General features: G+C 50.3%; 109 protein-coding genes and 1 tRNA gene (1 of these 110 running past the window's edge). 63 read left to right on the top strand and 47 right to left on the bottom strand.

The window, feature by feature from the left end; translation table 11 throughout:
• A protein-coding gene (gene lepA / locus C8E01_RS13360; RefSeq protein ID WP_116543946.1) for a translation elongation factor 4 crosses the window boundary here: on the bottom strand, positions 1–164 show its 5' portion. It extends 1,621 nt beyond the left edge of the window; only the first 164 of its 1,785 coding nucleotides appear in the window; its start codon is at positions 162–164; its stop codon lies off the left edge, out of view.
• A gap of 186 nt (positions 165–350) precedes the next feature.
• Between lepA and C8E01_RS13355 the strand changes: the two genes are divergently transcribed.
• The 3 genes from C8E01_RS13355 (at position 351) to C8E01_RS21675 (ending at position 4,918) form a co-directional block, all read left to right on the top strand.
• Positions 351–1,052 carry a DUF4080 domain-containing protein gene (locus C8E01_RS13355; protein WP_116543945.1) on the top strand — a complete coding sequence of 234 codons (702 nt, stop codon included), beginning with the start codon at positions 351–353 and terminating at the stop codon, positions 1,050–1,052.
• Positions 1,053–1,216: 164 nt separating this feature from the next.
• Positions 1,217–4,603, top strand: coding sequence for a methylmalonyl-CoA mutase family protein (locus C8E01_RS13350; protein WP_116543944.1), 3,387 nt, complete (start codon positions 1,217–1,219; stop codon positions 4,601–4,603).
• 153 nt (positions 4,604–4,756) lie between these two features.
• Positions 4,757–4,918, top strand: a complete 162-nt coding sequence (locus C8E01_RS21675; protein ID WP_165820637.1) for a cell envelope integrity protein CreD — start codon at positions 4,757–4,759, stop codon at positions 4,916–4,918.
• A 102-nt stretch (positions 4,919–5,020) separates the two neighbouring features.
• On the opposite strand, the gene rnk is transcribed toward C8E01_RS21675, so the two are convergent.
• On the bottom strand, positions 5,021–5,431 hold the full coding sequence (gene rnk, locus C8E01_RS13345) for a nucleoside diphosphate kinase regulator (RefSeq protein WP_116543943.1): 411 nt from the start codon (positions 5,429–5,431) through the stop codon (positions 5,021–5,023).
• A gap of 1 nt (position 5,432) precedes the next feature.
• Complete coding sequence (locus C8E01_RS13340; protein ID WP_243409565.1) at positions 5,433–6,959, bottom strand: FMN-binding glutamate synthase family protein; 1,527 nt, start codon at positions 6,957–6,959, stop codon at positions 5,433–5,435.
• A gap of 501 nt (positions 6,960–7,460) precedes the next feature.
• Between C8E01_RS13340 and C8E01_RS22075 the strand changes: the two genes are divergently transcribed.
• Positions 7,461–7,592 (top strand): hypothetical protein, encoded by a 132-nt coding sequence (locus C8E01_RS22075; protein WP_262509644.1) that lies wholly within the window; start codon positions 7,461–7,463, stop codon positions 7,590–7,592.
• Positions 7,593–7,736: 144 nt separating this feature from the next.
• Positions 7,737–8,336 carry an FKBP-type peptidyl-prolyl cis-trans isomerase N-terminal domain-containing protein gene (locus C8E01_RS13335; RefSeq protein ID WP_116543942.1) on the top strand — a complete coding sequence of 200 codons (600 nt, stop codon included), beginning with the start codon at positions 7,737–7,739 and terminating at the stop codon, positions 8,334–8,336.
• A gap of 82 nt (positions 8,337–8,418) precedes the next feature.
• Here the strand turns inward: C8E01_RS13335 and C8E01_RS13330 are convergent, their stop codons facing one another.
• The gene (locus tag C8E01_RS13330; protein ID WP_116543941.1) at positions 8,419–8,910 is read right to left on the bottom strand and encodes a hypothetical protein; all 492 of its coding nucleotides are present in this window, start codon (positions 8,908–8,910) and stop codon (positions 8,419–8,421) included.
• Between the two features lie 317 nt (positions 8,911–9,227).
• Here C8E01_RS13330 and C8E01_RS13325 point away from each other — a divergent pair, with 317 nt between their 5' ends.
• Positions 9,228–10,652, top strand: coding sequence for a Glu/Leu/Phe/Val family dehydrogenase (locus tag C8E01_RS13325; RefSeq protein WP_116543940.1), 1,425 nt, complete (start codon positions 9,228–9,230; stop codon positions 10,650–10,652).
• 28 nt (positions 10,653–10,680) lie between these two features.
• Here C8E01_RS13325 and C8E01_RS13320 read toward each other — a convergent pair whose 3' ends face one another.
• The 3 genes from C8E01_RS13320 to C8E01_RS13310 form a co-directional block, all read right to left on the bottom strand.
• Positions 10,681–11,049, bottom strand: a complete 369-nt coding sequence (locus tag C8E01_RS13320) for a hypothetical protein (protein WP_133242766.1) — start codon at positions 11,047–11,049, stop codon at positions 10,681–10,683.
• A 280-nt stretch (positions 11,050–11,329) separates the two neighbouring features.
• Positions 11,330–13,132 (bottom strand): M61 family metallopeptidase, encoded by a 1,803-nt coding sequence (locus C8E01_RS13315; protein ID WP_116543938.1) that lies wholly within the window; start codon positions 13,130–13,132, stop codon positions 11,330–11,332.
• Positions 13,133–13,233: 101 nt separating this feature from the next.
• Positions 13,234–13,647, bottom strand: a complete 414-nt coding sequence (locus C8E01_RS13310; RefSeq protein WP_116544002.1) for a hypothetical protein — start codon at positions 13,645–13,647, stop codon at positions 13,234–13,236.
• A 267-nt stretch (positions 13,648–13,914) separates the two neighbouring features.
• Between C8E01_RS13310 and C8E01_RS13305 the strand changes: the two genes are divergently transcribed.
• The 3 genes from C8E01_RS13305 (at position 13,915) to C8E01_RS13295 (ending at position 16,134) form a co-directional block, all read left to right on the top strand.
• Positions 13,915–14,562 carry a C40 family peptidase gene (locus C8E01_RS13305; protein WP_116543937.1) on the top strand — a complete coding sequence of 216 codons (648 nt, stop codon included), beginning with the start codon at positions 13,915–13,917 and terminating at the stop codon, positions 14,560–14,562.
• Between the two features lie 100 nt (positions 14,563–14,662).
• The gene (locus tag C8E01_RS13300) at positions 14,663–15,037 is read left to right on the top strand and encodes a hypothetical protein (protein ID WP_116543936.1); all 375 of its coding nucleotides are present in this window, start codon (positions 14,663–14,665) and stop codon (positions 15,035–15,037) included.
• Between the two features lie 665 nt (positions 15,038–15,702).
• Positions 15,703–16,134, top strand: a complete 432-nt coding sequence (locus C8E01_RS13295; protein ID WP_165820636.1) for a DUF2147 domain-containing protein — start codon at positions 15,703–15,705, stop codon at positions 16,132–16,134.
• A 125-nt stretch (positions 16,135–16,259) separates the two neighbouring features.
• Here the strand turns inward: C8E01_RS13295 and C8E01_RS13290 are convergent, their stop codons facing one another.
• Positions 16,260–16,727 (bottom strand): hypothetical protein, encoded by a 468-nt coding sequence (locus C8E01_RS13290; protein ID WP_116543935.1) that lies wholly within the window; start codon positions 16,725–16,727, stop codon positions 16,260–16,262.
• Positions 16,728–17,027: 300 nt separating this feature from the next.
• On the opposite strand from C8E01_RS13290, the gene C8E01_RS13285 reads away from it, so the two are divergent.
• On the top strand, positions 17,028–19,217 hold the full coding sequence (locus C8E01_RS13285; protein ID WP_116543934.1) for a gliding motility-associated C-terminal domain-containing protein: 2,190 nt from the start codon (positions 17,028–17,030) through the stop codon (positions 19,215–19,217).
• Positions 19,218–19,222: 5 nt separating this feature from the next.
• On the opposite strand, the gene C8E01_RS13280 is transcribed toward C8E01_RS13285, so the two are convergent.
• Positions 19,223–19,849, bottom strand: coding sequence for a cytochrome c oxidase subunit 3 (locus C8E01_RS13280; protein ID WP_116543933.1), 627 nt, complete (start codon positions 19,847–19,849; stop codon positions 19,223–19,225).
• A gap of 295 nt (positions 19,850–20,144) precedes the next feature.
• On the opposite strand from C8E01_RS13280, the gene C8E01_RS13275 reads away from it, so the two are divergent.
• The 10 genes from C8E01_RS13275 (at position 20,145) to C8E01_RS13230 (ending at position 31,112) form a co-directional block, all read left to right on the top strand.
• Complete coding sequence (locus C8E01_RS13275) at positions 20,145–20,708, top strand: hypothetical protein (protein ID WP_116543932.1); 564 nt, start codon at positions 20,145–20,147, stop codon at positions 20,706–20,708.
• A 13-nt stretch (positions 20,709–20,721) separates the two neighbouring features.
• Positions 20,722–23,073 (top strand): patatin-like phospholipase family protein, encoded by a 2,352-nt coding sequence (locus tag C8E01_RS13270; RefSeq protein ID WP_116543931.1) that lies wholly within the window; start codon positions 20,722–20,724, stop codon positions 23,071–23,073.
• A 121-nt stretch (positions 23,074–23,194) separates the two neighbouring features.
• Positions 23,195–23,689 carry a DUF4920 domain-containing protein gene (locus tag C8E01_RS13265; protein WP_116543930.1) on the top strand — a complete coding sequence of 165 codons (495 nt, stop codon included), beginning with the start codon at positions 23,195–23,197 and terminating at the stop codon, positions 23,687–23,689.
• Positions 23,690–23,868: 179 nt separating this feature from the next.
• Positions 23,869–25,881: an NAD-dependent DNA ligase LigA gene (gene ligA / locus C8E01_RS13260; RefSeq protein WP_116543929.1), complete on the top strand. Its 2,013-nt coding sequence runs from the start codon at positions 23,869–23,871 to the stop codon at positions 25,879–25,881.
• Between the two features lie 413 nt (positions 25,882–26,294).
• Positions 26,295–27,308, top strand: coding sequence for a sensor histidine kinase (locus tag C8E01_RS13255; RefSeq protein WP_243409564.1), 1,014 nt, complete (start codon positions 26,295–26,297; stop codon positions 27,306–27,308).
• 4 nt (positions 27,309–27,312) lie between these two features.
• A complete protein-coding gene (locus C8E01_RS13250; RefSeq protein WP_116543928.1) occupies positions 27,313–28,047 on the top strand; it encodes a LytR/AlgR family response regulator transcription factor in 735 nt (244 codons plus the stop codon).
• A gap of 146 nt (positions 28,048–28,193) precedes the next feature.
• A complete protein-coding gene (dapA, locus tag C8E01_RS13245; RefSeq protein ID WP_116543927.1) occupies positions 28,194–29,063 on the top strand; it encodes a 4-hydroxy-tetrahydrodipicolinate synthase in 870 nt (289 codons plus the stop codon).
• 123 nt (positions 29,064–29,186) lie between these two features.
• A complete protein-coding gene (locus C8E01_RS13240; protein WP_116543926.1) occupies positions 29,187–30,080 on the top strand; it encodes a hypothetical protein in 894 nt (297 codons plus the stop codon).
• Between the two features lie 48 nt (positions 30,081–30,128).
• Positions 30,129–30,632, top strand: coding sequence for a hypothetical protein (locus tag C8E01_RS13235; protein ID WP_116543925.1), 504 nt, complete (start codon positions 30,129–30,131; stop codon positions 30,630–30,632).
• A gap of 9 nt (positions 30,633–30,641) precedes the next feature.
• Positions 30,642–31,112: a DUF421 domain-containing protein gene (locus C8E01_RS13230; protein WP_116543924.1), complete on the top strand. Its 471-nt coding sequence runs from the start codon at positions 30,642–30,644 to the stop codon at positions 31,110–31,112.
• Between the two features lie 45 nt (positions 31,113–31,157).
• Here the strand turns inward: C8E01_RS13230 and C8E01_RS13225 are convergent, their stop codons facing one another.
• The 3 genes from C8E01_RS13225 to C8E01_RS13215 form a co-directional block, all read right to left on the bottom strand.
• Positions 31,158–31,703 carry an SRPBCC family protein gene (locus C8E01_RS13225; RefSeq protein ID WP_116543923.1) on the bottom strand — a complete coding sequence of 182 codons (546 nt, stop codon included), beginning with the start codon at positions 31,701–31,703 and terminating at the stop codon, positions 31,158–31,160.
• A gap of 203 nt (positions 31,704–31,906) precedes the next feature.
• A complete protein-coding gene (locus C8E01_RS13220) occupies positions 31,907–32,440 on the bottom strand; it encodes a hypothetical protein (protein ID WP_116543922.1) in 534 nt (177 codons plus the stop codon).
• 64 nt (positions 32,441–32,504) lie between these two features.
• A complete protein-coding gene (locus C8E01_RS13215) occupies positions 32,505–33,188 on the bottom strand; it encodes a hypothetical protein (RefSeq protein WP_116543921.1) in 684 nt (227 codons plus the stop codon).
• Between the two features lie 131 nt (positions 33,189–33,319).
• On the opposite strand from C8E01_RS13215, the gene C8E01_RS13210 reads away from it, so the two are divergent.
• From C8E01_RS13210 to C8E01_RS13195, 4 genes are all read left to right on the top strand, one after another.
• A complete protein-coding gene (locus tag C8E01_RS13210) occupies positions 33,320–33,985 on the top strand; it encodes a hypothetical protein (RefSeq protein ID WP_116543920.1) in 666 nt (221 codons plus the stop codon).
• 63 nt (positions 33,986–34,048) lie between these two features.
• Positions 34,049–34,294 carry a hypothetical protein gene (locus C8E01_RS13205; RefSeq protein WP_116543919.1) on the top strand — a complete coding sequence of 82 codons (246 nt, stop codon included), beginning with the start codon at positions 34,049–34,051 and terminating at the stop codon, positions 34,292–34,294.
• 147 nt (positions 34,295–34,441) lie between these two features.
• Positions 34,442–35,821, top strand: a complete 1,380-nt coding sequence (locus tag C8E01_RS13200) for an NAD(P)/FAD-dependent oxidoreductase (RefSeq protein WP_116543918.1) — start codon at positions 34,442–34,444, stop codon at positions 35,819–35,821.
• A gap of 81 nt (positions 35,822–35,902) precedes the next feature.
• Positions 35,903–37,192, top strand: coding sequence for a 4Fe-4S binding protein (locus C8E01_RS13195; RefSeq protein WP_243409563.1), 1,290 nt, complete (start codon positions 35,903–35,905; stop codon positions 37,190–37,192).
• Between the two features lie 298 nt (positions 37,193–37,490).
• Here C8E01_RS13195 and C8E01_RS13190 read toward each other — a convergent pair whose 3' ends face one another.
• Positions 37,491–37,736, bottom strand: coding sequence for a hypothetical protein (locus C8E01_RS13190; protein WP_007652719.1), 246 nt, complete (start codon positions 37,734–37,736; stop codon positions 37,491–37,493).
• 365 nt (positions 37,737–38,101) lie between these two features.
• Entirely contained in the window at positions 38,102–38,398 is a 297-nt protein-coding gene (locus C8E01_RS22170) for an alpha-2-macroglobulin family protein (protein ID WP_394342108.1), read from the bottom strand.
• A 248-nt stretch (positions 38,399–38,646) separates the two neighbouring features.
• On the opposite strand from C8E01_RS22170, the gene C8E01_RS13185 reads away from it, so the two are divergent.
• Positions 38,647–39,006, top strand: a complete 360-nt coding sequence (locus tag C8E01_RS13185; protein ID WP_116543916.1) for an STAS domain-containing protein — start codon at positions 38,647–38,649, stop codon at positions 39,004–39,006.
• Positions 39,007–39,095: 89 nt separating this feature from the next.
• On the opposite strand, the gene C8E01_RS13180 is transcribed toward C8E01_RS13185, so the two are convergent.
• The 5 genes from C8E01_RS13180 to C8E01_RS13160 all read right to left on the bottom strand — a co-directional run bounded on the left by C8E01_RS13180 (position 39,096) and on the right by C8E01_RS13160 (position 44,392).
• Positions 39,096–40,253: an iron-containing alcohol dehydrogenase gene (locus tag C8E01_RS13180; RefSeq protein ID WP_116543915.1), complete on the bottom strand. Its 1,158-nt coding sequence runs from the start codon at positions 40,251–40,253 to the stop codon at positions 39,096–39,098.
• Positions 40,254–40,271: 18 nt separating this feature from the next.
• On the bottom strand, positions 40,272–41,288 hold the full coding sequence (locus C8E01_RS13175) for an NADP-dependent oxidoreductase (protein ID WP_116543914.1): 1,017 nt from the start codon (positions 41,286–41,288) through the stop codon (positions 40,272–40,274).
• Between the two features lie 144 nt (positions 41,289–41,432).
• Complete coding sequence (locus C8E01_RS13170) at positions 41,433–42,113, bottom strand: TetR/AcrR family transcriptional regulator (RefSeq protein WP_116543913.1); 681 nt, start codon at positions 42,111–42,113, stop codon at positions 41,433–41,435.
• On the bottom strand, positions 42,088–42,759 hold the full coding sequence (locus C8E01_RS13165; RefSeq protein WP_116543912.1) for a carbonic anhydrase family protein: 672 nt from the start codon (positions 42,757–42,759) through the stop codon (positions 42,088–42,090). Before C8E01_RS13165 ends, C8E01_RS13170 begins: the two co-directional genes overlap by 26 nt.
• Before the next feature lie 67 nt (positions 42,760–42,826).
• Complete coding sequence (locus tag C8E01_RS13160; protein ID WP_116543911.1) at positions 42,827–44,392, bottom strand: SulP family inorganic anion transporter; 1,566 nt, start codon at positions 44,390–44,392, stop codon at positions 42,827–42,829.
• Between the two features lie 301 nt (positions 44,393–44,693).
• On the opposite strand from C8E01_RS13160, the gene C8E01_RS13155 reads away from it, so the two are divergent.
• Complete coding sequence (locus tag C8E01_RS13155) at positions 44,694–45,944, top strand: pyridoxal phosphate-dependent decarboxylase family protein (RefSeq protein WP_116543910.1); 1,251 nt, start codon at positions 44,694–44,696, stop codon at positions 45,942–45,944.
• Between the two features lie 102 nt (positions 45,945–46,046).
• Here C8E01_RS13155 and C8E01_RS13150 read toward each other — a convergent pair whose 3' ends face one another.
• Positions 46,047–47,294, bottom strand: coding sequence for a pyridoxal phosphate-dependent aminotransferase (locus C8E01_RS13150; RefSeq protein ID WP_116543909.1), 1,248 nt, complete (start codon positions 47,292–47,294; stop codon positions 46,047–46,049).
• A 197-nt stretch (positions 47,295–47,491) separates the two neighbouring features.
• Positions 47,492–48,280 (bottom strand): zinc metalloprotease, encoded by a 789-nt coding sequence (locus C8E01_RS13145; RefSeq protein WP_116543908.1) that lies wholly within the window; start codon positions 48,278–48,280, stop codon positions 47,492–47,494.
• A 305-nt stretch (positions 48,281–48,585) separates the two neighbouring features.
• Between C8E01_RS13145 and C8E01_RS13140 the strand changes: the two genes are divergently transcribed.
• The 7 genes from C8E01_RS13140 to C8E01_RS13110 all read left to right on the top strand — a co-directional run bounded on the left by C8E01_RS13140 (position 48,586) and on the right by C8E01_RS13110 (position 56,281).
• Entirely contained in the window at positions 48,586–49,056 is a 471-nt protein-coding gene (locus C8E01_RS13140; protein ID WP_116543907.1) for a LexA family protein, read from the top strand.
• Positions 49,049–50,323 carry a Y-family DNA polymerase gene (locus tag C8E01_RS13135; protein WP_116543906.1) on the top strand — a complete coding sequence of 425 codons (1,275 nt, stop codon included), beginning with the start codon at positions 49,049–49,051 and terminating at the stop codon, positions 50,321–50,323. The genes C8E01_RS13140 and C8E01_RS13135 overlap by 8 nt, the downstream gene beginning before the upstream one ends.
• A gap of 17 nt (positions 50,324–50,340) precedes the next feature.
• Positions 50,341–51,402 carry a PA0069 family radical SAM protein gene (locus tag C8E01_RS13130; protein WP_116543905.1) on the top strand — a complete coding sequence of 354 codons (1,062 nt, stop codon included), beginning with the start codon at positions 50,341–50,343 and terminating at the stop codon, positions 51,400–51,402.
• Positions 51,403–51,595: 193 nt separating this feature from the next.
• A complete protein-coding gene (locus tag C8E01_RS13125) occupies positions 51,596–52,387 on the top strand; it encodes an FRG domain-containing protein (RefSeq protein WP_116543904.1) in 792 nt (263 codons plus the stop codon).
• A 137-nt stretch (positions 52,388–52,524) separates the two neighbouring features.
• On the top strand, positions 52,525–53,589 hold the full coding sequence (locus C8E01_RS13120; RefSeq protein ID WP_243409562.1) for a hypothetical protein: 1,065 nt from the start codon (positions 52,525–52,527) through the stop codon (positions 53,587–53,589).
• A 503-nt stretch (positions 53,590–54,092) separates the two neighbouring features.
• Positions 54,093–54,989 carry a transglutaminase domain-containing protein gene (locus tag C8E01_RS13115; RefSeq protein WP_116543902.1) on the top strand — a complete coding sequence of 299 codons (897 nt, stop codon included), beginning with the start codon at positions 54,093–54,095 and terminating at the stop codon, positions 54,987–54,989.
• Positions 54,990–55,114: 125 nt separating this feature from the next.
• Positions 55,115–56,281: a sigma-54-dependent transcriptional regulator gene (locus tag C8E01_RS13110; protein ID WP_116543901.1), complete on the top strand. Its 1,167-nt coding sequence runs from the start codon at positions 55,115–55,117 to the stop codon at positions 56,279–56,281.
• An 85-nt stretch (positions 56,282–56,366) separates the two neighbouring features.
• Here the strand turns inward: C8E01_RS13110 and C8E01_RS13105 are convergent, their stop codons facing one another.
• Together C8E01_RS13105 and C8E01_RS13100 are read right to left on the bottom strand one after the other, a co-directional pair.
• Positions 56,367–57,293, bottom strand: a complete 927-nt coding sequence (locus C8E01_RS13105) for a zinc-dependent peptidase (protein WP_116543999.1) — start codon at positions 57,291–57,293, stop codon at positions 56,367–56,369.
• Between the two features lie 34 nt (positions 57,294–57,327).
• Positions 57,328–58,323, bottom strand: coding sequence for a LuxE/PaaK family acyltransferase (locus C8E01_RS13100; RefSeq protein WP_116543900.1), 996 nt, complete (start codon positions 58,321–58,323; stop codon positions 57,328–57,330).
• 74 nt (positions 58,324–58,397) lie between these two features.
• Between C8E01_RS13100 and C8E01_RS13095 the strand changes: the two genes are divergently transcribed.
• Complete coding sequence (locus C8E01_RS13095; protein WP_116543899.1) at positions 58,398–59,012, top strand: hypothetical protein; 615 nt, start codon at positions 58,398–58,400, stop codon at positions 59,010–59,012.
• A gap of 272 nt (positions 59,013–59,284) precedes the next feature.
• On the opposite strand, the gene C8E01_RS13090 is transcribed toward C8E01_RS13095, so the two are convergent.
• Positions 59,285–61,693, bottom strand: a complete 2,409-nt coding sequence (locus C8E01_RS13090; protein WP_116543898.1) for an alpha-ketoacid dehydrogenase subunit alpha/beta — start codon at positions 61,691–61,693, stop codon at positions 59,285–59,287.
• Positions 61,694–61,886: 193 nt separating this feature from the next.
• Between C8E01_RS13090 and C8E01_RS13085 the strand changes: the two genes are divergently transcribed.
• From C8E01_RS13085 to C8E01_RS13075, 3 genes are all read left to right on the top strand, one after another.
• On the top strand, positions 61,887–62,669 hold the full coding sequence (locus C8E01_RS13085) for a DUF1573 domain-containing protein (RefSeq protein WP_116543897.1): 783 nt from the start codon (positions 61,887–61,889) through the stop codon (positions 62,667–62,669).
• Positions 62,670–62,991: 322 nt separating this feature from the next.
• Positions 62,992–64,104, top strand: a complete 1,113-nt coding sequence (gene ald / locus C8E01_RS13080) for an alanine dehydrogenase (protein ID WP_116543896.1) — start codon at positions 62,992–62,994, stop codon at positions 64,102–64,104.
• 170 nt (positions 64,105–64,274) lie between these two features.
• Positions 64,275–66,152, top strand: coding sequence for an LTA synthase family protein (locus C8E01_RS13075; protein ID WP_116543895.1), 1,878 nt, complete (start codon positions 64,275–64,277; stop codon positions 66,150–66,152).
• A gap of 49 nt (positions 66,153–66,201) precedes the next feature.
• Here C8E01_RS13075 and C8E01_RS13070 read toward each other — a convergent pair whose 3' ends face one another.
• Positions 66,202–66,654: a type I restriction enzyme HsdR N-terminal domain-containing protein gene (locus tag C8E01_RS13070; protein WP_165820634.1), complete on the bottom strand. Its 453-nt coding sequence runs from the start codon at positions 66,652–66,654 to the stop codon at positions 66,202–66,204.
• Between the two features lie 89 nt (positions 66,655–66,743).
• Between C8E01_RS13070 and C8E01_RS13065 the strand changes: the two genes are divergently transcribed.
• On the top strand, positions 66,744–67,517 hold the full coding sequence (locus C8E01_RS13065; protein ID WP_116543894.1) for an AMP nucleosidase: 774 nt from the start codon (positions 66,744–66,746) through the stop codon (positions 67,515–67,517).
• A gap of 8 nt (positions 67,518–67,525) precedes the next feature.
• The gene (locus tag C8E01_RS13060) at positions 67,526–69,187 is read left to right on the top strand and encodes an amidohydrolase (protein WP_116543893.1); all 1,662 of its coding nucleotides are present in this window, start codon (positions 67,526–67,528) and stop codon (positions 69,185–69,187) included.
• 339 nt (positions 69,188–69,526) lie between these two features.
• Here C8E01_RS13060 and C8E01_RS13055 read toward each other — a convergent pair whose 3' ends face one another.
• The gene (locus C8E01_RS13055) at positions 69,527–70,855 is read right to left on the bottom strand and encodes an MFS transporter (protein WP_116543892.1); all 1,329 of its coding nucleotides are present in this window, start codon (positions 70,853–70,855) and stop codon (positions 69,527–69,529) included.
• 25 nt (positions 70,856–70,880) lie between these two features.
• On the bottom strand, positions 70,881–72,389 hold the full coding sequence (locus C8E01_RS13050; RefSeq protein ID WP_116543891.1) for a hypothetical protein: 1,509 nt from the start codon (positions 72,387–72,389) through the stop codon (positions 70,881–70,883).
• Positions 72,390–72,700: 311 nt separating this feature from the next.
• On the opposite strand from C8E01_RS13050, the gene C8E01_RS21665 reads away from it, so the two are divergent.
• From C8E01_RS21665 to C8E01_RS13030, 5 genes are all read left to right on the top strand, one after another.
• On the top strand, positions 72,701–72,871 hold the full coding sequence (locus C8E01_RS21665) for a hypothetical protein (RefSeq protein ID WP_165820633.1): 171 nt from the start codon (positions 72,701–72,703) through the stop codon (positions 72,869–72,871).
• A gap of 231 nt (positions 72,872–73,102) precedes the next feature.
• A complete protein-coding gene (locus C8E01_RS13045) occupies positions 73,103–74,677 on the top strand; it encodes an ABC transporter substrate-binding protein (protein ID WP_243409561.1) in 1,575 nt (524 codons plus the stop codon).
• Between the two features lie 7 nt (positions 74,678–74,684).
• Positions 74,685–76,067, top strand: coding sequence for an ABC transporter permease (locus C8E01_RS13040; RefSeq protein ID WP_116543889.1), 1,383 nt, complete (start codon positions 74,685–74,687; stop codon positions 76,065–76,067).
• Entirely contained in the window at positions 76,064–77,149 is a 1,086-nt protein-coding gene (locus C8E01_RS13035) for an ABC transporter permease (RefSeq protein WP_116543888.1), read from the top strand. The genes C8E01_RS13040 and C8E01_RS13035 overlap by 4 nt, the downstream gene beginning before the upstream one ends.
• 204 nt (positions 77,150–77,353) lie before the next feature.
• Positions 77,354–77,602, top strand: a complete 249-nt coding sequence (locus C8E01_RS13030; RefSeq protein WP_116543887.1) for a hypothetical protein — start codon at positions 77,354–77,356, stop codon at positions 77,600–77,602.
• Positions 77,603–77,751: 149 nt separating this feature from the next.
• On the opposite strand, the gene C8E01_RS13025 is transcribed toward C8E01_RS13030, so the two are convergent.
• Positions 77,752–77,988: a hypothetical protein gene (locus tag C8E01_RS13025; protein WP_116543886.1), complete on the bottom strand. Its 237-nt coding sequence runs from the start codon at positions 77,986–77,988 to the stop codon at positions 77,752–77,754.
• A 280-nt stretch (positions 77,989–78,268) separates the two neighbouring features.
• Between C8E01_RS13025 and rlmH the strand changes: the two genes are divergently transcribed.
• Positions 78,269–78,742, top strand: coding sequence for a 23S rRNA (pseudouridine(1915)-N(3))-methyltransferase RlmH (gene rlmH / locus C8E01_RS13020; RefSeq protein ID WP_116543997.1), 474 nt, complete (start codon positions 78,269–78,271; stop codon positions 78,740–78,742).
• Positions 78,743–78,833: 91 nt separating this feature from the next.
• Here rlmH and C8E01_RS13015 read toward each other — a convergent pair whose 3' ends face one another.
• The 10 genes from C8E01_RS13015 to C8E01_RS12975 form a co-directional block, all read right to left on the bottom strand.
• Positions 78,834–79,202 (bottom strand): hypothetical protein, encoded by a 369-nt coding sequence (locus tag C8E01_RS13015; RefSeq protein ID WP_116543885.1) that lies wholly within the window; start codon positions 79,200–79,202, stop codon positions 78,834–78,836.
• A 365-nt stretch (positions 79,203–79,567) separates the two neighbouring features.
• Positions 79,568–79,655: transfer RNA gene (locus C8E01_RS21660), tRNA-Ser, on the bottom strand.
• An 81-nt stretch (positions 79,656–79,736) separates the two neighbouring features.
• Entirely contained in the window at positions 79,737–80,801 is a 1,065-nt protein-coding gene (locus C8E01_RS13010; RefSeq protein ID WP_116543884.1) for an asparaginase, read from the bottom strand.
• Positions 80,802–80,804: 3 nt separating this feature from the next.
• On the bottom strand, positions 80,805–81,572 hold the full coding sequence (locus C8E01_RS13005) for a TatD family hydrolase (RefSeq protein WP_116543883.1): 768 nt from the start codon (positions 81,570–81,572) through the stop codon (positions 80,805–80,807).
• Between the two features lie 268 nt (positions 81,573–81,840).
• Entirely contained in the window at positions 81,841–82,932 is a 1,092-nt protein-coding gene (locus C8E01_RS13000; protein WP_116543882.1) for a glycosyltransferase, read from the bottom strand.
• The gene (locus C8E01_RS12995) at positions 82,929–83,564 is read right to left on the bottom strand and encodes a polysaccharide deacetylase family protein (RefSeq protein ID WP_116543881.1); all 636 of its coding nucleotides are present in this window, start codon (positions 83,562–83,564) and stop codon (positions 82,929–82,931) included. Before C8E01_RS12995 ends, C8E01_RS13000 begins: the two co-directional genes overlap by 4 nt.
• Positions 83,565–83,749: 185 nt before the next feature.
• A complete protein-coding gene (locus C8E01_RS12990; RefSeq protein WP_116543880.1) occupies positions 83,750–84,973 on the bottom strand; it encodes a GAF domain-containing SpoIIE family protein phosphatase in 1,224 nt (407 codons plus the stop codon).
• A 220-nt stretch (positions 84,974–85,193) separates the two neighbouring features.
• Positions 85,194–85,451 (bottom strand): hypothetical protein, encoded by a 258-nt coding sequence (locus C8E01_RS12985; RefSeq protein ID WP_116543879.1) that lies wholly within the window; start codon positions 85,449–85,451, stop codon positions 85,194–85,196.
• Positions 85,444–86,580: a glycosyltransferase family 2 protein gene (locus C8E01_RS12980; RefSeq protein WP_116543878.1), complete on the bottom strand. Its 1,137-nt coding sequence runs from the start codon at positions 86,578–86,580 to the stop codon at positions 85,444–85,446. The genes C8E01_RS12985 and C8E01_RS12980 overlap by 8 nt, the downstream gene beginning before the upstream one ends.
• On the bottom strand, positions 86,580–87,569 hold the full coding sequence (locus tag C8E01_RS12975; RefSeq protein ID WP_116543877.1) for a lysylphosphatidylglycerol synthase domain-containing protein: 990 nt from the start codon (positions 87,567–87,569) through the stop codon (positions 86,580–86,582). The genes C8E01_RS12980 and C8E01_RS12975 overlap by 1 nt, the downstream gene beginning before the upstream one ends.
• Positions 87,570–87,594: 25 nt before the next feature.
• On the opposite strand from C8E01_RS12975, the gene ruvC reads away from it, so the two are divergent.
• The 4 genes from ruvC (at position 87,595) to C8E01_RS12955 (ending at position 91,632) form a co-directional block, all read left to right on the top strand.
• The gene (ruvC, locus tag C8E01_RS12970) at positions 87,595–88,161 is read left to right on the top strand and encodes a crossover junction endodeoxyribonuclease RuvC (protein ID WP_116543876.1); all 567 of its coding nucleotides are present in this window, start codon (positions 87,595–87,597) and stop codon (positions 88,159–88,161) included.
• A gap of 805 nt (positions 88,162–88,966) precedes the next feature.
• Positions 88,967–89,785, top strand: a complete 819-nt coding sequence (locus C8E01_RS12965) for an MlaE family ABC transporter permease (protein ID WP_116543875.1) — start codon at positions 88,967–88,969, stop codon at positions 89,783–89,785.
• Positions 89,785–90,564 carry an ABC transporter ATP-binding protein gene (locus tag C8E01_RS12960; protein ID WP_116543874.1) on the top strand — a complete coding sequence of 260 codons (780 nt, stop codon included), beginning with the start codon at positions 89,785–89,787 and terminating at the stop codon, positions 90,562–90,564. The genes C8E01_RS12965 and C8E01_RS12960 overlap by 1 nt, the downstream gene beginning before the upstream one ends.
• A complete protein-coding gene (locus C8E01_RS12955) occupies positions 90,565–91,632 on the top strand; it encodes an MlaD family protein (RefSeq protein ID WP_116543873.1) in 1,068 nt (355 codons plus the stop codon).
• 64 nt (positions 91,633–91,696) lie between these two features.
• Here C8E01_RS12955 and C8E01_RS12950 read toward each other — a convergent pair whose 3' ends face one another.
• The 5 genes from C8E01_RS12950 to rsmA all read right to left on the bottom strand — a co-directional run bounded on the left by C8E01_RS12950 (position 91,697) and on the right by rsmA (position 95,989).
• The gene (locus tag C8E01_RS12950; protein ID WP_116543872.1) at positions 91,697–92,098 is read right to left on the bottom strand and encodes an HIT family protein; all 402 of its coding nucleotides are present in this window, start codon (positions 92,096–92,098) and stop codon (positions 91,697–91,699) included.
• A gap of 4 nt (positions 92,099–92,102) precedes the next feature.
• Entirely contained in the window at positions 92,103–92,576 is a 474-nt protein-coding gene (greA, locus tag C8E01_RS12945; RefSeq protein WP_116543871.1) for a transcription elongation factor GreA, read from the bottom strand.
• A gap of 318 nt (positions 92,577–92,894) precedes the next feature.
• The gene (locus C8E01_RS12940; protein ID WP_116543996.1) at positions 92,895–93,848 is read right to left on the bottom strand and encodes an NAD(P)-dependent oxidoreductase; all 954 of its coding nucleotides are present in this window, start codon (positions 93,846–93,848) and stop codon (positions 92,895–92,897) included.
• A 4-nt stretch (positions 93,849–93,852) separates the two neighbouring features.
• Positions 93,853–95,205, bottom strand: coding sequence for a magnesium transporter (mgtE, locus tag C8E01_RS12935; protein WP_116543870.1), 1,353 nt, complete (start codon positions 95,203–95,205; stop codon positions 93,853–93,855).
• A gap of 4 nt (positions 95,206–95,209) precedes the next feature.
• Positions 95,210–95,989, bottom strand: coding sequence for a 16S rRNA (adenine(1518)-N(6)/adenine(1519)-N(6))-dimethyltransferase RsmA (gene rsmA / locus C8E01_RS12930; RefSeq protein ID WP_116543869.1), 780 nt, complete (start codon positions 95,987–95,989; stop codon positions 95,210–95,212).
• A gap of 157 nt (positions 95,990–96,146) precedes the next feature.
• Here rsmA and C8E01_RS12925 point away from each other — a divergent pair, with 157 nt between their 5' ends.
• From C8E01_RS12925 to C8E01_RS12900, 6 genes are all read left to right on the top strand, one after another.
• Positions 96,147–97,580: a leucyl aminopeptidase family protein gene (locus C8E01_RS12925; protein WP_165820632.1), complete on the top strand. Its 1,434-nt coding sequence runs from the start codon at positions 96,147–96,149 to the stop codon at positions 97,578–97,580.
• Between the two features lie 7 nt (positions 97,581–97,587).
• On the top strand, positions 97,588–98,610 hold the full coding sequence (gene pdxA / locus C8E01_RS12920) for a 4-hydroxythreonine-4-phosphate dehydrogenase PdxA (RefSeq protein WP_116543868.1): 1,023 nt from the start codon (positions 97,588–97,590) through the stop codon (positions 98,608–98,610).
• Positions 98,611–98,676: 66 nt separating this feature from the next.
• Complete coding sequence (locus C8E01_RS12915) at positions 98,677–99,225, top strand: YceD family protein (protein WP_116543867.1); 549 nt, start codon at positions 98,677–98,679, stop codon at positions 99,223–99,225.
• Positions 99,226–99,295: 70 nt separating this feature from the next.
• Positions 99,296–99,493: a 50S ribosomal protein L32 gene (gene rpmF, locus C8E01_RS12910; protein WP_007658910.1), complete on the top strand. Its 198-nt coding sequence runs from the start codon at positions 99,296–99,298 to the stop codon at positions 99,491–99,493.
• 51 nt (positions 99,494–99,544) lie between these two features.
• The gene (plsX, locus tag C8E01_RS12905; protein WP_116543866.1) at positions 99,545–100,489 is read left to right on the top strand and encodes a phosphate acyltransferase PlsX; all 945 of its coding nucleotides are present in this window, start codon (positions 99,545–99,547) and stop codon (positions 100,487–100,489) included.
• Positions 100,490–100,623: 134 nt separating this feature from the next.
• Complete coding sequence (locus C8E01_RS12900) at positions 100,624–101,622, top strand: beta-ketoacyl-ACP synthase III (RefSeq protein WP_116543865.1); 999 nt, start codon at positions 100,624–100,626, stop codon at positions 101,620–101,622.
• 79 nt (positions 101,623–101,701) lie between these two features.
• Here C8E01_RS12900 and C8E01_RS12895 read toward each other — a convergent pair whose 3' ends face one another.
• Both C8E01_RS12895 and C8E01_RS12890 read right to left on the bottom strand, forming a co-directional pair.
• Positions 101,702–102,067, bottom strand: coding sequence for a histidine kinase (locus tag C8E01_RS12895; RefSeq protein WP_165820631.1), 366 nt, complete (start codon positions 102,065–102,067; stop codon positions 101,702–101,704).
• Between the two features lie 21 nt (positions 102,068–102,088).
• Positions 102,089–103,351, bottom strand: a complete 1,263-nt coding sequence (locus C8E01_RS12890; protein WP_116543993.1) for a PAS domain-containing protein — start codon at positions 103,349–103,351, stop codon at positions 102,089–102,091.
• Between the two features lie 311 nt (positions 103,352–103,662).
• On the opposite strand from C8E01_RS12890, the gene efp reads away from it, so the two are divergent.
• The 4 genes from efp to C8E01_RS12870 all read left to right on the top strand — a co-directional run bounded on the left by efp (position 103,663) and on the right by C8E01_RS12870 (position 107,285).
• Positions 103,663–104,226 (top strand): elongation factor P, encoded by a 564-nt coding sequence (efp, locus tag C8E01_RS12885; RefSeq protein ID WP_116543864.1) that lies wholly within the window; start codon positions 103,663–103,665, stop codon positions 104,224–104,226.
• 4 nt (positions 104,227–104,230) lie between these two features.
• Entirely contained in the window at positions 104,231–104,728 is a 498-nt protein-coding gene (gene accB / locus C8E01_RS12880; RefSeq protein ID WP_116543863.1) for an acetyl-CoA carboxylase biotin carboxyl carrier protein, read from the top strand.
• Between the two features lie 116 nt (positions 104,729–104,844).
• Positions 104,845–106,188: an acetyl-CoA carboxylase biotin carboxylase subunit gene (gene accC, locus C8E01_RS12875; RefSeq protein WP_116543862.1), complete on the top strand. Its 1,344-nt coding sequence runs from the start codon at positions 104,845–104,847 to the stop codon at positions 106,186–106,188.
• Positions 106,189–106,400: 212 nt separating this feature from the next.
• Positions 106,401–107,285 carry a DUF6340 family protein gene (locus C8E01_RS12870; RefSeq protein ID WP_243409560.1) on the top strand — a complete coding sequence of 295 codons (885 nt, stop codon included), beginning with the start codon at positions 106,401–106,403 and terminating at the stop codon, positions 107,283–107,285.
• A 75-nt stretch (positions 107,286–107,360) separates the two neighbouring features.
• On the opposite strand, the gene C8E01_RS12865 is transcribed toward C8E01_RS12870, so the two are convergent.
• Together C8E01_RS12865 and C8E01_RS12860 are read right to left on the bottom strand one after the other, a co-directional pair.
• Positions 107,361–107,942, bottom strand: coding sequence for a DUF3109 family protein (locus C8E01_RS12865; RefSeq protein WP_116543860.1), 582 nt, complete (start codon positions 107,940–107,942; stop codon positions 107,361–107,363).
• Between the two features lie 80 nt (positions 107,943–108,022).
• Entirely contained in the window at positions 108,023–109,633 is a 1,611-nt protein-coding gene (locus C8E01_RS12860) for an ankyrin repeat domain-containing protein (RefSeq protein WP_243409559.1), read from the bottom strand.
• 250 nt (positions 109,634–109,883) lie between these two features.
• Between C8E01_RS12860 and C8E01_RS12850 the strand changes: the two genes are divergently transcribed.
• From C8E01_RS12850 to C8E01_RS12835, 4 genes are all read left to right on the top strand, one after another.
• A complete protein-coding gene (locus tag C8E01_RS12850; protein WP_116543857.1) occupies positions 109,884–112,136 on the top strand; it encodes an ATP-dependent helicase in 2,253 nt (750 codons plus the stop codon).
• Between the two features lie 242 nt (positions 112,137–112,378).
• The gene (locus C8E01_RS12845; protein ID WP_116543856.1) at positions 112,379–113,050 is read left to right on the top strand and encodes a DUF4290 domain-containing protein; all 672 of its coding nucleotides are present in this window, start codon (positions 112,379–112,381) and stop codon (positions 113,048–113,050) included.
• 6 nt (positions 113,051–113,056) lie between these two features.
• Entirely contained in the window at positions 113,057–114,361 is a 1,305-nt protein-coding gene (murA, locus tag C8E01_RS12840) for a UDP-N-acetylglucosamine 1-carboxyvinyltransferase (protein ID WP_116543855.1), read from the top strand.
• A 195-nt stretch (positions 114,362–114,556) separates the two neighbouring features.
• Complete coding sequence (locus C8E01_RS12835) at positions 114,557–115,180, top strand: hypothetical protein (protein WP_116543854.1); 624 nt, start codon at positions 114,557–114,559, stop codon at positions 115,178–115,180.
• Positions 115,181–115,343 lie beyond the last annotated feature (163 nt).

The raw sequence follows: 115,343 nt of genomic DNA, 5'->3' as shown, positions 1-115,343 counted from the left end.
TTAATGGTAATGCCGCGCTCACGCTCCAGATCCATGTTGTCGAGCAGCTGGTTTTGCATTTCACGCTCCGCCACCGTAGAAGTAAACTCTAACAGGCGATCGGCCAGGGTGCTTTTACCGTGGTCGATGTGGGCGATGATGCAGAAATTGCGAATGTTCTTCATAAATAGTTATTACGAAAAACAAAGTTAAGAAGAATGTAGGTTTGTTGCTGTATTCCGGCTTAAATCATTTTTTGTTTGCCATTCTCACCAGACCGTTCCTTCAGATTAAGAAGGCAGTATATTGTATTTTCTGCATGGATTTTATAAATTTAAACCCTTGTAATTGAACCGCACAAGCCAAACACTATGCCCGAAGAGTCTTCCGATGCTGAAAAGATTGCCGCCATGGAGCGTGAAATCCGACATCTGCGCGAGAAATGTGAGTTTCTGGAAAAAGTCATTCATGAAGTTCCGGCTAACATCTACATTTCCAACCTCGACCTGGGCCTGATCTGGTGCAACCGTACCAACGAAGAAAGCCTCGGCTATACCTTGTCTGAGATACTCGAAATGGGCGGCATGGCCTACATGGAGGCTATCGTGCATCCGGACGACCGGAACATTCCCGAAGACAGCATCAACCATTACCAGCAGTTTAACGGAGCTGAGTTTGGTGGTCTGTTCCGGGCTAGGCACAAGCAGGAAAGCCAGTACAAGTGGTTCATGGGTTGGGCCAAGGCTTTCAGTAAGAACCAGCAGGATGAGGTGAAAGAGTTGATTTGTGTAGATGTAGACATGAGCCAGCACATGAACACCGAAGAGCAGCTGGTGCAGGCGCTCAAAGAGAGCCTCAAGCAAAAGAACAAACTCCTGCTGCAGAATCTGCGCAAGCGTGAGATCGAAATATTAGAATTGATCTGCCAGGGCTGTAGCACGAAAGAAATCGCAGAGCGCCTCTTTATCAGTCCGAATACCGTCAGCACGCACCGCAAGAGCATTCAGAGAAAGCTGGGCACCAACAATGTGGCCGACTTGGTGTCCCTTGGCAGGGAGGCAGGTATAGGCTAAGTTCCTTATGTAAGTTTCATGGTAGGGATAGCCTGGTGTTTTACTGCACCAGGCTGTATTTTTTTGGGGGCATATCGCGTAGAGCAAGGTATAGCCTGCGCTGTCATTCCTGCGCGAAAATGACTATATTCGCATCAAATTTGAAAAATCCTTGTTAGTAAATTATGCAAGTTACTAAAACAGAGCCATATAAGCCCTTCAACCATATCCGTATCGTGACGGCAGCCTCGCTGTTCGATGGACACGATGCTTCGATTAACATCATGCGTCGCATCATTCAGGCCTCCGGCGCCGAGGTAATTCACCTGGGTCACAACCGCTCGGTGCAGGAGATTGTGGACTGCGCCGTGCAGGAAGACGCCCAGGCCATTGCCATCACCTCTTACCAGGGCGGTCACCTGGAGTATTTCAAGTACATGTACGACCTGCTAAACGAGCGCGGCTGTGGCCATATCCGCATCTTTGGCGGTGGTGGCGGGGTTATCCTGCCAACAGAGATAGAGGAACTGCACGAATACGGTATTGCCCGCATCTACTCTCCGGACGACGGTCGCGCCATGGGCCTGCAAGGTATGATCAACGACATGCTGGAGAAATGTGACTTCCCGACTGGCAAAGACCTAAACGGCGAAGCCAGGCATCTGCGTGACAAAGACCCTAAATCCATTGCCCGTCTTATTTCAGCGGCTGAGAACTTCCCGGAAGAAGCCCGCAGCATTCTGAACGAAGTAAGAGAGCAGGCCAAAGAGGTAAAAACCCCGGTGCTAGGTATAACGGGCACAGGTGGTGCCGGTAAATCCTCGTTGGTTGACGAACTTGTGCGTCGCTTCCTGATAGACTTCCCAAAGAAGAAAATCGCTATCATTTCAGTAGACCCATCGAAGCGCAAAACAGGCGGCGCCCTGCTTGGTGACCGTATCCGGATGAACTCGATCTCGAACGAGCGGGTATACATGCGCTCGCTGGCTACCCGCCAAAGCAACCTCGCCCTGAGCAAGTATGTGCAGGATGCGGTGGACATCGTGAAGGCTGCCGATTTTGACATGATCATCCTCGAAACCTCAGGTATAGGCCAGTCTGACACGGAGATCATCGAGCACTCGGACATGAGTTTGTATGTGATGACGCCGGAGTATGGCGCTGCCACGCAGCTCGAGAAGATCGACATGCTCGACTTTGCCGACGTAATCGCCCTGAACAAATTTGACAAGCGCGGTGCCCTTGACGCCCTGCGTGACGTGAAAAAACAATACAAGCGCAACCACCAGTTGTGGGATATCAACGACGAGGAGATTCCGGTGTTCGGCACCATCGCCTCACAGTTCAACGACCCGGGCATGAACCAGCTATACCGCGCCGTGATGGCCAAGCTGTCGAAGAAAAAAGGCGTGGAGTTCGACTCTAACCTGCAGACTTCTAAAGAAATGTCGGAGAAGGTGTTCATCATCCCTCCTGCCCGCACCCGTTATCTTTCTGAGATCTCCGAGACCATCCGCAACTACGACAAGTGGACGAAGGATCAGGCCGAAGTCGCCCAGAAATTGTACGGCATCAAGAAGTCGATCGAGGCGGTGCAAGGGATCGAGGTGGAAGATAAAGACCGTTTGATCAAACAGCTCGAGCAGGCTTATTCCAAAGTAGAACTTAGACTGGACGGACAAAACAAGAAGATCCTTGAGAACTGGAAAGAAAAAGTACAGGCCTACAAGAACGAGTTCTACGTGTTCAAGGTGCGCGACAAAGAACTGAAGATCAAGACGCATACGGAGTCGCTTTCTCACCTGCAAATTCCGAAGGTATCTACACCGCGCTACGAAGCGTGGGGTGATTTGCTTAAGTGGAACCTGCAGGAGAACGTACCGGGCGAATTCCCTTACACGGCGGGTGTATTCCCGTTCAAGCGTGAAGGCGAAGACCCGACCCGTATGTTTGCGGGCGAAGGCGGACCGGAGCGAACCAACCGTCGCTTCCACTATGTGAGCTTAGGTATGCCAGCCAAGCGCCTGTCCACGGCTTTCGACTCGGTAACACTTTACGGCGAAGACCCGGATTTCAGACCGGACATTTACGGTAAGATCGGTAACTCGGGCGTAAGCATCTGCTGCCTCGACGATGCCAAGAAACTGTACTCTGGCTTTAACTTGGCCGACCCGATGACCTCGGTTTCCATGACCATAAACGGTCCGGCCGCGATCTTGACTGGCTTCTTCATGAATGCCGCTATTGACCAGCAGTGTGAGCTGTACATCAAGGAAAACGGTCTGGAAGAAGAAATCAACCAGAAAATTGACGCTATATACAAAGAGAAAGGTATAGCTCGTCCGCAGTATCAGGGCGAGCTGCCAAAAGGCAACGATGGCTTAGGCCTGATGCTGCTCGGTGTAACCGGTGACCAGGTGCTGCCGGCTGAGGTATACGAGCCGATCAAAACCCGTACGCTGGCAGCTGTTCGTGGCACGGTGCAGGCCGACATTCTGAAAGAAGACCAGGCACAAAATACCTGTATCTTCTCCACGGAGTTCTCGCTGCGCCTGATGGGTGACGTGCAGGCTTACTTTATTGATAAGAACGTGCGCAACTTCTACTCGGTATCCATTTCAGGTTACCACATTGCCGAGGCAGGCGCCAACCCAATTTCGCAACTGGCCTTTACGCTGGCCAACGGCTTCACCTTCGTGGAGTACTATGTGAGCCGCGGCATGGACATCAACAAGTTTGCGCCGAATCTGAGTTTCTTCTTCTCTAACGGCATCGATCCGGAGTATGCGGTGATCGGTCGTGTGGCGCGTAGAATTTGGGCGAAAGCGATGAAGCACAAGTATAACGCCGATGCCCGCTCGCAGATGTTGAAGTACCACATCCAGACCTCCGGCCGCTCGCTGCACGCGCAGGAAATCGACTTCAACGACATCCGCACCACGCTGCAGGCGCTCTATGCGATTTACGACAACTGTAACTCGCTGCACACCAACGCTTACGACGAGGCGATCACGACGCCAACCGAAGCTTCTGTTCGTCGCGCCATGGCTATTCAGCTGATCATCAACCGTGAGCTCGGCCTGGCCAAGAACGAGAACCCGCTGCAGGGCTCGTTTATCATCGAAGAGCTGACGGATCTGGTGGAAGAGGCTGTGCTGACAGAATTCGACCGCATCACGGAACGTGGCGGTGTGCTGGGTGCCATGGAAACCATGTACCAGCGCGGCAAGATTCAGGAGGAAAGCTTGTACTACGAAACGCTGAAGCACACAGGCGAGTATCCGATCATTGGGGTAAACACGTTTCTTTCTTCTACCGGTTCTCCTACAGTGCTCCCGACAGAAGTTATCCGGGCAACAGAGGAAGAAAAGCAGTACCAGATTTCCATGCTGCAAGGCTTGCACGAGCGCAATGCTGACAAGTCAGCCGACATGCTCAAGCGCATCCAGCAGGTGGCCATTAACAACGGTAACATTTTCGAAGAGATGATGGAAACGGTGAAGTACTGCTCACTAGGTCAGATCACCAATGCCCTGTTTGAAGTAGGCGGCCAGTACCGCAGAAATATGTAAGCACCACGTATACGATGTCGGCTCTTGCCGGCGTTATTAGAAGCAAAGGCCGGGCAAATGTCCGGCCTTCTTTTTTATAGCTGCTGACAGTCAACACCTTGACAACAAATTACAACAGAGCAAGGTATATAGCTACAGACAATACTCTCAACTATGAAAACTAAAAATAAAGACAAAGAAGGTATACCATTGGCGTTGATTGGCTCTACGCTCCTATTTCTGGGTTTGGCCGCATATGTATACCTGAGTACCAGAATAGACGAGGAAGACATCGACTTTGACTTGTGGGACGAAGACGTAAACGATTATGCCTGATCAGACTCAAGTCTAAGTCTTCAGTCATGTTTAAAAGCAAAAAGCCAGCCCGCGACCTAGACAGGTATAGCGGGCTGGCTTTTTGGCAGGTATAACTTTACCTTATAGTGCGAAGTTGCCGGAAGCCTCCGGTTGGAAAGTTACTTTTTCTATCTTGTAGTTGATGGTACCGGATGGCACAGGCCATTCCACCTCATCGCCTTCTTTGCAGCCTATGATGGCAGTACCAACTGGCGCCAGAATCGAAATCTTTCGGGCGTTCACATCGGCATCCTTCGGGTATACCAAGGTAATCTCCATTTCATTGCCGCTCTTCATGTCCCGCAGCAATACGCTGGAGTTCATCGTCACCACTTCAGCCGGAATTTCTTCCGAGGCGACTCTTTTGGCCCGCTTCAGCTCCTCGCCAAGTTTGGCAATGTTAGCTTGCATACCCGGCCCCTGCCGTTGCTGCTGCACCAGTTCGATCAGGCGCTTATAGTCCTGCTCCGTCAGATAGATCACATTTTCCATATCAGTTTAGTACGTAATTTTTGCTGATAGGACTGGACGAAGGCTTTTTCGGAAAGTAAATATCCCGGAAGCTCCTCGTTTGTCCCTGCTCAACTCGTCTGAATATTTTGTCTGGTGTAATGCCTTCCAGCGAAGCAAAACCACAGGCTTCCATCACTTCGATGGTAGACTTAATGGTATTGCCGTGGAAGTTGGCCACACGCACCTTTTTATCAGCTACGTCCAGTCCTTTGTACAGGTTCTTGTCTTGGGTGGCTATACCTACCGGGCAGCGACCCGAGTCGCACTGCAGGGCCTGTATACAACCCAGCGCGAACATCATACCGCGTGCGCTGTAGCAGATGTCGGCACCCAGCGAAATGGCCTTGATGATGTCCACGCCGGTAATGATCTTACCTGCTGCTATCAGCTTGATCTCGTCACGCAGGCCATACTGCTCGAGCATGTGCTGCACATAGGCCAACGCATCATAAAGTGGCATACCCAAGCTGTCGGTAAATTCCAGCGGTGCAGCACCGGTACCGCCTTCAGCTCCATCTATCGTAATGAAATCCGGATAGATGCGGTTGTGCTTCATCTCTTTGCACAGGAGCTCGAATTCCTGTTTATTTCCTATACAGAGCTTAATACCAATAGGTTTGCCTTCTGACAGGACACGCAGCTGTTCAACGAAGAGCAGCATAGTGAACTGGTCGCTGAAAGCGGAGTGCGCCGGTGGAGAGGCTACGGTGGTGTAAGGCTCTACCTTGCGAATAGCCGCGATCTCCGGTGTGTTCTTAGCGGCTGGCAGTATACCACCATGGCCTGGCTTGGCGCCTTGCGACAGCTTAATCTCCACCATTTTAATATGCGGATGCGCTACCTGCTCGCGGAAGAGCTCTTCTGAAAAGTTACCGTTTTTGTCGCGACAGCCGAAGTAACCCGTACCGATCTGCCAGATCAGGTCGCCGCCGCCCTCAACATGGAAGGGGCTCACGCCACCCTCTCCGGTATTGTGCGCAAAGCCGCCCAGTTTTGCACCTGCACTAAGCGCGGTAACAGCCGTTTTGCTCAATGAGCCGTAGCTCATAGCCGAGATATTGTAGATAGAGGCGCTATACGGCTGCTTGCAGCGGGTGCCCCCTACTGTCACGCGCAGGTCCTGGGCCTGCACATGCGCCGGGAACATGGTGTGGGCAATCCACTCAAAACCGGCCTCCTGGCTATTGGCCTGCATACCGAAAGGCACCGTTTGACGCACGTTCTTGGCACGCTGGTACACAATGGAGCGCTGGCGGCGGCTGAAGGGTTTGCCATCCAGGTCAGACTCGAAAAAATACTGCCGAAGCTCCGGTCGGATGCTTTCAAAGAAATAGCGCAGGTAGCCTACCAGCGGATAGTTGCGCAAAATAGAATGCCTGCCCTGCCGGATATTGCGCAGATACAGCAGGTGCAGCGGTACAATGGCCACGAAAAGCCACAGGTACTGCCGCTCAAACACTGATAAGAACAAGGTAATCAAATAAGCTGATAAGAAGGCGTATCCCATGGATTGCCTTACACTGACCTTACTTGCCATGATGAAAAATCAATGAAAATGAATTAGATGAAGAAAATTGATAAACCAGAAATACGTAATTACCAGTTTTGTGTGCGGGGTGCCAGAGTTATAAACTCCGGCTTACTAGTTAAAGGCCTTGGGGGAGGAAAAAAAGTTAAGGCAATAGCCATTCAGCCCATTACACATTACCACGTGATGAGAAGCTGCTACAAGACCCGAAGCAGGTATAGCAAGCCAGGAAGAAAGGTATTTGCCCGATGGCCTCATAATCTTTATGATTAATAGTGCAAAGTTAGCGGAAAGAAAAGGAGAAAACACAAAAATCAGCCACTAATAATTATAAGCAGCCATCTTTTGGCCTTATCTTTGGTTAAAACAGACACTTTTCTGTTATAGTGTTAAAATACAAGAAATGAGCCGGTAAGAGCCACAACCTTAATCCCTATATAGCGTTAAGAAAGTTAAGTTTAACTCTTCAGGCTAATAAACATGATGCGCTTTACGACAATTTCCTCTCTCCTGCTTATTGGTACTACATTCGGCTATTTCATGAAAGGCTGGATATCGCCAGAGCAGCTCCAAATGGACCTCCACGAAGAAGACATACACTTGTATCTCTAGGCTTGCTACTGTTGTTTTGATAATTTATAAAGCAGGTTTCCCAACCTGCTTTTTTTATCCTGCTACAGTCCATTATAGGTTAATCCCTCCATTAACCGTACCTTTACCATCCAGAAAACAATCCTATCATTTATACCTTTATACATGACACAACAGGAAAAAATAAGCTACATTATTGGCCGCGACATGGCTGCCAACCTTAAAAAGCAGGGCATCGACATCGAAGCGGAATCTTTTTTGAAAGGCCTGAAAGAGGTTATTGCCGGACAACCATCGACCTTATCAGATCAGGAAATCCAGATGGCTATGATGGCGCTACAGCAGGAGATGCAACAGAAGCAAGGTGCCAAAGGCGGTGAAAACCAGAAAGCCGGCGAAGCGTTTTTAGCCGAAAACAAAAACAAAGAAGGTGTAAAAACTTTGCCAAGCGGCCTACAGTATCAGGTCCTGGAGGAAGGCACAGGCAAGTCACCTGCGGCCTCCGACAAAGTAACGACGCATTATCATGGCACTTTGATCGACGGTACGGTATTCGACTCGAGCTACGAACGCGGACAGCCAGCCACTTTCCCGGTAAACGGTGTAATCGCGGGCTGGACAGAGGCACTTCAGTTGATGAAGGAAGGTGCCAAGTGGAGACTGTTCATCCCTTCGCAGTTAGCGTATGGTTCCCAGGGAGCAGGTGACGCTATCGGCCCGAACACAACCCTCATTTTTGATGTGGAGCTTATCTCGGTTCACTAAACTATACCCACCCATATACTAAAGAGGTCCGGCCACGTGCTATACACGTACGCCGGACCTCTTTTTTTATACAACGCTATACCTAGGCCATTTTCAGATCCGTTTCGGCCATTTCGTGCAGCCAGCGACGGCTCTCTTCCTTATACAGAAAATGATGGATGATCATAAAGTTATCCCCGTCGATCAGTTCGTCTCCATCTATTTCATTCACAACACTGTTGTAGGCGAACACCGGCATGACGATCGCTACAAATACATTCTTGTTCACGGTGCGCAGCACCTGCGGGAAAACGTACTTGAACACCCACTGCTGATCCTCTTTCTCAATGGCTAATCTGCTTTGTAGATCCATGATCCACTTTTGAGGCTTATAGGTATGCACCATGTTCATGATGTGCGCATATCCCTGCCGCAGCTCGCTTGAACTTACCTCTCCCTCCCACTTAATATAAAGTGTTTCTTCCTCGTGGTTATAGGCCAGTCTAAGCTGCTCCTGCAACACGCTCCTGTGTTGGTCATTTACCGAAAAATGTTTGCCAAAGGCATTGGCACCCATTAAATTATCTGTATACATGATACGTATCAGGTTATGCGGCGAAAGGCCATAAAGTAGAATACATGACTGATTTATTTTGACAAAACTCAGATCGAAAAGGTTATGTCATAAACAAAGATGTAATATTTATATATCATTAACAAAATATAATTAAATATTTTATTGGATTCATATATTATTTGAACCTAACAGGCTTACTTACAAGGTGCTAAGTCGATAAATTATTTTCCTTGCACTCAGGCCAGATTTTGAAACAAAAGCCCTTAAGCAAACAAATTACCCCCGCAGACGTTCTAAACTCATTTAATGCATTCACCAAAATAATATAAACTCGTATGGCAAACACCGAAAATGAGGGCAAAAAATTTCTGGAAAGCGTGCACCAGTTCTTCGACCACGCTGCCAGTTTTTCAAAGCTCGACCCTGGTATTTTAGCACAGATCAAAACCTGCAACAGTGTTTATAAAGTGTCCTTTCCGGTTGAAATTGACGGCCGCGTAGAAGTGTTCGAAGGCATCAGAGTACAGCATAGCCACCATAAACTTCCATCGAAAGGTGGTATTCGATTTAGCATGCAGGTAGACGAGGATGAGGTGAAGGCCCTTGCAACGCTAATGACGTTTAAGTGCGCTGTGGTGGACGTTCCTTTCGGAGGCGCTAAGGGTGGTGTTAAGATCAACCCGCGTACCAGCTCTGTGAAGACACTTGAGAAAGTAACACGCCGGTATGCGGCTGAACTGATCAAGAGAAACCTGATCGGCCCGGGTATGGACGTACCAGCTCCCGACTACGGAACCGGCAGCCGGGAAATGGCTTGGATCGCTGACACTTACCAGGCGCTTAAATATGGCGAAACCAATGCCTTGGGCTGCGTAACGGGTAAGCCTGTAGGCCAGGGAGGTATACGGGGCCGTGCAGAAGCCACTGGTTTGGGAATCTTCTATGGCATACGCGAGGCTTTCAGCGATACTGACCTTATGAAAAAGGCAGGATTAGAAGGCAATACCATGGAGGGCAAGCGCATTATTGTGCAGGGTCTTGGTAATGTAGGCTACAACGCAGCACACTTCTGTCAGCAGAGCGGCGCCGTTATCATAGGTATAGCCGAGCGCGAAGGAGGTATATACAATTCGAACGGCATTGATGTGGCCGAGGCTTTTAAACATCGTAGCGAAACGGGCTCCATTCTGAACTTTGGGCAGTGCAAGAACTTTAACAACTCAGCTGAACTGCTGGAAGAGGAATGTGATGTTCTGCTTCCTGCTGCACTTGAGAATCAGATTCACGCCGATAATGCCGCCCGCATCAAAGCCAAAATAATTGCGGAAGGTGCCAATGGCCCTGTTACCCGTGATGCTGAGAAAATACTGCTTGAAAAAGGCGTTATCATTATACCTGACCTTTACATCAATGCCGGCGGTGTGACTGTTTCTTACTTCGAGTGGCTCAAAAACCTGTCGAATGTGCGGTTTGGGCGTATGGGCAAGCGGGCCGAAGAAGCCAGTCACCGCAGACTCGTAAATGCGATAGAAAGCGCTTCTGGCAAAAGCATGTCCACGCACGAACGCAGTTTGCTTATTCAGGGATCTGATGAGATCAGCCTTGTGCGCTCCGGTTTAGAGGACACCATGATCAATGCATATCATGAGATCAGGGGCGTAATGAACAGAAAAGACATGGAAGACATGCGCACAGCAGCTTTCCTTTCGGCCATCGAAAAGATTGGGGTCAGCTATGAAGCGCTCGGCATTTTCCCTTGATGGGTTAGAACAGCTATAGTAGTTAAGGTCAGGATTTTGCAAAGATGGCAAGGTCCTGACCTTTTTGCATATACAGGAGCCAATCCATGGCCTCTTCTTTTACTGTAAAGTAATTGAAGTGTATGAACTCATGCAGCGGAAGCAGTTGGGATGCGATGTAATTGTTGACCAGTGCTTTAAAATGTCCCTCCGAGAAGATCACAGCTGCATAGATGTCCTCGCCGATGATATCGGACACCTGTGGGTAATACTCGCGACTCAACCAGGCTTCCTGCTCAGCATCCAGGGGGCCAATGCGCGAAATATCCGTACTGTAAAAACGAATGTTAGGACTGTTCTTTACAAATTGCAATACCTGCCAATAGAGATTCCGGAACTGCTCTGTATCTGGTTTCAATTTCCAGCTAATGCACAGCACATTTGCTTCCTTTGAATAGTTAACAAATGCATAGGACGAATCACTAATAACCATAAGGCAAACCGCTTGGTTTCTGGTGTTTATATTCGAAATATATGATGTATTTTATTTTTGTGCAAATACTACTTTCTAAAAGTTACCAAGATCGGTACAATTCACTGGTTACTCGTTGATAGTAAAACAGTGCTATTTCAAATACCCATAACTATATCAACATATTCCTATTATTAAGCCCTGAATCAGCAAACCTTTGTCTCTGTTAATTTTGCTTTAACCATTGCTTGTAAATTTTTTCTTGCACTGCGGATGGCTTTTCTACCCGCACAAACTGATAACGAACACTCTTGTCTGCCACAATTGGAATTTGCAGTTCCACCAGTTTGCCGTCACGTGCAACAGTAACCGGTACCTTATCACCGATCGCACGCCCGCTGATCAAAGGAGAAATATCGCTCTCTACTCTGTATCCGTCAATGGCAATGAGTTCATCATTCACGTTTAGGCCACCCTCCCAGGTGCTGCTGCCACGCGCCACCGTCTTTACAATAGTGCGGCCATTTTCAACAGCTGTACCAGCGCCCCAATTTAGGTTGAGCACGCCTTCGTTCTGGTTGACAAGTCGCAGGCCGGCCGCCTCGAAATACTGATTATAGTCCGGTGTTTTGGTGCCGTGCACATAGTGCTGGAAAAAGTCATCCAGCTTGCGACCGGCGAAGCGTTCCAGTACTTCTTTAAACTCCTGCTCTGTGAAGGCACGGTTGAGCTTGGCGTAGTAGTGGTCGTACATATAGCGCATCACATCGTCCAGGCTCTTGTCGCCCTTCGTGTTTTTCATGATTTCCATGTTGAGCAAGTGCCCAAGCACACCACCTTTGGTATAGTAAGAAACTTCTGCGTTGTTTGAGTTCTCATTGCGTCGGTAGTACTTGATCCAGGCATCGAAGCTGGACTCGGCTACTGTCTGTACCTGATTGCCTGGTGTGTTCTCCACGGAGTTGATGCTACCCGCCACTACATCAAGGTAGCGTTGTGTACTCATTAGTCCGGCGCGTTGCGTGAGCAAATCATCGTAATAACTGGTAATGCCCTCCGACACCCACAGCAAACGGGTATAGTTTTCTTTGTCATAATCGAAAGGACCAAGCGGTGCCGGACGCAGACGCTTTACGTTCCAAAGGTGGAAGTACTCGTGCGCGACTAGCGACATAAAGCCGGTATAGCCCTGTTCTGTGCCGTAGTTCCAGCGGCTCGTTTGCAATGTGGTCGAATTCAGGTGCTCCAGTCCGCCACCGCCGCGGTGCAGGTTGTGCACGATGAACACATAGCGGTCAACGGGCAGTTTTCCCATCAGGCTGATGCACTCTTCTACCACTTTTTTCATGTCGGCCAACAGGCGCTTTGGCTCGTAATTACCCTCGCCGTACATGGCCACTTCATGGGGCACGCCACCCGCTTCGAAACGCAGCACCTGGTGGTTGCCGATCTCCAGTGGTGAGTCTGCCAGCACATCGTAATCAGGGAAGGTATAGGTAAAGTTACCTGTGTTTTTCAGGCCGGTAGACACCGTTTCCCATTCTTTGTAGGGCTGCACTGCCAGCATACCCTGCTGCTTTTGATAGCCCTCCGGATACATGAACATGCTGGTGCCATTCACATAACCATGAGAAGCGTCCAGAAAGCTGGTACGCACGCTCATTTCATAAGCGTATACCTTGTAACGCACCCGCACGGCGTTGGCTTTGTTGCTGTACACACGCCAGGTGTTTTTACTGATCTTCTCGTGCCGCAGCGCCTTGCCCGATTGGTCAGCGGCGCTGAAGCCCTCCACGTTTTTAGCGAACTCACGCACCAGGTATGAGCCCGGCGCCCACACTGGCATTTTATAGTCGATGTAGTTCTGTCGGGCACCGCTCAGCTCTACCTCTACCTCAAAATAATGGGTATGGGGTTCCGGCATCGACAAGGTATAGCGCAGGTCGGCGGCAAGTGCCGGTAGAACTGTCAGGAAAAAGAAAAAGCAGGTTAGAAAAAGGGATATGATAGAATGCCTGGGGTGAAACATGCGGTATAAATGGATTGATGATTAAAAGCTTTCCGGCATTTTACGATAAAAAGCCTGCTTTTCAAAATCCGCATTGTTCAGGTATAGGATGACGCAACTGTTCAGGCGCACTCCGACTGGCGTTGGTCGAGCCATTGGATGGCGTGCTGCAAGTCGCAGAAAGTATTTATAATGATAAAGGAATTGTAGCTTTTAAGCCCCAGCAAGCCCGATTCCTGGATCATATCATTGTAACAACGCTCATCTACCACCAGGGCTACATGATTGCCTGTGCCCAGGTACATCATGATCTGTGGGAAAAGCTGTACCTGCAACCAGGTTTCTTCTTCCTCGCTCAGACGGCCTATACTACGAAGGTCAAATAACCACAACTTAATTTGATGATCCTTGGCAAATTTTAAAGCTATAAGCAGTCCTTTCCTAAAATCTTCCGTCTGCACATTTTGGTCATACCTTAATTCCAGCCTATCAGCCACATAGCACGCTTCACAGGTATCTGACTTATAAAATTTCATCCTAACAAGGTTAAATTCATTGGCCAATTTATGTATTATGTTCAAATATTTAGTATAATTATACCATATATATTTCTTGCGAAAAGGATTTTTATACAAACGGCTAAAAATTACTGATAAACGTCCCCGAAATGCCTGTGAAATCTGCCGCTTCCTGTTGCTTATTATCAGATAATCTGACTTTTATATAGCTCATCCATGGGCGTATTTTGGAACTTTGGCACGATATTTCCATAGGTATTGTTACTTAACCTATACCCTAACGCTATGAAAAAGATATTTGCTTTAATGCTCGCCCCTGTTGTGTTGCTATTGATTATGATGTCAGCGGGCAGTGACGAGGCGGCCACCGCTTCCGATGAGACGACGCCGGTGCAATTTGCCACCCTGAAAACTGATAAATCTGAAACGGTTACTTCATCCGCCACTTCAGAAAAGCGCAGGACAAGTATGGCAGTCAAAACCGATAACGCTAAATCTTCCTGGGAAGACGATGCTGAAGCGCGTTGGATCGATGCCAGTGGCACAACTCCTACGGATTCATTGATTTCGTATGCTTTGACGCTAATGGGAACTCCTTATCTGTATGGGGGCACCAGCAACAGTGGTTTTGACTGCTCTGGCTTTACATCGCATGTATTCCAAAAATTTGGCGTACCGGTAACGCGCTCATCCACTACACAGTCAGAAGACGGCATACCAGTGGACCGTGACGAGGCACGACCGGGTGACTTGGTTATATTTACGGGTACAAACCCCCAGGTACGTGAGCCGGGTCATGTGGGTATCGTTATCTCCGAGCCGGGCGATACCATCAGTTTTGTGCACTCTTCTTCTAACGGCGGTGTTAAAATCAGCCAGGTAGAGGGCACTGGTTACGAGGTTCGTTTTCTGGATGTTAGGCGCGTACTATAAGGTATAAGCTAAACATAAATTCCCGGTAATTACGTAAGATACACTATATAGCCCGACTGGCATTCGCTGGTCGGGCAATTTTCCGCTAAAAGAAAAGAACATGGTGCATCCTTACATAGCTAATTCCATCAACGCCCTGGTTTTGATCCTGGCCGGCCTGGCCGCTTATTTCCTGTCCCCTTCCCGACCGCTTTTGGCCCTGCTGGCTCCCATGTTTGGGATACTGCTTCTTGCTACTACTTACCATCTTAAACGCCACAATCGGTTTGTTTTTCACACTGTTTCAGCCCTTACCTTACTGGCTGGTTTTCTGCTGATCCTGCGCATCGATCCGAACACTTTTGTGTGGGACGGCAAGCATATCCTGATTCTGCTGATGGGTATAAGCTGTTTCCTGGCGGTCTTCTCTTATGTTGCCTCTTTTCTAAACGAGCGCAGGTTGCGCAACAACACGATTTATAAAGACGATTTGTAGGTCTTGGGCTCCTACTGGGCAGTACTAATAATCAGGCAAAAGAAAAAGCGCCTGGTGTAGCCCGTCAAGTTACACCAAGCGCTTTAAGAATCCTTCAAATCTTAACAAGCGGCGCTCTGTTTTGCAGCAGCACCATCACTCAAGACCAAAGGTAATATTTACTGCGTAAGCAGTAGATACTCACTGCTTACTAAGCCTGCACACCATTGAGGTGAACACTATTACCAAGGCTTACTAAGACGACTGATGGATTAGACATAGCACCTCCTTTCTCTTTAGTCCGACATAAACCATGCGTCGCTGCACCAGGCAGTCATACGCAAAGCCGCAGCACTCGCCGCTTTCACTGATTGTATAAAGTTAAAATAACGCCGATAAGTTCACAAGGTTCTGCACTTATTTTATCGGATTTTCTTTTTGAAGAACGCATAGTGGCCTGTTAATTGCATACTGTTATCTTAAGTCGCTCAGAATAAAGCAAGTGCAGAATCTGAAAAGACTCTGATCAGGTACAAGAAAATTTAACTCCAGTTGTCATTCTGATTTACGGAATATGTTTTACTGCGCCTCACTATTGTAAAAATCGACCAGCGGCGTATTTAAGTTGAAAAATGAATTATTTTCCATATATTTCGTTACTAATCTTATCAAACAATAACTAAATCATGAAAAAACACCTGCTAACCCTTGTTGCCCTTATGCTGTTTTCTACTGTAGCGTGGGCCCAGAAACTTTCTCCTGTTGGCATCTGGACCAACGAAGAAGGCAAAGCTCGCTTTGAGATTTACCAGTCAGGCGATAAACTGTATGGTAAGATCGTGCAATTAAAGGAGCCACTCAGAAATGGGAAACCAAAGCTGGATGAAAACAACCCGGACAAGAAATTACGTAACCGTCCGCTGCAGGGCATGGTGTTCATGAAAGACTTTAAGTACGACAGTAGCAATAAGTGGGATGATGGTACCATCTACGATCCGGAGAGCGGCAAAACGTACTCATGCTATATGAAGATGACGGGAAAAGACAAGATGGAAGTAAAGGGCTATATCGGTATTTCCCTCATCGGCAGAACGCAAAACTGGACCCGTGTAGAATAAATGGACTGTCTTAAGACGGAAAGCAAAAAAGGTTGGCCCTAAAGCCAACCTTTTTTGTTTTCAACCCTTTACTGCTTTATTAAACTCATTTTCGAGCAAAAGGTTTACTATACTGGTGGTCAGTATCAAAATACCTGCAGTACTTTATAGGTTTTATCACGAAAAACAAAGCTTTCGCCACTGGTTCTGCCCTCCATCGCCTTATATAGCGGTGACAGACCCGAGATAGCGAAGAAAGACTCCCCGTCGATTTTGATCTCGCCCAGGCTCACGCCTATAAAGTAGTTTTGGAGCTCTGTCATCACCACTGCTCCAAACGATACTTCCTTATTTTCCTTCGTAGAATTCACTCTTTTCAGCACCCCCATGGTGGTGATCAGTTCATCCAGTTGTCGCGCGTACATGTCGCGCTGGATCTGGCAAGCCTCCCGAAAGGATTCAAATTTATCTTCAATGGCGCCATGGTGCTCGTTGGCACTTTCCTGCGCCTCGTCCATGGCCTCTTTTGCTGCCTGAATTTGCATGTTTAACAGCTTGGTTGACTCCTGCAGTAATTTTTTCTTCAGTTCAAGTTCTTGTGTTAGCGTCATCATGGTATATACATTATCCGGTAAACGATCGATTTTGAAGGGCACCAAAAATTTTGTGTCTGCTTATAACTCCAATGGGCGTGGATTGTTTCGGTTACGTATAAACAGTAATATTTTGACTCGCAATTGAAATATTAAGCCGATTCCCAGATGCCATATAACGAAAAACTTACCTGAATGTTGGATGCTATTCGCACAAAGTTCTAGACTATATAGCGAAGTTTCAGGATTTCATGTAACTTATACCCCACTACCAGTGCTGTACTACCGGAATTTGAAGTAAATCCCAAAACTCTGCCCTACATGAAACACGCTTTACTTCTTTTGATGTGCCTCCTGATGGTTAGCCTGCAGGCTATGGCCTCGCATATTGTAGGTGGCGAACTGGAGATAGAGCATCGCTCAGGCTATACCTACCGTATCACCATGAACCTCTACTTCGACGATGTGAACGGCACGCCAGGCGCCCGGGACCCCTTTGCCAACATCCGGATATTTGATAAGCAGACCAATCTTTTCAAGATGGACGTACAGCTGCCGCTGCGCAGCGACACCTTTGTGGACTACACCGATATTGCCTGCACGATTGGGGAGTTACGCACCCGCCGCATTGTGTACTCACAGGATGTTATCCTGTCCCCTAATATGTTTAACAACCAGCAGGGTTACTACATGGCCTGGGAGCGCTGCTGCCGCAACCGCACCATCAACAACATTGTGATGCCGGACGCAGCCGGCCAGGTCTTCTACATGGAGTTTCCGCCTGTCACCAAAAACGGTACACAATTCGTCAACTCTTCCCCCCGACTTTTTCCGCCGCTAAGTGACTATGCCTGCGCCAATGAGCTGTTTTACTACGACTTTAGCGGCACCGATGCCGACGGTGACTCACTGGTGTATGACATGGTGACGCCGCTCAATGGATATGCCACTGCCGACCCAACCAATGCCGCCCCAATTGCCAGACCTGCTCCCTATCCGGAAATCAGGTGGCAACCCGGGTATAACCGCGAGAATCAGATACAGGGCTCACCTCCCATCATCATCGAAAAGCACACAGGCCGCCTGACGGTTCGGCCGGACCGCATTGGCCTCTTCGTATTTGCCGTGCGCGTGCAGGAATACCGCGCCGGTGTGAAGATCGGGGAAGTGCGACGAGACTTTCAGCTGCTTGTTAAGGATTGTCCGCGCAATGAAAGTCCTGTTGTACAGGCGAAGGTAAACGGCCAGACCACGAACTACAAACAAGGCGACGTCATCCGGATCAGCCCGACCGACGCCCGCTGCCTGAATGTAGAGTTTACGGATCCGGACCCTAACTCCAGAATCACGCTCTATGCTCGCCCCGTTAACTTTAGCAGTGATCTCTATACCTTCACAGGCACTACCACCGGCATCGTGAACACGCCTGGTGGGCAGGAATCGCTGCAGGCTAACGTGTGCTTTGATGAATGCTTCGATACAGAGGGACAGGTCTACAAACTTAACCTGATCGTGAAGGACAATGGCTGCAGTCTGCCAAGGCAGGATACGCTGCAGGTAAGCTTCGTCATCGATCCCATTCCGAACGAGCCACCCTCCATTCAGCTCTCGCGGCCTGACAAACTTTACACTGTCATGGAAGGCGATGTGATTGACTTTAACGTGCTGGGCTTTGATGCCGACAACGATGAAGTTACCATTTCGGCCAAAGGATTGAATTTCGATATCAACTCCGTACCGATCACTTTCCAGACCAGCAGCGGTATCGGGCAGGTGCAGTCTCCTTTCAATTGGCAGATAGATTGCGAAACGCTCCGGCAGGATTCCTATCAGATTGAATTCACGGCGACGTCCATGGTATGCGGAAAGGAGTTGACAAAGACGGAAGTTATTGAAGTCAGGACGGACTACCCGAACCAGCCACCGGTGCTTACAACTGACAAACAAGTGCTGGTGTTTGAGTTGGATTTGAACGAACCTTTTGAGGCCAATTTTACGGGCACTGATCTGGACAAACACATGCTCAGCATGCAGGCACTTGGCGAGAACTTTGACCTGGCCAGCTTGGGCATGACCTTTTCGGCTACCGGTGGTCCGGGTACTGCGACAGGCAAGTTTAACTGGACGGCAAACTGCGAAGCCTTTCAACAGGGTGTGCTCCGGGTAGATTTTATGCTTTTGGAAGACGCCTGTGCTCCCTCTCCGATGCAGCTTATCACCATGGAGTTCAAGGTGAAAGTGCCGGACTATAAGGACTTCACGCCTCCCAATATTTTCACGCCCAATGCCGATGGCCTCAACGATTTCTTCGAGATACCAGGTATGCCGGCAGATGCCTGCACCAGCTCCTTCCAGCACATCCGCATCTACAACCGCTGGGGCAAGGAAGTATTCTCAAGCACGGTGCACAACTTTAAGTGGGACGGCAAAGACGTGAATGACGGGATATATTACTACGTGATCGATTATGGTGCAGATAAATTCAAGGGCTCTGTAACGCTGGTACGATAGTGCGCTTAGGCCATGAAGAGAATTACCAGGTATAGCGTGAGCCAGAGTGCTCCCAGGAAATGCCAATAGGTGTTCAGCATGGACAGCTGCAGTCGACGGTATGGGTCTCTGATGAAGATCAGGCTACGCACGCCATCGTTTGCCATATGGGCTGTTTTGATCAGCAGGAAGGCCAGGAAAATCATGCCGCCCAGCAGGTGGAGCAGGTGCAGCGACGTGATCAGGTATAAGTAACTGCCCGAGGCTTTGCCGGTAAAGTAAGCACCCGATAGGGCCAGTTCACGCCAGCCCAAAATCTGCGCCCCGATAAAGGCTACCCCCAGCAGGAATGTGAGAGCCAGGTAGCGGGTCATTTTGCGAAGCTTGTCCTTTTTGTAAATGCGCGGTATTTTGCTGATGGTATAGCTGCTAAAGAGCAGGATAAGCGTGCTGATACTGAAAAACTTTGGGAGTGAGAACTGTTCGCTGCCGAAGCCGCCTGTCCGTACGAATGCCACCACCAGCACAAAGAACAGCACGCCGATACCGATCATGCTCAGGTATAGCAGCATCCGGATCGGGTGCAGATGCTCTATCTTGCCAAACGCGGAGCCCTGGCGTGCGTCTACCTTATTCTTTCTGTCCTGGTTCATGTCGAGTCATCTCCCCGAGCATTCCCGACTTATGGCTGCGGGCCTCCTCTGTTCAATTTGAATTGCGGGTAATTTATCTAATTCTATATACCAAGTAGTGGGGGTTATAGTTTTGAAAATGCCCCATAAAAAATAAGATTTTGCGGTCTAATTTCCACTTTGGACTAGGTTTAGCCAGTGCGTGGCAGTACATAGCTCATTTTGCGAAAATTTCCGGTCATAAAAGCTAAGCCGCTGCTTTACCTTTCACATCTGATTTGCGTTAGCAGGAGTACATGCTACTACGAACCCTACTATGACAAAATCTCTACTGCCTGTGCTTTGCTTTTTCATGATGGTGCTGACAGGGCAGGCGCAGCAACACCGCATACCTTACACGGCTAATAACAGCATGCAGATTAGCCTGGAGGGGGAGCACAGCACCTACGACTTCCAGTCAGCCAAAATGCTGGTGCGCTACGATCAGAACACCCGCAAGCTCGAGTGCCTGCTGCCCATCGAGAACCTGCTGCCAGCCAACGACTCCAGCCCGGTAGCCATGGTGCAGGACATCTTTTTTGCATCTCGCTACCCAGAGCTGTATATTGAGATCGAGGCACCGGTCGAGCAGATCAATGCTGGCAACAGAAACAGGCAAACACTGAACAGCAGGGTCTTCATCAACATACAAGGTATCGTCAAAGAAATGGTTGTGCCGGTCACTTTCACGCCTGATCGTAACACGATCACCTTCAGCACCAGCTTTGAGCTGATGTTGCAGGATCTGCGGCTGCGGGTGCCCGCTCGTTATACCTCCAGGCTGACCGGGCGAATGCTGTTCACGATACACAGTGCACGTTGGTCTGACCTTAGGAACTGATAAAACACAAACTATGCGCCTATTGCAGGCTGCCCGCCATCTTTTACTGATGCAGGTATACAGAAACGCCCTCACCTACCTGTTGCTCTGGGTCCTGTTGCTCAGCGGACCTCAGGCAAGCTATGCCCAAAAAGTGGCCCTCGTGCTCAGTGGGGGCGGCGCCAAGGGCCTGGCACATGTGGGTGTTCTAAAGGCACTGGAGGAAAATAACATCCCCATCGACTATATTGTGGGCACTTCCATGGGTGGCATTGTAGGGGCGCTGTACGCGGCCGGCTACTCCCCTGCCGAGATCGAGTATTTGGTTCACACAGAGGCCTTTCAGGCCTGGGCCACCGGTAAGCCGGAGCAGAACTATACCTACAACTTCGCCTCGCCGGACCCTAACCCTTCCCTGCTGAAGCTGCATGTGGCAGTAGACTCAGCTTTTCAGGCCAAGCTCACTTCTAATCTGGTGAATGATGCCTCGCTCAATTTTGCATTGGCCCAGCTCCTCTCCCAGCCTGCCGCCCGCGCCGGCTACGACTTCGACAAACTGATGGTACCCTACCGCTGCGTGGCCGCCGATATTTTTACACAGCAGCAGGTGATCCTGCGCAAAGGGCAACTGGCCGATGCCGTTCGGGCTACGCTCACGGTGCCGCTTTTCTACAAGCCGATCCGGATAGACAAGCGCCTGCTGTTTGACGGTGGGCTCTACAACAACTTTCCTGTGGATGTGGCCCGCAAAGATTTCGACCCGGACATCATTATAGGCGTGAATGTGTCCTCTAAAACGTACAGCGAGTACCCCTACGACAAGGATGACTTTGACCTGGCCTATACCTTGCTCTACGCCATGATGTCGAACTCAGACTCTACAGCGCTCACAGAGAAGGACGTATACCTGCAGCCTGAGCTGGGTAACCTCAACTCGCTTGATTTCAAAAATGTAGAGGACTTTTTCGTGGCTGGTTACAAAGAGACAAATAATAACATGGACCAGATCCTGCAGAAAATAAAACGCAGAGTGAGCGCAGAGGATCTTGTTGCAAAGCGCGAGCAATTCAGAAGCGGCTTTCAGCCCCATACATTCCGCAATGTGGAGATACAGGGTCTGAAAAAAAATCAGCAGGAATTCGTCGGACGCTTTTTCCGAAATTCGCGGGAGGAAGGCTATACCATGCAGGACATCAAGACAGGTTATTACCGCCTGGCCGCCATCGACAACTTCCGCAACCTGTACCCCACCATGCGCTACGATGCCAAAGCGAAGGCCTACGATCTGCTCTTAAATGTGAAGAAGGAAGACGGTCTGAAAATAGCCTTGGGGGGCGTGATCGCCTCGCGCCCGATCGACAACATCTATGCCGGTCTGGAGTACAGTGTGCTCGGGCGGCAGCTTTATACCTTTGCAGGTAGCTTCCAGACAGGTCGTTTTTACCAGGGTGCCCAACTGCGTACGCGCATCGACGTACCCGCCAGTCTGCCTTATTACATCGAACCCGCCTTTACTTACAACCACTGGAATTTTCTTTCCACCACCGGCTTGCTGCTGGAGCGTAACAACCTGCCGCTACTCGAGCAGACTGACCGGAATTTTGCCCTTAACCTGGGCTTTACCAACACTTACAAAGGCAGGTTGGTACTCAGCACGGCCTATGTGCAGCATATCGACAGGTATAGCAACCGCCTGGAGATACAGCGTTCCGACACCCTCGACCGAACAGCAACAAGTGGGATGACAGTGGGTGCCGTTTTCAGAAGAGGTGGGCTCAACCGAAAACAGTATCCTTCCGGTGGACGCTCGTTTACAGCCACAGGGCGTATGGTAAATGCATCGGAAAGGTATAGGCCCGGTTCAACTGCCAACCAATCACGCAGCCTGTCTGAAGATCACAGTTGGTTTTATGGCCGGCTTCTTTTTGAGGACTTCAGGGGATTCGGAAACCACCGCATCGGCTATAGACTGGAGGGTGCGATCTCGACGCAGCCTTTTTTCAACAACTACCGCTCAACACTAACCATGGCCCCCGCCTTTCACCCGCTGGCGGACAGCCGTACCTTATTTCTGGACCGCTTTCGCGCACATGAATTCGTGGCGGGAGGGCTGCAATATGTATACCTGCTCACTCCCCGGCTGGAGGCACGTACAGAAGGCTACCTGTTCCAGCCTTATCGGCCAATTCTCCAAGACGAAAACCAGCAGGCTTATTACGGCAAACGATTGACGGGTACGGGCGTAGCCGCCACGGCTGCTGTTGTCTACCACGGTATTCTCGGCCCGGCCGCCCTCAGTCTCAATTACTACAACGACAAGTCCAAGGAGTGGGGGGTCTTGTTTCACTTAGGCTTCTTGCTGTATCAGAACAGGGCGTTGGAATAAAAGGCCATCCTTGCATACCGTTTCTGCTGTGCATACATCCTTTTTGGTATGAACAGAATGGCAGGCTTTTGCCCTTGGTGTTTAATCTCTATATTTGGGAAACACGAAAAGTCATACCTCCATGAAAAAACTATTTGTATTACTGCTGACCGCTGCTGTGCTGCAGGCCTGCTCACAGAGCAACACCACAGCTGAAGGTCAGGAAACCGCTGAGGCTGCTACTGATGCGAATGTGTACGGCGTTTCCTTCGAAGAACAAAACGTGCTCTCAGCTGGTCAGTTACAGGAAGCTGTCAGCGGAAACGACTCTATTCAGGCCACCGTTGCCGCTGAGATTGTAGAAAGCTGCCAGTCAAAAGGGTGCTGGATGGATGTGAAACTGGAGGACGGTAGCACCATGAAGGTGACTTTCCGCGACTATGGTTTTTTCCTGCCTGTACAAGATTTATCAGGCAAGACGGCGGTATTTACAGGTATGGCCAGGCATGAGGTGATATCGGTGGAGGACCAGCGCCACTTTGCCGAGGATGCCGGCAAGTCAGCGGAGGAGATCGCCGCCATTACCCAGCCAAGAGAAGAGCTGCGCTTTGTAGCCGACGGCGTAAAACTGAAATAGGCGGTTCCGCTATACCTATACCTAAGCGGCTGTTCTTTCGGAGCAGCCGCTTTTTTTATACCTAACTGTGTCCCTTATACCTTGGCGATTGGGATCACGCAAAGATAGATTTTAAAGCGGATCGTACTTGGCAGCCTGCCCTCGGTTCTCTATTTTTACACACCAAACAGAAATACCCTATGGCCATAGCACAAGATCCGGCTACTGAGATTCAGGAGCTCACCCAACGCATAAACTACCTCAATTACCAATACTACCAGAACAGCATTTCGGAAGTCAGTGACTACGAGTTTGACATGATGCTCGAGCGACTGCAGCAACTGGAGCAACAGCACCCGGAACTACGCCAGCCCAACTCCCCTACCCAGCGGGTGGGCGGCACGATCACCAAGAGTTTCAAAACGGTATACCACAGGTACCCGATGCTTTCGCTCAGCAACACTTATTCAGAAGAAGACCTGCGGGAATTTGATAAGCGTGTGCGCAAGATCGTAGGTGACGAAGTAGAGTATGTGTGCGAGCAGAAGTTCGACGGCGTGGCCATCAGCCTGACCTACGAGAACGGTGAATTTGTGCAGGGCGCTACCCGCGGCGACGGCACCCGGGGCGATGATATCACGTCCAACGTACGCACGATCCGCGACATTCCACTGCAGGTACATGGGAAAGAGTATCCGGAAAGCTTTGAGGTTCGTGGCGAGGTCTTTTTGCCCCTACAGGTATTTGAGCAGCTCAACGCCGACCGCGAAGAGGCGGGCGAACAACTCTTAGCCAACCCACGCAACGCTGCATCCGGCACGCTTAAGCAGCAGGACTCAGCCATTGTGGCCAGCCGCAAACTGGGTTGTTTCTCCTACGGCTTCATGAGCTCGTCAAGTCCTTTTGACACGCATTCCGAGAGTCTGCAAGCCATCCAGAAATGGGGCTTCAAGGTATCAGATACCTGGCGTAAGTGCAGCTCCATCGATACCGTGCTGGACTACATCAACGAGTGGGAACAGAAACGCCATGAACTACCAATTGCGACAGACGGCGTGGTGGTGAAAGTGAACAGCTATGCCCTACAGGAAGAGCTGGGCTATACTGCCAAGAGTCCGCGCTGGGCGATCGCCTACAAGTACCCGGCCATGAGCGCTGTGAGCCGTTTGCTCGACATACAATATCAGATTGGCCGTACAGGCGCCGTTACGCCGGTGGCCATTATGGAGCCAGTGCTGTTGGCCGGCACGGTTGTGAAGCGTGCCTCTGTGCACAATGCCAACGAAATCCAACGCCTTGACCTGCGTCTGGGCGACATCGTGCACGTAGAAAAGGGCGGCGAGATTATACCGAAGATCACGGGCGTGGATTTCAGCAAGCGCCCTGCTGACTCCTTGCCAATCATTTACCCGACGCACTGCCCGGCTTGCGGCTCCCAACTGGTGCGAACCGAAGGCGAGGCGAACTTCTACTGCCCGAACGAAGAAGGCTGCGCACCGCAGATCATGTCCAAGCTGGAACACTTTATTTCCCGCAAGGCTATGAACATCGACGAGCTCGGCCCAAAAACCATCGAGCAGCTTTACAAGGCCGGGTTTGTGCACAATGTGGCCGATCTCTATGACATCACCTTCGACCAGCTGGTGAACCTGGAGCGCATGGGCGAGAAATCGGCCAATAACATCCTCAACAGTTTAGAGAAGTCGAAGCAGACGCCATACGACCGTGTGCTGTTTGCGCTGGGCATACGCTATGTGGGTAGCACCGTGGCTAAAAAACTGGCTGAGCAGTTCCCGGATATCGAAGCGTTACGCGGTGCGATGTATGAAGAGCTGATAGCGGTGAACGAGATTGGTGATCGCATTGCCCAGTCGCTGTTGCAGTATTTCAGCATGCCAAAGCACCAGGAACTGATCGCGCGCCTGAAGGCTGCTGGCCTGCAGTTCAAGGGTGAGAACACCGCTCCTGAAATGGAAAGCAACAAGCTGGAGGGTAAGACCTTTGTGATCTCAGGCGTGTTCGAGAGCATGAGCCGCGACGAATTGCAGCGCATTATTGTGAGTCATGGCGGCAAGGTGGTTAGCTCTATCTCCGCCAAACTCTCCTACCTGGTGGCCGGCGATAAGATGGGACCTTCCAAACTGGAGAAAGCCAACAAACTCGGCATTACCATTCTCTCCGAAGACGAGTTTTTGGGCATGGTAAGTCACTAGTTTTAATCTGCTTACAAAAAATAAGCGTCGGTCTACAAGAGGCCGACGCTTATTCATTTACAAACAAACAATAAAACAATTAAACTCTGATTCAGGCTATAAGGCCCGTCTTCCCGACACTGCATGGAGCCGGAAAGCATGCTACAAATGGAGCCATTTAAGCCGACAAATAAAAATGAAATAGACGAACAGCCGAAAATGTTATACAAACAACCGTTTCACTCCCTTTCAGGTTTTAATCTTATAAAAAGTAGAATTGATAGGGCAGGCTTGCCCATCCGTATAGTATAGGGTCGTGGTTATATGGAAGCGTGGAAATATTGCTTAACTTCAGCAAAAGACTGATATTACTAAAGCATTCATTAGCCATTCACGACGCAGCCTTGAACTTGATAGCCCTACCACCATTTACCATGAAGAAGCGGTACAAATTAGCCATCCATGTGGCAGCCTGGGCATTTTTTGGAGCCTGGATCTTCTATATCCAGTTTCAGCGCGGTCTTACCTTTAATAAGGCGGTCGACTCGCTGATAGGCCTAAGTTTCGCCATGATGATCTTCTACCTCAACTGGTATGTGCTTATTCCTCGCTTCCTTGCCAGAAACCAGATTTTCGCCTACCTAGGAGTCGTGTTGCTCACGCTGACCGCTGTAGCCTTGGTGCGATCCCCGCTTGACTTCTATGTCTTCCGGGAGTTCAACCCGGGTATGACGGTTCTCTACTCTTTCGACCGCATTCTCAACTATGTGCTGGCCGGTTTGATCGTTGTCTTCATTAGTTCGGCCCTGAAGGTAACGGGTAACTACATACGCAACGAACGGCGCAACAAGGAGCTTGAGAACCAGAAACTGGCTGCCGAACTGAACTTCCTGAAGTCGCAGGTGAATCCGCACTTTCTCTTCAACACGCTCAACAACATCTACTCACTGGCCTATAAGCAGTCCCCCGAGACACCCGACGCTATCATGAAGCTCTCGCTCCTGATGCGCTACATGCTGTATGAAAGCAACGACACGCTGGTGAGTCTGGAGAAGGAGGTAGAGCATATCCAAAACTTTATTGACCTGCAGAAGCTGCGCCTGCGCGAGCAGACCAGCATCCGCCTGAACGTGGACGGCGACCTGGCAGGCAAACAGATTGCCCCGATGCTTTTGATGACGCTGGTGGAGAACGCTTTTAAACACGGGCTGGTAAGCCGCAACGAGGTGGGCATCACGCTAAATCTGGTAGTGACGGAAGACTGGCTGCACTTTTCGACTGTCAACAATAGCAGCACCCACAAAAAAAGGGACTTTGGCGGCATTGGTTTGCAAAATCTAAAGCAACGCCTTAACTTGCTCTACCCACAACGACACGAACTGTATCTAGAAGATAAAGACGACACATTTTTCGCTTCCCTGAAACTGTACTTCCAACCAATAAAATAAAGCTATGACCATTCGCTGCCTTGCCGTTGACGATGAGCCCCTTGCCCTCGATATCATTGAGAGCTATGTGAGCAAACTGCCTTTCCTTAAACTTGTGAAAACGTGCTCCAGCGCCACAGAGGCCATGCAGGTGTTGCAGGAAGAGCAGATCGACCTCATGTTTCTGGACATCGAGATGCCCGAGCTCACCGGTATACAGTTTCTGAACATTCTCAAAAACCAGCCGCTGATCATTTTTACGACGGCCTACCCCAATTATGCACTTGAGGGCTTTAACCACGACGCAGTGGACTACCTCCTCAAGCCCATTCCCTACGACCGCTTCCTGAAGGCCGTCACCAAAGCGCAGGAACGTCTGCAGCGCAGCCAGAAAGCCCCAGAGGTCCCGGTTGCCGCTCCTGCTCCAGCTGTGCCTGAGCAGGAGTTTATGTTCGTGAAAGCCGACTACAAGACCGTTCGCGTCGAATTTTCTGACATCCTCTGGATCGAGGGTTTGAAGGACTACATCATCATACAGACCAAAAATCAGAAGATTATCACGCTCCTGAGCATGAACAAAGCCATGGAGAAGCTACCCGAGTCAAAGTTCATCCGCGTGCACCGCTCCTTCATCGTAGCCCTGCACAAAATTGACAGCATCGAGAAAAGCCGCATCCGCATCGGCAACAAGGAAATCCCGATCGGCGAGGTATACAAAGACCACTTTATGCATTGGGTGGAGGAGAATAATATACAGTAGGTAGTGGAAATTTTACGGAGAAGCGTATTAGATATTTTTGTGTGATCTTCTATTTATTGACAATTGTTTGCTGATTACGGATTCCTGTTTTCCTGTTTGCAGATTCCGTCGGATAATTCGAACTTCGCGCATTAGAAAAACAGCGCATGATACAAGATAAATTAAAAGGAACGGGTGTTGCTTTGGTAACCCCATTTGCCAGCAACCTGGACGTAGACTACGACGGGCTGCGCCAGTTGCTTGATTTCACCATAGAAGGTGGCGTGGAGTACCTGGTGGTGAACGGAACCACGGGGGAGTCAGTAACGACAACAGCTGAAGAGAAAGCCGAGATTCTGGCTTTTGTGAAGAAGCACGTGAACGGCCGTGTGCCACTGGTATACGGTTTGGGCGGCAACAACACACAGCATGTTCTCGACACAATCCAGAAAACGGATCTGGACGGTATAACCGCCGTGCTATCGGTGAGCCCTTACTACAACAAGCCTTCTCAGCAAGGTATATACCAGCACTATACCCAGATAGCCGATGCCTGCCCGATACCAGTGATTTTGTACAACGTGCCGGGTCGTACAGGCAGCAACATAGCCCCTGACACCACCGTGCGTCTGGCGGCTCACCAAAACATCATCGGCATCAAAGAAGCATCTGGTAACCTGGAGCAATGCATGCACATTGCCAAGCACAAGCCGGCTGATTTTATGCTGATCAGCGGCGACGACATGCTTACCCTACCAATGATTGCCTTCGGTGCTGTGGGTGTGATCTCCGTACTGGCCAATGCCTTCCCGGAGAAGTTTAGCAAGATGGTACGTCTCGGTTTGTCTAACCAGTTTAAAGAGTCTTCTGACCTGCTTTTCGACTTCGTCGACATCAACCCGATGATGTATGAAGAAGGCAATCCGGTGGGTGTGAAGGCACTGTTGGAGCGCTTCGGCGTATGCGGTGGTGCGGTGCGCCTTCCGCTGGTGGAGGCCACTGCCGGTCTCAGAGACAGACTTTACAAGCAGCTGTAGCCAGCTGCGCAAGGTATAGCTAACAAAGCAGGAAGGTCGGCGCTGGTCAGCCTTCCTGTTTTTTGTATGTACCAAAGATATTTTCGCTATATTCGTTTTCTTCTATCCTAATACCTGACCACCATGCGTATACCTGCGATCCTGTTTTTAGCTTTGAGCATGGCAGCCTGCAACAACTCCCCGGACCAGTCGCAGGCCAACCAAACGGATCATACGCATCTCCTAGAGAAAGACACCAGCCTGGTGCAGGCACCCGACTCAGCCACATTGCCTCCTGACGACGAGTTGCAGCACTATACTCCCGACACGACAGACCTGAGCCCGGAACCCAGCACGGCCGCCAAGATCATGATCGAAGGGCGCTTCCATAAGCATGAGGTATGGCAGGGCGTGGAGCAAAAGCCCTGGATGGCGCTCGTGCAGGACGACAGCATTTTCAGGCTACAACCCAGCGGTTTGCAAGTCACCAGCTTTTTCGATCCGGTCTACGACAAAGGCCGCCAGGTGCGCTCGGGTCGTGAAGTGCGCGGCGAGCACCCGAATACCCTTTTCTTCGTGACAGGTACAGCCAAACTACAGGAAAGTGCCGTCGACACTGTAGGATATCCAAACCAGGTGATCCTCCCAAACACTTCCATTGACCTCAGGTATAAAGGCAAGACCTATACCCTGGTTGCCACGGGCGACAGTATACAACAAGAGGGCTCTGAATCTTACTCTGTCCAGAACTACAAGTGGACGGTGACGGGCACCAAAAACGGGCGCAGGATCACACAGGAACTGGCTTCTGACGAGAACTTTGAAAGCGCCATTTACGTGCTCCTCTGGGTCGGCGACCTCGACCGCGATGGTATACCGGATTTACTGGCCGATCTGTCCAACCACTTCAACACCTCCAAAGTCACGCTCTTCCTATCTTCGCTGGCCGAAAAAGGCAAGCTTTACAAAAAAGTGGCCGATTTTAGGACAGAAGCCTACCCCGAAATCGCAAGCCCCGAAAGCCTGGCAAAACCATAAATTTGCCCAAGCGTTATATACCTGCGAAAGCAAACGCAAGGTATAGCCGTGAAAAAACACAGAGGCGAACTCGACATCGACGAGGATATTGAACTGGAAAGCGCCAACTGGAAAATCCAGCGGGTAGCCTGGGTCCTGATGGCCCTCGTAGTAATTGCCGCTTTACTGGGATTTACGGGTGATGGTGGCATTGGCAACTTTCAGACCTTAAAGGCCGGTGACAGTGCCGAAGGACTCGAAGTGGAGTATGAACGCTTTTTGAGACGGGGCGCCCCGGCCGAAATCAAAGTGAAACTTAAACCCTCCGCCAGTGATACCCTCACCGACCTGCACCTAAGCAAGGAATTTCACGAGAAGCTTGAAGTTGATAAAGTGGTGCCTGAACCTTCAGAGGTCTATGCCACCGAAAAGGGCATTACCTACCGTTTCGCTTCCGCCAACCAGCCATTTGCTGTCACCTTTTACCTGACGCCTAATGGCATGGGCTCTATGCCACTTCATTTTTCTACTTCCGAAAAGAAGGTTGCTATCACTCAATTTATATACCCCTAAGTCTACGTTATGGAAACCGTTATCAGAGGATTGATCCTGTATGTATTCCTGATGATCATTTTCAGGGTAAGCGGCAAAAGAACCCTGTACGAGGCCACCGTCTTCGACTTTGTGCTCTTACTGATCATTGCCGAAACGGCGGAGCAGGCACTTGTTGGCGAAGACCAGTCCATGACCAACAGCTTTGTGCTGATCGTCACCCTTTTGCTGGCCGACATCAGTCTCTCGCTTCTCAAGCAGAAATTCAATTACTTTGGCAAGGTGCTGGACGGGGTGCCGGTCATTATTCTGGACGATGGTAAGTTGCTGCACGACCGGCTGAAGAAAGTGCGGGTAGACGAGGCGGATATTATGGAATCAGCCCGGGCGCTGCAAGGGCTACAGCGGCTCGATCAGATCAAGTACGCTATTCTGGAAAAAGACGGCAAAATCACCATCATACCGAAAGAACAGGAACAAAAGGAAATAGAAAAGGTATAGCTTTTTCAGGCTATACCTTGAGACTCTATCCAATAAAGTCAATGCTTAATTGTCGGTCAGCACGTTTTTAGACTCCACTTCTTTTTTGATATTTGCGAGTCCGTCCTCAAACTCCTCTCCCACAGTACTGTCGATCAGCAGTCCAGAAAATTTACGGATGGGATTGTCACCCATATACTTTTCCAAATGCCACGTGAGTTTGGTACCCTCTTCAGTTTCTTCAAGCGTAAAGGTGCTGTGCGCCTTGTCTTCTTTCTCAAACTCCAGGTCAGTGACTAGTTTTTTGGGAGGCTCAGCCGACACAATCGTGACGGTGCTCTGCCCCATGCTGCGCCGCTCACTCGTCCAATGAAGACTGGACCCCACGGAAGGACCCGCATAGCTCAGCATTTTGCTTGTCCTGTTATGGTCGCCCGGAAGCCAATTTGGCCAGTTGCGTAGATCGATCAGCTGCTCGTAAGTTGCTTCAGGCGAAGCATTGATGATGATATCGCGCTGGATGTGAATTTGGCGCGGCAGGCTAATGGATATGATACCCAGTATTGCAACCAGGGTAACGATACCTAATAGAAATGATCTGAGTATGCTCATGGATATATGCCCGAATCGTAAAATTTTATCAAATGAAAATAAATTAATCCAATTTTAAAGATTCCACACAAAATTGAAAAAAACCACAGCTGTTGTGCTGTGGCCTTTCTCAGATGGAAATTCAATACTAATGTATAGTCACTTATACGTAGGTGTTAAAAAAAGTATACAATAGTGTATTCTCATTTTTTCAAGTCACTTCTCTAGTACCGGCCACTCTGGTCGCGGGAGCCATAGTGGTCGTCGCCAAAATCACGAAACTCATCGGCATTTCCGTAAGATGCGTCGTGTCGGAATCCGTGGTTACCCCGGCTGTCGAAGTCGCGGTACAGGTCGCCCTCCTCGGGGTTGTCGTAGTTCGGATTGTACCCGGTGCTGTAGCGGTAGCGGGTCCGCTCAAAACTGTCAGGGTTGTAGAACTGCGGATTGCCGCGGCTTACTCTTCCCAGGTCGTTTTCGGAACCATGCGGCAATCCATACTCTTCATGCCGCGGCACACCACTATAATTATTGGTGTCATAAGTTGTATTGTAATAGTCCTCCATATCGCCGCGGTAGTTACCTTCGCGCATGCGTGGTTCTTCGTATCTTGCACGGTACTGTTGCCCGGCGCCTTCGTCTTCTGGTCGTCTTCTTTCCCAGTTTTGGCGCTCGTTGCGGTAGTATTGTTGGCGCGGATGCTCCTGTTCGTACTGGCGATTAAAGTCGTCGTAATGCTGATCTCTGTAATCTCTCATCGTTTTATACTTTAAAATGACAGCCGCAGAAGATCACTCTCCTGCGGCTGTGTGGTTTTACATATTAATGTCTGTTGTGTCGGTCCTCTGAGCGGCGCTTCGGACGGTTCTCCTGTCCCCAGCGGCTGAGGTTGCTGTAGTGACTGTCTTCGCCAAAATGATCGCGACCTTCGGTGTGGTTACGGCCGGCAAAGCCCCCGCTGTAGTCATTGTCGTAGGCCGGGTTGTTCATCTCGTAGCGGCGGTAAGATTCGTAGTCCCCCATGGAAGAGTGCCCCTGGAAACTTTCTGAACCTCTTCTCCTACTTCCTACATCATGTCCGAAGGACTCATCATACTGGCCAGAGCGTGTCCACGAGTTGCCCGGACGACGCAGGTCATCATAGTCCCGGTTGCTATAGTCGGCCAGCGGGTCGTAGTGGCGGTCTGAGTTGTGGTCGTCGTTCGGCACATAGCTCATGCCATAGGGGTTGTCATTTCTTCTGCGTCTGTTCGAAGCATAATCCTCGCCGCTGTACTGTGCCCCGCCTGGCTGAAAGCGCCCCTGCCGGGAGCCGTACTCGTGGTCTATGTTGGTGTTGAAGGATCTGGTGTCATAGTAATCGTCTTCCTGCGCACCGTAACCGCTGTTGAAGCGCGAGTCCACGGTGTAATTGCCGCGGTCTGAGTTTTCACCATGGTGGTGGCTGTGCGCCCAGCGTGGCTCCACATTACGATTTTCACGGTTTTCTTCTCTGTTGTTTCTCATAGCGTTGTGGTTTATTTTTTACATAATCTAGCTACTGTTTACGGGCATGCCCCCGCTTTGGGTTAAAGGCGAGTGCTAAACTCCCAACCGGTTTGTGCGTTTATAGAGGATGTACCAATCAAGATAAAACTATGGACAGATATAATAACTGGCAGGATCGACGCGATGATCGCAGTCGCGACAACCGTCGTCCGGACGAATCGCAGTACAGGGGCGCCTACCGTTTAGATGAAGACAGTCACTACACCACCTACAACCGCTCCCGCCACGGCGACTTGGGAGAGAGAGACCATAACAACGATAACCAGGGAGGTGATTATGTGTACCGCCGCAGCCGCAACCTGCAAGACAACGACGACTATACCGATCGCCAGTACCAGCAAAGCTATCGCGGTGACAGCTCACGCCAAAGTGATTACAGCGACTTCGGTGGCCGCTATGGCGGTAGCGCAGGTATGCGCGACAGCCGTTCAGGCTACAATGACCGCAGCGGAAGTTCTCGTGGTGGCAGTCAGCAGTACGGTGACCTGTACAGCCGCCGTACTTCGGGCAACTTCGACGGAGACTACCGTCCCGACAACTACCCGCAGCGCCGCGGTGAGAACTATGGCAACATGGCCGGCTCACTCAGCTTTGGCTACGACGGCGATCGTAACTCCGACCCGGACTACAACCGTCGCTACAATCCATTGACCGGCGAATTGCGCCAACGCCACAGCGACTACGAGCAGCGCCAGCCGCGCCGCTACGGTCCGCCGGACCGCACCGCCTCCAACCCGGATTATGACCGCTACTAAGGTATAGTTAGAACCCTGGGGGCAAATCAGAGTAAAACGTAAGACAACTAAAACAGATTGAAGATGAACGCAGATAAGAATAAAGACCAGAACAAAGAGCAAAACAAAAGCAATATAAACGAGGGCAACAAAGTGCCAAACATCCATCCGACCGCCAAGAAGGATCCGTCAGAGCAGATAGCACGCTCAGAGGAAAGTGATCAGGCGGGCCGCAGCACGGGCAACGAGCCACGCACCGGCGGTCGCCAGGGCGGTAAAAGTGTGGAAGACGGTGGACAGGATGTCGGCAGTAGCGCCGGAAGCCGCTAACGTTTAACTAGATTTGTGAAGAGGAAGGCTGGGGATCACCCAGCCTTCTTTTTTTTATGACTGCCCTTATTTTGTATCTTTGGCTATACCTGTCACGCCACAGTCAGGTATAATGAGGTATAGCGAGCAGTTCTGCACAGGCTTTCAATGGAGAAGATCACAGCACAGGAACACTTAGTTATCATCGGCAACGGCATTGCAGGCGTTACCCTGGCGCAGCGTGTACGGCAACAGAGCGACTGTCGCATTACGATGGTGTCGGCTGAGTCGCGGCTGCACTTTTCCCGCACCGCCCTGATGTACGTGTACATGGGGCACATGCGCTTTCAGGATATCGTGCCCTATGCCGACTGGTACTGGCAGGAACAGAAGATAGAGTTGGTGCACGACTATGTGAAACGGGTGGAAACGAGCGACAAAAAGCTGGTGCTACGCGAAGGCCCTCACCTGCACTACGACAAACTGGTGCTCGCCACCGGCTCCAGCGCCGCTTATTACGACTGGCCCGGTCAGACGCTGAAAGGCGTTCAAGGCCTTGTCTCGCTGCAGGACCTGGAACTGATGGAAGCCAACACGGCAGGTATACAACAGGCTGTGATCGTTGGAGGCGGCCTGATCGGTGTGGAAATGGCCGAGATGCTCCGTAGCCGTGGCATTACCGTGACCATGCTGATCCGGGACAAACTGTACTGGCACAATGTACTACCCCAGGAAGAGGCCCAGCTTGTGACCGATCACATCCAACAGCACGGCATCGAGCTGTTGCTGCAGGAAGAACTGCAGGAAGTTCTGGCTGACGCATCAGGAAGGGCACGCGCTATCCGGACGCGCAGCGGCAAGGAAATCCCCTGTCAGTTTGTAGGCATTACCACCGGCGTGAAGCCGAACATAGAATTTCTTAAAGGCGCAGGTTTAGACATTGACCGGGGTATACTCGTAAACGAGATCTTTGAAACCAGCCAGCCCGATGTGTACGCCCTCAGTGACTGCGCCCAGTTCCGAAACCCCGCTCCGGGTCAACCAATGATGGAGCAACTCTGGTATACCGGTCGGCTGCACGCCGAGGCCTTGGCCTCCACCCTGCTCGGCGATCGTACCCCATACCAGCGGGGTCCCTGGTTTAACTCGGCTAAGTTCTTCGACATCGAATATCAGACCTATGGCACTGTTCCCGCGCAATTCACAGAACAGCACGAATCGCTGTACTGGCAGAACGCAGAGGCTACCAAAGCCATTCGCCTGTTATATGACAAGGGGACGGAGAAGCTGTTAGGTATAAACCTGTTGGGTGTGCGCTACCGTCACGACCTGTGTCACCATTGGCTGCAGCAGGGCTATACCTTGCACGAGGTCATACAAGAGCTGCCGGCCGTCAACTTCGATCCGGAATTTTTTCAGCGCTACGAAGAAGAGCTCATGCGCCAGTACTATACCCGTTTTCCTGACCGACAACCACCCATGAAAAACAGTACTTGGTGGGAGTTGCGCAAGCGTTTCGGCCTGTTTTCTGATTCTATTTCCTGTTAATTACTGGTCCTACCAATGCAGACTGCCACCATCACTAATACTACCGTCACATCTCCCGCCACTTCGCAAAATGTTCTGAAGATGGCAGGTCTGCTAGTTATCAGCATTGGCCTGCTGGGTATACTCGTGGCTGCTGTAGGCGCTAACTACATTTCCCCTGTTCTCACCGGTCTTGGCGGTACAATAGTCTTTACAATCGGCGCCTTGCTCTACATCTGGCAAAGCCGTCGATACAAATCAACTGCCGAGCAAAATCATGGGCTCTGGCAACAGGATGCCACCTCCCGAGGGGCTTCGGCGTGGGTCATCGGTTTTGTACTTACGGGTTTTTATGTGCTGCTCTACTGGTTTCCGGATACTTTGCAAGGTTTGATAAAAGCTACGGAGCCCCTGAGCCAATGGCTGCGCAACCGTCCCAGTGACCAGTGGTTTCTGTATGGCACTTTCTATACCCTTGCCATTCTGATCATGGGTGTCTACGCGCTGCTCAAGTACCGCAATAGCCGCTACCACATCATTCGCACCATCTCGGTCATGTTTTTCCAGCTGGGATTTGCCTTTCTGTTGCCGGGCCTGCTGCTTATGCTCAACCAACCGGAATACTACTTCAGCTATTTCTGGCCACTCAAATACGATTATCTCTTTCCGGGCACCGTGGATTATTTGGTGCGCGATGGCGCTGCTTTGGGCGTATTCATGGTGTTCTGGGGAGCTGTTTTCTCCTTTCTGGCAACACCGGTGCTCACTTATTTCTACGGCAAGCGTTGGTACTGTTCCTGGGTGTGCGGCTGTGGCGGACTGGCCGAAACAGCCGGCGACCCTTACCGACACCTGTCCGATAAAAGCCGCAAAGCCTGGCGCTGGGAAGTGGCCATCATCTACCCGATCCTTGGTTTTGTTATTCTTACCACACTTTTTCTGTGGATCAACTCCTGGAGCGAAGGACGGTTACTGGGCGATTTGTCAGGCGGCTTTGCCAGCACGTATGGGTTCTTTATTGGGGCGATGTTTTCCGGCGTGGTCGGGGTCGGCTTTTACCCGCTGATGGGTAACCGGGTTTGGTGCCGTTTTGGCTGCCCGATGGCCGCCTACCTGGGCTTGCTGCAAAAGCATTTCTCCCGCTTCCGCATCAGCACCAATGGCGGACAGTGCATCTCCTGCGGCAACTGCTCTACTTATTGCGAAATGGGCATCGACGTGCGCTGGTATGCGCAACAGGGTGAGCCGATTATACGGGCTTCGTGCGTGGGCTGTGGTATCTGCGCGCACGTTTGTCCACGTGGTGTGCTGAAGCTGGAAAATGGTCCGCAGGAAGGTCGTTATGCAGGTTCTCCGCTGATCAAGCGTGACGAGTTGCGCATTTTGAGTTAGCCTTTATAAGCACGTTCACGACACATTCTATTTTTTCGCCATACTGAAAAGGATATTTGGTAGCAAATAGCAGTAGACCTAACGCCCGGGGTAGGTACCTGCTTGCATTCGAAATGGGAAACAGTAATTCTTTCTTAACTAGCGGATCCTCTGATCTTGGTTGTTTTGTAGATGGAGCCAGTAGTGGCTCGTAGTGGCATGTTTCAATAAAGCCTAAACGCATCGCGGGCACCTGCTTTTGACAAGTGCCCGCGATGCGTTTAAGATAACAGGCTAACCGAAGCTATACCTGTAGGGACTACTGCAATTCTTCCTGCTCCATATATTCCCACATGGCATCTTCGCTGGCGCCGATTTTAGCCGCATAAAGCAGCATGGTGGTGTAAACGGCAATCAACAAAAAGCTAAGTGGGATAGAGAATACAAAAGACACAACCAGCGTCTTAACCGGATCAGGCTTTGTTTTCATTTTGGTAGATGCATACCAGAAGAAACAGATGTTAAAGATGCCGGCAAGCGCAATAAAATTGATGATATCTAACATTGGCTAAAAGTTAAATGTTGGTTTTGATTCTTCCCAAGAAGTGTAGCATTTAGGTTATAAAGCCGAAAAGTACACACTTTAGTTCAAATCAGGTCTTGTGTTTTTATAGTCAGGAATGAATTGGTTATGCGTTTATCCTTAAACAGCATAGTGCAATTTAGGTGACATTAACTTAAATCACAATAATTGTTGTAAAAAATTTTAACAATATATTAACACTATCCCAAAATGCCCTTTATCAGGCCTAAACACAGCCTTTTGGATTCACAACATATTCAGCCTTAATCGCTTAACTCTCAAAAGCATTTAACACGCTTGCGTCTTTTCCCGAAAAAAGACAAGCACATGCAGCGTATTTGATCAATCTATTTTATTCTCACATCCTTCAGCCCTATGCGGCCATAAAACACTGGAAAATATATCAGCTCTGCCTTGGCAGGATTAAGTGTATACACCCCGATGTACCGCGGCAGAGGTTGAATAGAATAGGTATGCTTGCCTTTGGGCAAACGGTCTGCGAAAATGGCGACTTTGTGACGGAAATATTCCCGGTATACCTCGTAAGGCCCCCTACTTGGTTTATGGTAGCACTTTGTTGTTGGTCCTGAAATAAGCGAATATGAATTTGTCACTAAACAACTAAAATACTTCAAGAAACACATTGCATTAACACTATAAAAAGCGTATTACTTTATAAGCCTCTCAAACAATACATTCCCTAAAATAACTCACATTTAAGTCACTAACTAAAATTATTGAAAACTAAATAACTATATACCAATTACCCCGTACTTTAAAAATACAATATTTAAGCACCAAAATATTTTTGATTTTATAGTATTTAATAAAGGTCTCCCCTGCTACTTAAGCACCTGCCTTTATATGTTAAATCTTTTTTAGGGACGTCGCCATGGAAATTACCAACCACACCTCGCACCAGAATCGCCATATCTTTTTTGTAAAAGGACTTGTAAAGCAGCAAGCGCTCGATAAAATCCGCCAGGCAATTACTGAGGCGCCAACTGATCATAAGAAAGAGCTTTGGATCGATTGCTCGCACGTAGACCGCCTCCACCTGACCAATAGCAGTATCTGTTCTTTTGTGAGCGAACTGCTCAAGATCCGAAAACAAGACGTAAAGGTCGTATTATGTGACATGAATGCCACTACCGAACGCCTGTTCCGTCTCCTCCGCCTCGATTCACTATTCGAAAAAGCAAGGTCTTTTGAGGAAGCAGAAAAAGAAAAAAATCCACAACTAGCTGCCTAAGCTCTTTTGAACCCCAATAACAAATAAAAAGAGCGCCTCTGTGTTTTTGCAGAGGCGCTCTTTCTTCTTAGACGCTACACCTATACCTGCTACAGGCTCATAGTGAGGATCTGCTCTACATCCGGCACCTGAATGTCGGCCCGTTCGCCCAGATTCTTCACGCCGCGCTCCTCAAAGCGTTTTACAATCTCCTGGATGGTCGACTTGTCTACATCGTAGTCCTTCAGCTTGGTGCGGATATCCAGCGACTCAAAGAAATCGACAGTGGCCTGCACGGTTGCTTCGATGCGCTCTTCGTCACTGCCCTGCGCAATGCCCCATACCCGCTCACCGTACTGCAGCAGCTTTTCACGCTTGGTGTCGCGCTTGTAGCGCAGCAGCGATGGCAGCACAATGGCCAGGGTACGCGCATGGTCGATGCCATGCAGGGCGGTCAGCTCGTGGCCGATCATGTGGGTGGCCCAGTCGGTCGGAACCCCTACCCGGATCACACCGTTCAGTGCCATGGTGGCGCACCACATGATATTGGCAGCCGTGTCGTAGTCGGTCGGGTTTTGCAGCGCCTTGGGGCCTTCCTCTTTCAGCGTGATCAGAATGGATTCGGCCAGACGGTCCTGCAGCGGCGCATTGACCGGATAGGTCAGGTACTGCTCGAGCACGTGCGCAAAGGCATCCACGATGCCATTGCTCAGTTGGCGCAAAGGCAGCGAGAAGGTAGTCTCCGGATCGAGGATGGAAAACTTCGGAAACGTAAGCGGCGAGCCGAAAGACAGTTTCTGTTTGGTTTCCTCCCTCGTGATGACAGAGCCTGAGTTCATCTCAGAACCCGTGGCCGGCAAAGTCAGCACCGCACCGAAAGGGATGGCTTTGGTCACAGGTGCTTTTTCGGAGCAGATTTTCCAGGGGTCGCCGCCTTCGAAAGGGATGGCTGCCGCAATAAACTTAACGCCGTCGATAACAGAGCCGCCACCTACGGCCAGAATATAGTCTACTTGCTCTCGTTTCGCCAGGTCTACCGCCCGCATTAGGGTTTCGTAATGCGGATTGGGCTCTATGCCGCCAAACTCCACCACTTTATGGCCTTTCAAGGCGTCCATTACCTGTTCGTATACCCCGTTTTTCTTAATGCTTCCACCACCATAGGCCATCAATATGCGCGCATCAGCTGGCACTTCAGTGGACAGGGCTGCAATCTGCCCTTTCCCGAAAAGAATCTTAACCGGGTTGTAGAAAGTGAAATTGTTCATACTCCGTAAATCTGCTAATTAATTGGTGTTAAAATCTGCCACTTTCACAAGCAGCTTGCCCGTGTTTTCACCTCTGAACAAGCCGAAGAAGGCCTGTGGCAGTTGATCAAAGCCTTCTACAATATGCTCTTCGTACTGCAATTTACCAGCTTTTAGCCAGCTTACCATTTCGGTGGCCGCTTCCGGGAAGCGGGCGGCGTAGTCGCTCACGATAAAGCCTTTCATCAAAGCACTCTTTTTGAGAAGGATGGGCTCTACCCGCGGGCCTGTTGGCACCGAGGTGGCATTGTAAAGCGCGATCTGTCCACAAACCGCGATGCGGGCAAATTTGTTTAGCAGGCTATACACAGCATCCGAAATCTCCCCACCCACATTGTCGAAGTAAACGTCCACACCATCAGGGCAAGCAGCTGCCAAAGCCTCCCGCATATTAGAGGTGGTTTTGTAGTTGATGGCCTCGTCGAAGCCAAGTTCGTTTTTGAGATAAGCCGTTTTATCATCAGACCCAGCTATACCTACCACGCGGCAGCCTTTCAGTTTAGCGATTTGGCCGACCACAGTGCCCACCGCACCGGCTGCGCCAGACACGACCACGGTCTCTCCTTCTTTTGGCTCCCCGATATACAGTAGTCCGCAATAGGCCGTCATGCCCGGCATGCCCAGTATACCCAGGTGGTAGCTTAGCGGTCCCAAATCCGGGTCCAACGGACTGAGGCCTTTGCCGTCGGAGATGCTGTAGGTTTGCCAGGGTAGATTACCCAGCACGACGGCACCTCTTTGGTACTTCTCATGGCGGCTTTCCACCACTTCCGCCACCACGCCTCCGGCTATTGGCTCGTTCAGGTTATAGGGCGCCACATAGGATTTGGCATCGCTCATGCGGCCGCGCATGTAAGGGTCAACCGACACGTAAAGCGACTTCAATAGCAGTTGACCTTCCTGCAGGTTGGGAAGTTCTTCTTCTTTAAACTCAAAATTTTCCTCCGAAGGCATGCCCTTCGGACGGCTTTTCAATAGAATGCTCCTTGTTTTCATAGGCTCAGCTTGTTATACCTATTAGTGTATGCAAAACCGGCCCCGGGGGTTGTGGTTTTATAGAAGAGAAGCCATCTACATAAAAAAAGGATGACACTGGCTCAGTTACCAATGTCATCCTTTATAGCGGCGTACTGCCCTTTTCTATCTTTCGATGGCCTTGAACACCATGTGCGTCAGGAACTCTTCCAGTTCACCGCCGCCGTCTTCGTGTATGTTTGTCAGCGACGGCAAATGAAGCGCAAAGAATTTCTGGTAATGTGCGCTCTCGGCTACGGTAGAGACCAGAGAGGCCGGATATTTATAATCTGGATTGATTTCAAGCACGATGTCGGCTATACGTTTGCAAAGGCGCTTGTAGCTTAAGAAGAAACCCTCTTTGTTGTTGGTGTCCACCGCCTTCGTGAGGTAGGCTTTGGCAGACTCAGCCACTACTATGCGCTGCAGGATCACCTCGTCGATGTGCTCGAACTCCAGGTCATTCTCAATACGACCCGCCAGAATGCTGATCGCAATGCGCAGACGGTCCTCAGGCGAATTGATGTTGTTGATGGCAAAGACCAGCCTGTACTCCAGCCAGTTCCAGTACCACGAGATCAGGTATGAGAGCAGCATGTGCTTGCTGTCGAAGTACCTGTATATCGTTGCCTCCGTACTGCCCATACGCTCGGCCAGTTTCTTAAAGGTGAAGGCCTCCAGGCCCAACTCATCAATCAGCAATGTGCCGTTTCTGATAATGTCCCGTCCTTTGTCTGATCCTTCCGGGTCTTTGAGGTACACCTTCTCCTCTACTTTGATCTTAATATTTGCCAGCAAGTTCTTCATGAAGTGCTTCAGTCATATTTTCAACGTCATCATAGAAGTTCACCACGCCCGTTTCCACGTCGTACATCCCTCCTACAATGCCAATCTCGCCTTTTTCTATCATTTCGCGAAGGATTGGGCTGCTTTTCTTTATTTCACCTACTGCCCACACGACGTTGGTTTCAGCGACCATCTCTACGAACTCATTGTTTTTGGAGTTTCTATCGCCGTCGTATTCCACAGCGTTCACGGCAGGCTCTATCTTGTGCAGCAGTGTGCTCAGGTTGCCCATTTCTACATGATCGCAGGCTCCTTTTATGGCACCGCATCTGCTGTGGCCCAACACCACAATTAACTTAGAGCCAGCCACTTTGCAGGCAAACTCCATGCTACCTAGTATGTCTTCGTTCACCACGTTGCCGGCAACGCGGGTGCTGAAAATGTCTCCCAGCCCCTGGTCAAAGATCAGCTCAGCCGATGTACGGGAGTCGATGCAGCTCAACACGATGGCAAACGGAAACTGCCCTTCCGACGTTTCGTTGACCTGCTGCAGCAAGTTGCGGTTTACTTTCAGGTTACTCACAAAGCGCTTGTTGCCTTCCAGCAAAATCTCTTTTGCGCGCTGTGGGGTTAGTTCTGCCTGTGTTTCTTTGTTTTGTGTTCTCATGGGTTTAATTTTTTTGAATCATTGGGTAGTCCTTTCGAGCAGCGTGCTCAACAAAGTTTGGGAGTTTTCAGAACTTCACACCTTCGTATTCCAGCTTTTCGTCTTCAGTCGTACCCTTTATTTTTAGGTGGATATTATTACTGCGTGCTGTTTCTTTGTAATTCTCGATCAGTTCGATCACGTCGGGGTCTACCACCGCCGAGCGCGACATGTCAATCTCCAGTTCAGCGTTTTGCGGCACCCTGCGAAGCTCCTCCAGAATATTGCCTTTGTTCAGGAAAGTGACCTCCTCGGCCAGCACAATGCGGTACTTTTCTCTGCCCGCCTGTGTTTTCTCTTTCTGCACCGTATGCGAAACCTGGTAACTGCTCTTCAGAATGAAGAAGATACCCACCACCATACCGATGGCTATACCTGTCAGCAGGTCCGTGAACACAATGGCCAGCACCGTCACCACAAAAGGCAGAAACTGGTTCCAGCCACCACGGTACATAGCTTTGAACAAAGCCGGTTTTGCCAGCTTATACCCCACCACGAACAGAATAGCGGCCAGTGAGGCCAGTGGGATCAGGTTGAGCAAACCAGGTATGGCAATTACGCTGGCCAGGATCAGGACACCGTGGATAAGCGCCGAAAGCTTGGTGCGGCCACCAGACTGAATATTAGCCGAGCTGCGCACGATTACCTGCGTAATAGGCAGACCGCCGATCAGACCCGACACAATGTTGCCGACACCCTGCGCCTTCAACTCGCGATTAGCCGGGCTGATGCGCTTTTGAGGGTCCAGTTTATCAGTCGCCTCCAGGCAAAGCAGGGTTTCAAGGCTGGCCACTACCGCCAGCGTACCTGCCAGCATCAGCACCTCGTAGGTGAGTATGCGGCTGAAGTCAGGGGTGGTGAATTGCTGGAAGAAGCCCCCTACGCTGGTCGCCACCGGCAACTCTACCAGGTGGTTGGCGCGCAACGCCATTTCCGGAAACAGGTTCAAAAACACCAGGTTCAGGATAATGCCCAGCACGACCACGACCAGTGGCCCTTGCACAATCTGAAACACTTTGCCTTTTTTAGACAAGACAGTGTCCCAGAAGATTAGAATAAACAGGGAAAGTGCACTGATAATGACCGCCGCCGGCGATACATAGCGCAGTGAGTCAAGTATCAGCGAGAAGGTTGTTTCACCGCTCGGCTCCATAAAATGCACACTCCCCTCGTAGCTCTCGTCGTAGCCGAAGGCGTGCGGGATCTGCTTGAGGATAATGATGACACCTATACCCGAGAGCATTCCTTTGATAACCGAGGAGGGGAAATAATACCCGATGCTTCCCGCCTTCAGGAATCCGAGCGCCAACTGCATAACACCAGCCAGTACCACGGCAGACAGAAACACCTCGAAACTGCCCAACCCCTCAATGGCATGCAACACGATCACGGCCAGACCTGCTGCCGGTCCACTTACTCCCAGCTGCGAACCGCTGATAAGTGTGACAACTATGCCTCCTACAAATCCGGCAATTATGCCTGCAAACAGCGGTGCACCGGACGCCATGGCGATGCCAAGACAAAGCGGTACTGCAACCAAAAACACCACAATACCTGCCGGCAGATCATTCTTTAGTTCTTTAAAGGTAACCATAGCGCATCTTCTTCAAAGTATAGGTTTAGAACTTGTTTCAATAGCATTACTTTAACACTACAAAGTAAAGCCTTGTTTGGTTTAGTTCCCAGTTTTTTTTTCAGTAATTTTTATCACCGTCTATATGATTTATATCATTGCTTTCACGAATTCACATTCGTAAATCGCAGTCTGTCAGGGAAAGGGCAATACTCCTCTTCAGGAGCATGTCTGCTGGATGTCGTATATTTGCCTGCCTATGCAACAGGACAACGCTGTACCGACAGCCCCCTGCTATTTACCATTAACCCCGCTTGCGAGTATGAAACCGTGGACTAAACTGAATAAAGAGACGATCCGGACCATCGTATTTAATGCCCTGGAAGAGAATGTGAATTTCTATGACGAGAACATACTGGGTATACCTGGCTCCCACCTTGATAATAAAGTATTCTACCAGGACGCGCCTTTCCTGAAAGACGCCCCCTTCCTGACAGCGTTGATCCACAACCCGAATCATATCGGCTGCCATACCCTGGGCGCTTCCGAATCCTTTTTCAGGGGCACGCACCAGATCGAGCGCGAACTGATCGGTCTGTGCGCCGAACAGATCCTGAAAGCCGAGCCCGACAGCTGCGACGGCTATGTGGCGGCGGGTGGCACTGAGGCCAACCTGCAGGCCATCTGGATCTACCGCAACTACTTCCGCAACCGCGACGGTGTTGGTAACAGCAGCATCTGCATTCTGTGCTCCCGTGACAGCCACTACTCTATGAGCAAGGCCGCCAACGTCTTCGACCTCGATATCGCTACGGTACAGGTGGACGATGACACACGCGCCATCGACGAAACCCATCTGCAGGAGGTGGTCGCCGCCCAGAAAGCGAAAGGCAAAAGTCACTTCATTGTGGTTACCAACATGATGACAACTATGTTTGGCTCAGTGGATAACGCCGAGGTATATGCAGCGGCACTTGAAGAAATCAACTGCCAGTACATGATCCATGTGGACGCGGCTTTCGGAGGCTTCATCTACCCTTTCACCAACCCGGACAACGCGCTTAACTTCCAGAGCAGGCACATTACTTCCGTGACACTGGATGCGCATAAGATGGTGCAGGCACCTTACGGCACAGGCATCTTCCTGATCCGGAAGGGCTTTATGGAGCACGCCAACACCAAGGAGGCCAGCTACGTGGAGGGAGAGGATTTCACGCTGACCGGCAGTCGCTCCGGCGCCAACGCCATCGCTGTCTGGATGATCCTGATGACCTACGGTCGCTACGGCTGGGAGGAGAAGACCACTACCCTGCTCAACCGCGCCGCCTGGCTGGCCGCTGAGCTCGACAAGGCAGGCATAGCCTATTACCGCAACCCGCACTCCAACATCATCACGATCCACAGCGAGCACCTGAACAGAGGCATCGCCAGCAAGTATGGCCTCGTGCCAGACAATCACCACGACGCCAATTGGTATAAGGTAGTAGTCATGGACCACGTGACCATCGACCGCCTGATCCCGCTGCTCGCTGATTTGAAGGCTTATCAGCAGGATGCCTGTCTGGTAGAGTAAGCTATACCTGCAGAGTGAACGCTATACCTGACAGGTAATCCCATAAACCAGAAAAGGCTCCTTTAGCGGGAGCCTTTTCTGGTTTATATCAATTGGCTATACTTACAGCGACTCCGTTAGCTGTCGCTGAGTGGCTATACCTGTCCCCTTATAATGCTGCAGAAACAGAGCGAGTTTGTCCATGGTCTGGCTCAACTCCTGTTGCTCCGGCAGGTATACGATGCGGAAGTGGTCGGGCTGCTGCCAGTTAAAGCCGCTCCCTTGTACCAACAGCACGTGTTGCTCCTGTAGAAAGTCCAGCACAAACGCTTGGTCATCGGCAATGGCGTACTTTTTCACATCGATTTTCGGAAACAGGTAAAAGGCGCCTTTTGGCTTTACGCAGGTAATGCCAGGTATAGCCGTCAGCTTCTCGTAGCAAATATCCCGCTGCTGCCGTAGTCTGCCGGTTGGCAATACCAGGTCCTGGTTTTCCTGGTAACCCTTTAAAGCCGCCTGTATGGCAAACTGCGCCGGCACGTTGCTGCACACCCGCAGACTCGCCATGGTGTTCAGCCCCTCGATGTAGCTCCTGGCTTTGGCTTTGTTACCGCTCACCAGCATCCAGCCCGCCCGGAAACCAGCGGCCAGGTAATTCTTGGAAAGCCCGCTGAAAGTGACCGTCAGCACCTCGTCTGAGAAAGTGGCCGTAGAGCGGTATTCTACTTCATCGTAGAGTATCTTGTCGTAAATCTCGTCTGAGAACACCGCCAGATTGTGTGTGGCCGCCAGTTCTACCAGTTCCTGCAGCAGTTGCGGGGCATACACCGCACCAGTCGGGTTGTTGGGGTTGATGATGACGATAGCCTTGGTGCGGCTCGTGATCTTGCTTCTGATGTCGGCCAGGTCGGGGTTCCAGTCGGAGGCTTCGTCGCAGAGGTAGTGCACGGCTTTGCCGCCCGAAAAGCGCACAGCTGCTGTCCACAGCGGATAGTCCGGCGAAGGCACCAGCATCTCGTCGCCTTCGTTGAGCAGCGCCTGCACCGCTTGCAGGATCAATTCGCCCACACCGTTGCCGAGCGAGATATCATCTGTGTGGACGCCGGCTATACCTTTGGCCGTGTAGTAGTCCCGGATCGCTTCGCGGGCGGGCAGAATGCCTTTGTGATCTGAGTAGCCCTGGGCATGGCGCAGGTTCTCTATAATGCTTCGGGTGACCGCCTCGGGTGCGTCAAAGCCAAAGGGAGCCGGATTACCGATATTCAGCTTCGTGATACGATGCCCTTCCAACTCCAGTTCTTTCGCCTTCTCATATATGGGCCCGCATAGTTCGTAATGAACCGCATCTAGCCGCGTGCTGCGCTGTATCATACTCGCTTAATTTTTCTCAAATTTAAAGCTTTGCCACTTATTTCAGCTAACAGCCACAACTAAAAAGTCATCGGTTCATTTACCAGTTGAGCAGGACGTGGCAGGCAGGCTACTGTCCGCTTCCCGGTGGTCCGAAAACGAGTACGGCTCCTGTGCATAAGTCAGGAGCCGTAGCTTAAAGTCACGCTTTGCCAAAATCACTTTCCGCCATTGGCTTTCAGATCGTTGATGCAGTTTTGGTCCAACACCGGCGTATAGCCTCCCAGCAGATTCTGCACCACGCCACCGGTCTCCACAGTATAGTACATCAGGCATTTGCTGTTGTCGCAGTGGCGGCCGTGCGGCGCGTCCTGGTGGTTTTGCTGCATGGGTGTGCCGGCATTTACCAGACCCAGAATATGCCCCAACTCATGCTGTAGCACTACGCTCTCCAGCCTTGTTCTGTCTGGCTGCCCGATACCCCCTGACATACTACGAATCGTATGCTCAAACAGCGCCATGGATGTATTGCGGTAAGCGACCCCCAGCACTTTGCTGTTTTCGGTGTCTTCTGCATACTTGCTGTCAGCAAAGAAGAAGTAGATCGCGATCGTATCGGGCCGGGTGTACTCTGTGCGGTACTTTTCCTCGATGCCCGCCAGGTCCTGGGCAGTGTAGGAGCTTTTGCCGGGCGCCGGAATAGCAGCCTGCCTCAGAATGATGCCACCAGGCTTGTTCAGGTATTTCTCCATCCAGCTACGCAGGTTGCTGACAGCGGCCGCCGTAGGCTCGAACCCCTGCGCGTACTGCAGTTCCACTATAATTTTACCGTATTTCTCAGCAGAGAGCAGGTCACGGGCACTCTCTCCCACTGCTTTCCGGTTGAGCACATGGCCGGGATTAGCTGCATTCTCTTCGTCCTTGTCGCAGGCAGTCAGCACCAGTGCGGGTACCAGCGCAAGCAGCAAATACACTTTCTTCGTTTTTTCTAGAAGGGTCTTAAACATATAAGGTGAATTGATTGAAATTATGCTGCACTTAAACGCATAAATAGTAAAATGGCTATACCCTGGCTGCATTTTCTTTACAGAGCGCAACACTTTACCCGAATCATGCAACACAGGATGTATTTCACCAATTAACACTGCACTTTCCTCCTCCCCAGGAGTGCCTGCCCTCAGCCCCTCCTCCGGGCAGTTAGTTTCAGAACACAACCAAATGCTAAAAATATTAGTACAAATGACAACTATATTAGCAAATACTATATATATTTGAGCGATATTTTACACGAGAGTATGAATGAGACAGCACTATGGAAAAAGCCTATACCTTGAACACCCTGCCCGATCACCTGGAAATAGTGCCACTAGGCTTAACTGACCTTTTAGAGCTTCCAATCAGCCAGAGCTATGTAGCGGCAGGTTTCCCCTCACCGGCTGAGGATTATTTGGAAGACAAGATCAACCTGCAACAGGTGCTGATCCGGAATCCTACCGCCACTTACCTGGTGCGGGTGCGAGGTGAGTCGATGCGCGACGCCCGCCTGCACGACGGTGACATACTGGTAGTGGACCGCTCCCTGAAGCCCAGCCACGGGCACATCATCATTGGGGTGGTAGACGGTGAGTTCACGGTAAAACGGCTGCTGCAGAAAGGCCCCCGGCTATACCTGCAGCCGGCCAACGAACTGTACCCGCCCGTGGAGATTACCGAAGAGATGGATTTCAAACCCTGGGGCGTTGTGGTGTGGTCGCTGCACAAAGTAAACGGCAGCCATGACTAGCCTTTTCGCCCTGGTGGACTGCAATAACTTCTACGCCTCCTGCGAGCGGGTCTTCGACCCAAAGCTGGAGGGTAAACCCATTGTGGTGCTCTCCAACAACGACGGCTGCATCATCGCGCGGTCCAACGAAGCCAAGGCGCTGGGCATACAAATGGGCGAACCCGCCTTTAAAGCAAAGGATGTCATAGAGCAGCACAACGTGCACGTTTTCAGCAGCAACTATACTTTGTATGGCGACATGTCGGCGCGCGTGATGCAGACGCTGGCGCAGTTTACACCCAACCTGGAGGTATACTCCATCGACGAGGCTTTCCTGGACCTGGGTAACTTCTATGGCCGTGACCTGAACCAGTATGCCGGGGAGCTTCGGAACACCGTCAGGACCTGGACAGGTATACCAGTGTCGGTGGGTGTGGCCCCGACCAAGACGCTGGCCAAACTGGCGAACCGGCTTTCCAAGAAATCAAAGAAGGCGGACGGCGTGCTGGTGCTGACCGACGAGCGGCACATACAGGAGGCCCTGCGACGCACCGAGATAGGCGACGTTTGGGGCGTGGGCAGGCGCTATACCCGTAAGCTGGCCGGCTTCGGCATACACACTGCGCTGGACCTACGCAACGCCTCCGATGCCTTCGTGAAACAGCACCTGACCGTGGTGGGCCTGCGCACCGTGCGGGAGCTGCGCGGGGAGCCCTGCCAGGATCTGGAGATGGTGGCACCCAATAAGCAGCACATCTGCACCTCCCGCTCGTTTGGGTATGCCGTTACAACGCTGTCGCAGTTGCAGGAGGCTACAGCCAACTATGCTTCGCGCTGTGCGGCCAAGCTGCGACGCCAGAAAAGCTGTGCAGGCGCCATTACGGTGTTTGTGGAGACGAACCGGTTCCGGGAAACGGACGCCCAGTACTTCAACAGCAAGACCATTGCTTTGCCCACGGCCACCAGTAGCACGCTGGAGTTGCTGCAGTATGCCAGCCTGGCCTTGCAGGCGCTTTACCGCGAAGGCTACCGCTACAAGAAGAGCGGCGTGATCGTGTCGGAGTTGCGACCGCAGAACCAGGTGCAGACCAGCCTGCTCGACACCGTGGACCGTGACAAGCACCAGCGCCTGATGCAAACGCTTGACAAACTCAACAACGCATGGGGCCGCGACACGGTTACCTGTGCCGCCCAAGGCACCACCCGCCCCTGGCAGCTCAAATGCGAAAAGAAGTCGCCCTGTTATACCACGCAGTTGGAAAAGCTGCTGTGCATAAATGTGGATTAAACTATACCTGAAATCCTATGAAAGCAGAAGAGTTTTTAAAAGGCCGCGGCGCACAGTATAACCCGGCTAACCCCTACCTGAAGCAGGAATACGTGGCTGCGCACATCGAGGGGCTGGACGAGGCCATGCTCTCCAACAGTAAAACCGAGTTCTTTACCGAGCACCCCAAGAAAATTGTGAACAAAGTGGAGAGTCCGGATTTGGGCCTGTCCTACTCCATGAACCCCTACCAGGGCTGTGAACATGGCTGCGTGTACTGCTATGCCCGCAACACCCACCAATACTGGGGCTACGGCGCCGGACTGGATTTCGAACGCAAGATCATCGTCAAGGAAAACGCTCCGGAGGTGCTGGCCCGGCAACTGGAGAACCAGAACTGGCAGGTGATGCCCATCATGCTGGCCGGCAACACCGACTGCTATCAGCCCATTGAGGCGAAGAAGCAGCTCACCCGCCGCATGCTGGAGGTGCTGCTGGAGTACCGCCACCCTGTGAGCATCATCACCAAAAACGCTCTTATCCTGCGTGACCTCGACCTGCTGAAGCAACTCAACAAGCTCGACCTGGTGCATGTGAACATCAGCATCACCACCCTCGACGAGAAGCTGCGCCAGAAACTGGAGCCCCGCACCGCCACGGGGGCCAGACGGCTGCAAGTGGTGAAGCAGCTAGCGGAGGTTGGTATACCCGTCAATGTGATGGTGGCCCCCATTATACCTGGCCTCAACGACTCCGAGATTCCGGCCATCATCAAAAGCGCGGCCGAGGAGGGCGCCAGCAGTGCAGCCTACACCATCGTGCGGCTCAACGGCAGCATCGGCCCCATCTTCGAAGACTGGATCCGGGAGGCCTTCCCCGACCGCGCCGAGAAGGTGCTGAGCCAGATTGCTGACTGCCATGGCGGTCAGTTGAGCGACAGTCGCTTCGGCACACGCATGCGCGGCGAGGGAAAATTCGCAGAGGCCATCAACAAGCTTTTTAAGATGAGCCAAAACCGCTACATGGCTGGCCGCAGCATGAAGCCATACAACTATAACTACTTCTGTACCAGGGCAGGTATACAAATAAACCTCTTTTAAAAGTTGAAGATACTATTACGCGCATTTCACCAAATAAGGCAGACAACCAATTTGCCGCGAAAGTATCATCCTGTCTGCTTGTAATTGTAGTGTATCCTCCCTATTATTGATAGGTATAACATTTAAACCGCCAGTCAGGTATACGCTTACGACAACCCCGCCGCCTGCTACTTCTAGACAGCAAAACGATTGCATGGAACACAAAAATGACATCATAGTGAACAGCTGGGCGGAGGTGCAGTCTGCCTTATTTGACCACAGTTGGAACGAGCACATCAAGCGATTTCGCTCCTCATACGTATACCGTGGCAGCTGGAGCAAGGGCTATGACCTGAGTACCAGCCTGACCCGACTCGGGAGCCGCTACTACGAACTGGAGCCTCACATTCTGCGAAACTTTCGGAAGTACGCTCACAGCAACGCCGCGCCCGGCGACTCCGTCTGGAACTGGTTGGCCGTAGCGCAGCACCATGGCCTCCCAACCCGCCTGCTGGACTGGACTTACTCCCCCTACGTGGCCCTGCACTTTGCCACCCAAAACCTGGACAGCTACCACGAAGATGGGGCTATCTGGTGCGTGGATTATGTAAAGGCCAACGACTTCCTGCCGCTCAAGCTTCAGACTGCTATCAAAGAGGAAGGCTCCAACGTGTTTACGCCTGAGATTCTGCAGCCCGTCTGTTCTTCCCTTAAAGAGCTGGCTTTGCTGCAGAAAGAAGAATTTGTGGTGTTTTTGGAGCCACCGTCGCTGGACGAACGCATCGTACACCAGTACGCCCTATTTTCGCTTATGTCGAATGCGCAGGCCAACATGAGCCGCTGGCTGGAACAGCACCCGGAGTTGTATTTTAAGATCATCATACCGGCCGGATTAAAGTGGGAGATCCGGGACAAGCTGGACCAGGCCAATATCACCGAGCGTGTACTCTTTCCGGGTCTGCAAGGTCTGAGTCAATGGCTGAAGCGCCACTATACCCACGAATAAGTTTTTTACTAAAAAAGGCGGCTCAGGCGCTGTATCCTCACGAAATATCTATACTTTAATAGACTATTTACACCGAATACCTATTCCTGGCCATGAACTCCTTTTTACCACGTACGCATGAAGCGATCAAAAGCTTTATGCTGAATCATTTACCACCCCATTACCTAAAAACACGCCTGAAACCTGCCCTGCTGGCGGCCACCCTGCTGTTCGGCTCGGCTTCCTGCACCCAGGACAAAGAAGCCCACTCAGCCGCACTGCCAGCCACGACAGAAAAGTATACGATGCCTGCGCAGCCAACCGATAGCACCAGCACAGCCTCTTCGGACACGCTGGCAGCACAGTCACCAACCGTTACTCCTGCCGCATCCGCGACTGCTGAGGCACCTACCGTATACCCGGGTCCGGCACCACTGCCGGGCGCCATCCTGCCACACAAGCGCATACTGGCCTACTATGGCAACCCACTGTCGAAGCGCATGGGTATACTGGGCGAGTACCCGGTAGAGGAAATGCTTAGCCGCCTGGACGAGGAAGTCGCGAACTGGACCAAAGCCGACTCGCTTACGCCAGTGCAGCCCGCCCTGCACGCCATTGTGGTAACAGCACAGGGCCACCCGGGTCGTGGTGACAAATACCGCCTGCGCATGACCGACAAAATGATCGAGGATGTGCTGGAGATGGCCAAACAGCGTAACGCCATTGTGTTTCTGGATGTGCAGGTGGGCCGCAGCACCTTGCCCGAGGAACTGCCTCGTCTGACGCAATTTCTGAAGCTACCGAACGTGCACCTGGGCATAGACGCCGAGTTTGCCATGAAAGAAGGCGAAGTGCCTGGTAAGAAAATCGGTAGCTTTGACGCCGAGGACATCAACTACGCCACCGGGCTGCTGGCTGATATTGCCAAGGAGTATAACCTGCCACCTAAATTGCTGATCGTGCACCGCTTCACGCAACGTATGATTCAGAACTCCCAAGACATTAAACTAAGGCCAGAAGTACAGGTGGTGATGCACATGGACGGCTGGGGACCACCGGCGCTCAAGAGAGACACTTACCGCCGCTTCATAGTTAAAGAGCCGGTACAGTTTACGGGCTTCAAAGTGTTTTACAAGAACGACACGCGCAACAACTCCCGCCTGATGACACCGGAGGAAATTCTCAAGCTTGACCCGAAACCACTGTACATACAGTACCAGTAAAATAAAAAGAGCGTGGCTGCCGGCTACGCTCTTTTTATTTTGCCTTCCCCTTAGGAGTCTGGCAGTTCCATTAGTTCTGGTTAAGCCGATGCTACATGCTACCAATGTCCCCCGAAACTAGCTCGGGATTTTCAACTTTTAGGATGACATAAAATAGTATGGGGTACCCAGGATTACAGGATTATACCCTCTTCTATAAAGCGCTAGTCTAAACCTGGCAGCAATTAATGGAAAGTATGGGCGGGATGACACTTCGACAAGAGAAAAGCTACAGCATTGCTGAAACTAAATTTTGCCCTCTTGTCTAAAAAGGCTTTCAAAATATGGAAAATATTGCCGAAATTATCAGCATACCGGCACGCAAGTGAAAAATTTAAAATTTTCGGGATTGCAAGTGAGTAAAAAGGCGCGGATTTTGCGTTACAGGTATAAGATAATTCAAGCCAATGCACTTATAAAGCCAGAAGGGCTATAGGCGCCAGAAACCACAAAAGCAGGGAATCATGACGCAGTTGTTCAAGCTCTCTAATCTGACTACGTTCTTAGTTCGGTTTATCCAGATCATCATCGTGTTCCCGATGGCGGTTCTGATTAGTTTTTACCTACCACCCATCAGCTTCATCGACTATGAGCTGAATTTCCTGCTGTGTGTTATCTTGGCGGCCATTATTTCTGTCATTGTTACCAGCATTAACAAGAAACTGATCCTGCTGGCTTTCGTGGGCATCATGGGCGCCATGTTCTTCAACAGCACATTCGACGACTATACCGTAGAGAACCTCTACGCTGACTACAACGCCATGCTGGTGAACATGACCAGCAACTCCAGCAAGGTGTCTTACTTCAAGCCTGTAAAAGGCACTTATTTTCAGGAGCGCCGTGTGAAGAGCGCCATGCAGCCCACCCACCCGGCTGTGCGATCTTTTGCCGTAGAGAACTCCACCCGTTATTTTCATGACGAGTACTACCGCAAGTATGGCAAAATGGTACGCTACTTCTCCCTCTTCAAACATGTGCGCAACAGCTGGCGCTACGTAAACGACCCGCTCGGCCTCGACTACTACTCTCCTCCTACCGAGAGCATCCAGCTGCTTGCCGGCGACTGCGACGACTATGCCATTCTGATGGCCTCCTCCATTATGGCCATTGGCGGAGAGGCGCGCATCGTGATCTCGCCCAACCACATGTATACCGAGGTGAAGATGGGCACCGTAGAGGACTTGGACAAGGTAAGCTATGCTGTGCGCTCGCTTTTCCCGGATGAGGTAACGGGCGGCAAGATTCACTTCCACGAGACCAACGGGGAGCTTTGGATCAACTTCGATTACACGGCCGGTTACCCGGGCGGCCCTTTCCTGGAGCCTGAACTGTATAGCGTGATCAACTTCACCAACTCCTAAGGCCGGCCTATACCTGACCAGACAGCTTAATTTTTGGATTTATCGTACAAATGCTGCAGCCGCTTGATTAGCGGCTGTTTATTTTCTATACTTACCATTTACAGCAAAAAAAGAACGAAAAACATATGCCCAAAATCCTGATTATAGATGACGAACGGGCCATTCGCAGCACCCTGAAAGAAATCCTGGAGTTTGAAAACTATACTGTAGACGAAGCCGAAGATGGCCAGAAAGGATTGCAGCACATCGGTAAAACAAAGTACGACGTGGTGCTCTGCGACATCAAAATGCCAGGTATGGATGGTATAGAGGTGCTGGAAAAAGCCATGGAAATGGCACCTGACACTCCTTTTATCATGATATCGGCACACGGCACCATCGACACGGCCGTGGAGGCCACCAAAAAAGGTGCCTACGACTTTCTCCAGAAGCCACCGGATCTCAACCGCCTGCTGGTGTCGGTGCGCAATGCCCTGGACAAGTCGAATCTGGTGACCGAAACCAAGATCCTGAAGAAGAAGATATCGAAGACCTACGAAATGGTGGGCACTTCGGAAGCACTGGGTCGCGTGAAGCAGGCGATCGAAAAGGTAGCCCCGACCGACGCCCGCGTACTGATCACAGGTCCAAATGGCTCTGGTAAGGAACTGGTGGCACGCGCCATACACGAACACAGCAACCGCGCCAATGGTCCGTTGATCGAGGTAAACTGCGCCGCTATACCCAGCGAACTGATCGAGAGTGAACTGTTTGGCCACGAAAAGGGCTCTTTTACCTCGGCCGTGAAGCAGCGCATCGGAAAGTTTGAGCAGGCCAACGGCGGCACGCTCTTCCTGGATGAGGTAGGTGATATGAGTCTGTCGGCGCAGGCCAAGGTGCTACGCGCCTTGCAGGAGCACAAGATTACCCGCGTGGGCGGCGACAAGGACATTCAAGTGGATGTGCGCGTGCTGGCTGCAACGAACAAGAACCTGCTGGAGGAGATCGAGGCCAAGACATTCCGCGAAGATTTGTACCACCGTCTGGGCGTGATCCTGGTGCACGTGCCGCCGCTGAACGAGCGACGGGAAGATATACCTGATTTGGTGCAGAAGTTCCTCCAGGACATTGCCAACGACTACGGCAACAAGCCCAAGACCATCACAGCAGATGCGCTCGAATACCTGAAGCAGCTTGATTGGCGCGGAAACGTGCGTGAACTGCGCAACGTGGTGGAGCGCCTGGTCATTATGAGCGGCCAGGAAGTGACACTGGAAGATGCCAAGGCCTATGCCCGTCCGGCTGTGGCTTAATCGATATACTGTTCCCCATTATCAAACTGTTCTCACCTATGCAAAACGCCCCGGCCTGCTGGCTGGGGCGTTTCTGTTTTATACCTTAGGCAGCTGCTTTGCCCTGTTTCAGCATACAGCATTGCTTGTACTTGTTTCCACTCCCGCACGGGCAGGGCTCGTTGCGGCCTAGGCGTTTGCCGTAGGGGTTAAGGAGTTCCCGGAAGTTGATGCGAAACCTTCTTTTAGGGTTTTGCTGAAATACTTTGGTCAGCAGTTCATAAAGGCGCGGGTGCTTCTCAGCCAATTGGTCGGGCTTCTCGAAGAAGTACTCCGTTACTACCGCAAAGAACTCCGCTTCACTGGTTGCGCCATAGTCGTTTATATCCGACTTGCCTTTTTCGATCTGGCTGATCTTGCGGTACATAAGCTCTTCCCAAGGCCGCACCAGGTCCTCCGGCAGGTAGGCTTTGGGTATACCGTCTATCTCGCCATCAGCCTGGTCGAGCATGTGCGCAAACTCGTGTATACCTACGTTTTTGCGGTCGGCCATGTCATTGAACCCCTGCTCCAGCGCCGGCTTGGACAAGGTTACATAATGATCGTTCTGAAAAGGATTCACGCGCCCCAGCACCTCCGATACGGCTTCGTTGTCCTCATTCTTATACCTGTGGATGCTGCCCGGAAACACCAGTACCTCTCCCAGATTATGATACTCCCAGTCTTTAAAGCCAAAGATCGGGATGATGGCGCTCGAGCCCACCAGCACTTTGGTCGTGTCGTCTATCTCCGTGTCTATACCTGTAATGCGCTTTTCGGATACAAAAAGCAGGAGCTTCCGCTCAAAGCGCTCTTTCTCTTCTTCGGTTTTGAGCGTGTGGTAAAAGCCTACCCTGTCCTGTAGAATCTTTCGCCACTCCACCGGAAAGCCTCTTTTTAGAATTTCTTTTCGGTAGCGCTCCCCACGGGTAGCCCACCTGTAAAATAGCAGTAGCATGCCTGCCACCAGTGCAATAAAAAATATGTAACCCATGGGCAGCTTAAACGGTGAATTGGTGTTTTGGATGTCAGGCAATTAGCAGATTGCAGCCACGTATATCAGAATTATCGAACCGGCCCAATACTTCGAAGGTGCCGTCCAGCTTCAGGCGACCGATGTCTTTTGTCTCGATAAAAGCACAGGAGTCTACGTTGGCCAGATCGATGACATTGATACCTCCCGAGCGTATGTCAGGCCGGATATCAAAGGGATCATTGAGGTCGCGCAAGAGCACGCGCAGGGTATAGCCCGGATGGAAAAAGCCATCGCCCAGCGAGTAAGCCTGCGACAAGAGCTCGGTCATGCCATACTCTGAATGAATCGCTTCCACCCCAAAGCCCTGCTTGAGGTAGGCGTGCAGCTCCTCCCGGATCATCTCCCGGCGACGCCCCTTCATGCCGCCGGTCTCCATGATCATAACACCACTGAAGTCCTCCTGCCCCTTCAGTTCATCGGCCCAGTCGAGCAGGGCATAGGATACACCGATCAGCAGGACTTTCTTTCCTTTTTGCCGGGCTCCTTTGACAGTTTGCAAGAGTTGGTCGTGGTTTCGGAGGTAAAAGCCTTCCTCCTGCTGTCCGGACTGCTTCACAAAATAATCGACCATGGCCACGAGCGACGAACCGCCCTGCTCCAGGTATGAGGGTAGCAGTGCCAGTACAACGTAGTCAGTTATGGGCCCGTAGAACGATTCGAAAATACGCTGTGTGGTGCGCAGATACCAGTCCAGGCTAGCCACCTGATGGCGGCTGCGCGACATTTGAGTAGTACCGCTGCTGTAGAAGGTTACTTCAGGTTCAAACGAACCTGTTTTCACCTCGTGCGTCTTGAAGAACTCAATGGGTAAGAAAGGAATGTCCTCCAGTCGGCTTAGCTGCTTCGGATCTCGGCTCAAGTGTTGCAAATAGTCACGGTACACCGAGTTATGCTCGGCCTGGTACCTGAATAATGCCAGGGCGGTTTCTGTAAAATCAAAGGGCTGATCAGCCAGTAAAAGCTGCAGGTGTCGGGCTTTGAAATCCATCCAAATTATTTATAACAATTCCTGTATCTGTTCGTTTGATTTAGTAAATTTAGCTTCATTTTCTGAGATCCCACATGAGATACATGCTAAAGTATGGTGCGGCCTGCCTGCTGTTGCTGCTAGCCCTTAGCTCCTGCCGCAAAGAACCTGTGTACGACCTGGTGCCAGAAATTGAATTCAGGCGCGTGGAGCAGTACCATTTTGTGGACACCCCTTTTCCTCAGAGACCGGATATTACCTCTCTACGGGATTCGATCGTATTGGTCATCGGCTTCAAAGACGGCGACGGAAACCTGGGCCTTTCCAGCAACCGGGAATCTGAAGACTTTCGGCCCCCTTTCAACGAAGGTTCTGAGTTTGAGCAGAACTTCCATACGGTGATGTACATCAAGGTGCAGGACCCGAACAACCCGGGCAGTTCTCGTTTTGAGCCCTACCCTTTCCCGGTTCCAGGCTTTCAGTTCTCCGGACGGTTTCAGCGACTTTCCTCAGACGAGCGTCCGGAACCTCTGGAAGGTGAGATCAAGTATAGCATCAATGAAATTAACGCATCAGAATTCCCGTTGCTGCAGCCCGGAAGTGTCATCAAGTTTGATATTTATATTTATGACCGCAGTACACCTGTTCCTAATCGCAGCAATATCGTGACGACAGACGAAATAACCCTGTTTCAGCCAGCAGAAGGTTAGAAAGAACAAGGTATATAAAGCACAAGGCCCTGTATCATTCGGTACAGGGCCTTGTTTTTATGTACTGCAAGGCTTAAGATTTCTAGGCAAAGGCATCCGATCCGAATGATTAAATCAGATCAGCCAGATCACGGCTATACCTGCCCCGCTTCTATACCTAACATATATCCATGAATTACGCTGTGGTATAAAAGAAACGGCTAGTTGCTATTTACCATAGGTATAGCAACTAGTCGTCTATCTAACTTTTTATTAAAGAACAGCTGAAGTGCCTAGTATATGACCGGATAAGTCTTTGGGTCAGCCTCGTGCATGATCTCGTATACCGCTTCGAATACATCCTCCGAGTTTGGTTTGGAGAAGTAGTCGCCATCGGATGAGTACGGCGGACGGTGCGCGTGCGCTGACAGGCACTGCGGTTTGGAATCGAGGTAGCGCCAGGCACCTTGCTCGTCTATTACCTGCTGCATCATGTAAGCGGTGGCGCCTCCCGGCACGTCTTCGTCAGCAAACAACACGCGGTTAGTCTTGCGGATCGAGTCGGTGATCGTGTGCTCCAAGTCAAACGGCAGCAGTGACTGTACGTCAATCACCTCAGCGGATATGCCAAAATCCTCCAGTTGTCGTGCGGCTTCCATCACAATGCGGCACATAGAGCCGTAGGTTACGATCGTGATATCTGTACCCTCTTTCAAAATTTCCGGCTTGCCTAGTGGAACCGTGAATTCACCCACGTTGCTAGGTATACGCTCTTTCAGGCGGTAGCCGTTCAGGCACTCGATCACCAGCGCCGGCTCGTCAGACTTGAGCAGCGTGTTGTAGAAACCTGCTGCCTGCGTCATATCGCGCGGCACGAGCACGTGCATGCCTCTGATGCTGTGCAGGATCATACCGATCGGGGAACCGGAGTGCCAGATACCCTCCAGACGGTGGCCGCGCGTGCGCACAATCAGTGGGGCCTTTTGGCCACCCTTAGTACGGTACTGCAAGCAGGCCACGTCATCAGACAGGATCTGGATGGCATATAATAAGTAGTCGAGGTACTGTATTTCGGTGATCGGGCGAAGACCGCGCAGGGCGGCACCTATACCTTGCCCAATGATCGTACACTCGCGTATACCTGTGTCTGTTACACGCAATTCGCCATGCTTCTCCTGCAATCCGGCAAAAGCCTGGTTTACGTCCCCGATGCGGCCTACGTCCTCACCAATGGCGAACACACGCGGATCACGGGACAGCATGGAATCGAAGCAGGCCTGCAAAACTTCACGACCATCCACTAATGGAGCGTCTTCGGCAAACTCAGGCTTCACTTCCTCTACCAATAAGGCAGCCTCTTCCGACTGGCTATACAAATAGGAGTTAAAACGGTCAGCGTTCTCACCCATGGTCTGCTCCAACCAACCCACCAATTCGCGTTTGGCCTGGTTGTTTTCATCGCGTACATAGCGCAACACCTTGCGTACGGCTCTCACCGCGTCGCTGCGGATAGGAGTCGACGTTTTGCGAAGCTCTTCGGTGATGGTGGCAATTTCGGTGATATGCTCACTGGCAGCCGCCAGGTTATCCATCAGTTTCAGCGCCTCATCGTGGTCAGCTTTAATACCTTCCGCAAAGGCCGTCCAGGCGGCAGTCCGGGCCTGGCGTACCGCCTCTTTGGCTTCCGCCTCGATTTGGTCTAGCTGATCAGTAGTTGCTACACCTGCGTTCATCATCCACTCACGCATCCTCACCAGGCAGTCATACTCTGCTTCCCAAGCCAGACGGTCTTTCGACTTGTAGCGCTCATGCGAACCCGAGGTAGAGTGGCCCTGGGGCTGTGTCACCTCTTCTACGTGCACCAGCACCGGCACATGCTCTTCGCGGCATACCTTTACGGCTGCTTCGTAAGCTTCGCAAAGGGCTACATAGTCCCATCCCTTTACTTTAAATATCTCGTAGCCCTGCTCCTCGCGGCTGTTGCGCTGGAAACCGGCCAGAATTTCAGAAATACTGCCTTTCGTGGTTTGGTATTCAGCAGGCACCGAAATACCGTAGCCATCGTCCCATACCGATACCAGCATTGGCACCTGCAGCACACCGGCTGCGTTTATGGCCTCGAAGAACATCCCTTCAGAAGTTGAGGCGTTGCCTATGGTACCAAAAGCCACCTCGTTGCCGTTCACCGAAAACTGCTGCAAGTGCTGCAGATCAGGGTTCTGGCGATATAGCTTGGAAGCGTAGGCCAGTCCAACTAAACGGGGCATTTGGGAGGCGGTAGGCGAAATGTCAGAGCTGGAGTTTTTCTGCTCCATCAGGTTCTTCCAATTCCCCTCCTCGTCGAGCAGGCGGGTACCGAAGTGACCGTTCATGGCGCGGCCCGCCGTGGAAGGCTCTGCCTCCACATCGGTATGGGCATATAATTGAGCGAAATACTGCTGGAGCGTCAGCTCACCAATGGCAAACATAAAAGTCTGGTCACGGTAATAGCCAGAGCGAAAATCGCCGTTCTGAAAAAACTTGGCCATGGCCAACTGGGCTACTTCTTTACCATCGCCGAAAATACCGAACTTGGCTTTGCCCATGAAAACCTCTTTGCGACCGGCAAGGCTCGCATGTCGGCTCTCCCACGCAAGGCGGTAGTCGTTTAAGATTTCCTGGGTGCTTAGTCGTTGAGTTATAGATGCTTCAGCAGTTTGCATGTCTGGTCTGTAAAAGCTTGTTGTGGAATTTATCATCAAAAGTACAGAAAATTAGCCTAAAATAAAATTTGAGGCACTGTACAGGCCGGCACTCTCCTGCACTTTGGCTTGTCTTTTTGTTAAAAGATTTTATATCTTTGTTTGTTTGCTCAACCTCCTTTTTACAAGTCGCAAAATTTCTTTAATTAGCATTATGAACAGAAAATTTTACCTACTTACCGTACTTAGCCTGCTATTGGCTGGTTTTACTGCCCAGGCGCAGGGCGAACTCAAGTTTGAGAAAGAAACCCATGACTTTGGAACATTTGCCGAGGGCGTGATCGCTTCTTATGAGTTTGTAGTGAAGAACGTAGGCGACAAGCCTGTGGTTATAGCCCAGGTACAGCCTTCTTGCGGCTGCACCACACCAGAATGGACCAAAGACCCGATTATGCCGGGTAAAACAGGTGTGATCAAGGCGTTGTATAACAGCAACGGCCGTCCTGGTCCGTTTCATAAGTCCATTTCTGTGATCTCTAATGCTGCTACGCCTCAGGCCGTTATCTTCATTAAGGGAGAGGTTGGACCAAAAGATTTAAAAACTAGTTACACTCCGGAACAAAAAGCAAATTCGCCGCGTTTGGCTGTTGGAACTACTTCACAAAGCTTCGGAAAACTTGAAAAAGGACAAAAATCCGTAGCGAAGTTCACAATCAAAAACACAGGTCGGCAGGACCTGGTGGTGCAGGGCGTGAAGTCAAACTGCAACTGCGTAACCTATAAAGTTTCGGAACCAGCATTAAAACCAGGACAGCAGGCAACTTTGGAACTAACCTATATTCCTACAATGTTAAAGGAGCAAAATGAGGTGGTAACCATCGTTTCAAATGATATCGTAATGCCAGACCTGAAGTTCACGCTGAAGGCAAATGTAGTAGAGAGTCTGGCTCAAAAGAATATGTTAAGGGAGGGCAATCAGCCGATACCTTTCAGATAGTTTTTTTCATAGTTTTATTTTGTACTAATGGCAGTGATTTTATCACTGCCTTTTTTCATTTAATACCTTTCTACAAAAGTCTGGCAGCGTAGTACGATACAATTTTCAAGCATCCGGACACCTGCAGCCAGGCATAACCCCAAACACGCTGCTGCTCAGCCCCTTCAACTCCCCCTTCTGATTTTACAAGGCACTTTAAATCAGTCAACTGCAGTTGCTCTAACATTGTTAGAACTGGTTTTATGTTTAGCCTTTTATTTCAAGATAGATATGGTATATTTGCGCAGCTTTTCCAATAACTAATACTATAAGAAATAACGACATGATTATTGGTGTTCCAAAGGAAATCAAGAATAATGAAAACCGCGTAGGCGTAACTCCTGCCGGCGTGGTGGAACTGGTGCGCAATGGCCACACCGTGTACGTACAGGCGACCGCCGGCGAAGGCAGCGGTTTTCCAGACGATATGTATACCCAGGCTGGCGCTACAATCCTGCCAAGCATTGATGAGGTATACGGCATCGCGGAGATGATCATCAAGGTGAAAGAGCCGATCGAGTCGGAGTATAACCTGATCAAAGAAGACCAGTTGCTGTTCACTTACTTCCACTTTGCTTCTTACGAGCCGCTTACGCACGCTATGATCAAGCAAAAAGCCGTTTGCCTTTCATACGAAACGGTAGAGCGTGCTGACAGAAGCCTTCCACTGCTGGTTCCTATGTCTGAAGTTGCTGGCCGTATGTCCATTCAGCAGGGGGCCAAGTATCTGGAGAAACCACTGAAAGGCCGTGGCATTTTGCTGGGTGGCGTACCGGGTGTGCGCCCTGCCAAAGTAATGATCCTGGGTGGTGGCATCGTAGGTACCAACGCAGCCAAGATGGCAGCAGGTATGGGTGCTGATGTGACGATTCTGGACACGAACCTGGCCCGTCTGCGTTACCTGGATGATATCATGCCAGCGAACGTGAACACCTTCATGTCGAACGAATACAACATCCGCGAACTGCTTCCTACGCACGACCTGATTATCGGTGCCGTGCTGATCCCAGGTGCGAAAGCTCCTCGCCTGATCACACGCGAAATGCTGAAGGAAATGCGTCCGGGTACTGTGGTGGTAGACGTTGCCGTTGACCAGGGCGGTTGCATTGAAACCTGCAAGCCGACAACGCACGAAAATCCGACATTCATCATCGACGATGTGGTGCATTACTGTGTAGCCAACATGCCGGGTGCCGTACCTTACACTTCCACGCTGGCACTTACCAATGCTACCCTGCCTTACGCGATCCAACTCGCTAACAAGGGCTGGAAGAAAGCTTGCTCCGACAGCGAAGAGTTGAAAAAAGGCCTGAACGTGGTACAGGGCAAAGTGGTGTACAAAGGTGTGGCGGAAGCCTTCAACCTGGAGTATACAGAAGTTGATACTGTGCTATAATTAAGGAATAGCCTGATTTATAAACGAGCGCCTTCCTGATCTGATCGGGAAGGCGCTCTTGTTTTGGCCGGTTTACCAAAAGCGCACCAATTTCAATATCTTTGTGTTTTAATGCCGGTCTGCCTCCTCTTCAGAGCTAGCCCGTATACCACGACTCTCGTATCTGACTGATGTTTGACAGTTCATTTCAACTGCTGCTGCGCCGTTTAGGGCTGGTTTTTCTGCTCTATACCTTGCTGCGCGCCGTTTTCTTTGCCTTCAATTCCGATCACTTTGCCGAGGCTTCTGCCGGGCAGGTGGCGCTGGCATTTGTGCATGGCCTCCGCTTCGATGTAGCGGCGCTCGTTAGCATTAACTCGCTCTTTATACTCCTTTCGCTGCTGCCGCATGGCAATCTGCAGCACCCAGGTTACCAGAAAACACTCCAGTGGCTCTTTGTGCTCACCAATGCCCCTTTTATCGCACTGGCGCTGGTCGATGTAGAGTTCTTTAAATTCATCGGACGCCGCTCAGGTAACGAGGTGCTCACCATTACGGGCGATGTGATGGGGCAACTCGGGCAGTTGGCTGGTTACTACTGGTACATGGGTATTGGATTTGTGGGTCTGGTTATTGCGATCATCAAGCTATACCCAAAGTCAGATGCTATACCTGAGCGGAAGCCTGTGCTGTGGCAGCGATACCTGCGCCTGCTCCTGGTTGCCGGCTTTGTAGTGCTGGGTATACGAGGCGGCATACAGCTCAAACCCCTGCGTCCGGCACATGCCTTCGTGCACGAGCATGCTTCGCTGGGGCACCTGTCGCTCAACACACCTTTCACCTTTATCAAGAGCATCGGCAAGACTACTTTGGAAGAAAAGCACTTTTTTACTTCGGATGAGGAATTGCTGGCCAATCTGCCCGTAAAGCCGGGCAGGTATGATACACCTACCGGAGAGCCGCTTCAGGAAAATGTGGTGCTGATCGTTCTGGAGAGCTTTGCTTCTGAGTATATAGGCGCTCTGAACAATGGCGAAGGCTATACCCCGTTTCTTGATTCGCTGGCCAGTAAGGGACTTCTGTTTCGAAACAGCTTTGCCAATGGCCGCAAGTCCATCGAGGCGCTGCCTTCTATACTATCGGGTCTGCCCTCGCTCCTGCCCGATCCTTACATCACCTCGCCCTACCAGTCCAACACGATATACAGTGCCGGGCACCTGCTACGGAGTGCCGGCTATACGACCGCCTTTTTCCATGGCGCGACCAATGGCACGATGGGCTTTAATCAGTATACCCAAATGGCAGGTATACAACACTATTATGGTCTGGATGAATATCCTTCGGAACTCCGGGCAGCGCATTTTGATGGTAACTGGGGGATCTTCGACGAGCCCTACCTGCAGTACACGGTGCAGGAGATGAACAAATTTTCGCAGCCTTTCTTTAGTACGGTTTTCACGCTCAGCTCCCATCAGCCCTATACCGTTCCTGCCCAGTACAAGGGTAAATTCCCAAAGGGCGAACTGGAGATACACGAGTCAGTGGGCTATGCCGATCATGCCTTGCGTGAGTTCTTCAGCACAGCCTCTAAGCAGCCTTGGTACGAAAACACCTTATTCATCATTGTAGCCGACCACACCCAAAAAAGTATCCGGCCGGAGTACCAAAACGAACTGGGCTATCACCGGGTACCGCTACTCCTTTTCCATCCGGCCAAAAAGCTGGAGGCTGATGTGCAAAAGGTAACGCAGCATACTGATATTCTGCCCACCATGGTAGATTACCTGCAACTCCCAACCGATAAACTGATGCTCTTTGGACAGTCAGTACTTGATAGCGCTGCTACCGGTCATGCGCTGCTTTACAATGGTGTGTCGTATTATATGGTACAGCAGGATGGAGTAACTGAGCTAACGGCAAGGGATGAGGTGCGCTCCTATACCTTCCCGGAACTGATGGCAACCGACAAAGTGCATGTAACACAGGAACAGACACTGAAGGCATACGTGCAGTACTTTAAAAACAAGATGCTAGCCAATGACCTGTACTTCTGGCAGCAGAAGCATTAAACCTAAGTCTCAGGCTAAACAGTAGGTATACCTTGTAAAGGCAAAGTATCTATACATTCGCGCCGAATGCCGGTATACCTTGTAGTGGTGTGAATTGGCGGGTTTCGAAATCCACTTCCCAGCAGTAGTGCTCCAGGCCGTTGGTAATCACCACATACTTAGCCTGCAGCACCTGGTTGTAAACCGATACTTGCTTCACTACCTCCTGCGTGATGGGCACACGCGCGGCTTTGCATTCCACCAGCAGGTATGGCTTGCCCGATTGATCGTATACGCACATATCAGTGCGTTTCTGCAACTTGTTATAGGTGGTGCCCCGTTCAATACTGATAAGGCTTTTCGGATAGCGATGCGTGCCGATCAGGAAATGCACAAAATGCTGCCGGACCCATTCTTCGGGCGTCAGCAGCACATATTTGCGGCGTAGCGCATCAAAAATCATGATATTAGCGCCAGAATGCTTAATTTTGTAATCAAACTTCGGTAAGTTGAGCATTTCCATACGGCAATTTACCAATTTTAAAGCCTCCGCCCCAGCAACTCTCCCTTGCCAAGGCGGCTTTTTTATACCTAATTACTTATATTTAAAACATGAAGAGCAAAGAAGAGATTGTAGGCGACTGGTTACCACGGTATACCGGAGTGCCTTTAAACGAATTCGGCGAGTACATTCTGCTCACCAACTTCATCAACTACGTGCGTATGTTCGCCGACCGCTTCGGCGTGGAGATAAAGGGCCTGGACAAGCCCATGCAGACGGCTACGGCCAATAACATCACCATCATCAACTTCGGTATGGGTAGTGCCATGGCCGCCACGGTGATGGATTTACTTTCCGCCATTAAACCAAAGGCAGCCCTTTTCCTGGGTAAGTGCGGTGGTTTGAAACGAAAAACAGCCATCGGCGACCTGATCCTGCCGATCGCGGCTATTCGTGGCGAGGGTACATCCGATGACTACCTGCCACCAGAAATCCCGGCTTTGCCTTCATTCCGCCTGCAGCGTGCCGTTTCGTCCATGATCAAGAAGCACGAGATGGACTATTGGACCGGCACTGTATATACTACGAATCGCCGGGTATGGGAGCACGACGAGGACTTCAAAGAATACCTGCGCCAGATCCGTGCCATGGGCATCGACATGGAGACCGCTACGATCTTTACCGTGGGCTTTATCAATGAAATTCCCCACGGCGCCCTGTTGCTCGTGTCGGATAACCCGATGATTCCGGAAGGCGTGAAAACCTCGGAAAGCGACAAACTGGTGACTACTAATTATGTAGAAAAACACCTGAGCATCGGTATAGACTCCCTGATCGAACTGATCAACTCCGGTGAATCAGTGAAACACATGCGTTTCGAATAAGCAGATACATGAAAAAAACACTACGCTCCTTTGCAGCTGCCGCCCTGCTGGGCCTCACCCTCCTGAGTAGCTGCAACACCAGTACTTCCGGCAGCGAGTCGGTTGACCTGATCGTGTACAACGGCAACGTGTACACCGTGAACGAGAACTTCGACCGGGCAGAGGCCTTTGCTGTGAAAGACGGCAAGATCGTGGCCGTGGGCACAACTGCTGACATCCGGGGCAAGTATAGCGCCACCGAAGAACTCGATGCTGAGGGCAAATCCATCTACCCTGGTCTGATCGACGGACACGCCCATTTTTTTCGCTATGGTCTGGCCCTGCAGTCGGCTGACCTGGTGGGCACGACCTCGTTCAAAGAAGTAGTGCAGAAGGTGGTTGCCCAGCAGAAAGCCTACCCGGAGGCGGACTGGATCACGGGTCGCGGCTGGGACCAAAACGACTGGGCGGTGAAGGAATTCCCAACCAAGGACACGCTGGACCAACTCTTTCCGGACACCCCCATCATCCTCACCCGCATTGACGGCCATGCCGCGCTGGTGAACCAGAAAGCCCTGGACCTGGCTGGCATTACCCCACAGACTAAAATGGTGGGTGGCCTGGTTGAAGTGGAAGGCGACAAAATGACCGGTATCCTGATCGACAACGCCATTGACCTAGTGACGGCTAAAATACCGGAGGCTGACGAGCAGGAGCAGCGACAGGCACTGATCAATGCCGAGAATAACTGCTTTGCCGTGGGCCTTACCTCCGTAGCCGATGCCGGACTGGACAAGTCCACCGTTGACCTGATGGATGCCATGCATAAGAGCGGCGAGTTGCGCATGCGCGTGTACGCCATGATGAACCCGAGTAAGGCAAACCAGGACCATTATTTTGCGAACGGACCTTATAAGACCGATCGACTGAACGTTCGCTCTTTTAAGGTATACTCCGATGGAGCACTTGGTTCGCGTGGTGCTAACCTTCTCAAACCTTACAGCGATAAGCATGGCCATTATGGCTTCCTGCTGGCATCAGAACAGGAGTTCCGTGATTTGGCAGTTTTGATGAACCAGCATGGTTTCCAAATGAACACCCACGCCATTGGTGACTCGGCCAACCGTCTGCTGCTCGACATCTACGGAGAAGTGCTGAAAGAAAAAAATGACAAGCGCTGGCGCATAGAGCACTCCCAGATCATCAACCCTGCCGATATGGACAAGTTTGGCAGGTATAGCGTCCTGCCATCGGTACAGCCGACGCATGCTACTTCGGATATGTACTGGGCCGGTGACCGCCTGGGCAAAGAACGCATCGCTCATGCCTACCCTTTCAAGCAACTGCTGGATCAGAACGGCTACATCCCACTGGGCAGCGACTTCCCGGTAGAGGACATCAACCCGATTTTCGGCTTCCATGCCGCCGTAGCGCGTCAGGATGGTGAGAATTGGCCGGAAGGTGGTTTCCAGATGGAGAACGCCCTGAGCCGTGAAGAAGCCCTGCGTGGCATGACGATCTGGCCTGCGAAAGCCGCCTTCGAGGAAAATGAAAAAGGCAGCATCGAGCCCGGAAAGTTTGCCGACTTCATCATCTTAGACCGCGACCTTATGAAAGTGCCTAACGACCAGATGCGCGGCCTGCAGGTACTCCGCACCTACGTGAACGGCGTGCAGGTATACAAAAAGTAAATTGAGTTGGGGAGTTAAGGAGTTAGAAGATAGCGACGTTACAATGCAACCTCGTGCCGGAATGGAAAACGACTTCAGAGACAGGTATAAAAAAGCAACCTCTCGTAGGGACAGGTCGCGACCTGTCCGAATCGAGCAACAGAATAGTCTGAATCAGGATTTACAGAATTAAAGGATTAACAAGATTCAGGATTTATAATTAAGGATTCGGTTTAAATTCTCTATGCGGAAATCCTGTAAATCTTAAAATCCTATAAATCCTGATTCAGACAAAGCAAAAACGGCAGCCCGATCAGGCTGCCGTTTTTTTATCTGTACCTTTCAAGCAAACTGCTATACCTAGCTTGCTACTGCCTCTGCTTCACCTTGCGGCTCCAGCGATCTTTTGCCTTTGATCAGCGACAGGAAGATCAACCCGAGAGCGAAGAAGATGATCAGGGCGAGTATGCTGTAGCGCATAGAGCCGGTTATTTGGGCAATAGCGCCATAGGCCAGCGTGCCAAGCATGATAGAGACCTTTTCCGTGATGTCATAGAAACTGAAATAGGATGCGTGGTCTTTCGTGGTGGCCGGAATTAGTTTAGAGTAGGTAGAGCGTGAAAGTGACTGGATTCCTCCCATCACAGAACCAACTACAGCAGCTAGTACATAAAACTCAAGGGCAGTAGTCGTAAAATAGGCAGCGATACAAATGCCGATCCAAATAACTACCGCAACGATTAAAGCCCTGATATTGCCATACCTGGCAGAAAGTGCCGCAAAGCCGTAAGCACCGGCAATGGCTACCAGCTGAATGATCAGGATGGTGATGATCAGGTTGTCACTAGGCAGTTTCAATTCCTCTATTCCGAAAATAGTGGCCACGTACATCACCGTCTGCACCCCCATGTTAAAGAAAAAATAGGCCAACAGGTAGCGTTTCAGCAGGCGCAGTTCCTTCACCTGGTTCAGCACTTTTTTCAGTTCCTTCACGCCATTCAATACCCAGCTGCCCTGCGGATTTTTCTGATAGACATTGGCAGGTAGGTGGTAGAAGGTATACTGCGCAAAGCCAAACCACCACAGGCCGGTGGTCAGGAAGGCAATGCGGGGTGCCAGGCTGGTGTTGTCTGCCGCGATGCCGAACCACCCCGGCTGCAGGATCATGGCCAGATTGAAGAGAAGTAAAAGCACGCTGCCCACATACCCCATGGCAAATCCGCGGGCACTCAGCCGGTCATACTGGTCTTCGGTGGCGATCTCTGGCAGGTATGAGTTGTAGAATACAATACTTCCTGTGAAACCAATGGATGCCAGCATGAATAGTACAACCGAGATCGAAAACGTTTCCCTTGTAAAGAAAAACAGGCTGGCACAGGAAATCGAACCCACATAACAGAACAGCTGCATAAACAGCTTCTTGCGCCCGCTGTAGTCAGCTATGGCCGTCAGGAAGGGATTCATGAGCACGATCAGCAAAAAAGAGCCCGAGACGGCATACGAGAATAGCACGGAGCTCTGAAGTTCTAACCCGAAGAAGTTGACCAAGGTATCGCCCGTTTCAGGATGCTTGGACACCGCACTGTAATAGATCGGAAAGATCGTAGAGATAATGACCAACGAATACACCGAGTTGGCCCAGTCATACACGCACCAGGCTCTGGTGATGGTGGGGTTGTTTTTTTGCATAGCTGAAATATAGCAAAATATTTACTCAGCGTACGCGTACCTTGGTGTTCGCTTCGGCTTTTGTCAAAATCTGCAGGATCAGGTCCCATAAATGCTCGTAAGGCACAATCTCGATCTCAGCGTAAGCATCGCCGGGAGCGGGCGTATCCAGCAGTTTTTTGTAAAGCGATTCGCCTTTTGTCTGGCAAACCACCGCATCATAATCCTCGGTCACGGTTAGTACCAGCAGTTTCAAAAATAGTTTACTACGCAGACTGAAGGCGTCTTTTAAGTGTGTGGATACATACTTCTTGATACTCTCAATGCGGTAAAGGAGGGCCTCCGTTTCGCCTTTCTCTAGCAAATAGATGAACTGCAGCGTAAGAATAGCCACGTTGAAGCCCAGCTTATCTTTGCTATACTCCGGCAGCGATAGTAGGTAAGGATTGTTGGCCTCTCCTTCCGGAACAGTCGCCTGCGGATAAATCAGTCTGAAATAGGAACGGTACAGCATCCAACGCTCTTTCGCAATAGTTGGGATCGTCTGCAGGCCGCTGTTTTCGAACACCTGCAGCAGTAACATATCTGCCAGGTCGTACCTGCGCGCATGCACCGCCAACAGGAAGTAGTTTTCCATGTAAGCGAACCAGTTTCGGGTCGAGGGCTGGTAGAGCTCAAGGTTGTCCTGCGCATACATCAATCCATCGCTTAACTGTTTTCCCCTTAAGTGGGCATAAACCATGATGAAGTTGTTGTATGTGAGATCAAAACGATGCGCATTGATTTTATTCTGCTCTACCAACCTGAGAGCATCCACCGTAATCGCAATAATATCCTTAAAATTACCTTCCAGTTCGTGGTACCAGATATACGTTCTGTAATAGGCGTAATAGGCGCTAAAGGTGCCTGATTCCTCCCAGAGCTTTTCCAACTGTTTTATCAAGAGTGGTAGCTGAGGCAAAAACTCCTTTCTGGTTTTAGTTGATTTGCGGAGTTGCATGTTAATGTGCTGAAACAGCGAAATCGCTTCTCGTTCCTTTACAAAACGTTGCATCGTCATTTTCAAATCGTCCTGCGCTGCCGTGAACTTTTTGACCAGTCCCTGCTCAGCATAGCTAAGGGTAAGCAGTTCCAGTGAGGATACTTTTAAGTCGATAAAATCAAACTCCTGCGCCATACCCAATGCTTTATTGGCCAGACTGATTACCAGATCAAACTCATAGCGTGCACGCACAATATTCGCCTGATAAATCAAGCTATTGCATTGTATTTCCTTTTGACGGACAAAGTTTGTCGTCACTTTTTCGGCGTTTACATAATTCAATTCATTGAAGAGCTTCTTCTTCACCCGATGCTTTAGCATTTTATACCTCACATCATTTGGGTTAGTATCATAAAGGTCTTTTGCTGCCTGTTCGTCAGAAGTGTAATGCCCAAGTTCTATTCCCTGGATAAACTTTTTCTCCTTTATACTCTGCTTAGGTACATCCAGCAAAGCAGTTTCTGCCTGGCTACAGGAAAGAACGATCTCAATCAGTTTTTTAATTTCCTTCATGCAAAAGATCAACTAAGAATGTTATAAATTAGAAATACATTAGCTCTCAACAACGTTTATGGAGCGTCGATAACTACTATTTGCTCCTAATTTTAGACCCAAAGCTACGTGTGCGCGTTACCTTTTAACTATATATTAGATAGCAATATATATATATTAATCATAAAACCAATAATTTTATGTTTGTTATAAATTAAGTAATAATTAAAATTAATATATTAATAGTTACTTTTGTTTAAAAACTTTCTTTTCTTTTCATTCTATCTATGTGAATCTTTGTTACACTATAAACCGATTTAACCCTAGAAACCATGGCAACTATCATCATCACAATCATTCTGAACCTTTTGCTCGGCACTCCTACTGATACTACTAAAGAGCAGGACAAGAAAACAAACAACACAACCACTACAACTGACAAATCTAAAGATACCATGAAACTCATGGGTGGTTCAGGCACCTGGACTAACATCGAAAAATAGGGTTGTTGGTCGTACTTGGGAATTGCTATATTTTCCATAACTTGCCTTTACCCGATTTTAGCCAAAGGGAGACAAGATATAATGCGGAGAACTCAAGCATTCCTAATAAGCTTACTCTTACTACTATTAAATTTTTGCGGTCAGCCGGCACGGCAGCCAGACGAAGTCCGTCTGCGTTTGGCTATAGATCCTGGGAACATTAGCCCCATCAGCTATAACTCTCAGGAAGCCTTGCAGATAATCAACCTGCTTTACCAGAGTCTGCTGACTGTAGATCTTGAAGATAACGAATTGAAGCCGGGTCTTGCCTCCGCTTTTCCGGAAGTGGAGCGCAAGGACTCGCTTACTTTTTTCCATTACCAGCTGCGCCCCGAAGCTGAGTGGTCTGATGGCAGCCCGGTAACTGCACAAGACGTGGCCTTCACCCTGAAGGTGCTCAAGTCTCCTTTCATCCGAAACGAGAATATACGGTCACAGATTGAGTTTATACACGATATACAACTCGACGCATCTGATCCCAAAAAATTCACGCTGATATGCCAGGGCTTTACGCCTGAAATGCAATTGCTAACAGGAGATTTTTTCATCCTACCCTCCTATCTCCTCGATCCACAACAGGCATTTGCTACTATACCTTTACAAGCCTGGTCCACGGCTGACAGCTCCCGGTATAACACGGACCGTACGCGGGCTGTGGCGGCGCGCTGCAACAAGCTGGGATCTCCTGAAAGTAAAGATATTTTGCAGGGAAGCGCCGGCTACCAGTTAGCGGAGTGGGCTACGGGCCAGTACGTTGTATTAAAGCGGAAAGAGAATTGGTGGGGGAAAAACACGGGCAGCACCACCGGCTACCTCACGGCCAATCCGGACCAGATAAATTTTCAGATCATCCCGGACAATACCACCGCCCTTCTCGCCCTCAAAAACGCACAGCTTGATGTACTGGACAATATACCTGTCAATGACTTCGAAAAGCTCCGCCAAGATGAAGGCTTCCTGAAAAACTACGAGCTCCATACCCCACAAGGCTATGATCTGATCTACGCCGCCATCAACACGCGCAAGCCAAAATTACGTGACAAGCGCACCCGGCAGGCCATTGCCCACCTGATGGACATACCCGGCATGATCCGGGTTAGCCAGCAGTCGTACGCGACACCGACGGTGGGCCCTATACCTCCTGACCGGAAAGAACTGTATCACCCACAGTTACAGCCGCGCAGTTACGATCCCGGGCAGGCCACTACCCTGCTGAAATCAGCCGGCTGGATTCAGGAACAAAAAGGTTGGTACCGCAACATAGATGGTCAACGGCAGGACCTGCGCATTGAGTTGCTTTACAGAGCCGGTAATACGATGTATGAGCAAATGGCCCTTATCTTTCAGCAACACGCGGCACAAGCTGGCATACCTGTTACCTTGCTGCCACTTGAGGGAAATGTCTACAACCAGAGGATAGACCAACGGGACTACGACATGCACTTCAGGGGGATATCCGGGAACCCCTTCGTTTTTAATTTCAAACCGCTGTTTCACACCAGCTTTGCCGGACCGGGCGGATTCAACACGACGGGGTTTGGCACACCAGAAAGCGATCAGCTCCTGAACCAGATCAACGAAGCTGAAAACGAAACAGATAAGGCCCGACTGTTGCACAGGCTACAGGAAATTATTCAGGAAGAAGCTGCCTTTGTGCCGCTTTATTTCAGAAAAGAGAGGATTGCCATACACAGCAGGTTCACGGATACTAAAGTGTCAGGCATACGCCCACACTATGACCTGAGTTCGTTTATGCTTAAGCCTTAAACATGCCATGGCCAGTTTTGTATTCAGGCGGCTGCTTTTGGCTATACCCACACTTTGGTTCATTGCTTCGGCCATATTCTTGCTGAGTAAACTGATGCCTGGCGCATTTGGAAGCGCATACCTGGCACAGCAGGAAGCTGGCTACTTTAGCCGCAGCGATGCAGCCTCACGCGAACACAGCTATCGCCAGTTTTTAAAAACAACCGGACAGGACCTCCCGCTCTTCTATTTCAGCATCACGTCTGCGGCCTTGCCCGACACCCTGCACCGGGTATTTCCGGAGCGCGATCGTGCCTTCCTGGCAAAACTTTCCTGGCAGTATGGCGACCCCGATGCGGCCACCCGTTTTTTCCGAAGCACAAAGACCTTAGAGGCAAGCCTGTCCGAAACAGAACGCCTGCAGGTACAGGAACAACTTTACACGATTTACAGCCACAAAGACGCTGCCGAACTTGAGCAGGCCACAGCAGGTATAGCAGATCAACTGTCTACGACTAAACTCTTAGAAAGCCATTTTCTGGAGAGTAGTGCCCAGTTGCTGGCAAGTTCTCCAGGCTATACCTATCTTTTTCCGTCGGTGCAGTGGCATGGCTCTCAAAACCAGTACCACCGTTGGCTGTCCGGTTTGCTCAAAGGCAGCCTGGGCACTTCGCTGCGAGATGGCCGTCCGGTGGCCACCGTGCTGGGCGAAGCGATCGGAAACACCTGGTGGCTGCTGTTGGTGAGTGTGCTACTCGCCACCTTGCTGGCCATGGAACTGGCCATCCTGATGGTAAGACGCTCAGGCCGCATCTGGCGCAGCACGCTTCTGCCTTCCCTCTTCTTACTGGATAGCATTCCGCTCTTTGTATTGGCGATGCTCTTGCTGGTGCTGCTGGCGAGCCCAGCTTTTCTGCAGCTCTTCCCCGTTTACGGTATGGGTTATTACAGTGCCTACGACCAGAATTGGCTGGAGCAACTCGGTCAATGGCTGCAGTTTATGGCACTCCCGATGATTTGCCTGGTGCTGGCCAATTTGCCCTATCTCACCAATCAGTTTTACCAGGCTGTAGTAGCAGTTGCTGGTCAGGATTACATCAGAACGGCTCGGGCAAAAGGACTTTCAGAGCACCGCGTCATTCGCGGCCACATGTTACGCAATGCCCTGCTGCCTGTCATCACGCTTCTGTCTGATTTTCTGCCCGCCCTGGTAGCGGGTGCAGTTATCATCGAGACTATTTTTGCTATACCTGGTGTAGGACGTTTGCTTATCGATGCGGTATTGGCACGTGACTACCCCATTATAGTGGGCATCGTCGTTATTGTCGCGGTCTTCAGGTTGCTGTCGCACCTAGTGTCTGACCTGCTTTACGCCCTGGCTGACCCACGCATACGCACGCACGCCACATGAAAAACCTGTGGCACATAGCGCATGATCTGTGGCAAGCGGCACCCGCCTTCCGACTGGCTTTGCTATACCTCGCTTTACTGACAGCAGTTGCATTGGCGTTACCCTGGCTACCGCTTGCCTATGGACCAAACGAACTGGATCTGGAGCAAATTTACCAAGCGCCTTTTGAGTGGGGGGCTGATGCGGGCAAAGCCAGGCACTGGCTCGGTACCGATGGGCTGGGACGTGATGTACTGGCCAATACACTTTATGGAGCCCGTACAGCATTTGCTATCAGTCTGCCTGTGATGGCGATCGCCAGCCTGATTGGTTTGACACTTGGAGCCATGGCAGGACTTTATGGTAACCGCCGACTGCAGATGGGCCGGGCCCTGCTGGCAGCTCTGCTTTTCGGTTTGATACCCATAGCCTATTATGGCATCTACCTTCCGGCCCTGCTAAGCAGCCAGGGCGCAACCTATGCTGACTTCATTCTGACAAGTATAGTGGCTGTGTTAGTAAGCTTAGTCCTGGTATTTGTCTTAACAACACTTTTCAGACGGCTCCCTCTGCTAAACAAAAAAACTTTTTTTCCTACTGACGAGCTGTTGTTGAGACTGATTGAGGTGCAGACCAGCATTCCAAGACTGGTGCTGATACTAGTATTGGCAGCCATCGTGCCTCCTACCCTGCCGGCCTTGTCTGTGCTGCTGGTGCTCACCTTCTGGACAGGAACAGCGCGTTTGGTCAGAGCGGAAATGCTGCGTATCAGAGAGCTGCCCTTTTTCGAGGCTGCAACCAGTCTGGGATTTACGCAAAGGCGCCTCTTAGTTCGCCATGCACTTCCGCACCTGCTGGGGCCAGTACTGGTTGCATTTTCATTCGGCTTGGCAGGTTTGCTGATGTTGGAGTCCACACTATCATTCCTGAACATTGGCGTAAGTACCGACTTGGTGAGTTGGGGAAGAATGATAGCAGGTATACGCACCAATACTGCCGCCTGGTGGCTGGTGGTTATACCTGGCGCCTTACTCTCGCTGACCGTGTTAGCCCTGCAGACTTGCAGTTATTATGTGCTCCGTTCTCTTCAGAATAAAAAGTAATCAACACACGTTACTTTTTATCAGATCTAGCTCCCAGTATATCTCTACTTAAAGACACAAGGGCTATATGATTTCATTTTATTTAATTTTATTCATATTAAATAAACATTAAATACAAGTTACTTATTACAATTATGTTTCCTGTGTTAGGATAAGGATGTGCTGTATCATTGTATCATACTAAACCAAACCACAACCTGTCATATGAAAACCTATGAAAACTCTGCGTCTACGCCAACTAACGTTGGTAGTCGCAACCACTTAAAATCATCGAAACCCATTACCCAAAACGAGGAATCGATTGAGTACTCTACTATTGATGGGGAGGTAATCAATTCGACGTTAGGGTCAGATGCGGTAAAGAAGGGAACTGGTCTATTTATAGGCGATTATTTTGTAGGTATACTTGACTCGCTCTCAGGAATGAGCAACGTGCCCTACCTACGCTACTAATATCAGCCGTCAAGGCGACTACACCTCGATAATAGAATAGAATAGAATAAGATTGAGTAGATAATATTAGTGTTGGTTGTTTGTGTTTAGATTAGGCATTTGCCCTGCAGTCTCCTGCAGGGCATTTGTTTTTAGGCCTAAAAGTACGTTTATACCCACCCTTTGCGCTCGGTGAAATGATTGCAACCAAACTGTGCGCCTGTGATCATTTCGAATCTTCTAGGTTTTTTGTCTTCCGGTCCCTCGTGCACCAATGGCAGTACGTAAGAAGGCTCCAGGGCGTGTTGCCCGGTTAGCTCGTCACACAGGCCAAATTCATTGCTTTGAAGTTGAACTTTGTTTTGGTCTTGTTCCCAGTGATTGCAGTTATTGCATATAGCTTCCATATCTAAAAAGTTTAAAGTCTCACATTGTTTTACTATACCTTTTTACCTGCCTTTACCCACAACAGTTTGCATACGAGCGCTGTTATTCAGTAATTTAGAATGAAGCTAAACAATAGTTACCTTCTGAATTTTAAAAATCCCTTCGATAAGCGGCTTGTTAATTGATTAGTATAAATCGAGAATCGAATCGTCTCTGTTGCAAGCCCTGCTATACCTGAACCAATTCGAGCAAGCTTGCAAAACAGCGTATTTAGACCGAAATTGGCGGGAAAAGCGCTACATGAAAATCAAGCTCATTGCGATCGGCAAAACAGACGAGGCATTTCTGGAGGAGGGTATACAGAAGTATATGAAGCGGCTGAAGCACTACCACTCATTCGAGTTTACAATTATACCTGACGTGAAGCAAGGGGGTAAATTCACAGCCGATAATTTGAAAGAGGCCGAAGGAAAACTGCTGCTGCAAAAAATTCAGGACGGTGATCATGTAGTGCTACTCGACGAGAAAGGCAAAACCTTCACATCTAGTGAGTATGCCCACTTCCTGCAAAAGAAACTAAACTCCGTTACCACCAACCTGGTCTTCATAATCGGGGGCGCTTACGGTTTTTCCCCCACCATGTACGAGCGGGCAAACGACAAAATCTCACTTTCTAAAATGACTTTTTCGCACCAGATGGTCCGACTGTTTTTCGTGGAGCAGCTATACCGAGGTTTTACGATTCTGAGGGGCGAGAAGTACCATCATGATTGAGTTTGGTTATGGTCTTGTACATGCTGTGGCGAGGCGTAAGCCGTAGCTTGAGCATGTGCCTTGTTATCTTGAATTGTTTTTCCTTTTTGGCTTATTTTCTTGTTTGTAGTTTAAGGTTAAGGTTTAGCTTTTGAAGCTCTATATAAAACTCTGTAGAATCAAGTGCAACAGGTTGTGTTCCTTGCCTTTTGTCTATAATCCAGAACTTTACTTCTTTATTAATCCTGTTTTGGATGTTTCTCGCGATGATATATTCTGAATTAAAAGCGTAGTGAGTCACTTCTTCAGGAACTACAGTCTGTCCACCGCTTCTCTTTTCATTCCTACTTAATAAGATTTGAGATTCTCTTCCGTCGCCCATATAGTAATAGTTACTACCCAGCTCTTCTATATTATTTGTGTGGTCATACAGATATGATTGTAAAGATAGAGCTACAGCGACTAAAAGGATTTTCTTCATCTTAATTTATAACTCCAATCACGGCCAACTATCAGCTAGCAGGAGTATCTTCTCCCACTAGCTGCACTATGTGTGGAGCATCTTAGCTACCTTTCAGTATGTGTCGGTAGCGACGGCTATTACTCTCAGTAACTTTCATAGTGCAATACTAATATACCTCTTTTCAGCAAAAAGTAAAGCAAACACACGAATCCAAGAATAATAGATAATCAGGAAGCAGCAACGTTTGGCTGCTTGCAAATTCCAGGTATTATTGCTGATTTTAACTGCTGTATGATGTGAATAGTTGGTAAACGGCAGGTATACATCAACCAATACAAAAGAGCCTGCAGGTTCACACCTACAGGCTCTTTTGGGTTATGCAGCAGAGAGCAAGGGATTCGAACCCTTGATACCCTTTTGGGGTATACACACTTTCCAGGCGTGCTCCTTCGACCACTCGGACAGCTCTCTATTATGAGTGCAAATATACGCCAATAACTTAAACTATCGCAAATTTTTGCCTTTCTATACCTGATAAATAATCATGTCTGGCTAAATGGAGATCTCGCCTCGCAGGTTACTGGCAAGCAGCTCACGGGTTTGCGTGGCCGGCAAGTCAAGGCCCAGCACAAACATCAGTTTCGTGATCGCCGCTTCTGTCGTGATATCGTCACCTCCGATCACACCCATGTTGAGCAAAAACTTACTGGTTTCATAGCGGCCCTGGTCTACCCTGCCCTCGTCGCACTGCGATACGTTCAGAATATAAATCCCTTTTGACAGGGCATCTTGCAGCATCTCGAGCAGCCAGCCTGCTGTGGGGGCATTGCCTGCACCAAATGTTTCAAGCACAACCCCACGCAGTCCCGGCGCTTCCAGTACACCGCGTATCACCTGCGGCGTTATACCTGGAAATAGCTTCAGTATGGCCACATTGTCATCCAGATGCTGATGCACATGCAGAGGTTTTTCCGGATGCGGAAGCATGGCATTTTCATAAAAATCAATGCTGATACCGGCTTTGGCCAGCAGCGGGTAGTTCTCCGACTTAAAAGCATTGAAATGGCGGCTCTCTACCTTCTTGGCCCGGTTACCCCGAATCAGCAGGTTGTGGAAATAAATACAGACCTCCGGCACCACGCTCCAGCCGTTGACTTTAGTAGCCGCTATCTGCAGGGCCGAAATCAGGTTGGCGCGGGCGTCGGTGCGGGTACGACCGATGGGCACTTGTGCACCCGTAAAGATAACTGGCTTATCCAGGTTCTCGAGCAGGTAGCTGAGTGCAGAGGCGCTGTAGGCCATGGTATCGGTGCCGTGCAGTACGACAAAACCATCATAGTCCGCGTAGTTATCCCGAATCAGGTTGGCCAGCATCAGCCAGTCGCTGAGTGCGACGTTAGAAGAATCGATGGCCGGTTCGATGCTCAGCACCGTCAGCAGGTACTTAAAATTGCTCAGTTCAGGAACCTTCTCCAGTATCTGGCTAAAATTGAAAGGCACCAGGCTATGCTTTTCATCATATACCATACCTACTGTGCCACCGGTATAAATGATCAGAATGGAGGCATCGGAGTGCGCAGGTGCGGCAGTGTCGATGCTGGTTTTGACTACGTTCATCGCTTAGAGTTTGAAGAGGTTGAGGGCATTGCGAGTCGTGGTGGCAGCCACTTCCTCTACTGGTTTCTGCATCAGTTCAGCCACGCGGCGGGCCACTAAGGGCAGGTATACGGGCTCGTTGCGTTTACCCCGGTGCGGGACGGGCGCCAGGTAGGGGCAATCGGTTTCCAGTACCAGGTCATCCAGTTGCACATGCGGCAGCACTTTGTCAAGGCCACCGTTTTTAAAAGTAGACACGCCGCCTATACCCATCAGAAAACCAAGTTCCTTAACCTTTGCGGCCTGATCCTCTGTGCCCGAAAAACAGTGAAATATACCTTTCAAACTGCCATCCTGCGCAGCCGCGATGATCTCGTAGGTTTCGTCAAAAGAGTCGCGGGTGTGGAGCACGATCGGGAGTTGGTACTTCCTGGCCAGTTCCACCTGCACTTTCAGCGCCTCCTGCTGCTGTGGCAGAAAAGTCTTATCCCAATACAGATCGATGCCGCACTCTCCCACAGCCGCAAACCTTCGCTTGCCGAGCCACTCCTCCACCAGGTATAGCTCCTGCTCAAAATCCTTGTTTACCGAAGTCGGGTGCAGGCCCATCATGGAAATGCATTGCTCGGGGTGCTTCTGCTCCGTTTCCAGCAACACATCGATGGAGGTATGGTCGATGTTGGGCATATAGATCTTCTCAACCCCCTCGGCCAGCGCCCGTGCAAGCGCCTCGTCGCGGTCCTGCTTAAACTGCTCTGAATAGATGTGTGCGTGCGAATCAATTAATGTCATGTGTGCCGTTTTGAATCAAATTATCTCTGTGCAAAGGTCCGAACTTATGGCAAAGGCTGCAAGTGCTACAGCGTATCACCTCTAATATGGCAGGATTTGCCGGTCGAATTGTTAAATGGTTAAATTGTTGATGGTTGATGGTTGAATTGTGTAGGACCGCTTCCCGTTGCACGGGACAGGTCGCGACCCGTCCTTACGATAAAACGGCAGTGCTACGTAACTTCTTTACATTAAGGTAAAAGGCTGCTACCTCTGAACTCTCAAACTCCTAATACTTCCTCCCCTTCCATTTCACTTTTGTGGGCAGAAAAAAGTAGAGGATCAGAATGAAGGTGGTGACCAGCAGGTATAGCTCGAAGAGGATGTAGTGCCACCAGGGGGCGCTGCGGTTAAGTCGTTTCAGGCAGATATGCATGAACACGCTTTGCAGCAGCAGCTTGACAACGGCAATGCTGAGCGCTATACCCAGCGAGGCCTTGAAAAAGAAAGGGATCAGCACAGGATAGTAGGCAGAGTGCAGCACAAAAAGCGCAAACATGTACTTGGGCATGAACACAGAGCCCCGCATCCAGCGCTTACGTTGTTCCAGCAGTGACCCGTAGTCAGGGGCAGGAGCTGACAAGGCCAGTACGTCGTTGTTATACAGGTTCCGGAAACCGTAGCCGCGCTTCAGTATCTGGTTGAAAATGGCAATATCTTCTGTGATCGAGAAAGGGATGTTTTCAAAGCCACCCACTTCTTCGTAAGCCTTGCGGGTAAGCAGCATGTTGTTTCCCATGGTCGTGACCGGCATGTCCAGGTCGCTGAAAACCTGCATCAGCCCGATGGAAAACAGCCAGTCCATACGCTGCATTTTGTCGAACAGCCGATTGCCCGTCACTGTCGTAAGTCCGGTCACGACGCCTACCTTTTCATCCAGACCCGCCAGCATGGCCTTAACCCACGTAGGAGGCACTTCTATGTCGGCATCGGTAAAGAGAAAGATTTCAGCGTTTGCTTTTCGTGCCAATTGAGCCAGCACATTGGCTTTGCCTTTGGCCCGCCCTACTATGCCGGTTATTGGGAGGCAGGTATAGCCGGGTTTGTCCTGTATAAATGCTTCTATCAGGGTACGGGTGCGGTCCGTGGATTGATCGTCACCAATCAGTACCTCCATTTTTTCGGATGGGTAATCGAGTGCGGCAATGGCCTGCAGGCAAGCCAGTATGTTGTGCTCTTCGTTGCGGGCAGCAATCAGAATACTGACATACGGCAAGTCAGTAACCTGCGAGGTATAAGACCTGCGATGGAAAAGCAGCAACAGCAGGAGCGCTCCAAATACAGTAAAATAAAGGATGAAATAGGTAACGGATACCATCATAGGGTCTGGAAGGTATAGCCCTGTGCGGTAAAATGGTCTAAAAAACGGGGCAGTGCGTATTGCATGTTTCGCTGGGCTTTCAAGCTGTCGTGAAATACGATAATGCTACCGCTTTGGGTGCAGCGAATGGATTCCCGGAGACATTTTTCGGGACTCAGCGAGCGGTCATAATCGTTCGTAAGCACGTCCCACATCACCAGTTCGTAATCGGGCCGCAGAGCGGCTGCCTGTCTCGCGGTGATGCGCCCGTAGGGTGGCCGGAACAACTTCGGCTGTGCTGCATTCTGGCTGAGCTGCTCTAGTTCCTGCTGACACTGCTGCACATTTTCGAGGTAGTATTCCAGCGATGTTTCCCAACCGCGCAGGTGGTTATGGGTATGGTTTGCCAGACGGTGACCCTGCTCCAGTATTTGCCTGGCTATACCTTGGTGCTTCACCAGGTTATCACCCACAGCAAAGAATGTCGCTTTTACTTGATACTGCTTTAACTGCTCCAACACCCAGGGCGTCACCTCCGGTATGGGCCCGTCATCAAAGGTCAGATAGAGCACCTTGCCCATCTCCTCCCGCAGCCAGGTATAGCCAGGCAAAAGTCTGCGAAGCAAGGCGGGCGTCTTGTAGAGGCGGAGCAATTTTGTTTTTGATAGTTAAATGGTTGAGTTGCTAAATTGTTAATACTTAAATTATTAACCAGAATTTTAAGAAACTATTCATCTTAAGATTAATCATAAACTGAAACCAGATTTACCTTATTCTCAAAGAGCTTCTCTTCTATCTAAAAAAACAATTTAGCAATATAACAATTCAACCACCAATTCTACTTAAACCTGCACGACAGCAAAGTGATGTCGTCGCTGAAGGTAGACTCTTCGTTGTAGAGGTTAATGGCATCGAGTAATTGCAGGTGCAGCATCTTGGAGCTCAGGAAACGGTTTTTCTGCAGGAAGTCGATCGTGCCTTCAATGCCGAACTCTGACTCGTCCTCGTCAAACACCTCGGTCAGACCATCAGTATAGCAGAGCAGTACGGCATTGTGTGGTACATGGATCTTGCCTACGTTCATGAAAGGCAGTACATCGAACACGCCCAGCATGGTGCAACCATCGTTGAGCAGGTCGTGCGTGTCGTTTTCGTAGAGCAGAATCGGGGCGTTGTGGCCAGCGTTTACATAACTCAACTCGCGTGTGCTGCGATTAAAAATTGCGACAAAAGTGGTGATGAATTTCTCGGCAATCGCATTGCGGTAGATCAGGTGATTCAACTCCGACACCACCGTGTTTAAGTCGGCTGTTTGGCGCAGAATGGTGCGCAAGCCCGCCTGGAAATTAGACATCAGCAACGAAGCCGGCACCCCCTTGCCCGACACATCGGCCACGCAGAAAAGAAACTGATCTTTGTCGATCTCAATATAATCGTAGTAGTCGCCGCCAATAGACGAATGCGGAATGTAGCTGGCGTGGATGGCCACATCTTTGTCATTGGGCAGCTTCTTCGGGAAAAGCATGGACTGCACCTCACGGGCAATTTCGATCTCTTTTCGGATGGACTCCTGCGCCAAACGCTGACGGGCCATACGGTGGTTCTCAATAGCCACCAGCATAATATTACTCACCGTCTGCACAAAGTTGAGCGCCTCTATATTGGTATAGTAAGGCTGAATTTTCCCGATCATCACAAAAGCGAGCACCTTGCCATTGTGCAGAATCGGAATTACGATCTCGAAGTTGCGCCACTTCTTGTCCACGCTCAGCTTGGAGGTGCGGGTGATTTCCTTGAGTTCAAGAATGGCTTCGGGGAGGTGTTGCTTGGCTGGCTCCAGGTCGGTACCAAAGCTTACTTTGCAGTCCCACTTTTCGTCGTGCACAAAAAGCGCCAGTCGGTTGATCTGCAACTGGGCAAGCAGCGTAAAGCGGTATATTTTGTAGAGCGCCTCTTCGGGCAAGTTGTCGTTGATCGCCTGCGTGATTTCCAACAAGGCCGATAATTCCAGCTTTTTGAGGTTTAACTCTTGCTGTATGTTCGGTGCGACTAGATCAGACATTCGGTTTCATAGGTTATGTTGGCGAAAAGTCCGCACATGGGGATATTCCGACCAGTTATACCTGTCACGCAGGTATAGACCACGTAAATTTACAAAATTTCAGTCGCATTCTTTACCAACACCTTCAAATCCTTTCAAATAATACGTATTCATCCCATGCGCTCAACTGCAACTACGTAGGTTGGGTATTTGTTTCGGGCTGCTTCGGGAAATACGTGCATCAAATAGAGTTATGCACCACGAGCCCGGCCTTGGTAGCCAAATAGTAGTACTGCTGGCAGTGGTTCCCGAAGGTAGCTTCGTCGTACTCGTACTCGGTATCCGGATCAGGGTACAGAATCCGGACATACCCTTTGGCGATCAGGTCACGCAAGGTAGTACAGAGTTCCGCATCGGACAGGGCGCTGGTGCTTTTGAGGTCGGGGTAGGACGTTACGAAATAAAGTTCGTCCATGATGGCAAATTCATTCTCAGTCATGATTACAGATAGTTCGTCCTTTCCAGGTATACCGACCTGAGAGGCCGGTGATAGCGGTATATAGTACGTAAGGAATGTAAACTAGCTGCAGCGGAAGCATATAAATCAGATAATTTTGCCGTCGCATAAAAGCAAGTATACGTTTTAAAAACAGAAGATCGATCAGAAATTTTGCTCCGTAAGCCGCCAGGAAAGTCCAAATTGTGAGCCAGCCCAGCAGCACAGCAGGTATAGCCATAAAAAGCAACAGATTGACAGCGAACACACTGACAGCCAGCAGCTTCACATCCCAATTTTGGTAACTCCGCCACTTGCTCGCCCAGCGCACCCGCTGCGCTACAAAACTCCTGATCGACTTGCGGGCTTCGGTATACACAATGGCGCCTGGGTGCTTTAGAAAAGCGATGCACTCCGGGTATAGCTGGTTTACTTTGTGCAGCAAAAATTCATCATCACCGCTGGCTATGCCTTCATTTCCGGCAAAGCCATTTACCTCCTCAAACACAGTACGAGTATAGGCCAGATTAGCCCCATTGCACATGTTTGGTTGGCGCAAGCCAATGGAGGCCCCTCCCACTCCGATCAGGGAGGCAAACTCGACCAGTTGCATGCGCTCCAGCAAGGTATGGGTGTTGTGGAAGCTCACGGGCCCGGAAATAAAGACCGGCTTTTGGGATTGATAGGTATAGGCAAAGTACAGCAGCCAGTCCGGTTGCACCCGGCAGTCGCCGTCGGTAAAGACAAGCAGCTCGCCACTGGCCGCTGCTATACCTTGTTTGATAGCCGCTTTCTTACCGGTTGCTGCGGTGTGCTCAGCCAACCGGATCAGCCGCAGGTGGAGCGGGGTTTCTGGTATAAAGTTCTGAACGAGCTGGTCGGTACCGTCGTTTGAGTGGTCGTCTACCACCAGCACTTCAAAGAGCGCAGCCGGATAGCTTTGTTTTTCCAGATCGCGCAGCAAATTCAGTATTTGTCCCGCTTCATTTCGGACAGGGATGATTACCGTGAATTTGGTGGCAGGTATAAAACCGGCAGGTATAGCAGGCGTAGGAAGGCGCTTCCAGGAGAACAAACAGCGCAGGATGATCCAGCCATAGGCCAGCAACGATAGCAGCAGTAATCCGAACATCAAGCGCCTCCCCCTTTCCTGCCCAGCTTCAGGCGCAGAACAAAAAATAGACCGACAGCACTCGGCACCACGATATTGAGCAGCCACAGACTCAGGCTGGCACTCAGCACTTGCAAGCGCTCCTGCCCTAGCAGTCCGAACACGTACATGGCCGACAGCTCCCTAACGCCCAGGTCGGACAGCAGCGACACCGACGGCACCACCGACTTCAGAAAAAAAGCAGTCGAAACGCCACTCACATACTCCACCGGATTCAGCCGCACCTCAAACAAAAAGAGTAGCAGCACAAACTGCAGCAGAAAAACGAAGTAGCGCAGCAAAGACAGCAACAGCACCCGGTTCATTTCACCGAAGGTATAGCGCCCCATTATGGCCAGGTATTTTGTGAGTTTGCGCAGCGGTCCCACTGCCGACACCAGGGCCACCATGGCGCGGGCATTGAAGATCAGCAAGAGCATGGCAGCATTTAGCGCGAGCAGCAGGAAGAACACGCTCAGGCAGATAGCCGGATAAGTTTTCCAGTAAAGGAGCAGTGCAAAGTATAGGATTCCGAAAGTACCCACCAGTACCGTGGCGACCAGCTGGCAAAACCTGCCGATGAAAACGGCGCCAATCCCTTCCAGCCTTTCTTTGCTTTTGAGCTCCAGTACCCGACCGGCATAGTCGCCGAGGCGGTTGGGGGTGATAAAGCCCAGGGTTAGCCCGACCATGACGGCACGAAACGCCCGCAGGTATGAAATGCGTTCCAGTTTCTGTCCCAGGATCTTCCACTTCCAGGCCTCCAGCCCCCAGTTGGCAGGTATAAGCAGCGCACTCAGGATCAGTAGAAAAGTATAATCGCTTTGGCGGGCCGCTCTTAGTATGGCGCGCCACGAAAGCAGCGTGTCGGGCGCTGTGAAGATGGCCAGATACAGAAAATAAAGGGTGAGCAGCACCACGACAATCTTGCCGGAAACTAAAAGGAACCTTCTGTTGCGGGTAATGTTCAAGATATTGTCTTAAATTGCGGCTCTTATGGTTTACTCTTCTGCCCTCCCACCCAACAAATTAATTCTTGGCATCGACCCCGGCACGCAAGTCATGGGCTATGGCCTGATTGAAGTGACAGGATCGAAGGTAAAGGTAGTGCAGTATGGCGTGGTTCACCTCAAAAGCTACAGCAACCACGCCATCAAGTTAAAGAAAATTTTTGACCGCATGATACAGCTCATCGACGAATACCTGCCCGACGAGCTGGCTATTGAGTCGCCCTTCTTTGGCGTGAACGTACAGAGTATGCTCAAACTGGGTCGCGCACAGGGAGTTGCCATCGCAGCCGCCCTCTCCCGCGACATCCCGTACGTGGAGTACGCCCCCAAAAAAGTAAAGCAATCGGTTACCGGAAATGGCAACGCCTCCAAAGAGCAGGTGGCCAGCATGCTGGTGCAGATACTTAAAATACAGCCCGACCCCAAAATGTTCGATGCTACCGACGCCCTGTCCGTGGCTCTCTGTCACCATTACCAAAAAGGGAACAACGCAAAAAAAGGCGCCAACTCCTGGAAAGCCTTCCTGACCGACAACCCTGAAAGAAAGCTGTAGAAGTTTGGGAGTTTGGGAGTTTAAGATTTAGAAAGTTGAAATGTAGCGACGTTACACTGTAACGTCGTCTGTGTCTGGAAGCTCTTTCGGACGCTAGCACGCACTTCCGGACTTCCAGGTCCGAAAGCATTTCTGCTGGGGACATCCTCGTCCATGTACACCCTCCAATCAGGCACATAGGCAACAGGCTCTTTCGGATTTACCAATCCGAAATCAAATAGAAGGGGATTTACTACTTGTATACCTGCAACCCGGCACACGGGGATGTGGACATCCCCAACAGTCAGCTTCGGGACATGGATGTCCCAAAGAGCATTAGCTTAAGTTGACGGTACTGGATTGTGACCTGCCCGAATCGTGGACTGATAAATTTATCTGATTCAAACAGGATAATTCCCACCTCGGAGGGGTAGGTTAATCATGCACCCAATAATTCAACCATCAACAATTTAACCATTTAACCATCCAACCCTCAACAAAGGGAAGGCCAGATTAATCCTGCACCTAACAATTCAACAAATTATCAATTCAACAGACTCCTCCCAAGTATAAGCTTTTGAAAATATTTCGCAGTTTTGTAAAAAATCGCATCTATCTTTCGTAAGGCTTATAAGCTTGCCTGATTGTTTACCGGGATTTGAATAAAATTAGCCTGCTTCGAGGTATAGGTTTTACCAAAAGACAAAGTTTAAACATGTTTTTGCAAGTGCGGTTAAATTTAGCATCAGGCTTATTCTTAAATTTGCGTTAATTTTGTCGCTGCTTTGTCAAAGGCAAGTGTATAGGTGAATCCTAAACAGCATAAATGGATTTAAACAAAGATAAACCGGGAACTGCTCCAACCCGGCGCAGGTATGTAACAACACGCAGGCTCGACAGGATTTTTGTTGAGTTGGCGAATATATACCGTTTTAATGCGCGGTTCTTCAAGGAGGTGTGGTTTCCGCCTTACGAGTTCAGAGAGATTATCAAGCAGTGTTACGAAATCGGTGTGCGCTCTTTGCCGCTGATCTCCCTCACGGGCTTCATCATCGGCATCGTATTTACCAACCAGTCGCGTCCCTCCCTTGCCGACTTTGGTGCCACCTCGCTCCTGCCCGCCCTTATTTCCGTGGCCATCATCCGGGCCATCGGCCCACTGGTGACGGCGCTCATTGCGGCCGGCCGGGTAGGTTCCGCCATTGGCGCTGAGTTAGGCTCCATGCGTGTGACGGAGCAGATCGACGCTATGGAGGTATCGGCCACCAACCCGTTTAAATTTCTGGTGGTGAGCCGGGTACTGGCATCTACCCTGATGATTCCGGCCTTAACGATGTTTACCACGCTCGTATCCCTACTGGGTGGTTACCTGAATGTGCACCAGAACGAACTTACCTCATTGAGCGTCTTTTTCTATCAGGTTTTTGATGCCATCACGTTTCTGGATATCATCGCCTCATCGGTTAAGTCTGTTATCTTTGGCTTCACCATTGGCATGGTGGGGTGCTACAAGGGGTATAATTCTTCTAAGGGTACAGAAGGTGTGGGCAAGGCCGCCAACTCGTCGGTGGTAACGGCCATGTTCCTTATTTTTATAGAAGAGCTGCTCATTATGCAGGTCATTAATGCAATCAGAGCTTTTTAATGGAGGCTAAAGAAATAAACCCTAACATCGATAGAAACGAGAAAGTGATTTCTATCCGGGGCCTCAAAAAAGCATTCGACGATTTTGAGGTGCTAAAAGGTGTGGACCTTGACTTATATAAAGGAGAAAACCTGGTGGTGCTCGGCCGCTCCGGCACGGGTAAGTCGGTGTTGATCAAAATCATCTCCGGTCTGCTCTATGGCGATGAAGGCTCGGTGAATGTGCTGGGCAAGGAAGTGGGCGCCCTCAAGCCACGGGAGTTGGATGCGCTTCGGCTCAAGATCGGCTTCTCGTTCCAGAACAGTGCGCTGTACGACAGTATGACGGTGCGCGAAAACCTCGAGTTTCCGCTGGTTCGGCATGCCAAAGAGATGGGTGAAGCCGAGCGTGAGGAGCTGATCCTCTATGTGCTGGAGGCCGTGGGACTGTCGCAGGCGATCAACCAAATGCCTTCTGAACTGTCTGGTGGCCAGCGCAAGCGCATAGGCATTGCCCGCACGTTGATTCTGAAACCAGAGATCATGCTCTACGATGAGCCCACCGCCGGCCTTGACCCCATTACGTGTATCGAGATCAACAGCCTGATCAATGAAGTACAGCAAAAGTTCAATACCTCCTCTATCATTATCACCCACGACCTGACCTGTGCCCGCGCCGTAGGAGACAGAGTAGTGATGCTGCTAGACGGGCAGTTCCAGCGGGAGGGTACTTTTGACGAGGTGTTCGAAAGCAATGACGAGCGCGTACAATCTTTTTATAACTACAACTTTATAGACTAGATGAGTTCTGCAGATAATAAACGCACTGTTATAGTTGGTATTTTCACGTTCCTGGCGATCGTGATCTTGGTGGCTGGCATTTTCATGCTGGCTGGCCAGCAAAAGCGCCTGATCAGTACGATCACGGTTACAGCCATTTTTGATGACGTAGCTGGTTTGCGAACCGGTAACAACATTTGGTTCTCCGGTGTGAAGATCGGTACGATCAAATCCATTAACCTGTATGGCGACTCACAGGTGGAGGTGGTCATGAACATCGAGGAGAAGGTGCAACAGTTCATCCGCAAAAACGCCTCGGCCCGCATCAGCTCCGAAAGTTTTATCGGCAACAAGAACATCGTAATAGACGGCGGCTCTCAGCCGGCCGCGCCCATTGAGGACGGCGACAGAATAACAGCCGTGAGCCCGCTTAACACAGATGACCTGATGGAAAAGCTGCAGCAGAACAATGAGAACCTGGTAGCGATCACCGGTGACTTTAAGCAGCTGACCTCCCGCCTGGTTAAAGGCGAAGGAACCGTTGGCGCCCTGTTGACTGACACTACCATGGCCCAGGATTTCCGCAATGTGGTGGCCAACCTGCAGCGCACCTCTCAAAGCACTGTAAATGCCTCCAATTCCCTATCGGCCTTCACCAACAAACTCAATTCACCGGGCGGTCTGGCTAACCAGCTTGCCACTGACAAGGAAGTATTCCAGCAGCTGAAAAACTCGATGACGCAGTTGGAAGAGGCCACGGCCTCCACATCTGAAATAACCGAGAACCTGCGCACAGCCAGCAGCAGACTCAACAACAATAATAGCGCCGTGGGGGTACTCCTCAATGATCAGCAGTTTGCAAAGCAGTTGCAGAGCACCATGCAAAACCTGGAGACCGGCACCGAAAAGCTGGACCAGAACATGGAGGCCCTGCAGAACAATTTCCTGCTCAGAGGCTTCTTCAGACGCAAGGCTAAGGAAGAAGCCAAGCAAAAAGAGCAACAGCAAATCCTGCCAGCACCGCAGCAGGTACAGCCAAAAGACACGACCCAACTGGAGTTTAAGCCTTCCATCTTACAAAAGAACTAAAAACAGAAAGGGGCGCATCATTGAGATGCGCCCCTTTCTGTTGAGCTGTAGGTATGGCTATACCTTATAAAGTCTTGTATACCTCACGTATCTTCTCAGCCACTTCCTCAAACTCTTCTTTGTTGAACTGCTGCTTGTTGGCAAAGTTCATATCGGCCATTTTATTAAGAGGGATCAGGTGAACGTGTGCATGAGGCACCTCCAGTCCTACCACTGCCACACCAATGCGTTTGCAAGGCACGGCCTTCTCTACGGCAGCCGCCACTTTTTTAGCGAAAGCCATCAGGCCCATGTATAGCTGTTCGTCCAGGTCAAACAGGTAGTCGATCTGCTGTTTGGGTATCACAAGCGTATGGCCTTTGGTGGTCGGAAACACATCCAGAAAGGCCAGGTAGCGATCATCTTCCGCAATTTTGTAAGCGGGAATCTCGCCTTTTACAATTTTAGTGAAGATAGAAGGCTCCATAAGATTAGCGGCTGATTTCCAGAATTTCGAATTCGATCTTTCCGGCAGGTATAGTAATCTCCGCCTTCTCGCCAACCGACTTGCCCAAAAGGCCTTTCCCGATCGGAGACTTTACAGAAATCTTGCCGGAGGCCAGGTCTGCTTCCTCTTCCGCCACCAGCGTATAATCCATCACCAAGTTGTTTTTCAGGTTCTTGATCTTCACCTTAGAGAGAATCAGCGCCTTACTCGTATCCAGGTTCGACTCATCTATCAGACGGGCGTTGCCTACTACTTCTTCCAGCTTGGCAATTTTCAGTTCCAAGTGGCCCTGTGCATCTTTGGCGGCGTCATATTCAGCGTTCTCGCTCAGGTCGCCTTTGTCGCGTGCCTCTGCCAACTGGCGGGCTACCTCTGAGCGACCTTTTGTCTTCAGATCGTGTAACTCCTCCTTTAGCTTCTGTAAACCTTCGGCGGTGTAATAAGAAATGTTGCTCATAATACTGTCTTCACGTTTAAAACACAAAAACAAAAAGAACGGCTATGTCAAACATAACCGTTCTTTTTGCCTAATACGTAGTTGATTTATTTTTTCTTCTTCAGCCAGGCTGTATCTAAACTAGCCGGGGATGCTGGGTAAGCCACATGCGCACGGGCATCCCCCGTTGGCACTGTGTTGAGCAAATATACAAATTTATTTTAATACAAAATTTTTCGGCAATACTTATTTATCTGCATCAAAAACACCTGTTCAAAGCACCAGTATCACTTCTATACGTAAACCCGGCAACTTGGTACAGCTTCAAATCAGGTATTCTTAGGGTAGTTTGCCAGCCTCCTGCAAGGCCTGTATCTTCTGTACCATCACCTCGTTTATCTGCACATAAGATTCATGCGTCCAGCCCGCGATATGAGGCGTGAGCACGACATGGTCTGCCGATTTCAGGTAATAGAAATTGCGACTTTGTTCCTCTGTCAGACTTTTTAATTTTTCATTCTCAAGCACATCAAGTGCAGCTCCTTTCAGCTTGCCAGACTGCAGGTGGCGTACCAATGCAGTCTGATCCACTACTTCGCCGCGGGAAGTGTTCACAAACCAGATCTGCTTGCTAAAACCCTGGAAAAAAGCATCATTCGCAAAAGCCCGGTTTTCAGGTATATAAGGTATATGCAGGCTCACAATGTCAGCTTCTGCCTGTAGTTCCTCCAACAATACTGACTCAGCAGGTATAGCGATCTTTTCAGGGGCAAACCGGTCGTAGGCCAGGAGGCGGCAACCGAAACCACGCAGTACGCGGGCAAAGCTTTGCCCCATGTGGCCGTAGCCAATAATGCCCACTGTTTTTCCGCTGATCTCCTCCCCCCTGTTCTCTTCACGCAGCCATACTTTGTCACGCACCTGCCGGTCACCGCGGGTGATGTTGCGCATCAGGCTTAACAGCATCCCCAAAGCATGTTCCCCCACCGCCTGCCGGTTTCCTTCGTTGGCTCCGAACAGTGCTATACCTCTCTCCTGCAGGGCCTCGGCATCAATGTTGTCCAGGCCTGCCCCAGCTCTACCTACAAACTTAAGTTTATCAGCCAGCTTAATGGTGTCAGCCGTAATGCGCATTTTGCTCCGCACAATCAGCCCATCAAAACCAACAAGTGCCTCGCATACCTCGATCGGCTTGATATCAGGGCGGTAGTCATAGGCTATACCTATACCTTCCAACATTGAAAACAGGCTGGCGTGTACTTCGTCTATGATGAGTATGCGTGTAATTGCCATAGCGCTAGAGTTCATACAACATATGCGCTACACCAAAATAAATTGCCAGACCCAATAAGTCGTTTGCAGTGGTTATGAACGGGCCAGCAGCAACGGCGGGGTTCACCCCCAGTTTATCGAGCAGCATCGGCGTTAGCGTTCCCATCAGGGAGGCCAGCATCACAACAGAGAACAGCGCCACCGACACCACCGTCGAGAGTTTCAGGTCCTGCCTGAATAGATAGGTGAAGCCAAAAACAAGCGCTGAAATGATGAGCGCGTTCAGAAAGGCCACCATGATGAGCTTCAGTAGACGCTGGGCAAAGTTTTCGAAAATGACCGCATTGGATGAGAGCGTCTGGATGATGATGGACGAAGACTGTATACCTACGTTGCCTCCCGTAGCCGTAATAAGCGGCACGAAAAGGGCCAAGGCAGGCAGCATGGCAATGTCGGCTTCAAAAAAGCCCATGAAATGCGCGGCCAGCAAACCACCCACCATCCCGATCACGAGCCAGGGTATACGGGAGCGCGAAATACGGAACACGCTGTCGTCTTCCTCCACATTCTCGGAGATACCCGTCATGAGCTGGCGGCTGAGTTCGGCCTGCTCCTGCATCACGTCGATCACGTCATCAATCGTGATGCGGCCCAGCAATTTGCCTTGTATGTTCACGACAGGTATGGCTTCGAGGTCGTACTTCTGCATCACGCTCACCACCTCGTTTTCGTCCCGGAACGATTCGATCGAGATCACGTCTTCGCTGTAAATGTCTTTTACCAGTTTGTCGTCTTTGGACAGCAGGAGTGCTTTGATACTGAGGCGACCCAGCAAAATGTCACGGTTATCGACCACATATACGGTATAGATCCGCTCCACATCCTCTGCCTGCCGGCGAATTTCCTCAATACACTGACGCACACGCCAGTTGATGTTCACTTTGATAAGTTCTTTTGCCATCAGACCGCCGGCGCAGTCTTCCTCGTAGTGTAACAGATCCAGAATGTCGTCTGCCTTCTCTTCATTTTCGATCAGGGCGATCACTTCTTCGCGCCGCTGCACATTCATCTCGTTCAGGATGTCCACGGCGTCATCCGAGTCCATCAGGTTGACGTAGCGCGCTATCTCCTGGCTGGTGAAATAGGCCAGAAAGTCGGTGCGGATGTCGTAGTCGAGGTCACTCAGAATCTGCGAGCCGGTCTCGGGAGGCAGCAGGTCCAGCACGTACTTCGACTCATTGGTGTCCAGTTCGTAGAGCACCGTCGTGATGTCGGCGGGATACATTTCGGACATCGATTCCAGAATGAACCCCTTGTCGTCGCGTGCTATTGCCTCTTCAACCTGTTCTATGTATTCGCGTGTGATCTCTACCTGCATGGTATTATATGTTCTGCTCTACGAGCTGGGTCAAAGCTATAAAATCCTCTACTGACAACTGTTCCGCCCTTTGGTCGAAAACAGGCTGTGTTGTAACCTCCGGGGGAAGGTTATATGTTTTGAGGCAGTTACGCAGTGTTTTGCGCCTTGTTCCAAAACTGTTCTTCACGACAGAGAAAAACAGCTTCTCATCGCAAGGCAAACTCTGTCGGTCGTTGCGCACCACACTGATGACGCCGGACTTTACCTTGGGCGGCGGGTGAAACACGTTTTCATGCACTGTGAATTTATACTCTATGGTATAGAAGGCCTGCAACAACACGCTCAGAATGCCATAGGCTTTGGAGCCCGGAGGCGAGGCCAGTCGTTCGGCGACTTCCTTCTGGATCATGCACACTACCTCAGGCACCACATCGCGGTGTTCGAGCACTTTAAAAAAGATTTGGCTCGAAATGTTGTAAGGAAAATTACCGATGATGGAAAATTTGCCTGGAAACAGCTTGCTCAGGTCCGTCTTCAAAAAGTCAGCCGAAATGATGCGGTCGCCGAGTTGAGGGAAATGCTTCTGCAAGTAGGCAATAGACTCGCGGTCGATGTCCAGCACGGTGGTACGGTACTCCTTGTGCTCGAGCATATACTGCGTAAGCACGCCCATTCCCGGGCCAATCTCCAGCACATCCTCCACCCCACCGGGCAAGGTCAACTGCTCCACAATTTTGCGGGCGATGTTCTGGTCGACCAGAAAATGCTGGCCCAGGTGCTTCTTCGGACTTACTTTGCTCACGTGCTATGCGTTATGGTGCCGGCTGATTAAGACAATTTTGCCGGAAACCCGTTATACCTTATTTAGATGCGGCGCCCGATAGCTATACCTGCGCCGGGGCTTTTTCGCATTACACTATATACTTACTATATTGCGTGCTCAAAGATACGAATGACAAATGCCAACACAACTCAAATACAATACATCGGTAGGTAAAAATACAGACGTAGCCCTGATTGTGCGGGCTGATCAGGTCAGCGCCCTCTCAGAACTCAGTTCTGATGAAGCCGGCTATGTTAAACGCCAACTCGAAGCCGAAGCGAAGATCGTTTCCCTGAACCGCTATACCCAGCGGGTATACGTGGTGGTATACAGCGAGGGGAAAACCCAGAATGCCACCAGAGAAGCTTTGCGCCAGGCAGGCTATACCTTGCTTAAGCAGCTCAAAGCCGACAAAGTGGAAGAGCTGGCCATTCAGGACCTCACCAAAACCGACGTCAGCCCATACCTGGCCGAGGGGCTATACCTAAGCAACTACCAGTTCCAGAAGTACAAGACCAGAAACAGCAAACCAAGCCCGCTCCAGACCATTGTGCTAACGGATGAGAACATGTCGGAGTTTGACGTGATGGAGCTGCAAAACGTGCTGGATGCTGTGACTCTAACGCGTGACCTTGTGAACGAGCCGAACAGTCATCAATCAGCCACCCAGTTCAGCGAGGAGCTGGTAGCGTTGGGCGAAAAGGCCGGATTTACCACGCAGGTGTTTGACGAACTGCAGATACAATCGCTGAAGATGGGCGGTCTGCTGGCCGTGAACCAAGGCAGCGAGGAGCCGCCAACCTTTAATATATTGGAATGGAAACCGGAAGGCGCCACCAACAGCAAACCCTATGTGCTGGTGGGCAAAGGCGTGGTATACGACACTGGCGGCCTCAGCCTGAAGCCGACACCACAGTCCATGGACTATATGAAGTCCGACATGGCTGGCGCGGCTGCCGTAACCGGTGTCATGTACGCGCTGGCAAAAAACAATGTGCAGCTGCACGTTATCGCGCTTATACCTGCCACCGATAACCGCCCTGGCGGCAAGGCCTATGCGCCTGGCGACGTGCTCACCATGCACAACGGCATGACGGTAGAAGTACTCAACACCGACGCCGAAGGCCGACTGATCCTGGCCGATGCCCTGAGCTTTGCACAAAAGTATAAGCCTGAACTGGTGATCGATATGGCCACTCTGACCGGAGCCGCGGCCCGCGCCATTGGCAAGGAAGGCTTGGTAGCCATGAGCAATGCGGGTGACGAGGTGATGACAGCCTTGAAAAGAGCTGGCGAGGAAGAACACGAGCGTATTGTGGAGTTTCCGCTTTGGGATGAGTACAAAAAACACATCGAGTCAGATATAGCCGATATCAAAAACCTGGGCGGTGCCGAGGCAGGCGCTATTTCGGCGGGTGTGTTCCTGGAGTATTTCACCGACTACCCATGGGTGCACTTTGACATCGCCGGCACGGCCTACCTGCTGGGCGAAGACTCTTACCGTGGCAAACTGGCCACCGGGTCGGGCGTGCGCCTAATTTACAACTACCTTAGCTCTTTGGCTAATTAAGCGAAAAATGGATAACAGACACAAAGCAAAAATAGGAATCAGCATCGGCGACACAAACGGCATTGGACCGGAGATCATCGTCAAAACCCTTTCAGACCAGCGCATTCTGAATTTCTGTACGCCAGTGATCTACGGATCTGCCGCAGTTATGAACCAGGTGCGCAAAGCACTAAGCGCCGAGCATTTTCATTACCAGCAAGTAGGTTCTGCCCAGGAGCTTATACCTAAAAAGATCAACCTGATCAACTGCTGGGAAGAGGACATCGCCGTGGAGCCGGGCACACCAAAACCCGAATCCGGCAAGGCCTCACTTGACTCGTTGCTGGCCGCCGCACGTGACCTGAAAGCCGGCTTGCTGGATGGTTTGGTGACCGCCCCGATTGACAAAGACAACATCCAGTCTGAGGAGTTTAAATTCCCGGGCCATACTGAGTTCCTGACTTCCTACTTCGACGCTGCCGACAGCCTGATGCTGCTCGTAGCCGACGACCTGCGAGTTGCCACTGTGACGGGTCATATACCTGTGAAGGACGTAGCCAGCAAACTCAACTTCGACCTGATCATCCGTAAGATCACCATCCTGCAGGAGTCGCTGCGCCGTGATTTTGGTATCCTGAAACCGCGCATCGCTGTGCTGGGTCTCAATCCGCATGCCGGCGAAAAAGGACTTTTGGGAACCGAGGAACTGGAGATCATCCGTCCGGCTGTGATGCATCTGAAAGAGAAAGGGCACCTGGTGTTCGGCCCCTACCCTGCCGACGGCTTGTTCGGCATGCGCATGTACAAGCAGTTCGATGCGGTGCTGAGCATGTACCACGACCAGGGTCTGATCCCCTTCAAAACGCTGGCTATGGAAACAGGTGTGAACTACACGGCTGGTCTGCCGATCGTGCGCACCTCCCCGGACCATGGCACCGCCTACGACATAGCCGGCAAACACACAGCCGATGAAACCTCTTTCAGGGAAGCGTTGTTCCTTGCCTGCGACATCATAAAAAAGCGCCAGACAGAGCAAAAGCCCGTTTTATAAATCGGGCTGCTATTTTATTTGTCAAAATAATGTTCTAATTTTGCGTCTTGCAATAAAAACACGGTAGTGAAAAAGCTTAGAGACTACGAAATCGGCATTGCCAAACTCAGTAACAGAAAGCATGATTACGAGTTTGAGATGGACGATTCATTCTTTGCTTTGTTTGAGCAGGAGATCATATTGGGGGGAAAGCTACTGGCGAAAGTAACGCTCGATAAAACCGAGTCGCTTCTTACGCTGCATTTTGATATTAAAGGGCACGTGCGCCTCACCTGCGATCGCAGTCTGGAGGAGTTTGACCAGCCAGTGGACATAGAAGAGACACTGCTGATCAAGTTCGGAGAGGAAAATGCCGAGCTCGACGAGGACTTGTGGCAGATTACGCCTGAGACGCAGACGCTCAACGTGGCACAGCACCTGTATGATTACATTGGATTATCGCTGCCAATGAAGAAGCTCCACCCACGTTTTGTGGAGGAGCAGGACGAAGACGACGAAAGGGACATCCTGATTTACTCTTCGCGCCAGGCGGGCGACAGTGAAGGTGATGACAACGATGGAAATGACGATGATGACGTTGACCCGCGTTGGGATGCCTTGAAAAACCTGAACTAACAAGCACCTGAACTAACAAGCAGTAGAATAATAAAGTATTACATAACAGCAAGTAAATTTATAACTAAAAATGGCACATCCTAAACGCAAGATTTCGAAGACCAGAAGAGATAAGAGAAGAACTCACCAGAAACTCTCTGAGAAAGCGATTGCAATCTGCCCTACTACAGACACTCCTCACCTGTTCCACCATGCTTATGTGGTAGAAGGCGACCTGTACCACAAAGGCAAACTGGCGATCAAAAATTATACAACAAACGCTCAGTAATCGAAGTCTGTACTCCGTTTCAGTTCTGTATAATTTAACTTCATCCAGTACATGAGAATCGCCCTGGACGCTATGGGCGGAGACTATGCACCTGAAGCAAACGTGAAAGGTGCAATGTTAGCCGCAGAACAGCTTGAAGAAGATTATGAAATCCTGCTTATTGGCAAGGAAGATATTCTGAATCAGCTGCTAAAAGAATATGGTTATACTGGCTCTGTTATAAAGGTGGTAAACGCCACTCAGGTGATTGACATGGGAGAACATCCCACGAAAGCGCTTACGCAGAAGCCAGACTCCAGTATCGCTGTAGGTTTCGGTATGCTCAAGGCAGGAAAAGCACATGCTTTTTGCAGCACCGGCAATACTGGAGCCATGCTGGTTGGAGCCATGTTCAGCGTAAAAGCTATAGAAGGCATTTTAAGACCATCTATCGGCGGTTTGGTGCCAAAGCTCAATGGTGGCTTCGGTATTATACTGGATGTGGGGGCGAATGCCGACTGCAAACCTGAAGTACTGGAGCAGTTCGGAGAAATCGGTTCTATCTACGCCAAATACGTACTGGAGATCGAAAACCCGAAAGTTGGGTTGATGAACCTGGGCGAAGAGGAAGGCAAAGGCACTGTCAACACACAGGCAGCGCACCAGCGCCTCAAAGTTAACCCCAACATCAACTTCATCGGTAATATCGAAGGCCGCGACATGTTCAACGACAAAGCGGATGTGATCGTTTGTGACGGGTATACCGGAAACATCATCCTTAAGATGGCGGAGTCTGTTTACGATATCCTCAACGAGAAGAACATGCACGATCCGTTTTTCGACAAGTTCAACTATGAGGCCGTAGGTGGCAGCCCGATCCTGGGTATAAATGGCAATGCCGTTATCGGACATGGCGTTTCAAGCCCCCTTGCGGTTTGCAACATGGTACTACAGGCTCAGAAAATGGTAGCAACTAACCTGTCTGAGCGATTTAGAAAGCATACGGGCGCCCAATAAAAGGCGCTGACTCCGGTCAAACACATTTCTTGGCACAAACTGTCCCCCTACTCTTTTTGCGTAACGACGGTTTGTGCCAAGTTTTTTTTATTATATTGCCGTCTTAAACTTCCAACACTTATACCTTTCACAATATGAGTAAAATTACTGCCGCGATCACAGGTGTGGCTGGCTACGTTCCGGATTACGTGCTGACGAACAAGGAACTGGAGACAATGGTGGAAACAAATGATGAATGGATCCTTTCACGCACTGGTATTAAAGAGAGGCGCATTCTGAAGGGCGAAGGCAAGGGCACCTCGCACATTGCAGTACCGGCAGTACTGGAATTACTCAAGAAAACCAATACAAAAGCAGAAGAGGTAGAACTCCTCATTTGCGCCACGACTACCCCCGATATGGTATTTCCGGCCACGGCCAACCTGATCACAGCGGAGGTAGGCGCTGTAAATGCCTTTGGCTACGATCTGCAGGCAGCCTGCTCCGGTTTCCTATACGCACTGGCTACTGCCTCTAAGTTTATAGAGTCAGGTCAGTACAAAAAAGTGATTGTCGTAGGAGCCGATAAGATGTCCTCTATTATTGATTATACTGACCGTACTACCTGTATCATCTTCGGTGACGGCGGCGGTGCCGTGATGCTGGAGCCTAATACAGAGGGCTACGGTATACTTGACTCTGTTCTGAAGTCAGATGGAACAGGCGCGCAGTACCTGCACATGAAAGCGGGGGGGAGCCGAAAACCAGCAACTATGGATACCATACTTGCGCGTGAGCACTACGCATACCAGGAAGGCCAGCAAGTTTTCAAGTTCGCCGTGAAAGGTATGGCTGATGTTTCAGCAGAAGTGATGGAACGCAATAACCTGACCGCAGAAGACGTCGCCTGGCTGGTGCCGCATCAGGCAAACAAGCGCATAATCGACGCAACCGCCAACCGCATGGGCGTGGGCAGCGACAAAGTAATGCTTAACATTGAGCGTTATGGTAACACAACAAGCGGCACCATCCCACTCTGCCTATGGGAGTATGAGAAGCAACTGAAAAAAGGAGATAACCTGATCCTGGCGGCTTTTGGCGGCGGCTTTACCTGGGGTGCCATTTATGTGAAGTGGGCCTATGACCCGCAATAACCCATAACGTCTGAATATCTAAACAATAAAAGCGGCTAATGTGCCGCTTTTATTGTTTAGGGTGCTTTGGCAAGGCTGCTTACACCATATCGGTTTTCAAAGCCAGTCGCTTTTCTATTTTCGAGAGCAATTCCTGAAATCGGTCAGAAAGCTTCTCTATTTCCTTCATACCTGCATGTGCCTGGTCGATGCTGCCGTTCCGGTAAAGTGTGAACAAGTGGTTTGCACTTGATAGCAGTTCCCCATGGGTTTTCTGAAGACCGAAAAGCTCCGGCTCATTTCCATACTTCACTTTTCCTACCTGCGAAAACCAATGGCTGATCGGGCCTGCCTCTGAGAAAAACACGCTATCCAGGGTCCCTCCATACAGCACAGAACGCACCTTGGACTTAAACAAAATATGCTTAATCCGGATCTGCTGAAAATCTACCTGCGCTGAATTCACCTCTTTCTCTCCTACTTACTGCTACAATTCATCTACTGCTATACCTAACTCCTGCAGTTTTTTCTTCATTTGATATTTGTCGGTCACATTAAAGCCCGCGACCAGAATGCCTATTATTTGCTCATGCTCATCAAAAAGCGGCTGGAAAATAAAGGTAAGGTAATTGTCCTCCAGTTTACCCTCCGGAGTTGAGAGCTGCACCAGAATCTCTTTGGCTTCAAAAGTTTTACCCGTCTGGTATACATTATCCAATACATCGATATAGCCCTGCTCAGCTACTTCTGGCAATGCTTCCGCTACCGTTTTACCTATAAGGTTGATGTGCGGGAACAGTTCCTGGTATTTTGTGTTAACGAGTTCATAACGGTGTTGCTTACCCTTCAGAATAGCAAAGAAAGTCGGGGCCTGCATGATCAAACGCTCTAGTGTCATACGCTCGGTCTCGACTTTGCGGAATGCAAGCTGTACCTGGTCCGCCAGTTCCGACATTTGCTCGTTACTCGTTAAGAGTTCCTGCACCAGGTTCTTCATATCGTGAATATCGCTGCAGCTGCCCAGCCACATCCTGATCTCACCACTTTCATTTCGCATGGGCAGGTAACGGCTCAGGTACCAGCGGTAATCACCGTCCTTATCGCGTATACGAACCTCCACCTGGCTGGCCTCCCCTTTCTCGAGCGACTGCTGCCAGTATTGCTCGGCACTCTGCAGATCCGCCGGATGAATTGCTTCCTTCCAACCACCAGCCATTAATTTCTCTATGGGTATACCTGTGTATGCTTCCCACTGCTTATTGAAATAGGTTGAGTTGCCTTCAGCGTCATCAGCGTCTATCAGTTGAGGCATAGAGTCAGCCATAAACCGGAATTTCTGCTCGATATCCTGCAAGGCCTTCTTGGTTTCTTCCCGATCCGTTACATCTTTGGTTTCCTGTAGCATGTACAACAATTCGCCCCGCTCATTCAGGATGGGCGTATGAGAAGCTTCCCAGCAACGCTCATCGTAGCCGCTGCCGTCAGGGCGGGCGATCGAGTAGCGAATTACGTCGAGGTATACCTTTCGGCCCTGCTGAATGGCGTCTGCAATAGAAATTCGCACCGGGTTCTCTTCATAAGGCACATTGGGTTCCGGAAATGCTTCCAGCAGAAAATGTTTCCCCAAAATGTTGTCCAGTTGCCGCATTGTGACTTCCAGGTAGCGCTTGTTGGCCCCCACGATTTTCATATCGGGGTCAAGCAACACCATGGCTTCAGGGGTGTTATCGAAGATGAGCTTATAATCCATGAAAAAGAGATTTACATTAAAAAGCGTACCCATCGGGTACTATAAGCATACAACCATACGCAACAAGACAGAAAGCGCACACGTCAGTACAGACTATTTTTTAAAATAATAGCTAAATTATATAAAATAAATGACTTGCCACGCCAGGCTTTCACCATTGTTGCACGGGGCCCTGCCTGCTGTCCGCCTGGCGAAAAGCCCTAAGCTTTTTAATCAATATTTGAGTATAATAGCTAACTTTGTTTGCAAGACAGCGATTTGCGCTATACTTTTATCGTTTCATTCAATATCAAGCGTAACAACAGCACACTATGGCAACCACAGCTGACATCAGAAATGGTCTGTGCATGGAATTCAACAACGACCTTTATGTTGTGATTGAATTTCAGCACGTTAAACCAGGCAAGGGCCCGGCTTTCGTAAGAACGAAGCTTCGCAATATCAAAACCGGAAAAGTATTAGATAACACTTTCTCTGCTGGTCACAAGATTACCACTGCCCGTGTGGAGCAGCGTCCGCACCAGTTCATCTACAAAGACGACCTGGGCTACAACTTTATGGACATGAATACTTTTGAGCAGGTTGCCCTGGACGAAAAGATGGTTCCTTTCGCTGACCTGATGAAAGAAGGCCAGGAAGTAACGATCCTGTTCCATGCCGAAACGGAAGCCCCGCTCACATGCGAGATCCCTCCTTTTGTGGAACTGACGATCACTTACACGGAGCCAGGCCTGAAAGGCGACACTGCTACCAATGCATCCAAACCAGCCATTGTAGAAACCGGCGCCACCATACAGGTACCTTTGTTTATTGGGCAGGACGAAAAAATCAAAGTAGATACACGAACTTATTCTTACGCAGAACGAGTAAAATAACAACATGAAAGCTAAAGAAATCCAGGACCTTATTGACTTTATCGCCAAGTCTGGTTTGAATAAAGTAAACATTGAGACAGAAGAATTCAAGATCTCAGTGAAGCGCGACCCAGACCAGAAGGTGAGCTATGTGAAAGAATCGTCCGCCGCTGCGCATCACGCGGCAGCCCCTGCGGCCGCTCCAGTTGCCGCACCGCAGGCTCCTGCAGCCCCAGCCGCTCCGGCTGCCCCAGCTGCTGCGCCAGCCAGCGACGATAGCAGATACATCGCCATCAAAGCCCCAATGATCGGTACCTTCTACCGCTCTTCCAGCCCGGACAAGCCATCGTTTGTAAACGTAGGCGACGAGGTGAAAAAGGGTCAGGTAATCTGCATCATTGAGGCGATGAAGCTTTTCAACGAAATAGAGTCAGAGGTGTCAGGTAAGATCGTGAAGGTGCTGGTAGACAATGCCAACCCGGTAGAATACGATCAGCCGCTGTTCCTGGTAGATCCTAGTTAATTCTCTTCAATTTGAAAATTTGAAAATGAGAAAATTTGGAGATGGAGATGGTCTGATAAACGTCTCCATTTTCATTGATTACAATTTTCAAATCTACAAATCCCTAATCTGACATTATGTTTAAAAAAATACTAATCGCCAACAGAGGCGAAATTGCCCTGCGCATCATTCGTACCTGTAAGGAGATGGGCATTAAGACAGTAGCTGTATACTCAACGGCTGACAAGGAAAGCCTGCACGTGCGCTTTGCTGACGAGGCCGTATGCATTGGACCGCCGCCAAGTGCGCAGTCATACCTTAACATGCCTAACCTGATCTCGGCTGCCGAGATCACCAATGCCGACGCCATCCACCCGGGTTATGGCTTCCTTTCCGAGAATGCTGAATTCTCCCGCATTTGCGCCGAGCACAACATCAAGTTCATCGGTGCATCTCCGGAGATGATCAACGCCATGGGTGATAAGGCCTCTGCCAAGGACACCATGAAGAAGGCCGGCGTTCCGACTATACCTGGCTCTGACGGCTTGCTCAAGTCTGCGGAAGAGGGCAAGAAACTAGCCAAGAAAATCAAATACCCTGTTATCATCAAGGCAACTGCCGGTGGTGGTGGCCGAGGTATGCGTATCATTAAGAGCGAAGAAGAGTTTGATAAGGCCTGGAACGATGCCCGAACCGAGTCCAAAGCTGCCTTCGGTAACGATGGTATCTACCTGGAGAAGTTCATCGAGGAGCCGCGTCACATTGAGATCCAACTCATCGGTGACCAGCACGGACAGGTAGCGCACCTTTCGGAGCGTGACTGCTCTATCCAGCGTCGCCACCAGAAGCTTGTGGAAGAAACGCCTTCTCCATTTATCACCGACGACTTGCGTGACCGCATGGGCAAGGCCGCCATCAAAGGTGCCAAGGCTATCAACTACGAAGGTGTAGGAACGATTGAATTCCTGGTAGACAAGCACCGTGAGTTCTATTTCATGGAGATGAACACCCGAATTCAGGTGGAGCACCCGATCACGGAAGAAGTAATTGACTACGACCTGATCAAAGAGCAGATCAAGGTAGCTGCTGGTGAGCGTATTACAGGTAAAAACTATTACCCGAAGATGCACGCTATTGAGTGTCGCATCAACGCGGAGGATCCGAAGAACAACTTCCGCCCTTCACCGGGTAAGATCACGAACCTGCACGTGCCAGGCGGACATGGTGTTCGTGTGGACTCGCACGTTTACTCCGGCTATACCATCCCGTCGAACTACGACTCGATGATTGCCAAGCTGATCGTGAGTGCTCAGACGCGTGAAGAGGCCCTCGTAAAAATGAAGCGCGCCCTGAGCGAGTTCGTGATCGAAGGCATTAAGACAACGGTGCCATTCCATCTGAAACTGATGGATGACCCGGGTTTCAAAGAAGGTAACTTCACGACAGCCTATCTGGACAATTTCGACTTCAGCTCCCTATAAGCTTTATAAGTTCTTAAATAAAAAACCGACTCATCTACTGGGTCGGTTTTTTTGTATTTGGCCCGATATATGTGGTTTTAAAATATAGAGCAATCATCATATTTGCATTAACTTAGTCTTGCACCTCACAAAGAACAGAAATGAATTCAAGCAAGCTTTTTGCGTCCCTTTTGTGGATTGTACTAGTCCTGCAGCTCAGTGGCTGTGCAACTATGATCACGATGGAAACGGTGCGACCACCTGTTGTGCGTGTAAGCCCTGAGCAGTGGAAGGTACTCGTCGTGAACCGCTACGATACGGCTGCACAAGCGACGAATAAAAACGAGAATGTAACAGCCGTACTGCGCGACGGAGCCTACCAGGCTGCCGGGGGTGTCATGGGTGCCATCTACAACGACTCCACTTTTGTGCTGGTCAACCCGGATCAGGCTATCAGTCTGCCTGCTAGCTCGGATCGGCTCAACGGAGAAGAAGTTAATGCGCTCTTTAAGCAGTATGGCCCGCACCTGATTCTGACGCTCGACAAGTTCAAGACTGGGTTCGGGAAAGTGATGGATAGCTATGAGGATGAAGACGGTTTCAAGACCAAAATTGCCAACTACGACCTGGTCGTGGCGAGCACATGGTCGCTATACGACAGCACAGGTATGCTGCTGGACCAGGCAACGGTGGAGCAGCAGGAATTTTATGATTCACGGACCGTGGTGAGCGGACTGCTGGCCATCGGACCGGCTATGGGCAAAGCAGGGCCTGTAGTAAACCGGCTGGCAGTAGAGACAGGCTACAGCTACTGGGATAGGTTCTATCCGCAGCCGACACTTTTGGTGCGCCAGGTCCACATGGCGAGTTCGCTGCAGGACGCCCATATCATGTTGCTTCTGGGGCAGTTTCAGCAGGCCATAACTACGTTACTACCCCTGGCACAGGATCTGTCTTCTAAAACCGGTGTGAAGGCAGCCCACAACCTGGCCATTGCTTACGAAGCCGCCGGCGATTACGAACAAGCGACCTATTGGGCAAGGCAGGCTGAAAGCAAAGGTGACAAGCTGGCCACTAAACTGCTGGTGCTCTGGGCCAATGCCGGACTGATCAAATAATCGAAATTGCTTGTAAAACAGCAAAGCCCGACCAAATTGGCCGGGCTTTGCTGTTATATGTAGTATACCTATACCTTAAGTGGTGGCAGCTTGTGCTTCTTTCTCGATCAACTCAGTCAGCTCCCCATACCAAGCCTCCCCGTATTTGCGTATTAGCGGCTCTTTCAAAAACTGGTATACCTTCACGCCCAGGTCCGCTCCAAAGTTGCAGGCCGCTGCGCAGATGCTCCAACGGTCATAATTCAGTGCTTCAAAGTCATCGTACTTCGTGATGCGGATGGGGTACAGGTGACAGGAAATCGGCTTTTTCCAGCTGATCTTTCCATCGTAATACGCCTGTTCGATGGCACACTTCAGTATACCCTGGTTATCATATATAGCGTAAGCACACTCCCGGTTCTCGATGGTTGGGGTAGAATAGTCACCTTCAAAATCCTGGATGTACAGCCCCTGCTCCTCCACGGCCAGTTTGCCGGCTCCCGTCATATAGGGTTTGATGTGTTCGTAGCTTTGCTCCAGTATAGCCAGTTCGTCCTCCTCCAGCGGTGCGCCCAAATCGCCCTCCACGCAGCAGGCCCCTTTGCATTTCTCAAGGTTGCAGACAAAGAAATTATCTCGGATGTCGTCGCTGATGACAGTATTCTGAAGAACGATCATGGAATAGAAAGTAAAATAAGCAGTCTTATACCGGACTTACCGGCAGATAAGAGACAAAAATCAAGTTAAATAAGTTTAGACTAGCGTTTAGGGGCCCTTGCTCCCGCCGCTGTCAGAATATTCTGCACGCTCTCGCGCTTGGTGTAGTCCATGGCTGTTTTGCCTGAGAAGTCACGTAGGCTTGGGTCAGCACCGGCATTGATCAGCATCACGATCACCTCGTTGCCACCGTCCAGCTGACAGGCCAGCATAAGTGGCGTCAGGCCTTCCAGGTTCTGTATATTTGGGTTGGCACCTCCTTTCAGCAAACGGTTCATCTCCATCATGTGTGTACCGTTAGCAAAGCGAACTGCATAGTAGAGCGGGGTATTGCCTTTGTTGTCCACGATGTTCGGATCAGCCTTGTACTTGAACAGGGTATCCAGCAACTGAGCCTGCTCAATTTCAAATTCCTCGGTATTGATGCGGGCACCATACATGGCATAGTGCAGGGCGGTCTTCCCATCCTGATCGGTCGCATTGACGTCGGCGCCGCCACCTAGCAGCAGGCTGGCCACTTCCAGTCGAACTTTAGGCTGGTAAATCACGCCATAGTCTTCGAGCAGCAACGGAATGTAAATGCCGTGCATGAGCGGGGTGCGCAGCCTGAAGTCAAAATCATAACCGTTTGGCACAGACACAGTGTTGACGTAGGCACCACTTTCCAGCGACCGCTTCACTACTTCGGGGTTACGCTCAATGGCTGCAAGCACCAATTTCTGGTCAGAAGACTGGTTGAGGTACTTGAGTTGCTCAAAGGCATTGGAACTGCCCTGCGAGATAGCCTGGTGGTACAGTTTGCGTGCTTTATCAGGCTCAGGCTTTCCCAGGTTACCTTCTTCATAAAGCAGACCCAAGGTATAGAGGGCTTCTTTTTCTCCGACAGCGGCACCTTTCTCGAGCCAGTACTTCGCCTGTGCCACATTCTCTTTCACGCCCTCCCCTCTCAGGTATAGGTTTGCCAAAGAGGTATAGGCTACCACGTCGTTAAGCTCAGCGGCCCGCTTGATATAGGTATAGGCATACCCTTTGTCCTCCATTTCGCCGTAGCCGGTATAATACATACTACCCAGAATGCGGTTACTGAAAGCGTCGCCTGCTATGGCCATGTCGCGGATGTCGAGGGCGGCACTGCGCATGAGTCGTGTAAAGCGCTGCTTATCTTCGTCGTTACGGATGGTCATTAACTCTGCCAAACCCAGATTACCGAACAGACTGCTGCCTTCCAGCGCCTTTTCGAACAGGATGCGGGCGGTGTCAGGATCGGCTTTGTAGAACTTCTCAGGGTTGCGCACATAGGCCACTGAGTCAGATGTTATGATATCGTCAATCGGCGCTCCGTCTTCCACCAACTCTCCGTATTGGTGCATGCGTCCCATAAAGTAAAAGGCCGCTGCTTCGTCACGTGCTGCTGCCTGGCGGAACTTGGCGTAAGCCTCGTTGTATTTTAATCCGATATAGAGGTCCATACCTTCCTGCATTTCCGGGGTGCGCCATACCTGTTTGGCGGAGCGGGGAACCTTCACCTGTTTCAGGGAGTCAGGTATAACCTTGACAACCTGGCTGGTATCGGATTGCGCCACGGCCAGATGCCCGGCCGGGAGCAGTGCAAGGAACAGGAGTAGTTTCTTCATGCGTGGTAAAGGGATCATATATTGCTCAGGTATAAAGCAGGCAAATGCCCACTTCAACCTTCTTAACTTTACAAAGATACAGATAATGCGGCGTTTCTCTAAAAAGCGCTGCCTGAAGACACACAAATCAGAGGCCAAAATTGCATTCCTCTATAAGAAACCAATTGATAGGGCTGTCTGGTTCTCTAAATGTGCAAGTGCCGTTCCTAAAACGGATAGGAATGTGTAAATTGCATGGATTATTAATGACGCACGCGGAAGAGACGAAATGGATTATATTAGTTTACTGAACGAGTCGCAACGCAAGGCCGTGCTCCACACCGAGGGGCCAGCCATGATCATAGCGGGTGCCGGCTCAGGCAAAACAAGAGTACTCACCTACCGGATTGCACACCTCATCAGTCTGGGGGTCGATCCGTTCAACATACTGGCCTTGACCTTTACCAACAAGGCGGCCAAGGAAATGCGCCATCGTATCGAGAAAGTGATCGGAAACGAGGCTAAAAACATCTGGATGGGCACGTTCCACTCCGTGTTCTCGCGCATATTGCGTGCCGAGGCGGATAAGATCGGCTATCCGAAAAGCTTTACGATCTACGACACCGATGACTCCAAGACGCTCATCCGCAACATTGTGAAGGAGATGAACCTGGATGATAAGCTTTACAAGCCGAACGTGGTGCTGGGCCGTATTTCCTCCGCCAAGAACAAGCTGATCTCGGTGAAGCAGTACCTGAATGATGCCGTGATTCAGGCCGACGATGAAGCTGCCATGCGCCCGAAGATCGGTAAGATCTACGAACAGTATGCCAACCGATGCTTCAAAGCCGGTGCCATGGACTTCGACGACCTGCTGTTCCAGACCAACGTGCTTTTTCGTGACCATCCGGATGCGCTCAACAAGTATCAGCACATTTTCAAGTTCGTGATGGTGGACGAGTACCAGGATACGAACTACTCGCAGTACCTCATCACGCGCAAACTGGCCGCCCAAAACCGCAACATTGTGGTGGTGGGTGACGATGCGCAGTCCATCTACGCTTTCCGTGGGGCCGATATACAGAACATCCTCAACTTTGAGCGTGACTACCCGGAACTGGAGGTGTTTAAGTTGGAGCAGAACTACCGCTCTACCAAGAACATCGTGAATGCGGCCAACTCGGTGATTAAAAACAACTCGGCGCAGCTCAAGAAGGACGTCTATACTGACAATGAGCAGGGACCGCTGATCGAAGTAATCAAAGCCAATTCCGATAACGAGGAAGGCAAGCTTGTGGCCACCACCATTTTTGAGGAGAAGATGAACAACCACCTCTCCTACGACGACTTCGCCATCCTGTACCGCACCAATGCGCAGTCAAGGGCCATGGAAGAAGCCCTGCGCCGCATGAACATCCGATATAAGATTGTGGGTGGTCTGTCGTTTTACCAGCGTAAGGAGATCAAGGACCTGATCGCATACCTCCGTTTAGTGGTGAACCCGAACGATGAGCAGGCACTTCGTCGCGTGATCAATTATCCGAAGCGAGGGATTGGCGAGACAACCGAACAGAAACTGTTTGTAACGGCTGATGAAACGAACCACAGCGTATGGGAAGTGATCCAGAATGCCGGTCAGTTCCTGGGTAACCGCGTGGGCACGGCCATCGAGAACTTCTCGATCATGATCAAAGACTTCGCCCGCATCGCCGATAACACGGACGCTTTTGAGGTAGCCAAGCACGTAGCCAAGCACTCCGGCATCGTCGACGACCTGTACCAGGACAAAACCGTGGAGGGCCTGGCCCGTTACGAGAACATCCAGGAACTGCTCAACGGTATAAAAGAGTATGTGGATGATCCGGAGAAAGAGGACAAGAGTCTATCGGCCTTTCTGCAGGACATCGCCCTTATTACAGATGCCGATACCAAAGCCGATATGGACGGTGAGTTTGTCACTCTGATGACAATCCACTCGGCTAAGGGTCTGGAGTTCAAGAATGTGTTCATTGTAGGTATGGAAGAGAACCTTTTCCCGAGCCAGATGATGCTCAACTCACGCGCTGATTTGGAAGAGGAAAGACGCCTTTTCTATGTAGCCATTACGCGCGCCGAGAAAAAGCTATACCTGACCTACGCCACCAGCCGTTACCAGTGGGGCAACCTGCGTGCCTGCGAGAAGAGCCGCTTCCTCGACGAGATCGATCCGAAGTATCTCAACTTTAAGTATGGCGAGCAGAATACGGCCAGCGGGGGCAATGTGTTTGACCGCGTGTTGCAGCGCAAGAGCAGCATCAGCAGCCTGGTGCAGCAGCCGGCGCGCAAGCAGGCCGCCACTGCCTATACCGCCCCTGCCGACTTTCAGCCAAGCGACACGTCGAATCTGGCTGCCGGCATGAAAGTAGAGCACCCTAAATTCGGGTTTGGCGTAGTATCCAAAATGGACACACAGGGCAATAGCACCAAGGCCATCATCAACTTCGACGAAGTAGGCGAAAAAACCCTGCTGTTGAGCTTTGCCAAGCTGCGGATACATAATTGATTTAGTGAATGAGTGAGTTAGTGATGGAGTGATTTTTTTTATTTTTGAATGGTGGTTGGGTGAATGAGTGATTATTTATTGGTGGATAAATTTTCCATTTTATAAATTTTTATAAATCACTCATTTTATAAATCACTCATTCACTGAATCACTACCGCACTCAATAAAAAAAATCACTCATTCACTAAATCACTAAATCAAAAATAATTTACCCCTACATTTGAGATTCATAAATTGAAATAATGGAAGCAAGTACTACCTTTAAGCAGGACCTGTTGCTGCGCGAATACGGCAGAAACGTACAGGATCTTGTCAATCACATACTGAGCATTGAGGACAAAACAGAGCGCACCCGCCTGTCCTACCTGTTGATCAATCTAATGGCTAAGCTTAACCCACAGTTGCGCGACACCCAGGATTTTCAGCAAAAGCTCTGGAATCACCTGTTTGTGATGTCCGGCTCAAAGCTCGACGTGGATGCCCCTTATCCTCTCAGCGCCATGGAGTACCTCAACGACAAGCCGCAGCGCATGGAGTACCCACTCAGTACGCCCAGGTATAAGCACTACGGCCAGAACGTGGAGTTGCTCATACAGCGCGCCACAGAGCTTGAGGACGATAAAGAGCGTGAAGCTGCGACCATTTCCATCGGGAAACTGATGAAGACGCTGTACCGGTCTTACAACAAAGACAGTATTACAGATGATGTGATCCTGAGCGACATACAGCAAATCTCCAAAGGAAAGCTGAATCTGGATCCGTCTATGATTGAGAGCAATAGCCTGTTCGAATCTGTAAGCAGCAAGTCACAGGACGGTGGCAGCAACCGCCCGCAGCAACAGCAGCAAAACCGTGGCGGTGACAAGCGTAGCCACAAAAATACGAGACCATCTTCCAACCAACGAAACAAATAGTACTAAATGGCTTCATTTGAAGTAAAAGGCGGTGCAAAGCTGCGCGGAGAAATCATTCCGCAGGGTGCCAAAAACGAGGCACTTCAGATCCTGTGCGCCGTGCTTCTTACCCCCGAGAAAGTAACAATTTCTAATATCCCTGATATCCGGGACGTTAACCTACTGATTGACCTGCTGCGGTCGCTGGGCGTAAAAACAGAGCGCCTTTCACCGGACACCTATACCTTTCAGGCAGACGACATTGACCTCGATTTCCTGGATTCCGAGCGTTTTGTAGAGCTTGGTCGCGCCATACGAGGCTCCGTGATGATCGTGGGACCGATGCTGGCCCGATTCGGCAAAGCAAAAATGCCAAAGCCGGGTGGCGATAAGATCGGTCGTCGCAGACTGGACACGCACTTTACAGGATTCGAAAAACTGGGTGCTTCTTTTGAATACAGCGCCGAAGATAATTTCTATACCGTCACCTCGTCAGGTCTGAAAGGCGCCTACATGCTGCTTGACGAAGCATCCGTGACAGGTACAGCCAACATCCTGATGGCCGCTGTGCTGGCCGAAGGCACGACTACGATCTACAACGCCGCCTGTGAGCCATACGTGCAGCAGCTTTGCCGCATGCTCAACCGTATGGGCGCCAAAATCAGTGGCATCGGCTCCAACCTGCTCGTGATCGAGGGTGTGGAGCAGCTGGGTGGCACCGAACACCGCATGTTGCCTGACATGATCGAGATTGGTTCTTTCATCGGCCTAGCAGCCATGACCGGTTCGGAGATCACCATCAAAGATTGCCAGATCCCGGAGCTAGGTCTTATACCTGATACCTTCCAGCGACTGGGCATCAAAATGGAATTCCGTGGCGATGACATCTTTATACCTGAGCAGGACCACTACGAGGTGGACACCTACATCGACGGCAGCATTCTGAACATCGCCGACCATACCTGGCCGGGCCTGACGCCGGACCTGCTGAGTGTTGCCCTGGTTGTAGCTACCCAGGCAAAAGGTACCGTGCTTGTGCACCAGAAAATGTTTGAGAGCCGCCTGTTCTTCGTAGACAAGCTCATCGACATGGGTGCCCAGATCATTCTGTGTGACCCGCACCGCGCCACGGTGATTGGTCAGAACAAGCAGATCCCACTTCGTGGCATCCGCATGACGTCTCCTGATATTCGTGCCGGTGTTGCTTTGCTCATCGCAGCCCTTTCTGCCGAAGGCACCAGCATCATCGACAACGTAGAGCAGATTGACCGTGGCTACCAGAATATTGATGGTCGTCTGAATGCTCTTGGCGCGCAGATCAGAAGAATGTAAATTCTTAGTTAAGATTTGAAGAGAAAGAGCGCTCAGAAATGGGCGCTCTTTTATTTTTGCCGGATTACAAAAGCTGAGATGAATCTTGCTTATATTGGTTAATAAATCAGTAACTATAAATTTACATATCTATAAATATAGTGCAGATAGTGGGAGTAGATACTCCTGCTAACAGGTAGTTAGGCTTAAAAATGAATGAATAAAATTAAGACGATACTTTTAGCTGTAGCAGTAACTATGCTGCTGGTTCTGTTAGTACTGAGAATTATAAATGTTAAGAATGCCGAAGGTCAAGGTATAACATTAGGCAAGGAACTGGCACGTGAAAATGGCTTTCTTGCGGCAGAATATGTACCAGTAAGAAATTATGTGAAGGTTGATGAATCAGTAGCCGTTCTTGGGAGTGCTTGGATTCATGAACCTATCAAATTGAAACATCGCCTGTTCATTTTCGACAGCTACTATAGCAAGCAACCAGATGGAGAACCAAGTTTAAAATATTCAGCAAAGGAGAGTGGGAATGACTTTGTACTTTCTGTGGCAAGAAATGATACGGCATTGAATGAAATGTTCTTCGCTAAAAATGGATTGCCTGAGTTAAGGTTCTACTCACTAGAAAATGAACTGGTTGATGAAAAGGGCAACCGCTTTAGAGTAGAAGATCACACAAAGGTTGATACAATAAAGCTTTATGTTAAAAAAGCCAGTCTTGTTCCTGACCGACCTATAGGTGCAGCAACTGATTCTGATTACGTTCTATATAAAATAGAGCTGGACAAGGAGCCTGTCGATTCAGTACTGTTTGTCAAAAAGCGGTAAAACTTCTGAGCCTAACACAGCACAGGCAGCATGTTCGGCTAATGCCTCACCCGTTGCCTGTACGAGACCGTCAGACTGTCTAATAACACCTTCCTTCCTGCAACTTTTCACAAGCTAAGTGGCTAAGTAATACTATACTTATCCACTTGAACTATGAAATTCA

Source organism: Pontibacter virosus (assembly GCF_003096355.1).
In the GTDB taxonomy this organism is placed as follows: Bacteria; Bacteroidota; Bacteroidia; order Cytophagales; family Hymenobacteraceae; genus Pontibacter; species Pontibacter virosus.
Note: the sequence above shows the minus strand (reverse complement) of the source record. Positions and strands in the feature narration are given on the sequence as shown.

Coding starts and splice junctions, on each gene's coding strand:
- C8E01_RS13355 (WP_116543945.1), top strand. CDS start 351: ATGCCCGAAGAGTCTTCCGATGCTGAAAAGATTGCCGCCATGGAGCGT.
- C8E01_RS13350 (WP_116543944.1), top strand. CDS start 1,217: ATGCAAGTTACTAAAACAGAGCCATATAAGCCCTTCAACCATATCCGT.
- C8E01_RS21675 (WP_165820637.1), top strand. CDS start 4,757: ATGAAAACTAAAAATAAAGACAAAGAAGGTATACCATTGGCGTTGATT.
- rnk (WP_116543943.1), bottom strand. CDS start 5,431: ATGGAAAATGTGATCTATCTGACGGAGCAGGACTATAAGCGCCTGATC.
- C8E01_RS13340 (WP_243409565.1), bottom strand. CDS start 6,959: ATGGGATACGCCTTCTTATCAGCTTATTTGATTACCTTGTTCTTATCA.
- C8E01_RS22075 (WP_262509644.1), top strand. CDS start 7,461: ATGATGCGCTTTACGACAATTTCCTCTCTCCTGCTTATTGGTACTACA.
- C8E01_RS13335 (WP_116543942.1), top strand. CDS start 7,737: ATGACACAACAGGAAAAAATAAGCTACATTATTGGCCGCGACATGGCT.
- C8E01_RS13330 (WP_116543941.1), bottom strand. CDS start 8,910: ATGTATACAGATAATTTAATGGGTGCCAATGCCTTTGGCAAACATTTT.
- C8E01_RS13325 (WP_116543940.1), top strand. CDS start 9,228: ATGGCAAACACCGAAAATGAGGGCAAAAAATTTCTGGAAAGCGTGCAC.
- C8E01_RS13315 (WP_116543938.1), bottom strand. CDS start 13,132: ATGTTTCACCCCAGGCATTCTATCATATCCCTTTTTCTAACCTGCTTT.
- C8E01_RS13310 (WP_116544002.1), bottom strand. CDS start 13,647: ATGAAATTTTATAAGTCAGATACCTGTGAAGCGTGCTATGTGGCTGAT.
- C8E01_RS13305 (WP_116543937.1), top strand. CDS start 13,915: ATGAAAAAGATATTTGCTTTAATGCTCGCCCCTGTTGTGTTGCTATTG.
- C8E01_RS13300 (WP_116543936.1), top strand. CDS start 14,663: ATGGTGCATCCTTACATAGCTAATTCCATCAACGCCCTGGTTTTGATC.
- C8E01_RS13295 (WP_165820636.1), top strand. CDS start 15,703: ATGAAAAAACACCTGCTAACCCTTGTTGCCCTTATGCTGTTTTCTACT.
- C8E01_RS13290 (WP_116543935.1), bottom strand. CDS start 16,727: ATGATGACGCTAACACAAGAACTTGAACTGAAGAAAAAATTACTGCAG.
- C8E01_RS13285 (WP_116543934.1), top strand. CDS start 17,028: ATGAAACACGCTTTACTTCTTTTGATGTGCCTCCTGATGGTTAGCCTG.
- C8E01_RS13280 (WP_116543933.1), bottom strand. CDS start 19,849: ATGAACCAGGACAGAAAGAATAAGGTAGACGCACGCCAGGGCTCCGCG.
- C8E01_RS13275 (WP_116543932.1), top strand. CDS start 20,145: ATGACAAAATCTCTACTGCCTGTGCTTTGCTTTTTCATGATGGTGCTG.
- C8E01_RS13270 (WP_116543931.1), top strand. CDS start 20,722: ATGCGCCTATTGCAGGCTGCCCGCCATCTTTTACTGATGCAGGTATAC.
- C8E01_RS13265 (WP_116543930.1), top strand. CDS start 23,195: ATGAAAAAACTATTTGTATTACTGCTGACCGCTGCTGTGCTGCAGGCC.
- ligA (WP_116543929.1), top strand. CDS start 23,869: ATGGCCATAGCACAAGATCCGGCTACTGAGATTCAGGAGCTCACCCAA.
- C8E01_RS13255 (WP_243409564.1), top strand. CDS start 26,295: ATGAAGAAGCGGTACAAATTAGCCATCCATGTGGCAGCCTGGGCATTT.
- C8E01_RS13250 (WP_116543928.1), top strand. CDS start 27,313: ATGACCATTCGCTGCCTTGCCGTTGACGATGAGCCCCTTGCCCTCGAT.
- dapA (WP_116543927.1), top strand. CDS start 28,194: ATGATACAAGATAAATTAAAAGGAACGGGTGTTGCTTTGGTAACCCCA.
- C8E01_RS13240 (WP_116543926.1), top strand. CDS start 29,187: ATGCGTATACCTGCGATCCTGTTTTTAGCTTTGAGCATGGCAGCCTGC.
- C8E01_RS13230 (WP_116543924.1), top strand. CDS start 30,642: ATGGAAACCGTTATCAGAGGATTGATCCTGTATGTATTCCTGATGATC.
- C8E01_RS13225 (WP_116543923.1), bottom strand. CDS start 31,703: ATGAGCATACTCAGATCATTTCTATTAGGTATCGTTACCCTGGTTGCA.
- C8E01_RS13220 (WP_116543922.1), bottom strand. CDS start 32,440: ATGAGAGATTACAGAGATCAGCATTACGACGACTTTAATCGCCAGTAC.
- C8E01_RS13215 (WP_116543921.1), bottom strand. CDS start 33,188: ATGAGAAACAACAGAGAAGAAAACCGTGAAAATCGTAATGTGGAGCCA.
- C8E01_RS13210 (WP_116543920.1), top strand. CDS start 33,320: ATGGACAGATATAATAACTGGCAGGATCGACGCGATGATCGCAGTCGC.
- C8E01_RS13205 (WP_116543919.1), top strand. CDS start 34,049: ATGAACGCAGATAAGAATAAAGACCAGAACAAAGAGCAAAACAAAAGC.
- C8E01_RS13200 (WP_116543918.1), top strand. CDS start 34,442: ATGGAGAAGATCACAGCACAGGAACACTTAGTTATCATCGGCAACGGC.
- C8E01_RS13195 (WP_243409563.1), top strand. CDS start 35,903: ATGGCAGGTCTGCTAGTTATCAGCATTGGCCTGCTGGGTATACTCGTG.
- C8E01_RS13190 (WP_007652719.1), bottom strand. CDS start 37,736: ATGTTAGATATCATCAATTTTATTGCGCTTGCCGGCATCTTTAACATC.
- C8E01_RS22170 (WP_394342108.1), bottom strand. CDS start 38,398: ATGTGTTTCTTGAAGTATTTTAGTTGTTTAGTGACAAATTCATATTCG.
- C8E01_RS13185 (WP_116543916.1), top strand. CDS start 38,647: ATGGAAATTACCAACCACACCTCGCACCAGAATCGCCATATCTTTTTT.
- C8E01_RS13180 (WP_116543915.1), bottom strand. CDS start 40,253: ATGAACAATTTCACTTTCTACAACCCGGTTAAGATTCTTTTCGGGAAA.
- C8E01_RS13175 (WP_116543914.1), bottom strand. CDS start 41,288: ATGAAAACAAGGAGCATTCTATTGAAAAGCCGTCCGAAGGGCATGCCT.
- C8E01_RS13170 (WP_116543913.1), bottom strand. CDS start 42,113: ATGAAGAACTTGCTGGCAAATATTAAGATCAAAGTAGAGGAGAAGGTG.
- C8E01_RS13165 (WP_116543912.1), bottom strand. CDS start 42,759: ATGAGAACACAAAACAAAGAAACACAGGCAGAACTAACCCCACAGCGC.
- C8E01_RS13160 (WP_116543911.1), bottom strand. CDS start 44,392: ATGGTTACCTTTAAAGAACTAAAGAATGATCTGCCGGCAGGTATTGTG.
- C8E01_RS13155 (WP_116543910.1), top strand. CDS start 44,694: ATGAAACCGTGGACTAAACTGAATAAAGAGACGATCCGGACCATCGTA.
- C8E01_RS13150 (WP_116543909.1), bottom strand. CDS start 47,294: ATGATACAGCGCAGCACGCGGCTAGATGCGGTTCATTACGAACTATGC.
- C8E01_RS13145 (WP_116543908.1), bottom strand. CDS start 48,280: ATGTTTAAGACCCTTCTAGAAAAAACGAAGAAAGTGTATTTGCTGCTT.
- C8E01_RS13140 (WP_116543907.1), top strand. CDS start 48,586: ATGGAAAAAGCCTATACCTTGAACACCCTGCCCGATCACCTGGAAATA.
- C8E01_RS13135 (WP_116543906.1), top strand. CDS start 49,049: ATGACTAGCCTTTTCGCCCTGGTGGACTGCAATAACTTCTACGCCTCC.
- C8E01_RS13130 (WP_116543905.1), top strand. CDS start 50,341: ATGAAAGCAGAAGAGTTTTTAAAAGGCCGCGGCGCACAGTATAACCCG.
- C8E01_RS13125 (WP_116543904.1), top strand. CDS start 51,596: ATGGAACACAAAAATGACATCATAGTGAACAGCTGGGCGGAGGTGCAG.
- C8E01_RS13120 (WP_243409562.1), top strand. CDS start 52,525: ATGCTGAATCATTTACCACCCCATTACCTAAAAACACGCCTGAAACCT.
- C8E01_RS13115 (WP_116543902.1), top strand. CDS start 54,093: ATGACGCAGTTGTTCAAGCTCTCTAATCTGACTACGTTCTTAGTTCGG.
- C8E01_RS13110 (WP_116543901.1), top strand. CDS start 55,115: ATGCCCAAAATCCTGATTATAGATGACGAACGGGCCATTCGCAGCACC.
- C8E01_RS13105 (WP_116543999.1), bottom strand. CDS start 57,293: ATGGGTTACATATTTTTTATTGCACTGGTGGCAGGCATGCTACTGCTA.
- C8E01_RS13100 (WP_116543900.1), bottom strand. CDS start 58,323: ATGGATTTCAAAGCCCGACACCTGCAGCTTTTACTGGCTGATCAGCCC.
- C8E01_RS13095 (WP_116543899.1), top strand. CDS start 58,398: ATGAGATACATGCTAAAGTATGGTGCGGCCTGCCTGCTGTTGCTGCTA.
- C8E01_RS13090 (WP_116543898.1), bottom strand. CDS start 61,693: ATGCAAACTGCTGAAGCATCTATAACTCAACGACTAAGCACCCAGGAA.
- C8E01_RS13085 (WP_116543897.1), top strand. CDS start 61,887: ATGAACAGAAAATTTTACCTACTTACCGTACTTAGCCTGCTATTGGCT.
- ald (WP_116543896.1), top strand. CDS start 62,992: ATGATTATTGGTGTTCCAAAGGAAATCAAGAATAATGAAAACCGCGTA.
- C8E01_RS13075 (WP_116543895.1), top strand. CDS start 64,275: ATGTTTGACAGTTCATTTCAACTGCTGCTGCGCCGTTTAGGGCTGGTT.
- C8E01_RS13070 (WP_165820634.1), bottom strand. CDS start 66,654: ATGGAAATGCTCAACTTACCGAAGTTTGATTACAAAATTAAGCATTCT.
- C8E01_RS13065 (WP_116543894.1), top strand. CDS start 66,744: ATGAAGAGCAAAGAAGAGATTGTAGGCGACTGGTTACCACGGTATACC.
- C8E01_RS13060 (WP_116543893.1), top strand. CDS start 67,526: ATGAAAAAAACACTACGCTCCTTTGCAGCTGCCGCCCTGCTGGGCCTC.
- C8E01_RS13055 (WP_116543892.1), bottom strand. CDS start 70,855: ATGCAAAAAAACAACCCCACCATCACCAGAGCCTGGTGCGTGTATGAC.
- C8E01_RS13050 (WP_116543891.1), bottom strand. CDS start 72,389: ATGAAGGAAATTAAAAAACTGATTGAGATCGTTCTTTCCTGTAGCCAG.
- C8E01_RS21665 (WP_165820633.1), top strand. CDS start 72,701: ATGGCAACTATCATCATCACAATCATTCTGAACCTTTTGCTCGGCACT.
- C8E01_RS13040 (WP_116543889.1), top strand. CDS start 74,685: ATGGCCAGTTTTGTATTCAGGCGGCTGCTTTTGGCTATACCCACACTT.
- C8E01_RS13035 (WP_116543888.1), top strand. CDS start 76,064: ATGAAAAACCTGTGGCACATAGCGCATGATCTGTGGCAAGCGGCACCC.
- C8E01_RS13030 (WP_116543887.1), top strand. CDS start 77,354: ATGAAAACCTATGAAAACTCTGCGTCTACGCCAACTAACGTTGGTAGT.
- C8E01_RS13025 (WP_116543886.1), bottom strand. CDS start 77,988: ATGGAAGCTATATGCAATAACTGCAATCACTGGGAACAAGACCAAAAC.
- rlmH (WP_116543997.1), top strand. CDS start 78,269: ATGAAAATCAAGCTCATTGCGATCGGCAAAACAGACGAGGCATTTCTG.
- C8E01_RS13015 (WP_116543885.1), bottom strand. CDS start 79,202: ATGAAGAAAATCCTTTTAGTCGCTGTAGCTCTATCTTTACAATCATAT.
- C8E01_RS13010 (WP_116543884.1), bottom strand. CDS start 80,801: ATGAACGTAGTCAAAACCAGCATCGACACTGCCGCACCTGCGCACTCC.
- C8E01_RS13005 (WP_116543883.1), bottom strand. CDS start 81,572: ATGACATTAATTGATTCGCACGCACACATCTATTCAGAGCAGTTTAAG.
- C8E01_RS13000 (WP_116543882.1), bottom strand. CDS start 82,932: ATGATGGTATCCGTTACCTATTTCATCCTTTATTTTACTGTATTTGGA.
- C8E01_RS12990 (WP_116543880.1), bottom strand. CDS start 84,973: ATGTCTGATCTAGTCGCACCGAACATACAGCAAGAGTTAAACCTCAAA.
- C8E01_RS12985 (WP_116543879.1), bottom strand. CDS start 85,451: ATGACTGAGAATGAATTTGCCATCATGGACGAACTTTATTTCGTAACG.
- C8E01_RS12980 (WP_116543878.1), bottom strand. CDS start 86,580: ATGTTCGGATTACTGCTGCTATCGTTGCTGGCCTATGGCTGGATCATC.
- ruvC (WP_116543876.1), top strand. CDS start 87,595: ATGGTTTACTCTTCTGCCCTCCCACCCAACAAATTAATTCTTGGCATC.
- C8E01_RS12965 (WP_116543875.1), top strand. CDS start 88,967: ATGGATTTAAACAAAGATAAACCGGGAACTGCTCCAACCCGGCGCAGG.
- C8E01_RS12960 (WP_116543874.1), top strand. CDS start 89,785: ATGGAGGCTAAAGAAATAAACCCTAACATCGATAGAAACGAGAAAGTG.
- C8E01_RS12955 (WP_116543873.1), top strand. CDS start 90,565: ATGAGTTCTGCAGATAATAAACGCACTGTTATAGTTGGTATTTTCACG.
- C8E01_RS12950 (WP_116543872.1), bottom strand. CDS start 92,098: ATGGAGCCTTCTATCTTCACTAAAATTGTAAAAGGCGAGATTCCCGCT.
- greA (WP_116543871.1), bottom strand. CDS start 92,576: ATGAGCAACATTTCTTATTACACCGCCGAAGGTTTACAGAAGCTAAAG.
- C8E01_RS12940 (WP_116543996.1), bottom strand. CDS start 93,848: ATGGCAATTACACGCATACTCATCATAGACGAAGTACACGCCAGCCTG.
- mgtE (WP_116543870.1), bottom strand. CDS start 95,205: ATGCAGGTAGAGATCACACGCGAATACATAGAACAGGTTGAAGAGGCA.
- C8E01_RS12925 (WP_165820632.1), top strand. CDS start 96,147: ATGCCAACACAACTCAAATACAATACATCGGTAGGTAAAAATACAGAC.
- pdxA (WP_116543868.1), top strand. CDS start 97,588: ATGGATAACAGACACAAAGCAAAAATAGGAATCAGCATCGGCGACACA.
- rpmF (WP_007658910.1), top strand. CDS start 99,296: ATGGCACATCCTAAACGCAAGATTTCGAAGACCAGAAGAGATAAGAGA.
- plsX (WP_116543866.1), top strand. CDS start 99,545: ATGAGAATCGCCCTGGACGCTATGGGCGGAGACTATGCACCTGAAGCA.
- C8E01_RS12900 (WP_116543865.1), top strand. CDS start 100,624: ATGAGTAAAATTACTGCCGCGATCACAGGTGTGGCTGGCTACGTTCCG.
- C8E01_RS12890 (WP_116543993.1), bottom strand. CDS start 103,351: ATGGATTATAAGCTCATCTTCGATAACACCCCTGAAGCCATGGTGTTG.
- efp (WP_116543864.1), top strand. CDS start 103,663: ATGGCAACCACAGCTGACATCAGAAATGGTCTGTGCATGGAATTCAAC.
- accB (WP_116543863.1), top strand. CDS start 104,231: ATGAAAGCTAAAGAAATCCAGGACCTTATTGACTTTATCGCCAAGTCT.
- accC (WP_116543862.1), top strand. CDS start 104,845: ATGTTTAAAAAAATACTAATCGCCAACAGAGGCGAAATTGCCCTGCGC.
- C8E01_RS12870 (WP_243409560.1), top strand. CDS start 106,401: ATGATCACGATGGAAACGGTGCGACCACCTGTTGTGCGTGTAAGCCCT.
- C8E01_RS12865 (WP_116543860.1), bottom strand. CDS start 107,942: ATGATCGTTCTTCAGAATACTGTCATCAGCGACGACATCCGAGATAAT.
- C8E01_RS12860 (WP_243409559.1), bottom strand. CDS start 109,633: ATGATCCCTTTACCACGCATGAAGAAACTACTCCTGTTCCTTGCACTG.
- C8E01_RS12850 (WP_116543857.1), top strand. CDS start 109,884: ATGGATTATATTAGTTTACTGAACGAGTCGCAACGCAAGGCCGTGCTC.
- C8E01_RS12845 (WP_116543856.1), top strand. CDS start 112,379: ATGGAAGCAAGTACTACCTTTAAGCAGGACCTGTTGCTGCGCGAATAC.
- murA (WP_116543855.1), top strand. CDS start 113,057: ATGGCTTCATTTGAAGTAAAAGGCGGTGCAAAGCTGCGCGGAGAAATC.
- C8E01_RS12835 (WP_116543854.1), top strand. CDS start 114,557: ATGAATAAAATTAAGACGATACTTTTAGCTGTAGCAGTAACTATGCTG.